Raw genomic sequence first — 115,343 nt, forward strand, 5'->3', positions numbered from 1 at the left:
GCTGGCCGCCGTTGCCCAGGCGCGTGGCCACGCAGCGCGCCAGCGGCGACGGGTTCGGTTCGTCGGCCTGCCAGTGCAGGCGGTAGCGCAGGCGGTAGGTGGCGCCGGCCTTGGCGGGCGCCTTGGGCACCCACATGGCGACGATGTTGTCGTGGATCTCGTCGTCGGTGCGCAGCTCGACCAGTTGCACGGCACCCGCACCCCAGCCGTCGCGCGGCTCGACCCACAGACTCGGGCGGCGTTCGTAGTTGACGCCGTCCTGGTAGTGGTCGAACAGGCGGTCGCGCTGCAGCAGGCCGAAACCCTTGGGGTTGTCGTCGGAGAATGCCGATACCGTGGTCTGGGGCGGGTTGTTGAGCGGGCGCCAGATATGCTCGCCGGCGCCGTTCCAGATGGCCAGGCCGTCGGAGTCGTGGACTTCCGGGCGCCAGTCGGTGATGCCCTTGATGCTTTCCGAGAACCAGTACATCGAGGTCAGCGGTGCCAGTCCCAGTCGCGCGACGTCCTTGCGCAGGAACAGCGCGCATTCCACGTCCATGATCACGGCCTTGGCGCGCTGCATCACGAAGCGGTAGGCGCCGGAGATGCTGGGGCCGTCGAGCAGGGCGTAGACCGTGACGGTATCGCCGTTGCCTTCCGGGGTCTCGAACCAGAAATGGGTGAAGGCGGGGAATTCCTCGGGCTTCCCGGCCTCGGCCACGTCGATGGCGATGCCGCGCGCCGACAGCCCGTACTGGTACAGGTCGCCGATGGCGCGGAAGTAGGAGGCGCCCAGGAAGGCGACCCAGTCGTTCTTGCGCCAGTCGCGCGTCTTCTGGTCGCCGAGGCGGCTTTCCTGGAAACGGAAGCCCGCGAAGCCGCTGCCGGGCGGCAGCTTGTGCGCGGGGCTGTCGGCCGGCATGTCGAAGTAGGCATCGTCATAGACGATCTCGCGCGCGCGCCCGCTGCCGCCCTTGGCGCGCTCGATCACATGCATGCGCACCGGGGTGCGGAAGTAGGTGCCGAGGTGGAAGAAGGTGACGGGGAACTGGCCCGGGCCGTTGGCAAACAGCGCATCGTCGGTGCGGAACCGGATCTTGCCGTGGGCATCGTAGTCGATGCGCGACAGCACGTCCGCAGGCGGCGAGGGCGGGGGCGCATAGGGCTTGGCAGCCAGCGCGCGCGCCCGCTCGATCAGGGCGTCGAAGCCGAACGGCTGCGCCTCGCCGAGCTTGATCCGGCTGGCCGCCAGCACCGATGGGGTAATGCCCAGCGCGGCCAGGGCGGCTGAGGCGGTGGCGGAGACCAGTAGGGTTCGGCGGTTCATCATGTGGCGAAAGCGTCCTTTTCTTGTCCGTGGGTTGAGCAGAACTCTAAAAGACGGCGTTTCCCGGGAAAAGTTCGGACACCGTCTGTTACAGCCTGCTGCGGCACAAGATTCACATTGTGCCGCCTGACGCTCAGTGGGCTTCGCCGCGCGCGCGCCGCGCGTGGCGCCGCTGCCGCGCCAGCATGTTCAGCCCTTCCACCGCGGCCGAGAACGCCATCGCCGTATAGATGTAGCCCTTCGGCACATGCGTGCCGAGCCCTTCGGCGATCAGCGTCATGCCGATCATCATCAGGAAGGCCAGCGCCAGCATCACAATGGTCGGGTTGCGGTTGATAAAGTTGGCCAGCGGCGTGGCGGCGAACAGCATCGCCATCACAGCGGCGATCACCGCTACGAACATGATCTGGACATGCTCGGTCATGCCAACCGCGGTGATGATGCTGTCGATCGAGAACACCAGGTCGAGCACCAGGATCTGGCCAATCGCGGCGGCAAAGCTGTGCGCCACCTTGCCGGTGCCATTGTGTTCGCCTTCCTCGCCGGCGGTGACGTGGTGATGGATCTCTCGGGTGGCCTTCCATACCAGGAAGGCGCCGCCGGCGATGAGGATCATGTCGCGCCACGACAGCCCCTGGCCAAGGATCGTGAAGACCGGTTCGGTCAGCTTGACGATGACGGCGATGGTGGCCAGCAAGCCAAGGCGCATCAGCAGCGCCAGGCTGATGCCGACCTTGCGCGCCTTCTCGCGCATCTCTGCGGGCAGCTTGTTGGTCAGGATCGAAATGAAGATCAGGTTATCGATCCCCAGCACGATTTCCATGGCCACCAGCGTGGCCAGAGCCGCCCAGGCGGCGGGGTCCTGCAGCAAAGCCAGCGACGATTCCATCAGTGGGCTCCGGTGTTGGTAAGCAACCGGCGCCCGGGCATCGTTCCAGGCGCACGAAGCTTCATGTTAGCGCAGCGCCGCTTGCCTAAATGTGTCCGCAAAGATAAAGGTTGTTTTGCGGCTTAGTGGAATATAGTATGTGATATATCAAAAAATCCAATCGAGCCATCAAGGAGACAGCAAATGAAAGTGTGTATCTACGGCGCGGGCGCCATCGGCGGCTATGTCGGGGCGCAGCTTGCGCGCGCGGGGGCCGATGTCAGCTTCGTCGCGCGCGGCCCGCACCTGGCGGCGATGCAGGAACACGGCGTGCGGCTGCTGATCGACGGCGAGGAGCGCGCGGCGCGAGTGCGCTGCACCAGCGATCCGCGCGAACTGGGGCCACAGGACTACGTCTTCATTACGCTTAAGGCGCATTCGGTGCCGGGCGTGGTAGACCTGATCCAGCCGCTGCTGGGTCCGGAAACCGCGATCGTGACCGGCGTCAATGGCATTCCTTACTGGTATTTCTACAAGCACGGCGGCGAGCTGGCGGGATCGACGCTGGAAAGTGTCGACCCGGGCGGCCGGCAATGGCGCGGCTTCGGGCCGGAGCGCGCGATCGGCTGCGTGGTCTATCCGGCTGCCGAAATCATCGCGCCCGGCGTGATCAAGCATGTGTATGGCAAGAAATTCCCGCTGGGCGAGCCGGATGGCAGCCGTTCGGCCCGCGTGACCCGGCTCAGCGAAATGATGATGGCGGCCGACCTGGAGGCGCCGGTGCGCGACAACATCCGCGACGAGATCTGGCTGAAGCTGTGGGGCAACCTTTGCTTCAACCCGATCAGCGCGCTGACCCATGCCACGCTCGATGTCATTACCTCGGACCCGGCCACGCGCGCGCTGTCGCGCCAGATGATGGTGGAGGCGCAGGGCATTGCCGAGCGCTTCGGGGTCAAGTTCCGCGTCGACGTGGAGCGGCGCATCGACGGGGCGGGAGCGGTTGGGGCGCACAAGACTTCGATGCTGCAGGACCTGGAGGCGGGGCGCGCCATGGAAATCGATCCGCTGCTCACGGTGGTGCAGGAAATGGGCCGGCTGGTCGGGCAGCCGACGCCGATGTGCGACGCCGTGCTGGGTTTGATCAAGCAACGCGACTCGATGGCCAAGCTCGCGGCGTAACCGCTGGCGTTGGCTGGTGACGGGAGCGGCTACGGGTCTGGCCCTCCCGCCCCGAGCGGGCGGCGCCCATGTTGCGCCTGGCCCGCTTTTGGGCAAGAAATGGCAAGACGATTGTGATATACCATATACGACAGACCGCGCACGCTGACGGTGCCGATGCATGACCGCAACGTATTGCTTGATGCATTTTCGTAATGAGTCGGGCGTTTTGCTAAGCTGTGCGGAAATGCGGCGGGCAGCCATTCCGGCCGCCGCGCCACCGGTCTCACACGAGCATATTCCATGTCTGCGCAACCACAATCCATCGTCCAGCCCAACGGGCTGACCTTGTCAGTGCAACCTATCAACGCCGGCGCGAGCCTGCGCGACCAGGCCTATGCCATGTTGCGGCAGGCCATTGCCGACGCCGATATCTACCAGTCGCACGACGAGATCCGGCTCGACGAACGAGTGCTGAGCGAAGCCATGGGCGTCAGCCGCACGCCGATCCGCGAAGCCATGACACTGCTGGAGCAGGAAGGCTTCCTGCGCACCGTGCCGCGCCGGGGCATCTACATCATGCGCAAGACCAAGCGCGAGATCGTCGAGATGATCCAGATGTGGGCGGCGCTGGAGAGCATGGCGGCGCGCCTTGCCACGCAGAATGCCACCGACCAGGAAATCGCCCAGCTGCGACGCATGTTCGACAGCTTCCGCGATTCGACGCCGGCGGAACATATCGAGGAGTATTCCGACGCCAATATCGCGTTCCACCAGGCAATCGTGCAGCTGTCCAGGTCGCAGATCATCATGGACACGATCCGCAATATCTTTATCCATGTGCGTGCGATCCGGAAGATGACGATCTCGCAGAGCGACCGGGCGGCAAGGTCGATCGTGGATCACCTGCGCATCATCGAGGCGCTGGAGAAGCGCGATACCGAACTGGCCGAGCGGCTGGTGCGGCAGCATTCGCTGGACCTGGCGGACTACGTGGAGAAGCACTGCGACTTCCTCGACTGAGGCGAGCAGGGCAGGGCAAAACGGCGGACTTCGGTCCGCCGTTTTTGTTTTGTGCAGGCATCGATGCATTTCGCAAGATGGTATGTGATATATCAATGTGAGAATCCGGTGCCGATGTCTGCGGCATCGCCCGCACTAAGCGTCTCTTTTTCTGCTTATGCTGCGGCGCATCGTCGATATTTCTGCTGCGACTGCCAATCTCCTCTTGCTCTCTTCTGATATATCACATACCGTATGTCATCAAGAGCTACAAAATCAGCGGTTAAAAGGAGACTTTCGCAATGGAAACCAAGGCACTGCAAGGTGTTCGCATCCTGGACATGACCCACGTCCAGGCAGGCCCGTCGGCCACGCAGCTGATGGCGTGGCTGGGCGCGGACGTGATCAAGGTGGAGATGCCCGGCCGCGGCGACATTACCCGCAGCCAGCTGCGCGACGTGCCCAACGCCGACAGCCTGTACTTCACCATGCTCAACTCCAACAAGCGCAGCCTGACGCTGAACATGAAGACGCCCGAAGGCAAGGCGCTGCTCGAAGACCTGGTACAGCGCAGCGACGTGCTGATCGAAAACTTCGGGCCCGGCGTGCTGGCGCGCGCCGGCTTCGACTGGGAGCACCTGCAGGACCTGAATCCGCGGCTGGTCTATGCGTCGATCAAGGGCTTCGGCCCGGGGCCGTACGCCGACTGCAAGGCGTATGAAAACGTGGCGCAGTGCATGGGCGGCTCGGCCTCGACCACCGGCGATGCCGAAGGCGTGCCGACCGTGACCGGCGCGCAGATCGGCGACTCGGGCACCGGCATCCATTGCGTGGTCGGCATCCTGGCCGCGCTGCTGCAGCGCGAGCATACCGGCCGCGGGCAGCGCGTGGAGGTGGCGATGCAGGATGCGGTGCTGAACCTGTGCCGCGTCAAGCTGCGCGACCAGCAGCGCCTGGACAACGGCCCGCTGCGCGAGTACCCGAACCAGGAGTTCGGCGACCACGTGCCGCGCGCCGGCAATGCCTCGGGCGGCGGCCAGCCGGGCGCGGCGCTGCGCTGCGCACCGGGCGGCCCCAATGACTACGTCTACGTCATCATCCAGCCGCAGGGCTGGGAACCGCTGATGCGCCTGTGCGGCCGCGAGGACCTGATCACCAACCCGGACTACGCCACGCCCGAAGCGCGCCTCAAGCACCTGGCCGACTGCTTCGCCGTGATCGAGAAATGGACCGGCAAGGTCAGCAAGTTCGACGTGATGGCCGCGCTCAACGAGGTGGATGTGCCGTGCGGACCGATCCTGTCGATGAAGGACCTGATCGAGGACCAGTCGCTGTACCAGCGCGGCTACCTGGTCGAGCTGGAGCATCCTCAGCGCGGCAACTACGTGCAGCTGGGCTGCCCGATCACGATGTCGGCATCGCCGGTGGAGGTGGAGCGCTCGCCGCTGCTGGGCGAGCATACCGACGAGATCCTCGAATGGCTGGGCCGCACGCCCGCGCAGATCGCGGCGATGAAGCTGGCCGGCGCGGTATGAGGCGGTAGCCCGAGAGCGGGTGTGTGAGCGTACCGATGTCATTCCCGCGCATACCCCTCGGGGCACGTGGGCGGGAATCCAGCGTCTCTTGAAGTCACTGGGTTCCCGCCTGCGCGGGAACGACGGGCGGACGCGCCAGCCCTGATCTCATTCCCATTTCCCTTTACAAGATCCTGCAACCAATATCGGCGCAGGCAGGGCCCGCCATTGCCTGCGCAAGGAGCATTGCCGTGCAAACCTGGATACGCTTTCGCCGCGCCGACGGCAGCATCGGCCATGGCCGTCTCGATGGCCCTGACCAGAATCGCGTGGTCGAATACGATAGCGACGGTTTCAACCATCCTGCGCCCACCGGCGCCGTGCACGAGCGCGCCGCGCTGACGCTGGTCGCGCCATGCCAGCCCGGCAAGGTGGTGGCGCTGTGGAACAACTTCCACGCGCTCGCCCGCAAGCTGGAAAAGCCGGTGCCGACGCACCCGCTGTTCCTGATCAAGCCGGCATCGTCGCTGGCCGGCCCTAACGACGCCGTGCAGCGCCCCAAGAGCTACGACGGCAAGATCGTCTACGAGGGCGAGCTTGGCATCGTCATCGGCAAGAAGGCGCGCAATGTGCCGGTGTCGGAGGCCGGCGACCATATCTTCGGCTACACCATCGTCAACGACGTGACCGCGGCCGAGCTGATCACCGCCGATCCCAATTTCCCGCAATGGACGCGCGCCAAGGGTTTCGACACCTTCGGCTGCGTCGGCCCGGCCATCGTCACCGGCTTTGACTGGCGCGCCGCCAGCGTAGTCACGCGGCTCGACGGCGTGGAGCGGCAGAACTATCCGCTGTCGGACATGATCTTCTCGCCGGAAGAGCAGGTCAGCCGCATTTCGCAAGACCTGACGCTGATGCCCGGTGACGTGATTGCCGTCGGCACCTCGCTGGGCGTGGGTTCGATGAAAGACGGCGCCGTGGTGGAGGTGTCGATCGCGGGCATCGGCTCGCTGGTCAACCACGTGCGCGGCTGAGCGCGACCCAACCCAAAACTCGATACGGTGAATGCCATGCCAATGACGATCGGTGTGCCCCGCGAGGTCCACCCGGGCGAGCGGCGCGTTGCCGCCACCCCGGACTCGGTCAAGGAACTGCTCAAGCTCGGCTACCAGGTCGCGGTAGAGACCGGCGCGGGCCAGGAGGCTTCGTTCTCGGACGACGACTACCGCGCCGCCGGCGCCGCCATCGTCGATGCGGCAAGCCTGTGGGCGTCGGTCGACGTGGTGGTCAAGGTGCGCCCGCCGCAGGTCCACCCCAGCCTGGGCGTGGAAGAGGCGGCGCTGCTGAAGAAGCATGCCACGCTGATCGGCTTTGTCTGGCCGGCGCAGCAGATGCCGATGCTGGAGCGGCTGGCGCAGCGCGGCGCCACGGTGCTGGCGATGGATTGCGTGCCGCGCATCTCTCGCGCGCAGAAGCTGGATGCGCTCAGCTCCATGGCCAATATGGCGGGCTACCGCGCGGTGATCGAGGCCGCGCATGCCTTCGGCCGGCCCTTTGCCGGGCAGATCACCGCCGCGGGCAAGATCCCGCCGGCGCGCGTGCTGGTGATCGGCGCGGGCGTGGCGGGGCTGGCGGCGATCGGCGCGGCGCGCAGCCTGGGCGCGGTGGTGCGCGCCTTCGACACGCGCCCGGTGGTGCGCCAGCAGATCGAGAGCCTGGGCGCCGAATTCCTGACCGTCGAGATCGAAGAAGACGGCAGCGGCAGCGGCGGCTACGCCAAGGAGATGAGCCCCGCCTTCATCGAGGCGGAGATGCGCCTCTTTGCCGAGCAGGCGCGCGAAGTCGACATCATCGTCACCACCGCGCTGATCCCCGGCAAGCCGGCGCCGAAGCTGCTGGAAGCCGGGACGGTCGGGCTCATGCGTGCCGGCAGCGTGGTGGTTGACCTGGCCGCCGAGCAGGGCGGCAACTGCGTACTCACCGTGCCGGGCGAAAGCGTGCGCCGCGGTGGCGTGACCATCATCGGCTATACCGACCTGCCGAGCCGGATGGCGGCGCAGTCGAGCCAGCTCTACGCCACCAATATCCGCCACCTGCTGACCGAGCTGACGCCGGGCAAGGACGGCCAGCTCGTGGTCAACATGGACGACGAGATGATCCGCGGCGCCACGGTGCAGCACCAGGGCGCGGTGACCTGGCCGCCGCCGCCGCTGACGGTGGCGATACCGCAGCAGCAGGCGCCGGCCGCGTCGCCGCCGGTGGAGGCGGAAGCCCCCCCGCCGCGCAACCGCACCGGCGTGACGCTGGTCGCGCTGGGGCTGGCGGCGATTGCCCTGCTCGCCCTCGGGGCAGTGGCGCCGCCCGCGTTCATGGCGCACTTCACCGTGTTCGTGCTGGCGATCTTCGTCGGCTACCAGGTGGTGTGGAACGTCACCGCCGCGCTGCACACGCCGCTGATGAGCGTGACCAATGCCATCAGCGGGATCATCGTGGTGGGGGCGCTGGTGCAGCTGGGCAAGCCGTCGCTGCTGACGGCGGTGATCGCGGGCTGCGCGGTGCTGGTTGCGACCATCAACATCGCCGGCGGCTTCCTGGTCACGCAGCGCATGCTGAAGATGTTCCAGCGCGACTGAATACAAAGGCAAAGGAGACCGAGCCATGCCTTCCGGCATCAGCAATATCGCTTACCTTGGCGCCAGCGCGCTGTTCATCCTCAGCCTGAGTGGGCTGAGCCATCCTGCCACCGCCAAACGCGGCAACCTGTTCGGCATCGCCGGCATGGTGATCGCGGTGGTGACCACCGTGCTGGCCGGCACGCCCGACGGCGTTCCCATCATCATCGGCGCGATGCTGGCGGGCGGCATCGCCGGCGCGGTGCTGGCCAAACGCGTGGAGATGACGCAGATGCCGCAGCTGGTGGCGGTGCTGCACAGCTTCGTCGGGCTGGCCGCGGTGCTGGTCGGCTACGCCAATTACCTGGAGCCGACCACGCTGGCCGGCGCGGAGAAGGCGATCCATGAGGTCGAGACCTACCTCGGCATCCTGATCGGCGCGGTCACCTTTACCGGCTCGATCATCGCCTTCCTCAAGCTGCAAGGCACCATGGGCGGCAAGCCGATGCTGCTGCCGGGCCGCCACGTACTCAATGCCGGGGCGCTGGCGGTGTGCGTGTGGCTGGGCTATGCCTTCCTCAGCGCGCCGGATGTGCAGCAGGGGCTGGTGCCGCTGGCAGCGATGACGGTGATCGCGCTGCTGGTCGGCGCGCACCTGGTGCTGGCCATCGGCGGCGCCGACATGCCGGTAGTGGTGTCGATGCTGAACAGCTACTCCGGCTGGGCGGCCGCGGCGACCGGCTTCATGCTGGGCAACGACCTGCTGATCATCACCGGCGCGCTGGTGGGGTCGAGCGGCGCCATCCTCAGCTACATCATGTGCAAGGCCATGAACCGCAAGTTCCTGTCGGTGATCCTGGGCGGCTTCGGCGCGGTGCAGGCGCAGGGCGCGGCGGCGGAGCAGGGCGAGGTGCTGCCGGTATCGAGCGAGGAAGTCAGCAGCCTGCTCAAGGATGCCAACGAGGTCATCATCGTGCCCGGCTACGGCATGGCGGTGGCGCAGGCGCAGGGCACCATCAGCGAGATCGCGCGGCGGTTGCGTGCGCAGGGCGTCAACGTCCGCTTCGGCATCCACCCGGTGGCCGGCCGCTTGCCGGGGCACATGAACGTCCTGCTGGCCGAGGCGCGCGTGCCGTACGACATCGTGCTGGAAATGGAAGAGATCAACGACGACTTCGAGAAAGCCGACGTGGTGCTGGTGGTCGGCGCCAACGACATCGTTAACCCGGGTGCGCTGGAGGACCCTGCCAGTCCGATTGCCGGCATGCCGGTGCTAGAGGTGTGGAAGGCCAAGACCGTGGTGGTGTCCAAGCGCAGCATGGCAGCGGGCTACGCGGGGGTCGACAACCCGTTGTTCTACAAGGACAACACGCGGATGTGGTTTGGCGACGCCAAGGGCAGTGTCGATGCGCTGCTGCGACAGCTGGAGGAAACGCCGGCGTAGGGGTTTTCCATGGGCGGGGATGCCACCGGTGGTCCACGATGCCATCCCTGCACCCAAATTCATGCCAGTTCCGCGATATATAAACGGTCATGAATAGATACGATAAGAAACTTTAAGCCAAGACTAATTAAGCCTCAGTTAGCATCAATCCACGGATTCATGCTGCAACAAAGCCAGGCGCCGCTGTGGGCCTGACGTTCCTGTTCCGGGAGCAGGGGCAGGCATGAGAAGTTGAGGATCCCGCAAGGCACTGCAGAAGGCCTTAAAGCGCCTCAAAACGTTGTATGTAATATATCTATTGGCTGGAAGTCGCAGGCTATTCGCTTGCGAACTGAACTCCTGCATCTGTGCAAAGGGAGAATGATTCCCACAGATTAAGGAGTTGTGCTGATTTGAGCGCAGATAGAAGCTGGTTTGCTGCGGTGCACTGACGAAAGTTCGTCGCAGAGTAGGAAAAGAGCTTGCCGTTCTCTGATATATCACATACCGTATGTCATCAAGACCGGTTGAACGAACCGGCAGAGGTTGAAGCAAGGGGATAGTCCCCGCGCACCACGAACACAAGTTCAACGAGGAGACCAAGCATGTCCGAAGTCGTAGCGAAGCGGGCCGAGACACCACCGCGGCAGACCCCCTGAAGTAGAAGAAATCCAACCCCAGTCAATTCGTATAGAAGGAAGCAACCATGGCAGAAGTTGGAAACGAGCTGCAGCGTCACGCCGCGGAAGAACATCAGGCACAGACCGATGGTTTTCATCTGGTCATCGACGCGCTCAAGCTGAACGGCATTGAAAACATCTACGGCCTGCCCGGCATTCCGGTCACCGATCTGGCTCGGCTGGCGCAGGCCAACGGCATGCGCGTCATCAGCTTCCGTCACGAGCAGAATGCAGGCAACGCGGCAGCGATTGCCGGCTTCATCTCGCAGAAGCCGGGCGTTTGCCTGACCGTCTCTGCCCCCGGCTTCCTGAACGGGCTGACGGCGCTGGCGCATGCGACCACCAACTGCTTCCCGATGATCCTGATCAGCGGCTCGAGCGAGCGCGAGATCGTCGATCTGCAGCAGGGTGACTATGAAGAGATGGACCAGCTGGCAATCGCCCGTCCGCACGCCAAGGCTGCCTTCCGCGTGCTGCACGCCGAAGACATTGGTGTCGGTATCGCGCGTGCCATTCGTGCCGCCGTGTCGGGCCGTCCGGGCGGTGTGTACCTGGACCTGCCGGCCAAGCTGCTGGGCCAGTCGCTGGAGGCCGAGAAGGGCAAGAAGTCGCTGATCAAGGTAGTGGATCCGGCCCCGCGCCAGCTGCCGGCACCGGACTCGGTGGACCGCGCCGTCTCGCTGCTGAAGAACGCCAAGCGCCCGCTGATCCTGCTGGGCAAGGGTGCCGCCTACGCACGCGCCGACGAAGATATCCGCGCCCTGGTCGAGAAAACCGGCATTCCGTACCTGCCGATGTCGATGGCCAAGGGCCTGCTGCCCGACACGCACCCGCAATCGGCCTCGGCGGCACGTTCGTACGTACTCGCTGAAGCCGACGTGGTGATGCTGGTTGGCGCCCGCCTCAACTGGCTGCTGGCGCACGGCAAGGGCAAGACCTGGGGCGGTCCGAAGCAGTTCATCCAGATCGACATCTCGCCGACCGAGATGGATAGCAACGTCGCCATCGCCGCGCCGGTGGTGGGTGACATCGGTTCGTGCGTGTCGGCGATCCTCGGCAAGGTCGGCAACGACTTCGCCAAGCCGCCTGCCGAGTGGCTGAACGCGGTGTACGAACGCAAGGACAAGAACCTGGCGAAGATGGGCGAGCTGCTGAACAAGGATGTCTCGCCGATGAACTTCCACACCGCGCTGCGCGTGCTGAAGGACGTCATCAAGGCCAATCCGAGCATCTCGTTCGTCAACGAAGGCGCCAACACGCTGGACTACGCCCGTGCCGTGATCGACATGTACGAGCCGCGCAAGCGCCTCGACGTCGGCACCTGGGGCGTGATGGGTGTGGGCATGGGCTACGCGGTTGCCGCGGCGGTCGAGACCAGCAAGCCGGTGCTGGCGCTGTGCGGTGACAGTGCATTCGGCTTCTCGGGCATGGAAGTCGAGACGATCTGCCGTTACAACCTGCCGGTCTGCATCGTCATCTTCAACAACAACGGCATTTACAAGGGCATCGATGTGAATCCGGCCGGCGGAAAGGATCCGGCGGTCACGACGTTCGTCCCGGGCGCGCGCTACGACAAGATGATGGAAGCGTTCGGTGGCGTCGGCGCCAACGTTACCACGCCGGCGGAGCTCGAAGCTGCGGTGAACGAAGCGCTGCGGTCGGGCAAGCCCACGCTGGTCAACGCCGTCATCGACCCGGCTGCGGGCACGGAAAGCGGTCGCCTGACCAATCTGAATCCGCAAAGCTCGGCCAAGAAGTAATCGACACGAATTTCACACCCTAATCCAATAGGAGACGAAAGTGAACCTCCCACTCAACGGCATCAAGATCATCGACTTCACGCACGTCCAGGCCGGTCCCGCGTGCACGCAGCTGCTGGCGTGGTTCGGCGCAGACGTCATCAAGGTGGAACGCCCCGGTTCCGGCGATGTTACGCGCACGCAGCTGCGCGACATCCCCGATGTCGACGCGCTGTACTTCACCATGCTCAACAGCAACAAGCGTTCGCTCACGCTGGATACGAAGAAGCCGGAAGGCAAGAAGATCCTGGAACAGCTGATCCGCGAGTCGGACGTGCTGGTCGAGAACTTTGGCCCGGGCGCGCTGGATCGCATGGGTTTCTCGTGGGAGCGCATCAACGAGCTGAACCCGAAGATGATCGTGGCTTCGGTCAAGGGCTTCAGCGACGGCCACCACTATGAAGACCTGAAGGTCTATGAGAACGTGGCGCAGTGCGCGGGCGGCGCGGCCTCGACCACCGGCTTCTGGGACGGCCCGCCGACGGTGTCCGCCGCGGCGCTGGGCGATTCCAACACCGGCATGCACCTGGCCATCGGCATCCTGACCGCGCTGATCGGCCGCGACAAGACCGGCAAGGGCCAGAAGGTGGCCGTGTCAATGCAGGACGCCGTGCTGAACCTGTGCCGCGTCAAGCTGCGCGACCAGCAGCGCCTGGACCGCCTGGGCTACCTGGAAGAGTACCCGCAGTATCCGCACGGCTCGTTCAGCGACGTGGTGCCGCGCGGCGGCAACGCGGGCGGCGGCGGCCAGCCGGGCTGGGTGCTGAAGTGCAAGGGCTGGGAGACCGACCCCAACGCCTATATCTACTTCACCATCCAGGGCCACGCCTGGGAGCCGATCTGCAAGGCGCTGGGCAAGCCGGAATGGATCGACGATCCCAACTACAGCACCGCCAAGGCACGCCAGCCGCATATCTTCGATATCTTCAAGACCATCGAGGACTGGCTCGCCGACAAGACCAAGTACGAGGCGGTTGACATCCTGCGCAAGCATGACATCCCGTGCTCGCCGGTGCTGTCGATGAAGGAGATCGCCGCCGATCCGTCGCTGCGCGCCAGCGGCAGCATTACCGAGGTGCCGCACAAGGAGCGCGGCACTTACCTGACGGTGGGCAGCCCGATCAAGTTCTCCGACCTCAAGCCGGAAATCACGGGTTCGCCGCTGCTGGGCGAGCATAGCGAAGAAGTGCTGGCCGGCCTGGGCTACGGTGCGGACGACATCAAGCGCCTGCGCGAGTCCCAGGTGATCTGACGCCGCCCGCCCGGCGCATGTGCCGGGGCGTACGCCGGGGCCGCGCCAACTGCGCGCCCCGGCGTTTTCGCTTGCAGCGCTGCCCCGTGCCGCGCTACCTTGATGGCTACATACCCCAACCGGCAATGACCGACAGAGAGGGAGTCCCCATGCCAGAACCCATCGACTACGCGCAGCTGGTGTCCGCCATCGGCGACGCCATCATCATCTCGGACGCCAAGGGCGCCATCACGCTGTGGAACCCCGCCGCCGAGCGCATGTTCGGCTACACCCAGGCCGAGGCCATGGGCCAGTCGCTCGACCTGATCATTCCCGAGCGGCTGCGCGGGCGCCATTGGGAGGGCTATGACAAGACCATGGCCACCGGCATCACGCGCTACGGCCATGACCTGCTCAAGGTGCCCGCGGTCGACAAGGACGGCAAGTCCCTGTCGATCGCCTTTACCGTGGCGCTGCTCAAGGATGACGCGGGGGCCATCACCGGCATCGTCGCCATCATCCGCGATGAAACCGTGCGCTTCCAGGAAGAGCGGGCGCTGAAGAAGCGGCTGGTCGAACTGGAAACTCAGGTCAAGGAACAGGCCTGATATTGCTGCATCCCGGCGGCCGGCTTGCCGGCCGCTTCCTGCATTTCGCTCCGTACCGCCTTGGCGTCGGCAATGCCGTTGCGCGTTGTCGAAACCGCTGACTTCCGTCGACTGACTTTCCCCGGCATACCCCGCATCGTCTCCGCCGCGCGCTTTGCGCGCGCTGCGGGCTCACCCTTTGCGCGCCGTGTGCCGCACCAGCAGCGATCCCAGCGGCAGGGCCAGCCCGAAAGCCAGGTAGACCAGCGTCAGCATGCGCGGCGACAGGCGCCGCTCGAAGCCAGGCGTCAGGCGGTGCGGCGTACACGTCAGGTCCACCAGGCAGGCAAGGGCTGCCACGCCAAGACCGCCAAGCGCCAGGGTGCCCGCGGCGCCGCGCGCATGATGCCGTGCCACCGCGGTTTCATAGAACACGGCCCAGAACACCGACATCGCATGATGGATGACGTAGCCCAGCATGGTATGCCGGACCGACGGCCGGTTGGCATGCATGGCGCGTTCGCCCCAGATCCAGTGGCTGACCGCATTGACCGGCGCGAACGCACTGCCGCAATCGACGGTGCCGCCACGGGCGAGCATGCCGGTGGAGACCAGGCTGGCGCAGGTCCCGGAAATCGCCGCGCGGCGCAGGATGGTCGACGCATCCGCCGGGAAGTGCTGCCCGGTGCCGGCGGCTTCACCGGCCGGCATGTCTGTGCGGAAGTGGTGGCGAGTAGGTTCCATGTGGTGGCAGCGGTGCGGCACATGCCTGCGCTGGCCGCTGCGGAAGCGCCCGTATGGCGGCGACACCGTCATGGCAAGCGAATTTCATGCCGTCACCAAAGTGGGCTGCGCGCGCATGACGGCCGCCGCGGATCGGGTGCCGGTGATGACCGGTGTCGATGTGGTGGTCAACCCTGGTCCGGCGCGGCAAGCGAAGCAATCTCATTGCAGGGCGTAGCCCAGCGGGCTATGGTCACGAGCGCTCGGTGCCTATGCGATAAGGCGCTGCTTCAACCGCACACGCGGATCGGCTGCGCAGGCAACTCGGTGCATTGGATCAGGCCATCCGGCCTGAAGACATGGCTGTTCCTGGCTGGCGCTTGCATCCGCTATGTGGCGACCTGGCTGGCCATTGGTCCGTCGTTGTCAATGGCCGCTGGCGGCTGACATTCAGGTTCGAGGGAAGAGATGCCATCGTCGTGGACTACCAGGACTACCACTGAAGGACCGCATCATGAATCGCATGCACAACCCGCCGCACCCCGGAACCGTCCTGGCCGAGTGGCTTGAAGGCGTGGACGACATGACCATCACGGCGTTTGCCGCGCCTATCGGCGTAACGCGGGCAACGCTTTCGCGTATCCTCAACGGACACTCTTCGATTACACCTGACATTGCCATCAGGCTCGAAGATGCGCTGGGGGCAAGCCGCGAGATGTGGAGTGGCATGCAGATGGCCCATGACCTTTGGCTTGCGGCGCAGAAGCCTCGTCCCCGGATCAAGCGGCTGATCCGGCGGGCAGTGGAAGATGCCGCCGCGTGAGCGCCGCCGCGAACGCCAAAGCCAATGTCGATGCCAATGTCGATGCCAATGTCGATGCCAATGTCGAGTCGGCAGTTCGCACCGCAATAAAAAAGGCGAGGCCGCCAAAGCGCCTCGCCTGTAACCGATCGGACTGCTCAGTTGAGATGGCCGACCGCGCGCAGGTACTCGTTCTTTTTCTCGAAGATCAGCCCGCTGAGGAAGGCCGCATCATAAGCGGCGAGCAGGTGGGCGTGGTGCTCTTCGATATAGCGGGCGACGCGGGCCTTTTCGCATTCGATGCCGCACAGCCATTCATACATCTCGGCGTCCCAGCGGAAACGCAGACCCAGCTCGATGAAGGCGGCGTTATACGCCGCGAGCTGCGTCTCGCGCGGGATGGGCCGGTTGTCGGTGCCGACCGTGATGGCGGCGGGGCGGCTGTCAGTCTGGACCTGGTTCATGGCTTGTCTCCTCGATACGCCGTAGCGGTGGGGTTGAGACAAGCATAGGGACGGCGAAGGATTTACGATAATTAAAGTTTCACTGCCAAACCATAATCCATTGTTTATGGATTGGCGGCCTAGGCTTCCAGTCGAATCAGTCCCTCCACGCCTGTAATCCGCTGGATCAGTCCGGCGCCTTCCTCCATCAGGAACTGCTTGAACGCAAGCGCCACCGGCGGCAGCCGCTTGTTCTTGCGATGCACAACGTACCAGTTGAGCATCACCGGAAAGCCCTCGATATCGAGCACGGCCAGCTTCCCCGCCTGCAACTCGAGCCCGACCGTATGCGCCGACAGGAAGGCGATGCCCATGTTGGCAATCACCGCCTGCTTGATGGTCTCCGTACTCTTGATCTCCATGGCAATGCGAAGGTTGGACAGCCGCCCGGCAAAGCCTTCCTGCATCGAATTCCACGTATCAGAGCCTTTTTCGCGCGAAACGAAGGCCTCGTCCGCCAATGCCGCCAGCGGGATGTTGCGCTTGCCGACCAGCGGGTGGCTGGGCGCCGCGACGATGACGTAAGGGTGGGGCGCGAAGGCTTCGTTGATGGTGTCCATGCCCTCTGGTGGACGCACCATCACCGCGAGGTCGGTCAGGTTGCCGGCCAGCTGGTGCAGCAATTCCTCGCGGTTGTGCACGGCAAGGTTCAGCGTCACGCCTTCATGGCGCTCCATGAACTCCGCCAGCAGCCGCGGAAAGAAATAGTCGCCGGCGCTGATCACCGCCACGTTGAGGCGCCCGCCGGAGATGCCCTTGAGTTGCGACATGGCGTCTTCGGCTTCGCGGAACTGCTGGATGATGCTGCGGCTGTAATGCAGCATTTCGTGCCCTGCCGGCGTCAGGTAGATCTTCTTGCCGAGTTGCTCGAACAGCGGCAGGCCGACATGGTGCTCCAGCTGCCGGACCTGGGTTGACACGGCCGGCTGCGTCAGGTGCAGCTCCTCGGCGGCGCGTGAAAAGCTCATATGGCGGGCGACGGTTTCAAAGACCTTCAGTTGCCGCAGCGTGGCGTTCCTCATTCAATCGTTCCGTGCAATATATAAACGGTCATCAATACAAACGATAAAAAACTTTATGCAGTCCTGATCTTAGATTCAAGTAGCATCAATCCCGGATTTGCATGCCGCAATGTCAGGCGCCGATCTCATCGCGACCAAGGGCCCACACCGAAGAGGCCCGGGAGGGGGTTCCATCCGGGACGCAGCTGGCAAGCACCGGGAGACAAGAACAGATGGCGCAATATGAAGCGGCGGCCACGCCCGCTCACGGAAATGTGAACGGCCGGGGCCTGCAGAATCGTTGGATCCAGCTCGCAATCGGCGTGGTATGCATGGGGCTGGTGGCCAACCTGCAGTATGGCTGGATCCTGTTTGTATCCCCGATGGACGCCAGGCATCACTGGGGAGCACTGGGCCCGATCGCGAAGGATTACGGGTTTGCGTCGATGCCGGTGACGCTGCTGGGGCTCACGTTGCCGCTGCTGACGATGACCTTGTCGATCGACAACCTGTGCAACGGCTTCACGCGGCCGCTGTGCGGGTTCCTGTCGGACAAGTTCGCGAGAGCGGGAATCTCGGCCAAGGTATTGCTGGCGCCAATGCGCAGGCGATTCATCACCGGGCAGGCCGAAGGCCTGCAGGTCGCGGATGCCGCCTATCTGCCACGAATCCAGAGAGAAGGAGACTAAGTTCCCCGGAAGAACGGCCTGCCTGCGTGCGGGCCGTTGCCATGACATCAGGCCAACGACCGCGCGACACCAGCAAATCCATACCCACAGCAACGATGGCTGCACACAGCCACGCCCCATCCAAGGAGACTGCCATGACCGGACCGCATGCATCGGTGCCCGCACCGCGACATCCCGCCGCGCCCGACCTCGGGTTGCGCCCGAGCCGCGCCGTGGCGTGTCAGGGAGGGCGGCCATGAATATCTCGCTGCCCCAATTGAAGGCCTTCGCCGCGGTGGCGCGGCACAAGAACTTTACGCGCGCGGCCGCCGAACTCGGCCTGACGCAGTCCGCGGTAAGCCGCAGCGTGCGCGAGCTGGAAGAAGAAATCGACCAGCGCCTGTTCGACCGCACTACCCGCCAGGTGGAACTGACCGACGCGGGCCTGCACCTGTCGCAGCGCATCTGCCACCTGATCGAAGAGGTCGAGCAGACGCTGCGCGACAGCCAGAGCGCGAGCCGCCCGTGCCAGGGGCTGGTGCAGATCGCGTCGGACCCGGTGCTCAGCTCGATGTCGTTGCCGGCTTGGCTGGCGGGCTGCCGGCAGGCGTGGCCCGCGATCGCGATCCACCTGAAGGACCGTTCGCAGGAATCGGTGCTGCAGAGCGTGCGCAGCGGCGAGGTCGACTTCGGCATCGCCACCGATCCGATTGCCGCCGATGACCTGTATTGCGAGCCGCTGTGCATCGATCCCTATCACGCGGTGCTGCCCGCGCAGCATCCGCTGGCCGCGCGCGACTCGGTAGGGTGGGGCGAACTCAGCGATGCCAGCGTGCTGACGCTGGACCAGCAGTGCGGCGTGCAGCCGGCGGTGGAGAAGGCGCTCAGCAGCTACCACGTGCGGACCAGCTCGCTGCAGCTGCTCGGGCACTTTGCCGCGGTGTTCGGCATGGTGGCGCTGGGGCTGGGCATCGGCGTCGTGCCGTCGCGCGCGCAGGCGGGCGGGCTGAACCCGGCCGCCGTGATGCGGCCATTGCGGCCGCAGGTGACTTCGACAGTCATGCTGGTGCGGCGCAAGAGCCGGTCGCTGAAGCCCAACGCAGCCGCGATCTGGGACGCTTTGCGCGGCCTGGAGTACGAACCCCCGGCCACAGCGACCGCTGCGCGCCGCGATATCACCACCGTGTGATGCATGCGGGATCGCCGTCCAACCGCTGTTGTATTGGAGCAAAACTCTGTACTGATATATTACATACAGGATATTTACACATAGTGCGGCGCAGCATATAATGAAAACTCCTGACCACAACGCAACTGGAGTTTTTGAAATGGAAGTCGCACTGCTCTTCGTCCTTGGCCTGGCCGCGCTTGCCGGCGGTGTCGCCATGACCGTCCTGCTGGCTACCCGCCTGCCGATGGACGTGCTGGTGACCGCGCAGGAACATGGCCGCTTTGCCGGGCTGGGATCGAGCCAGGAAAGCGACGGAGTGGGCCGCGCACGCCAGACGCGTGTCGTGCCTGCTGCCGGCGAACTGGCGTACGCCTGATCCGTGCCGGGCTGGCCCGTCCGTGCGTTCTGCGCATGGCAGGCGGGGCCCTGAGCGCGTTTGACAAGGATGTAGCGGCCGGCACCTTGTCGTAGACCCTGTCGTCTCAAGCCTGGCTTGAAGATCCTGCGGCCGCCATCTTTCCGCCCTTCGGTGCGCTGTTGTCCTGCGCGCTGTCCTGCTTCCCCGCCCCATCGTGAACCTCCCGCCAGGCTCTTATCACCGGCGCTTGCGTTCCCATCTTCCCTGACTTTCGGCTGAACCGTACCCGCATTCCGCTCCGGCATGCGAAGCGAGAGTCACGTTGGTCTGAATGTATCAAACTAGGGACTTTCCCCACCTGACCGTTTTCCCCGGTTTCCCCGGTCGCCAATCCCCGGCATGCTGATGGTTGCCCACCGGCGCGCCGATTGATGCGCCGGCTCAGGACAACTGCTTGATTTCCAAGGATTCCCGGTACCAGAGGCACGGCCTTTGATGCAACGCGCGCAATAGTGGCGCGGCAGCATCGAGCAGCCCGGCGCAGGTTGCGGACATAGTTTGCTGCAGAGCCGCAACAAATACGCTTGACTTGGTTGATATATCACATACCGTATAGCACTAGAACGGCTAAGCTGTTCGAGACCGAGAGTCACGCAGAGGCGTCTTCAGGCGCCCAATCTTCCACCTTGGCGGCATGCCGCTATAAGGAGACATCATGGAACTGCAGCAAAGGGAGTCCACGTCGCGCTTTGCGTCGCCGTGGGTGCAATTGGTCTTCGGCGTAATCTGCATGGCGATGATCGCCAACATGCAGTACGGCTGGACGCTGTTCGTCAACCCGATCGACGATAAATACCACTGGGGCCGCACCGCGATCCAGGTGGCATTCACCATCTTCGTCGTGACGGAAACCTGGCTGGTACCGATCGAGGGCTACCTCGTCGACAAGTACGGCCCGCGCCCGGTAGTGGTGGGCGGCGGCCTGCTCTGCGCCGTTGCCTGGGCGCTGAACTCGGTGGCATCCTCGCTGCCGATGCTGTACGTCGCGGCGGCAATCGGCGGCCTGGGTGCTGGCGCTGTGTATGGCACTTGCGTGGGTAACGCGCTGAAGTGGTTCCCCAATCGCCGTGGGCTGGCGGCAGGGATCACGGCGGCCGGGTTTGGCGCGGGCTCCGCGCTGACCGTGGTGCCCATCGCCAACATGATCAAGACGTCGGGCTATGAAGCCGCGTTCCTGTGGTTCGGTCTTGGCCAGGGCCTGGTCGTGTTCATCCTGGGCATGGCCCTGTTCCCGCCGTCGGCCAAGATCCTGAGCGAGGTCAAGACCACGCTGAAGGCTGCCGCCACCTACAACGCTTCGCCGCGCGAGGTGCTGAAGTCGCCGATCTTCTGGGTCATGTACGCGATGTTCGTGATGATGGCCGCCGGCGGCCTGATGGCCACCGCCCAGCTCGGTCCGATCGCCAAGGACTTCGGCCTGCACGAGGCGCCGATCTCGATCCTTGGCCTGACCTTGCCCGCGCTGACCTTCGCACTGACCATCGACCGCGTGCTCAACGGCCTGACGCGACCGTTCTTCGGCTGGATCTCCGACCATATCGGCCGCGAACGCACCATGTTCTTTGCCTTCGGGGTCGAGGCCGTCGGTATCCTGCTGCTGTCGAAGTACGGCCACCATCCGGTTGCCTTCGTGATCCTGACCGGCGTGGTGTTCTTCGCCTGGGGTGAGATCTACAGCCTGTTCCCGGCCACCTGCGGCGACACCTTCGGGCCGAAGTTTGCCGCGACCAACGCCGGCCTGCTGTACACCGCCAAGGGCACGGCCGCGCTGCTGGTGCCGTTCTCCAGCGTGATCACGGCCGCCACGGGCAGCTGGCATGCGGTCTTCATGGTGGCCTCGGGCATGGCGGCATTGACTGCGATCATGGCGCTGTTCGTGCTCAAGCCAATGCGCGAAGCCCATGCCCGCAAGTATGTCCACGCCAATACCTCGGCACCGATGGGCTACCGTACCGTGCCGGAAGACCTGACCTGATGAAGAGAGCCTTGCGGCGCCTGCGGGCGCCGGTAGTAGCCGGGGCGGGCGGACGCCTGCACGGGCACCCGCCCCGGTAGCACAATACGAGAAAAATGAAGCACGACAGGAGGGTGGCCCGCGAGGCACCTTCCTGATCGGCCTTCCGACATCCACAAAAGATCCAGGCACCGCCATGAACCAGGTTGTCATCCCCCTTGAGGCGACCGGGCTCGGCCGGCAGCGCAAGCGCCGCCAGCCCAAGGGCCGCCAGGTCGACGCGGCCGCGCTGGCCGAAGTGCGCGTGGCGCTGGGCGACATGCCGCGCCGCCGCGACCTGCTGATCGAACACCTGCATTGCATCAACGACCGCTATGGCCAGCTTGCGATGCCCCACCTGGTAGCGCTCGCGAGCGAGCTGAGGCTATCGATGACCGAGGTGTACGAGGTCGCCACCTTCTACCACCATTTCGACGTGGTGCGCGAGGATGCGGACGGACAGATCGCGGCGCCGCCCGCGCTGACGGTGCGCGTTTGCGAGGGCATCGCCTGCGAACTGGCCGGTGCCCGCGCGATGATCGACAAGCTGCCCGCCTTGCTCGGCACCGACGTCCGCGTGATCGCAGCCCCCTGCATCGGCCGTTGCGAGAAGGCGCCCGCGGCGCTGGTCGGACAGAATCCCGTGGACGGTGCCACCGCCGATACGGTGGCCGCCGCGGTGCAGGCCGGGGCCGTGCGTCACGAGCCCGAGCCCCACATCGGCTACGGCGCGTACCGTGCAGCCGGCGGCTATGGGTTGCTGCAGTCGCTGGCCGACGGCACCCTCGATCCCGCCGCCGTGCTCTGCACGATGGAAGATTCCGGCCTGCGCGGCCTGGGCGGCGCGGGCTTCCCCACCGGCCGCAAATGGCGCATCGTGCAGAAGGAAGCCGCACCGCGCCTGATGGCCGTGAACATCGATGAAGGCGAGCCTGGCACCTTCAAGGACCGCGTCTACCTGGAGCGCGATCCGCATCGCTTCCTGGAAGGCATGCTGATCGCGGCGACGGTCGTGAACGTGTCGGCGATCTATATCTACCTGCGCGACGAATACGCCGGCTGCCGTGCGTTGCTGGCCGAGGCACTGCAGCAGCTGCGCGACGACCCGCCCATTCCCGGCCTGCCCGCGATCGAGCTGCGCCGCGGTGCAGGCGCGTATATCTGCGGCGAAGAATCGGCGATGATCGAATCGATCGAAGGCAAGCGCGGCATGCCGCGGCTGCGCCCGCCATATGTGGCGCAGGTGGGCCTGTTCGGCCGGCCCACGCTCGAGCACAACTTCGAGACCCTGTACTGGGTGCGCGACATCATCGAGAAGGGCGCGGAGTGGTTCGCCGCGCAGGGACGCAACGGGCGCAAGGGCCTGCGCTCGTTCTCGGTATCCGGACGCGTGAAGAAGCCGGGCGTTCACCTGGCGCCCGCGGGCATCTCCGTGCGCGAGCTGATCGACGAATACTGCGGCGGCATGCTCGACGGCCATGCCTTCTACGCCTACCTGCCGGGCGGCGCGTCGGGCGGCATCCTGCCCGCGTCGCTGGGCAATATCCCGCTCGATTTCGACACGCTGCAGCCGTACGGCTGCTTTATCGGCTCGGCCGCGGTGGTGATCCTGTCGGACCACGACAGCGCCACGCAGGCGGCGCGCAACCTGATGCACTTCTTCAAGCATGAGTCGTGCGGGCAATGCACGCCGTGCCGCACCGGCACAGCCAAGGCCCTCGACCTGATCCACCAGCCGAAGTGGGACCTCGCCGCGCTGGACGACCTGTCCGCGGTGATGCGCGATGCATCGATCTGCGGGCTGGGGCAGGCCGCGCCCAATCCCGTCGACTGCGTGATCAAGTACTTCCCGCACGAACTCGCGTGAGAGACTGACATGAATGCACTGACCCGCGCCGAACGCGCGCTTGTCGAATCCGCCGAGCCAGCCGTCACCTTCACGCTCAACGGCCGTGAAGTCACCGCGCAGCCCGGCGAAAGCCTGCTCAAGGTGGCGCAGCGCGAGGGCTTCGACGTCCCGCACCTGTGCTACAAGGACGGCCTCGAAGCCGCGGGCAACTGCCGCGCCTGCATGGTCGAGATCCAGGGCGAGCGCGTGCTGGCCCCGTCCTGCTGCCGCTATCCCGCCGAGGGCATGCAGGTCCAGACCGAATCCGAACGCGCCCGCCGCGCCCAGCGCACCGTGCTGGAGTTGCTGCAGTCGGACATGCCGGAAGCGGAATACACGCGCCACAACGAACTCGACCAGTGGGCAGCGAAACTGGAGGTAGGCAAGCCGCGCTTTGCGCCGCGCGAGCGCGTGGCGGCTGACCTGTCGCATCCGGCCATCGCCGTCAACCTCGATGCCTGCATCCAGTGCACCCGCTGCGTGCGCGCCTGCCGCGACGAGCAGGTCAACGACGTGATCGGACTGGCCTTGCGTGGCGATCAGGCCCGCATCGTGTTCGACATGGATGACCCCATGGGCGCCTCCACCTGCGTCGCCTGCGGCGAATGCGTGCAGGCCTGCCCGACCGGCGCGCTGATGCCGGCGCGCGACGTGGCCCTGGCCGTGCCCGACAAGCAGGTCGAATCGGTGTGCCCGTACTGCGGCGTGGGCTGCCAGCTGACCTACAACGTCAAGGACAACCGCATCCTGTTCGTGGAAGGCCGCGACGGCCCCGCCAACCACCAGCGGCTGTGCGTGAAGGGCCGCTACGGCTTCGACTACGTGCAGCACCCGCAACGGCTGACCGTGCCGCTGGTGCGCCGCGAAGGCGTGCCCAAGCGCGGTGATTTCGTCATGGATCCCGACCATGTGATGGAGGTGTTCCGCGAAGCCAGCTGGGAAGAGGCGCTGGCGCTCGCCGGCGGCAGGCTCGCGCAGATCCGCGACACGCATGGCAAGCGCGCGCTGGCGGGCTTCGGCTCGGCCAAGGGCAGCAACGAAGAAGCCTACCTGTTCCAGAAGCTGGTGCGCACCGGCTTTGGCAGTAACAACGTCGACCATTGCACGCGGCTGTGCCATGCCTCGTCGGTGGCGGCGCTGCTGGAAGGCATCGGCTCGGGCGCGGTGTCGAATCCGGTGATGGATGTCGACAAGGCCGAGGTCGTGATCGTGATCGGCGCCAACCCGACCGTGAACCATCCGGTCGCGGCAAGCTGGATCAAGAACGCCGTGAAGAACGGCACCAGGCTGATCGTGGCCGATCCGCGCCGCTCCGACCTGGCGCGCTTCGCCTGGCGCTTCCTGCAGTTCAAGCCCGATGCCGACGTGGCGCTGCTCAACGCGATGATGCATGTGATCGTCAACGAGGGCCTGGTGGACCGCGATTTCATCGACAGCCGCACCATCGGCTTCGACGAACTGCAGCGCAACGTTGCCGCGTACAGTCCCGAGCTGATGGCGCCGATCTGCGGCATCGACGCCGAAACCATCCGCGAAGTCGCCCGGCTCTATGCGACCTCGAAGAGCTCGATGATTCTTTGGGGCATGGGCGTTTCGCAGCACGTGCACGGCACCGACAACGCCCGCTGCCTGATCGCCCTGGCGCTGATGACCGGCCAGATCGGACGGCCCGGCACCGGGCTGCATCCGCTGCGCGGGCAGAACAACGTGCAGGGCGCCTCCGACGCGGGGCTGATCCCGATGATGTATCCCGACTACCGGCGCGTCGACGATCCGGTGGCGATCGCCAGCTTCGAAGCGCTATGGGGCATGCCGCTGGACCGCCAGCCGGGCCTGACCGTGGTTGAGGTCATGCAGGCGATCGAGCGCGGCGAAGTGCGCGGCATGTACATCATGGGCGAAAACCCGGCGATGTCCGACCCCGACGCCGAGCATGCGCGCGAGGCGCTGGCATCGCTCGACCACCTGGTGGTGCAGGACATCTTCCTGACCGAGACGGCGTACCTGGCGGACGTGGTGCTGCCGGCATCGGCGTTCCCGGAGAAGACCGGCACCTTTACCAACACCGACCGCACCGTGCAGCTCGGGCGGCAGGCGCTCGACCCGCCGGGGCAGGCGCGGCAGGACCTGTGGATCATCCGGCAGATGGCGGCACAGCTCGGGCTGGACTGGCACTATGACAGCGTGGTGGACGTGTTCAACGAGATGCGGCAGGCAATGCCGAGCATCGGCGGCGTGACCTGGGAGCGGCTGGAGCGCGAACATGCGGTGACGTATCCGTGCAAGGAAGAGGGCGATCCGGGCGAGCCCGTGATTTTCACGGACAGCTTCCCGACCGAAAGCGGCCGTGGCCGTTTCGTGCCCGCGGACATCATTCCGGCGGCGGAGCGCCCTGATGCGGACTACCCGATGGTGCTGATCACCGGGCGCCAGCTGGAGCACTGGCATACCGGCAGCATGACGCGTCGCGCCGGCGTGCTCGATGCGATCGAGCCGGACCCGGTGGCGCTGGTGCATCCGCTGGATCTCGATGCACTGGGCGGCAAGCCCGGGGATGTGGTCACGCTGTCGTCGCGCCGCGGCGAAGTCACGCTGTATGCGCGCGCCGATGCCGGCACGCCGCGCGGCGCCGTGTTCGTGCCGTTCTGCTACTACGAAGCGGCGATCAACAAGCTGACCAACGCGGCGCTGGACCCGTTCGGCAAGATTCCCGAGTTCAAGTATTGCGCGATCAGGATGACGGTGGGCGGGCAGGTGCCGGTGCAGTCGAGCTATGGGGGCGGGCAGATATTGGAGCCAGCATCCGTCTGACCGGAAGGATGGTGGTGTTTCGCATGGCAGGCGAGACACCACCCCGTTCCCGGGCTCAATAGTTCATCGTCACGTTGAGCATGGCTACCCGCGGATTGCCCACGGGCAACACGTTGTTGTTCAGGCCTCCCGCGTAGTACATCTTGTCGAACACGTTCTTGACGTTGAATGCAGCGCGCCAGTGCGATGCCACGTACCCGACGGCAAGATCGGCCACCGTGTAGCCCGGCACGGTGTAGTTGATGCTGTAGCCGCGCTTGGCGCTCTCGCCGCGCAGGCCGGCACCGACGTACCAGCCGGCCAGCGCCCCACGCAAGCGATACTGGCTCCAGACCGAGAAGCTGTGCCGGGGCACGCTGTTCAGCGGCTTTCCGACGTTGGCGGCCGTGGTGTCCTCGGTGACTTCGCTTGCGATGTAGGCATAGGCCGCCGACACGCTAAGGCCATTGCCGAGATCCTGCGTCAGTTCCACTTCCAGCCCGCGCGAGCGCTGTTCGCCGACGGCCATGCTGAAACCCGTATTGACCGGATCGCTGCTGAGCACATTGGTGCGTGTCAGGTCGAACGCGGCCAGCGTCAGCAGGCCGGTTTTGGCGGGCATGTCGAGCTTGATGCCCACTTCGTACTGGCGCCCCTTTTCTGGCTGGAATGTGGCGCCGCTGACATCGGTGCCGGTGTTCGGCAGGAACGACGTGGCGAAGCTCGCGTACGGCCGTGCCCAGTTCGTCAGCTCGTACATCACGCCCGCGCTGCCGGTGACGGCATTGTTGTCATTCACGGAACGCGACGACGCTAGCCGGTCCGATGTGCTCGTCCGCGCCGATTCGTAGCGCACGCCGCCAGTCAAGGTCCAGCGCTCTGCAAGACGGATCTGGTCGCGCAGATAGAGGCCGACCGCATCCAGCGTATCGGTCGCGTCGAGGCTATAGGCGGACGGACAGTTGATGCTGGCGCCATAGACCGGGTTGTAGACGTTCAGCGCGGCCACGCGGCACGTCTTCTGCAGGCGGTCTTCCTTCGTATGCCGGTAGTCGACGCCGAAGGTCACGCTATGGGCATGCCCCGCAAACGCAAAGGTCCGCTGCACGTTGGTGTCAACGCCGAACGAATTCCCCGAAAAGCTCTGCTGCGTGCCACTGCGGTTCATCGACTGGCTGTTGACCGCCATCGTGCCGGCCGATACCAGCGTGCCGGTCAGCGACGATGCCTGGTAGCGCAGGTTCTGGTTCAGCGTCCAGCCGGAGTCGAAGCGGTGCGTCAGCGCGTAGCCGATGCGGTTCTGCTCGCCGTCATAAGACGGGGCATTCGGTTCGCCGATGAAGCGGTTGCTCGGCACCACGCCATTGCGGTTCGGCACCAGGGTGCCGTTCACGGGCAGGCCCTGCTGGCGCACGTAGTTGCGCTGGTTGTGGCTGGCCAGGATCGTGAAGTCCGTGCGCGTGCCAAGGTCGAGCGTCAGGGACGGCGCGATCCAGCGGTTGCGATACCAGACGTAGTCGGTCGGATCGTCGCTGTTCATCATCAGCGCGTTCAGGCGGAACGCAGCCTTGCTGTCCCTGGCCAGCGGCGTACCCACGTCGACCGTCATCTGCCGGAAGCCATAGTTGCCGACGGTAAGCCCCAGTTCGCCGAACAGTTCCGCGCGCGGACGCTTGCTGACCATGTTGACCAGGCCGCCGGGCTGCACCGCGCCGAACAGTATCGAGGCCGGTCCCTTGAGCACTTCCACGCGTTCCACGCCGAACAGTTCCTGCGCCACGCGGTTGTTGCTGTCGACGAGCAGGCCGTCGGCAAAGATCGATTCCGATGCACGCTGGCCGCGGATGATGAAGTCGTCCCAGCCGCGCCTGCCATAGGCGTTGGTGACCACGCCGGCTGAATTCTGCAGCGCGTCGCTGAGGTTCTGTGCCTGCTGGCTGTCGAGCAGGTCGCGCGTGATGACGGTGATCGATTGCGCGGCGTCGGCCGCCGATTCGCCCGACTTGGTCACGCCGGCCGCCCGCCGCGTGGCGAAACCGACGTCGGTTTGCCCGTCACTGGCGGCGCTGACCGTCACGGATGGCAGCGTGGTGAGTTCGTCGGCGGCGTGGGAGACAACGGGAGGCAGGAGCAGGGAACTGGCAGCGGCGGGTATGGCAAGACGGCGGAAAAGCATGACGGCCCAGGGCGAAAGCAACGAAAGGCCGAATAATAAATGAGAATAATTCGTATTTCTAGGGATTTGATCGGCTTATTGCCAATCGCGGCATCAGGATGCCGGAGTGGCGGCGACGGCCGTTCACATCGTGTCGTCGCGATCCTCGATCACCGAAATATCCCAGCAGGAAATAAACAGCGCAGCAATCAGAGGACCTATCACAAAGCCGTTGATGCCAAATACAGACATGCCGCCCAATGTTGATATCAGGACCACCCAGTCTGGCAACTTGGTGTCCTTGCCGACCAGGACAGGACGGAGCAAGTTGTCCACGGCGCCAATGACAAGGGTACCGATGGCAATGAGCGCGATTCCTTTCCAGGCAGGGCCCGCCAGCAAGAAATAAACCGCGGCCGGACCCCAGACCAGCGCGGCCCCAATGGCCGGTAGCAGGGACAGAAACGCCATCAGCGTCCCCCACAGCAACACCCCGTTGATGCCCAGCAGCAGAAAAGCCACGCCGCCCAGGATTCCCTGGACCGCGGCCACTACGACGTTACCCTTGACCGTGGCGCGGACTACGGTGGTGAATCGGCCGACCAGCCGGCGTGTGTGCGCGTCGTTCAGCGGTATCGCCTCGCGGATGCGATGGGAAATGACCGTACCATCACGCAGCAGGAAAAACACCAGATACAGCATGATGCCGATGCCGACGGCGAACTGCAGGGTGTTCTGGCCAATGGTGACAGCCTGGGCCGCCATGAACTGGCTGATCCGTGCGGCACCTTCGGTCAGTTTCGATTGCAACCCCGCTATGTCGGCTAATCCGATTTCGTTCAGCCAGTTCTCGACGGAAGCGGGCAGGGCCTGTACGGCAGTCCGAAAATACTGCCCGAAGTCCCACTGGCCAGTCTTGATCTGGTTGTAGGCATGCGCCACTTCCTGTGCGAGTGTGGCAATCATCAGGAAGACCGGAACAATGGCCAATAGCACGCAAACAAGCAGCGTCGTCAGCGCTGCGAGATTTTCCCGGTTGCCAAATCGCACCGTCAGCTTGCGTTGCATTGGATGAAACAGGATCGCCAGTATCGTGCCCCAGAGGATCGCGCTGAAGAAGGGCAGCAGTATCCAGATGAACGCAATGGTGACGGCGACCAGAAGGATGTAAAAGCCTTTCAAGTTGCGCATCGGATTGTCCATGAGTCCGGCCTGCGTACATTGCGGTAGTCGAAGCGCATTGGTGTACGTGTGCGGCCTGACGTGGGGCATGCCATGCCGGTCGCTATCCGGAGCAGATCCGTGCGCGGTCTGGAGGGGCCACGGAGGCAGCGCCCGGATTCAGGGTCGCAGAAGCACGATGCCGATGGTGCCCTGCAACTACCCGTCGAGGTCGCCAGGAGCGTTTCCAAATGAGCTTCGCTCCATGATCCGGTGATCCCTGCCGTGGATCAGCAACTCAACCTTTGCGCGCCTGGCTTTCTCCATGCCGGTAGCGATCGCATGATCCATCGAAGTGAATCGCTGCTGGTTGCCGGAGCGTCCTTCCGCTTCGACCGCCCAGCCGTTATGGGTAGGTACGACGTGGATATTCTTGCCTGGCATGGCGCTCTCCCGGAAGTTGGCAGTATGAGTGTCTGCTCTGTCTCGCCTCCCAGGTATCGGGCGTCGTCTGACAAGGCCGTCGGATATCAGGAGGAACAACACAAGCCAGAAGCGACAACGCCCGCCAGGCACCATGGCGGGCGTGCTTCATGACGGGGACAGTGCGAAGGCGGGCTCAACTCATCTTGCCGAGGATCGCCTGCATTTCGTCGACATTGAATGCCCGCAGCGTCTGCGTGCGCACGTTGCCCAGCGCGCCGACCGCCAGGCCGAAGGCGGTCATGCTGGCATCATCCTGGGCCTCGACGGTCAGCACGATGTCGTATTTGCCCAGTGTCCAGAAGATGTCTTTCATCTGCACCCCGAAACGCGCGCCCATCTCGCGCACCGCGGCGGCGCGCTTGGTGGTGTCCTTGACGGCGCGGATGCCCTGGTCGGTGAAGCTGGCTAGCACGATGTAGCGGGTCATGGCGGGACCTCCGGTAAAGGATCGATCGAACGCCGTCCCGGCTGCGCGCACGCAAGCCATCGCCGCAAGCCGGGGCAGTGATTCAGGACTCCCCGGCGCAGCACCGGGGTGCCTGAGCAACCCCATGCCGATGCATATCGCGCGCCAGCGGCCGTGGCGCGCCGCGTAGCGGGAGATGCCGCAGGGCCGGCCGCCGCGTGGCGGCGCGATGTGTATCAGCCCTGATACAGCGGCCCGCCTCAGTCCTGCGCCGGGCCGCTGTCGCCGCCGTCCGGCGTATCCAGCGCGCGCATGTTGTCCAGCAGCTTCAGCAGGTAGTGCAGCGTATGCGTCAGGTCGTTGGTCGAGAACCCGTCCAGCGCCTGCTCGTAGTACTGCCGGATCTTCGGCTGCGCCTGGTGCAGCCACACCTCGCGGCCCGGCTCGCTCATCCGCACCAGCCGCGAGCGGCGGTCGCGCCCGTCCGGCGCCAGCGTCACGTGGCCGTCCCGTTCCATCCGGCTGACCAGGCCCGACAGATTCTGGCGGCTCACCATCAGGTAGCGCGCCAGGTCGCCGACGCTCATGCCATCGGCGGCTTCCGGACGCGACAGCGCGCCCAGCACTGCCCACTGCTGCGTCGTCAGGCCTTCGGCTTCGACCGCTCGCGACCCGGTTTTATGCAACATATTTGCGCATTGGTATAGGCGAAAGAACAGCCGGTTGGCCAGTTCCGCGCGGGCGCTGGTAGGGAGTGCGCCATTTTTGTCGGGGTTAACCATAGTCATTTCCATAGTATTGATGCCTTGCGCCAGCCGTCGACCGCTCCTATTATACGTCAATATATTTACGTAATTGACGGGGCAGGTGGCGGCGGCATCGCCGGCACGATAGCACCGGAACCCTGAAAGGAGAACGGCTGTGCAAGGACTCGAAGGCAAGACGGTCATCGTGACCGGCGGTGGTGGCGGTATCGGCGGCGCAACCTGTTTGCGCTTTGCGCGCGCCGGGGCGGCGGTCGGCGTGCTCGACCTGAACCCGGAGGCAGGCGAACGCGTGGCGGCGCAGATCCGCGATGCCGGCGGCCGCGCATTGTCCGTGCGCTGCGACATTACCGATCGCGCCAGCGTCGACGCCGCGGTGGCTGCGGTGGAGCAGGAGCTGGGCCCGATCGACGTGCTGGTCAACAACGCCGGCTGGGACGTGTTCCGCCCGTTCGTCAAGACCGAGCCGGCGCAGTGGGAGCGGCTGATCGCCATCAACCTGACCGGCGCGCTGCATATGCACCACGCAGTGCTGCCCGGCATGGTGGCGCGCAAGCGCGGACGCATCGTCAATATCGCCTCCGATGCCGCGCGCGTGGGGTCTTCCGGCGAAGCGGTGTATGCCGCGTGCAAGGGCGGGCTGGTGTCGTTCTCCAAGACTATCGCGCGCGAGCATGCGCGCCACGGCATCACCGTGAACGTGGTGTGCCCGGGGCCGACCGAGACCGCGCTGTTCGAAGACTACAAGCAGGGCGCGGGCAACCCCGAGAAGCTGGTGGAGGCCTTCACCCGCTCGATCCCGCTGGGCCGCATCGGCCAGCCCGACGACCTGCCCGGCGCGGTGCTGTTCTTTGCCGGCGACGACGCGTCGTTCATCACCGGACAGGTGCTGAGCGTGTCGGGCGGCCTGACCATGAACGGCTGAGCGCAACCCATCCCGAACTGACAACGGAGACCACCATGCAATACGAAGACATCCGCTATGAAGTGCGCAACGGCGCGGCCTGGATCATCATCAACCGCCCGGAAAAGATGAACGCCTTCCGCGGCCGCACTTGCGACGAACTGATCCACGCCATCAACCGCGCCGGCTATGACCGCGAGATCGGCGCCATCGTGCTGGCAGGCGCCGGCGAGAAGGCCTTCTGCACCGGCGGCGACCAGTCCGCGCATGAAGGCCAGTACGACGGCCGCGGCACCATCGGCCTGCCGATGGAAGAGCTGCACAACGCCATCCGCGACGTGCCCAAGCCGGTGATCGCGCGCGTGCAGGGCTATGCCATCGGCGGCGGCAACGTGCTGTGCACGATCTGCGATTTCACCATCGCCTCGGACAAGGCGGTGTTCGGGCAGGTTGGCCCGCGTGTCGGCTCGGTGGATCCCGGCTATGGCACTGCGTTCCTGGCTCGCGTGGTCGGCGAGAAGAAGGCGCGCGAGATCTGGTACCTGTGCCGCCGCTATCCCGCCGCCGAGGCGCTGGCGATGGGGCTGGTCAATGCCGTGGTGCCGCACGAGCAGCTCGACGCCGAAGTGCAGAAGTGGTGCGACGAGATCCTGGAAAAGAGCCCGACCGCGATCGCCATCGCCAAGCGCTCGTTCAATATGGACACCGCGCACCAGGGCGGCATCGCCGGCATGGGCATGTACGCGCTCAAGCTCTACTACGACACCGAGGAATCGCGCGAGGGCGTGCGCGCCTTCCAGGAAAAGCGCAAGCCTGACTTCCGCAAGTACGCGAAGTGAATGGAGCCAGCGGAGACAGCCATGAATCCCTACCTTGACGAAGACCTGTCGGCGCTGGCCGAACATGCCCGCCGCTTTGCCGACGCCCGCGTCGCGCCCGGCTACCTGGAGCGCGACCGCACCCGCGTGCTCGACCGCGCGCTGATGCGAGAGATGGGCGAGATGGGCTTTATCGCGCCCGAGCTGCCGGAACAATACGGCGGGCAGGGTATGGGCTCGCTCGCGGCCGGTGTGATCCACGAAGCGGTGGCGCGCGCCGACCTGAGCCTGTCGTATATCAACCTGCTGGCCTCGCTGAACGGGCAGATCCTGGCGCATCACGCGCGGCCAGAGATCGCCGGCCCATGGCTGCAGCGCCTGACGCGCGGCGAAGCGCTGCTGGCGATCGCGCTGACCGAGCCGCGCGGCGGCTCGGACGCGGCCAGCCTGCGGCTGCGCATGGAACGCGATGGCGACCACTATGTGCTCAACGGCGAGAAGACCTCGATCTCCGCCGCCGACCAGGCCGATGCCGCGGTGGTGTTCGCACGCAGCGGTTCGGTCGAGGCGGGCGCGCGCGGCGTGTCGGCGCTGCTGGTGCCGATGGACCTCCCGGGCATCACGCGCAACCGCTTCGACTGCCACGGCCAGCGCGCCATCGGACGCGGCTCGATCTTCTTCGAGAACGTGCGCGTGCCGGCGAGCCATCTGCTCGGCAAGGAGGGCGAAGGCTTTGTGCAGGTGATGCAGGGCTTCGATTTCTCGCGCGCGCTGATCGGCCTGCAGGTGCTGGCCGTGGCGCAGGCGGGGCTGGACGAGACCTGGGCCTACGTGGCCGAGCGCCAGGCCTTCGGCAAGCCGCTGTCGGCGTTCCAGGGCGTGTCGCACCCGCTGGCAGACTTCGAGACCCAGGTGCAGGGCGCGCGCCTGCTGTGTTTGCAGACGCTGTGGCTGAAGGACCGCGGCCTGCCGCATACCGCCGAAGCCGCCATGTGCAAGTGGTGGGCGCCCAAGCTGGCGTACGACGTGGTGCACCAGTGCCTGCTGTCGTTCGGCCACGGCGGCTATGACCGCGGCGTGATGGAGCAGCGCCTGCGCGACGTGCTCGGCTTCCAGATCGGCGACGGCACCGCGCAGATCATGAAGACCATCATCGCGCGCACGCGCGCGGGGCGCGAAGCGGTACCGGCCTGACGCGCGCCCGACGCAACGACTGGCAGCACACAACAACGAGGAGACCGCCATGGATTTCGACGCCGTACTGATCGCGCCGCGCCGTGCCGCCAGCATTGCCGCCGGGCACTGGCAGGACCGTACCATCAACGACTATCTTGCCGAGTGCGTACGTGAGCGGCCCGACGCCCCCGCGTTGACCGCGCTCAGCATCGATCGTCAACACGTGACGCGCTTCACCTGGCAGCAGCTGGAGCGCATGGCCGACCGCGTGGCGGTGGGCCTTTCCCGCCTCGGCATCGTGGCCGGCGACGTGGTCTCATGCCAGCTGCCCAACGGCTGGCACCTGAGCGTGCTGTACCTGGCCTGCGCGCGCCTGGGCGCGGTGCTCAACCCGGTCATGCCGATCTTCCGCGAGCGCGAGCTGTCGTTCATGCTGGCGCACGCCCGGAGCAAGGTGGTGGTGGTGCCGAAGTTGTTCCGCGGCTTCGACCATGCGCAGATGCTGCGGGGTTTGCGTGAAGGGTTGCCTGCGCTGCGCCATATCGTCGTGGTGGATGGCGACGGCGACGACAGCTTCGAGGCGCTGCTGAGCGGCCCGTCCTGGGAAGACGCAGCCGATGCCGCCACCATCCTGCAGTGCAGCCGCCCGGGCCCGGACGACGTCACGCAGCTGATCTACACCTCCGGCACCACCGGCGAGCCCAAGGGCGTGATGCATACCGCGAACACGCTGTTCTCCAACATCGTCGCCTATGCCGGCCGGCTGCATCTCACCGGCGACGACGTGGTGCTGATGGCGTCGCCGATGGCACACCAGACCGGCTTCATGTACGGCCTGATGATGCCGGTGGTGCTGGGCGCGCATGCGGTGCTGCAGGACATCTGGGACCCGGCCCGCGCCGCCGCGCTGATCCGCGACGAGGGCGTGACCTTCACCATGGGCTCCACGCCTTTCCTCACGGACCTGGCGCGCGTGGTGGCCGAGTCCGGCGCGCCGGTGCCGAGCCTGCGCATCTTCCTGTGCGCGGGCGCGCCGATTCCGGGTGCGCTGGTCGAGCAGGCACGGCAGGCGCTGGGCGCGAAGATCGTATCGGCATGGGGCATGACCGAGAACGGCGCGGTCACCACGACGCTGCCGGAGGACAGCGACGAACGCGCGTCCACCACCGACGGCCGCCCGCTGCCCGGCGTGGCGATCCGGGTGGTCGATGGCACCGACACGGACGTGCCTGTCGGCGAGACCGGCCGGCTGCTGGTGCGCGCCTGCTCCAATTTCGGCGGCTACCTGAAGCGCCCGCAGCTGAACGGCACCGATGGCGATGGCTGGTTCGACACCGGCGACCTGGCCCGGCTCGATGCCGAGGGGTACCTGCGCATCGCCGGCCGCAGCAAGGACGTGATCATCCGCGGCGGCGAGAACATCCCCGTGCTGGAGGTCGAGACCTTGCTGTACCGCCATCCCGCGGTGGCGCAGGTGGCGATCGTCGCCTATCCCGACGAACGGCTGGGCGAGCGTGCCTGTGCCTTCGTGGTGCCGCGCGCCGGGCATGACTTCGATCACGCGGCGATGGTGGAATGGCTCAAGGGGCAGAAGATGGCGCTGCAGTACATCCCGGAAAAGCTTGTCGTGCGCGATGCGTTGCCGGCGACGCCGGCGGGGAAGATCCAGAAATTCAGGCTGCGCGATCTGTTGCGGGATGCGCTGTAGCACGATGCGCTAACCGTTGGTTTGCTCCCCGCTCCCGCTTGCGGGAGAGGGGCCGGGGGAGAGGGCCGGCGCGTGTCAAGCGCGCTTACCGTAGCTCCCGCGTTGCCGCGCCAAGCGCCTCGCCAAACAAGTCACCCACCAGATCCACCTCAGCCTCGTCAATGACCAGCGGCGGCAGGAACCGCACCGTCGCCCCATGGCGCCCGCCCAGCTCGACGATCAGCCCGCGCTGCAGGCATTCGCGCTGCACGGTACGCGCGAAGTCGCCATCGGCGGGGTACGCGCCGACCACGTCAGGGTCGGCACGCTCATCCACCAGCTCCACCCCAAGCATCAGCCCGCGCCCACGCACCTCGCCAATTGCGGCGAAGTCCGACTGCAGCTCGCGCAACCGTGTCGCGAGCCGCTGCCCCATGCCCTCGGCATGTGCCACCAGCCCTTGCGCAGCGATAGTGCGGATGGTGGCCGAGCCCGCCGCCATCGCCAGCTGGTTGCCGCGGAAGGTCCCGGCATGCGCGCCCGGCTGCCAGGCGTCGAGCGCGCCGTCGTAGATCACCACCGACATCGGCAGCCCGCCGCCGATCGCCTTGGACAGCACCAGCACGTCCGGCACGATGCCGGCATGCTCGAACGCGAAGGTGTGCCCGGTGCGGCCCAGCCCGGTCTGCACTTCGTCCAGCACCAGCGCGATGCCTCGCTCGCGCGTGATGCGGCGCAGTTCGCGCAGCCAGCGTGCCGGCGCGGGAATCACGCCGCCTTCGCCTTGCACCGCTTCTACCACCACCGCTGCCGGCGGCAACACGCCGGACTCGGGATCGGACAGCATCTGCCCGATATAGCGCAGCCCGGCATCGATGCCGGCTTCGCCGCGCAGGCCGAAGGGGCAGCGGTAGTCATACGGATAAGGCAGGAACTGCACGCTGGCGCCGAGCGCGCCCAGCGGCGCCTTGGGCCCCAGGTTGCCCATCAGCGCCAGCGTGCCGTGGGTCATGCCATGGTAGCCGCCGGCGAAGCTCAGCACGGTGTGGCGACCGGTGGCGGTCTTGGCCAGCTTGAGCGCGGCTTCGATGCCGTCGGCACCGGTCGGGCCGCAGAACTGGATGCGCGCGCGCGCGGCGAACTCGTCCGGCAGCAAGCCGAACAGGTCGTCGATAAAGCGGTCCTTGACCGGCGTGGCCAGGTCCAGCGTATGCAGCGGCAGGCCGCTGTCGAGCGTGTCGCGCAGCGCGCGCACCACCGCCGGGTGGTTGTGGCCGAGCGCGAGCGTGCCGGCACCCGCCAGGCAGTCGATGAAGAGCTGGCCGCTGGTGTCGCGCAGGTACACGCCGTAGCCCTGTTCCAGCGCCAGCGGGATGCGGCGCGGATAGGAGCGGGCGTTGGATTCGCGGGCGCACTGGCGCTGCAGGTAGGCATTGTCGTCGAGCCGGATCGGCGCTTGCCGGGCAAAGGCGCCGGCCGAGAACGGCGCGGGTTGGCCATGGGCGAGCGTGGCGAGCGAGGGAGGCGTCATGGTGTCGTTCCTAGCGGAGGGCGTTGATACAGGGGCGTTGGGGGCGTTGACTGCAAGGACTGGATCAAGGGTTGGCGCTGGCGCACCGCGGCGGGTATTGCCGTTGCACGACGCGCACCGCCGCGAGCGGCGTGGCCAGGCATGCCACATAGCGCGAACCGCCGCCGGCATCGTGCAGATACCAGACACCCGCGCCGGCGCGCGCCAGCGGCGGCACGCATCCGGCGCTGCCGGGCGGCGCCACGCGCACCGCTTGCGGCGACGCCGACAGGCCGGTGCCGAGCGCCTTGCTGCACGCTTCCTTGGCGGTCCAGAGCCGCAGGAAGCCGAGCATGGCGTGCTCCGGCTGCCGCTGCGCCAGCCCGGCGAGCCAGTGCATTTCATCGGGCGCGCAGGCGACGGCGGCGCTGTCGCGCCAGTCCGCCCAGGCCATGCCGGCACGCCAGGCTTCGATGTCGATGCCGACCGGCGCGCGCGACAGCGCGATCACCGCGCGCGCGCCGCTGTGGCTGACGTTGAAGTGCAGGGGCGGGTTCTCCGGGGCCGTGGCCAGCACGGGCTTGCCGAAGGCGTTGGCGGCCAGCGGGACGGCGGCGGGCGGCAGGTCCAGGCAGCCGCCCAGCAGCGTGCGCAAGGCCGCGCGCGCCGCGGTAAAGCGGTTGCGGTCGGCGGCCTGGCGAAACGCGGCGGCGCGGGCGTGCTCGTCAGCAGAAAGCACGGTGGGATCCACCGGCGCATCGGCCGCCACGTGCCACACGTGGATGTCGCCGTGCGACGGTGCGGCGAAGTCAGGCAAGCGCATGGCCGGCTTCTCCGCTGAGCGGCGCGGTGCCAAGCACTGCCTGCGCAACGGCATCCAGCACCGCGGGCGCCGCTTCGTGCAGGAAGAAGTGCCCACCCGCGAAGACCTGCTGGCGGCAATCGTGCAGGGTTTCGTCGCGCCAGGCTGCCAGCGTGGCGGGCGGCGCGTGGACATCGTCCTGGCCGCCCAGCACGGTGATCGGGCAGCCCAGGCGCGGGCCGCGGACGTAGCGCCAGCGCTCGCACAGCGCGATGTCGGCACGCAGCACCGGCAGGAAGAACGCCAGTGCTTCCGGGGTTTCGCGGATCTCGGCCGGCATGCCGCCCATCCCCGCGATGACGTCGGCGAAGGCGCCGTCAGGCAGCGTGCTGAACGGCGGCCGCGCCGACGGCAGCGCCGGCGCGCCTCGTCCGGACACAACCAGCGCCGTGGGCGCAAGGCCGTGCACGGTTTCGAGCACGCGCGCGGTTTCGAAGCCGAGCAGGGCGCCCATGCTGTGCCCGAACAGCGCAAAGCGCGGCGCCTCGGTGCGCGCCGCGCGTGCGATCGCCGCCGCCAGCGCCGCGGCCAGTTCCTCGATCGAAGCCGCATGCGCCTCGGCCGTGCGCATGCCGCGTCCGGGCAGGCATACCGGCGCCAGCTCCACCTGCGCGGGCAGCGCGTCGCGCCACCCGTGGTACGCGGTATGGCCGGCGCCCGCATAGGGCAGGCAGTACAGGCGCACGCGCGTAGCCTCTGCATTCGTGGCATCGCCTGCCCGTCCGGGCATCACGGCAAACCAGCGCTCGCGCCCAGGCTGTGGCGCGCTCATGCGCCAGCCAGCGCGCGCTGCAGGCTGAGCGGGCGCATGTCGGTCCAGACCGTGTCGATATGGGTCAGGCACTCGTCGCGATTGCCCTGGAATCCGGTGCTTTTCCATCCTGCCGGGACGGGCTTGTAGTCGGGCCAGATCGAGTACTGGCCTTCTTCATTGCGGACGACGTGGAAACGCGTGTCGGGGTGGTCCCAGCTCATGGCAATGCTCCTTCTGGTGGTGTGGAAACGCCATCGCGGCGCAGGCAAGCAAGTCCGCCGCGATGGCGTCGCGAACGTTCGCGATGATTCGTCGGTCAATATCGTAAATGATAATGATTTGTATTTCCATTCGTAAATTATTCCGCTACACTCGCTTCACACTTTCAATGTGCAGACATGGTTCGCGAGGCTGCCCCCGTTGGCCTCCATTGACTCCCAGGCCGCAACCGGCCTCGCGAACGCACCCGTAGAGGCAACAGGGATATGGACACGACCAGTACCATCGCCGACCTCAGGGCGGACCACCGCGCCGCTGCCGGCGTGGCTACCGCCGCAATCTCAGCCACCTCGGCAAGCAACGCCGGGGCAGGCGGACTGCGTATCGCCCCGCTGTCCGCGCAAGGCGCGCTGCCGCTGGTGGTCAAGCCGGACGGCGGCACCGACTGGCGCGGCCAGTTCCATGCCATGGCGGCGATTGCCGCCGAGCAGTTGCCGCGCGTCGGCGGCGTGCTGTTCCGTGGCTTTCATTTCGATGACGACACCGCGTTCCGCGCCTTCGCCAGCGCCTTCGGCCATCCGCTGCTGAGCTACGAGTTCGGCTCCACGCCGCGCTCGCAGGTCAGGGAGGGCGTCTACACCTCGACCGAATACCCGGCGCACCAGGTGATCCCGCTGCATAACGAGCAGTCGTACACGCTGCAGTGGCCGATGAAGATCTGGTTCCACTGCGTGCAGCCGAGCGAATCCGGCGGCGAAACGCCGATCGCCGACAGCCGCCTGGTCTACCAGCGCCTCGACCCAGCCATCCGCGAGCGCTTTGCGCAACGCCGGCTGATGTACGTGCGCAACTACGGCAACGGCCTCGACCTGAGCTGGCAGCGCGCCTTCAACACCGAAGACCGCGCGCAGGTGGAGCGCTTCTGCCGCGCGCAGCGGATCGAGTTCGAATGGAAGCCCGACGGCGAGCTGCGCACGCGCCAGCTGTGCCAGGCGGTCGCGCGCCACCCCGTGACCGGCGAGATGGTGTGGTTCAACCAGGCCCACCTGTTCCATGTGTCCAACCTGGCGCCGCACGTGCGCGAGACCTTGCTGGACGTGGTCGGCAGCGTCGACGAACTGCCGCGCAACGTCGTCTACGGCGACGGCGCACCGCTGGAAGACGATGCGCTGGCCTCGATCCGCGCCACGCTGGACCAATGCACGGTGCGCTTTCCCTGGCAGCAGGGCGACGTGCTGATGCTCGACAACATGCTCGCCGCCCACGGGCGCGGCACCTTCACCGGCGCGCGCCGCGTGATCGTCGCCATGGCCGAGCCCGCGCCGCCCGGACTGGGCTGAGGCGCGTTTCCCGTCTGATCACTCCTGGCCGGGCTGGCTGCGCCTGCCCGGCGGGGACCTGTCATCTCCAACGCTTTCGCCATGTCGTCTTCCGAAGCTCCCTTGCCGGCCGAAACTGGCGCCCTGATGCGAACCCTGCGCGCCGAAGGCGTGCGCCTGCGCCTGCATGACGGGCGCTGGCGCGTGGCTGGCGACAGCGCGGCCGGCACCGATGCGCAGCAGGCCGCGGCCGGGCTGCTGGCAACCCGCGCCGCCGAGGCCGATGCGTGGCTGGCCGCGCATCCCGGCTACTTCGACCGCTATCCCGCCGGCCCCGGCCAGCTCGCGCTGCTGGCGTTTCATCGCCGCCATCCGCACAGCGCCGCCTACAACATGGTGTTCGCGATCGAGGTGCCGGCTGGCCTGCGCTTCGAGCTGCTCGAACAGGCGGTGCGCCACGTGGTGGACTGCCATGAGGCGCTGCATAGCGGCTTTATCGAGGAAGACGGCGAGATCGTGATGGCACGCCCCGCGGGCTTTGCCGCGGAGGTGTCGCTGACGCGTGCCGACGGCCTCGATGAAGCGGGCCTGCACGCCTGGTTCGAGCGCGAAGCCGACGAACCGTTCGACCCCGATGCGGGGCAGGTCTGCCGTTTCCGCTTCCTCGTCTCGCGCCAGCCGGGCGGCGCCGACCGCATGTGGATGTGCGCGGGCATGCACCATATCGCCGGCGACTACCTCGGGTTCGAGCTGGTCTGCGACCAGGTCTTCGCCACCTACGAGGCGCTGTGCGCCGGCGCAGCGCCGATGGCGTCGCAAAGCGGCCGCTACCGCGACTGGCTTGCGCGCCAGCGGCAACTGCTGGCAGGCCCGCGCGGCGCTTCGCTGCGCGCGTACTGGGAGGGCGTGCTTGAAGACGCGCCCGCGGCGCCGGCGATGCCCGGCACGCTGGACGCGGAATCGCGCCACCGCGGCGCCGAACTCGAATTCCGCCTCACGCCGCAGCAGACGGCAGGCCTGCGCGAGCTGGCAACGCAACTGGAAGTCAGCCTCTTCGTGGTGATGCTGGCGCTGTTCAAGACGGTCGTGCACCGCGCCAGTGGCGAGGACGATTTCCTGATCGGCACGCCGACGGCGGGCCGATCAGGCGCACAGTCCGCCGACCTGATCGGCTTTACGCTGAACACGGTGCCGCTGCGCGCAGACTTCTCCGCCAATCCGGCCTTTGCCGCGGTGGTGCGCGACTGCGCCCGGCAGATGCGCGGCGCGCTGCGCCACCAGCAATATCCGCTGGCGCGCATGGGCGGGGAGGGGCCGCTGTTCCGGCATATGACCACCTTCGTGCCGGTGGGGCCGCGCAACGTGCTGGGCCGCTACCTGGTGCGCGAATACCTCGCCACCCAGCGCGGCGCAGCCAACGACATGAACCTGCGCTGGCAGGACGAGGGCGATCGCCTGCGCGGGCAATGGCGCTATGACGCCGACCGGTTCGACGCGCAGTCCGTCCAGCGCCTGATCGCCACGCTGCGCGCTGCGGTGGATGCTGTGCTCGACAACGCCGACGCGCGTGTCGGGGACCTGCCGCTGTATGAGGCGGCGGTGCTCTCCGATATGCGCGCTGGCCGCATCGAGCGGCACGCCACCGCGCTGGCGGCCTTCGAGGCCGGCGTGCGCACGCATCCCGGGCGGCTCGCCGTCGATGCCGCCGATGCGCAATGCAGCTACGCCGCGCTCGATCGCGCCGCGACCGCGCTCGCCGCAAGCCTGCGCGACGGTGGCGTCCGGCCCGGCGATGTGGTCGGCCTGCTGCTGCCGCGCGGCGCGAGCATGGCTGCCGCCATGCTAGGCGCATGGAAGGCCGGCGCCGCCTTCCTGTGCCTGGACGCCGGCATGCCCGCCGCGCGGCTGGCGCAACTGGCCGCCGATGCGTGCCTTGCCGCCGTGGTGGGCGAGGGCGAGCGGCCGCAGTGGCTGGCGCAATCCACGCCGGGCGCAGCCTGGCATGTGTCCTCGCTCGCGAGCGAGGACACAACCGGCGCTGCCGCATGGCCCGCCGCCGCTCCGGCACAGCCCGCCTACCTGATCTACACCTCCGGCTCGACCGGCACGCCCAAGGCCGTGGTGGTCACGCAAGGCAACCTCGCGCATTACGCCGCCGGCGTGCTGCGCGCGCTGGCGCTGCCGGCAGGGTCGTCGCTGGCGTCGCTGTCCTCGGTGACGGCCGACCTCGGCCACACCGCATGGTTCGGCGCGCTGCTCGGCGGCCACACGCTGCGCGTGCTGGACGACGCGCTGGCGGAAGACCCCGAAGCGCTTGCCGAAGCCCTGGCAGCGCGGCCGGTCGATTGCCTGAAGATCGTCCCGTCGCACCTGCGCGCGCTGCTGGCGGTGGCCGATCCCGTGCGGCTGGTGCCGCGCCAGTGCCTGGTGTTCGGCGGCGAGGCGCTCGACGCGGCGCTGTTGGCGCGCGTGCAGGCGCTGCGCCCGGCATGCCGCGTGGTTAATCACTACGGCCCCACAGAAGCCACGGTGGGGTGCCTGACGCATGCGGTGCCTGACGCCGCTGTGGCGGGTCCAATTCCCGTCGGCCAGCCGCTTGCCGGCGTCAGCGCCTGCGTGCTCGACCGCCACCTGAACCGCGTGCCGCGTGGCGCGGTGGGCGAGCTCTATATCGGCGGCGCCGGCGTCGCCAGCGGCTACCTGCGCCGCCCCGCGCTGACCGCCGAGCGTTTTGTGCCGGACCCGTTCCAGCCGGGCGGCCGCTTGTACCGGACCGGCGACCGCGTACGCATGGACGAAGACGGCGCCATCGTCTTCCTCGGCCGCGCCGACGCACAGGTCAAGATCCGCGGCTTCCGCGTCGAGCCGGGCGAAGTCGAAGCCTGGCTGCGCCAGGCGCCGGGCGTGCGCGATGCCGTGGTGCTGGCGCTGCCGTCGCCGGCGGGCGAAGGGCTGCGGCTGGTCGCCTACCTGGTGGCCGACGCCGGCCTGGATCTCGATACCCTGCGCACCACCATGTCCGCCGCGTTGCCGGCGCCAATGCTGCCTGCCGCGTTCGTTGCGTGCGACGCCTTCGCGCGGCTGCGCAACGGCAAGGTCGATCGCAAGGCGCTGCCGCCCGTGCCCGGCGAGGCCGCGGCGCCGGCGCAACCGGCACCGGGCGACGAGACCGAGGCGACGCTGGCGCGCCTGTGGGCAGGCGTGCTCGGACGCGAAAGCGTGGGCGCCGACGGCAACTTCTTTGCGCTCGGCGGCGATTCCATTCTTGGACTGCAACTGGTCGCGCAGGCGCGCAAGGCGGGCCTGCCGCTGACGCCCAGGCTGCTGTTCGCGCATCCCACGCCGGCGGCGCTGGCTGCCGTGCTGCGTGCGAACGCGGCGCCAGCCGCCGCACAGGCGGCCGCCATCGAACAGATGCTGGCGGGACTGTGGCGCGAAATCCTGCAACGCGAGCAGATCGACCGCGATGCGGATTTCTTCGCGCTCGGCGGCGATTCCATCCTGGCGCTGCAGATCGTCGCCAGGGCGCGCGCGCAGCAGCTGGTGCTCGCGCCCAAGGACCTGTTCGCGCACCCGACGCTGGCACGCCTGGCGGTCCATCTCGCCGCGCGCGAGAAAACTGCCAGCGCAGCCGCAACGCCAGCGGCTGCGCAGCCCTTTGCGCTGAGCGGCTGCGACACGCAGGCGCTGGAGCGTCTGCGCAGCCAAGCGGGCGACATCGAAGATGCCTATCCGCTGTCGCCCCTGCAGGAAGGCCTGCTGTTCCACCACCTGCGCGATGGCGGCAACGGTGCCTACGTCAACCAGCTGGTGCTGCAGGTCCAGGGTCCGCTCGACACCGAACGCATGGCCGCCGCCTGGCAGGCGCTGCTGGACGACCACCCGATCTTGCGTACCACCTTTGCCGCGGCAGGCGAAGCGGGCGGCGACCGCGCGCTGCAATGCGTTCATGCGCGCGCAAAGCTACCCGTGACAGTGGAAGACTGGCGCGGGGCCGGCGCGCAGGCGGCGCGGCTGGCGGAGTGGTGTCATGCCGACCGCTCGCGCGGCTTCGATCCCGCCGAGCTGCCGCTGATGCGGCTGGCGCTGCTGCGCACCGGCGACGCGGGCTGGTGGCTGGTCTGGAGCCGGCACCACCTGATCGTCGACGGCTGGGGCTCGGTGCAGCTGCTCGACGAGGCGCTGGCCCGCTATGCCGATCCGGCACATGCCCCGACGCCGCGCCGGCCGTACCGCGACTACATCGCCTGGCTCGCGGCACAGCCCGCATCCGCGCTGCAGGCCTTCTGGCGCGCTGCATTCGCCGGCCTGGCCGGCCCGACAGTGCTGCCGGGCATCGCACCCGCCAGCGCCCACGGGAAAACCGCGCCGCTTTGCCGCGACCTGGTCCTGCCGGCCGGCCTCGACGCCAGCCTGCGCGCGCTGGCCGCGGCGCACCGCGTCACGCTCAACACCGTGATGCAGGCTGCGTGGGGCATCGTGCTGTCGCGCCACGCCGGCAGCGACGATATCGTCTTCGGCGTGACCTCGGCCGGCCGCCCCGCGGGCCTGGAAGGCGCCGAGCGCATGCTGGGCGTGTTCATCAACACGCTGCCGTTGCGGCTGCGTCCGCAAGGCGCGCTGGCGGTGGCGGACTACCTGCAGGCGACCCAGCACGCCGCCGTGGCGATGCGCGAGTTCGAGCACGCCGCGCTCGCGGAGATCCAGGCTGAGTCCGGCATCGGCGGAGCCCTGTTCGATACGCTGATGGTGTTCCAGAACCTGCCCGACCTGGGCGACCGCGCGCGCGAGGTGGCCGGCCTGCGCCTGCGCCAGCATGACAACATCGAGCAGACCCACTACGGCCTGACGCTGGAGGTCATGCCCGACAGCCGCTTCACCATCCGCTTCACCTGCGATGCCTCGCGTGTGCAGGCGCACCGGCTGGCGCAATGGATGGACGCCTACGCCGCCGTGCTGGCGTCGCTGGCCGCCGGCATCGCGCACGTGGGCGCCGCCGACATGCTCGATGGCGCCACGCGCGCCAGGCTGCAGGCATGGAGCGCGAGCGACGACACCAGCGTGACGCTTGCCGCCTTGCAGGACGACTACGTGCGGCGGGTCGCGCGCCAGGTGGCTGCGCATCCGCGGCGTGTGCTGGCCCGCTGCGGTGCCGGGACGCTGACCTATGGCGACTGGTGGGAGCGCGCCGGCCGCGTCGCCAGCGGCCTGCGCGCCGCCGGCGTGCGCCCGGACGATCTCATCGCGGTGCTGCTGCCGCGCGGGCTGGACTGGCTGGTCGCGCTGGCCGGCATCCTGCGCGCCGGTGCGGCGTGGGTGCCGCTCGATGTCAGCCATCCCGCGGCACGCTGGCAGCAGGTGCTGGCGCAGGCCAAGGCAGCACAGGTCCTGACGGATGCATCCGGCGTGGCCGCGCTGGCCGCCGCCGGCATTGCCGGCGCCACGACGCTGCCCGCATTGGAAGCCGGGGCGGCGCCTGCGCCCGACCTGCCCGCGCATCCCGCGCAGCTCGCGTACGTGCTGTTCACCTCCGGCTCGACCGGCGTGCCCAAGGGCGCGATGGTCACGCGCACCGGCATGCTCAACAACATGCTGGCCAAGGCCGTGCCGCTGGGGCTGGGCGAGGGCGACGTGATCGCCCAGACCGCGCCGCCTTGCTTCGACATCTCGGTCTGGCAGGCGCTGGCCGCGCCGGTGTTCGGCGCAGGCGTGGAGATCATCGGCGACGACGTGGTGCGCGATCCGGCCGCACTCACCGCACTGCTGGCGCAGCGTGGCGTGACGCTGTTCGAGCCGGTGCCGTCGCTACTGCAGGCCATGCTCGACTGCCAGGACGCCGAGGGCCGCGCGGCGCCGCTGCCCGCGCTGCGCTGGGTGTTGCCTACCGGCGAGGCGCTGCCGCCTGCCACCGCGCTTGCCTGGCTGTGCCGCTATCCGGGCGTGCCGATGATGAATGCCTACGGGCCGGCGGAATGCTCGGATGACGTGGCGTTCCACCCCCTGCGCGCCGGCGCGCTGGCGCAGGCGGCACAAGCCACCGATACCGTGCCGATCGGCCGCCCCACCGCCAATGCCGTGCTGCAGGTGCTCGATGCCGACGGCAATCTTGCCGCGCCCGGCATGGTGGGCGAGATCGCGGTGGCCGGTGCCGGCGTCGGCCGCGGCTACCTGGCCGACCCGCGCCGCACCGCGGCGGCCTTTGTGCCCGATCCGACCGGCGCGCCGGGCAGCCGCCGCTACCTGACCGGCGACCTCGGCCGCTGGCGCGAAGACGGCGTGCTCGAATACATCGGCCGCAAGGACTTCCAGGTCAAGCTGCGCGGCTACCGCATCGAGCTGGGGGAGATCGAAGCCGTGCTCGCCGCGCATCCGGCGGTGCGCCACGCGCTGGTGACGGTGCACCGTGCCGCCGGCACCGAATGGCTGACCGCGTACTGGCAGCCCCAAGCCGGCCGCGCGCAGCCCGCGCATGGCGTCCTGGAAGCCGAGTTGTCTGCCAGCGTCGCCGCGCGGTTGCCCGCGTACATGGTGCCGTCCGCATGGGTGTGCATGCCGTCGTGGCCGCTCAATGCGAACGGCAAGATCGACCGCAAGGCGCTGCCCGCGCCGCAGGTCGTGGCGCAGGAGGGCGCACCGCCTGCCACGCCCGCCGAGCAAACCGTCGCCGGCATCTGGGAAGCGCTGCTGCCGGGCGCGCGCGTCGGCCGCGACAGCGATTTCTTCCGCCTGGGCGGCCATTCGCTGATCGCCACGCGCGTGGTGGCGCGGCTGCGCGCCGCCGGCCATGCGCAGGCCACGCTGCGCGATGTCTTCGAGGCGCCGCTGCTGCGCGACTTCGCCGCACGGCTGGATGGCGCCACGCCAGCGGTGGTGATGCCCGCGCTGGTTCCAGTACCGCGCTCCGCGCGCATGCCGGTATCGCTGGCGCAGCAGCGGCTGTGGCTGGTCGAACGCCTGCAGGGCAACGCCGCAGCGGCCTACAACATGGCCGGGGCGCTGCGCCTGCGCGGGCCGCTGGACCTGGCCGCGCTGCGCCAGGCGCTGGCAGCGGTGGCGGCGCGCCACGAGATCCTGCGCACCGCCTATCCCGACGACGATGGCGAGCCCTACGCACGCATCGATGCCGCCGCCGACATCGGCCTGCCCCTGATCGATCTGCAGGCGCTCGCGCCCGAAGCGCGCGAAGCGGCACTGCGCGAGGCCATGCGGGAGCACGCAGCGCGCCCGTTCGACCTCGGCCACGCGCCGCTGTGGCGCACCACGCTGCTGCGCTGCGCGCCGCGGGAACACGTGCTGCTGGTCGCCATGCACCATCTGGTGTCGGACGGCTGGTCGGTCGGCCTGCTGGTCAACGAGATCACCCGCGGCTACCGGCACGCGCTGGCGCCGGAACAGCTCGCGCCGCTGCCGCCGCTGGCGCTGCAATACGCCGACTATGCCGCGTGGCAACGCGACTGGCTGCGCGGCGCCGCGCTGGAGCAGCTCACCGCTTACTGGCGCGGCGCGCTTGCCGGCGCACCGGCGGCGCTGGCATTGCCGGCCGACCACGCCCGCCCGCCAGTGGCGCGCATGGAAGGCGACGCCGTCGCGCTGCGGATCGACGGCGAGCGCATGGCGCAGGTGCATGCGCTGGCGCGCGCCGAGCAGGTCACGCCTTTCATCGTGCTGCTGGCGAGCTTCCAGTGCTGGCTGCACCGCGCGACCGGCATGGACGACCTGTTGCTCGGCACCGACGTCGCCGGCCGGCACGACGCCGCGCTCGAGCCGCTGATCGGCTTCTTCGTCAACGTGCTGCCGCTGCGCTCGCGCCGCATCGCCGGCGCCAGCTTCCGCGACGTGCTGGCGGCATGCCGGCGCGACGTGCTGGCCGCGTTCGAGCATGAGGGCTTGCCGTTCGACCGCATCGTCGAGGCGGCGGGCGTGCCGCGCGACCGCAGCCGCAACCCGCTGGTGCAGGCGCTGTTCGTGCTGCAGAACACGCCGGCCGGACAGTTGGGCATGCCTGGCGTGGAGGCCGGCATGCTGCCGCCCATCGAGCGCACGTCGAAGTTCGACATGGCGCTGTTCCTGGAGCCCGAGAGCGAACAGGAAGCGGCGCCGCTGCGCGGCGACTGGGTCTTTGCCAGCGCGCTGTTCGAATCCGCCACCGTGGCGCGCTTTGCCGCCGAATGGCTGGCCACGCTGGCAGCGCTGCTGCGCGCGCCGGACCAGCCCGCCGACCGCGTCACCGCAGACGCCCCGGGCGCCGCGCGCCCGTCCCAACCGAAACCCGAGGAGTCCCGAACCATGGAAACCAGCCAACGCATGGCGGCCAAGCTCGACCAGCTCAAGTCGCTGGCCCGGCCGCGCCCGGCCGCGGCCGCTGTGCCAGAGGCGGCCGTTGCCGACCCCGCCAGCCAGGTGCGGCTGCGCCCGCTGCGCGCAGGCGAAGTCTTCCCCATCGTGATCGAGCCGGTGGTGCCGGGCCTGGACCCGGTGGCGTGGGCCGCGCGCTCGCGCGAGCTGGTCGGCGCGACGCTGCACCGGCACGCCGGCATTGTCTTCCGCGGCTTCGACCTGCCCAACCCGCAGGCCTTCGAAGCCTTCGCCGAAGCCATGCACCCGGGCCTGTATGGCAGCTACGGCGACCTGCCCAAGAAGGAGGGCGGGCGCAACACCTACCGCTCCACGCCTTACCCCGAGCGCCAGATGATCCTGTACCACAACGAAAGCGCGCACCTCGAGCGCTGGCCGCGCAAGCAGTGGTTCTTCTGCGAGCTGCCCTCTGCCGTGGGCGGCGCCACGCCGATCGTCGACTGCCGCGAACTGCTGCGCCGCCTGCCGCCCGCGCTGGCCGAGGAGTTCGCCAGCAAGCAGCTGATGTACGTGCGCACCTTCACGCCGCGGCTGGACGTGGACTGGCGCGACTTCTACAAGACCGGGGACCGCGCCGAGGTCGAGGCGCGCTGCCGCGCCGCCGGCATCGACTGCCGCTGGCTGGACGGCGACGTGTTGCAGACGCGCACCGTATGCCCGGCCATCGTCAGCCACCCGGTCACCGGCGAGCGCAGCTTCTTCAACCAGGTGCAGCTGCACCACGTCTCGTGCCTGGAGGCCGACGTGCGCGAAGACCTGCTCGAGATGGTCGGCCTGGAGCGCATGCCGCGCCACGTGATGTTCGGCGACGGCACGCCGATTCCCGACGAGGCCATGGCGCTGATCGGCGAGCTGTATGAAGCCTGCGCCGTGCGCTTCGACTGGCAGCGCGGCGATGTGGTGATGCTTGACAACATGCTGGCCGCGCATGCGCGCGATCCCTATGAAGGCCCGCGCAAGATCGTGGTGGCGATGGGCGACATGTTCGACCGCAAGCAGCCGGACGCCCAGCTTGTCGCCGCGCGCCCGCAGGAGAACGCGGATGCCTGAGATGCACGACGCCTGGAGTCCGACTCCCGAACAACAGGCCGCTTGGCGGCAATGGCGCAATGCGCCCGCGCCGCACGCGCACGTGGCGCGCATCGCGCTGGCTTGCCAGCCAGAGCCAGCCGCGGTGGACGCCGCGCTGGCCGTGCTGCGCGAACGCCATGACGTGCTGTGCATGGCTTATATCGACGATGGGAGCCAGCCGGTGGCATGCGTGCCGCAGGGCGCCAACGGCGCGGCCACCATCATCGTCGCGGACGGCGACGCGCTGGCGCTGCCGGCGCTCGATCCGGCGCGGGGCGACGTGCTGCGCGCCTGCCTGTGCCCGCTGGCCAGCGGCGGCGCCACGCTGTGGCTGCTGGCCAGCCCGCTGGCGGCAGACCGAAGCAGCGTGCTGCGCCTCGCCGAAGCCCTGCGCGCCGCCCTGGAAACCACCGCCGCGGACGAAGCCGAGCCGCCGCTGCAATACGCCCAGTATGCCGACTGGCAGGCGGGCGCGTGCCTGGGCGAGGACGGTACCGGCGACGCCGGCCGCCGCTACTGGCAAGCTCAGGCGGCCGGGCTGCCCGCGCCGCTGCGCTTGCCCGACGCGCTCGCTGCTGCCTCAGCCACGCCCGCCGAAAGCTGGCGCCACACGCTGCACGCCGCGCACCGCCAGGCGCTGGACGCGACCGCGCGCCAGCTCGGCAGCACGCCCGAGCGCGTGCTGCACGCCGCATGGTGGAGCATGCTGGCGCGCCTGTGCGCGCAGCCGGCATTCAGCGCCACATGGCTGCACGACTGCCGCCGCGATTACGGCGTGATGGCCGGCGCCGCCGGCGTGTTCGTCAAGGCGCTGCCGCTTGGCGTGCAATGGGATGACGAAGCCAGCCTGCGCAGCCACTGGCAGGCGTGGCTGTCGACGCTGGATGGCCACGCCGCGTGGCAGGAAGCATGGCTGCCCGGTGATGCCGGCCCGCGCATCGGGTTTGCGGTATCGCCATTGCCCGCCGACGGGATCGCGCTGGCCAGTCCGGCGTGGCCGGGCTTCGACCTGGTGTGCGAGGCACTGGACGACGGTCAGGGCATGGCCGCGCTGGCGCTGCATGCGCAAGCCGGCGCGCTGCATCCGCGCGTGGCGCCATGGCTGCTGTCCCATCTCGCCGCGCTGATCGGCGCGCTGCCCGCCGCACTGGATGCGCCGCTGCCGTCGCTGTGGTGGCCGTCCGACGATACCTTGCGCGTGCCGCAATGCTGGACCGGCGACATGCCGGCAGCGGGGGGCGACTCGCTGCTGCACCGCATCGCGGAGCATGCACGCAACACGCCGGCGGCGCCCGCGCTGGATGCCGCCGATCTCGCACTCGACTATGCCGGCCTGCAGCGCACGGTGCACGCCGCCGCGCAACGGCTGCGCGCGCTCGGCGTCGGCCCCGGCACGCGCGTGGCGCTGGCATTGCCGCGCAGTGGCGCGCTGGTGGCCAGCCTGCTGGCGGTATGGGCCGCCGGCGGCGCCTATGTACCGCTCGATCCGGCCTGGCCGCAGGCGCGGCGCCGCAGCGTGCTGGCGCAGGCAGCGCCGGTGCTGACGATCGCGCGACAGGCGTCGGTGGACGACGAGACCGTGGTCAGTTTCGATTCCTTGCTGGCCACGGCGGCGTCAGCAGCAGAGGCTGCTGTGACTGTCGATCCCGGTGCCGCCGCCTACGTGCTGTTCACTTCCGGCTCCACCGGCGAACCCAAGGGCGTGGTGATTGGCCACGCGCAGATCAGCCACTACACCGCGGCGGCTTGCGATGCGCTGTCGCTGTCGTCGTGCCAGCGCTTCGGCCTGACGTCGTCGGTAGCCGCGGACCTCGGCAACACCACGCTGTTCGCCGCGCTGTGGCAGGGGCGCTGCCTGGTGGTGGCCGGCGATGACGACATGGCCCACCCCGCGGCCTTTGCCCGCTACCTGCGCGGCCGCGCGGTCGATGCCATCAAGATCGTGCCGTCGCACCTGGCGGCGCTGCTGGAAACGGAAGCGCCCGCGGTGCCGGCCACCGTCATCCTTGGCGGCGAGCCGCTGCCGGCCAGCCTGGTCGGCACGCTGCGCCGCCACGCGCCCGGCTGCCGCATCTTCAACCACTACGGCCCGACCGAAACCACCATCGGCGTGATGGTCCATGCGCTGGGCGCAGACATGCCGGCTTGGGCAGCCGGCAACGCACCGCTTAGCCGCGCGCTGGGTGCGACCCGCGTGCGCCTGCTCGACGATGCGCTGCGGCCGGTGCCGGCCGGTGTAGCCGGGCAGCTTTACGTCGGCGGCCCGCAACTCGCACACGGCTACTTGGGCCGGGCGGACCTCGATGCGGCGGCGTTCGTCGACGATCCCTTCGTTGCCGGCGAACGGCTGTACCGCACCGGCGATCTCGCGCGCGCCACGCCCGCCGGGCTGCAACTGCTGGGCCGCGCCGACCAGCAGGTCAAGATCCGCGGCATCCGCGTCGAGCCCGCGGAGGTCGAAGCCGCGCTGCTGGCGCAGCCGGCGGTCGCGCAGGCAGCGGTGTGCGCAGTGGCGGGACCCGGCGGCGAGGCTGTGCTGTGTGCCTTGCTCGTGCCGGCAGCCGGCAGCGGCATCGACGCCGCCGCGCTGCGCCACACGCTGGCCGCGATGCTGCCCGACGCGATGGTGCCGGCGCGCTTCGTCCCGCTGCCCGCGCTGCCGCGCCTGCCCAATGGCAAGACCGACCGCGTCGCGCTGCGCGGACTGGTTCCCGCCGACAGTGCGCCAGCCCCGGTCGCAGCGCCGGCATCGGACGCGGTGGAAGCCCTGGTGTGCGCGTTGATGGCCGGGTTGCTGGAACAGGGCCAGGTCGACCCGCATGCCGATTTCTTTGCCCTCGGCGGCCATTCGCTGCTGGTGATCAAGCTGGTCGCACGGCTGCGCCGCCGGCTGCAGGTGGAGATTGCCCCCGGCCTGGTGTTCGACCATCCGACCGCGCATGCGCTGGCCGCTGCCGTCAGGCAGGAAGCTGCGGACGATGACCTCGACAAGCTGGCGCACATGGCACTGGCCGCTGCTGCACCGCATGCGCAGGCCGTGGTGCCGGCGTAATCGCTCCCTGAAATCCATTGACAGGTCCCGCCCCCATGTCAGACGCATTGAGTACCGCGCACGCGCAAGTTGCCGCGCAAGTCGCCGAGCGCTTCGCCCGGCTGGAGCCGGCGCAGCGCGCCGCCTTCCTGGCCGCGCTGCACGGCAAAGGCGTGGCGTTTTCCACGCTGCCCATCGTGCCCGCGCCGCGCACTGGCGCGCTGCCGCTGTCGTACGCGCAGCAGCGCCTGTGGTTCCTGCAGCAGCTGGAGCCCGCCAGCACCGCCTATCACATGCCGGGGGTGTACCGGCTCGAAGGCCCGCTCGACGCCGCGGCGCTGCGCCGCGCGTTCGCGCAGGTCGGCGCGCGCCATGAAGTGCTGCGCACCACGTATCCGATCGATGCTGCCGGTGTCGCCTGCCAGCAGGTGCATGAAGACCTGCCACCGGCCTTTGATGCCATAGACGCCATCGACGCCGATCCGGACGGCCTCGACGCCACCGTCGCGCGCGTAGTCCATGAGCCGTTCGATCTCGCCGCCGGACCGCTGTGGCGTGTCGCGCTGATCCGCGAGAGCGCGCAGTCGCACGTGCTGGTGGTGGTGCTGCACCATATCGTCGCCGACGGCGCGTCGATCGTCCGCCTCGTCGCCGAACTGGCCGCCTGCTATGCCGGCACGCAAGCCGGCCTGCCGCCATTGCCGGTCCAGTACGCCGACTATGCCGCCTGGCAGCGCAACTGGATGGAGGCCGGCGAGGCCGAGCGCCTGCTCGGCTACTGGCGCGAACGCCTGGGCGACAGCGCGGGCGCGGCGCTCGACCTGCCCGCCGACCGCCCGCGCCGCGCCGCGCGCAGCGGCGAGGGCGCCGAGCACGTGTTCACCATCCCCGCCGCCGTGGCCGCAACGTTGCGCGCGCTTGCCGCCTCGCGCCATGCAACGCTGAACATGGCCCTGCTGGCCGCCTACGCGGTGCTGCTGGGCCGCTATACCGGCCAGTCCGACCTGCGCATCGGCGTGCCGGTGGCGAACCGCCAGCGCAGCGAGACCGGGGCGCTGATCGGCTGCTTCGTCAACATGCAGGTGATGCGGGCGGAGGTCGACCCGGAGCAGCCGTTCGCCGACCTGCTGGCGCGGCTCGCCGCGCAGGCCGCCGCGGACCAGGAGCACCAGTCGCTGCCGTTCGACCTCCTGGTCGAGGCGCTGCAGCCCGACCGCAGTCTCGGCCAGCCCGCATTGTTCAACGTCACCTTCGACCATCGCACCGCCAGCGCGGCGGCTCTGCCGCAACTGGCGGGGCTGCGCGTGACGCCGCTGGAACTGCCGGTCACCACCGCGCGCTTCGAGCTGAGCCTGGCCACGGCCGAGCTGGCCGATGGCAGCCTGTGCGGCCGCATCGCCTACGCCGCCGACCTGTTCGATGCCGCCACGGTCGCGCGCATGGCGGGGCATTATGTGCGCCTGCTGCAGGCCTTCGCGGCCGATCCTGCGACCACGCCCGGCACCGCGGTGCTGCTCGCCGACGCCGAGCGCGCCGCGCTGGCACGCTGGAGCCAGCCCGACTGCACGGCAACGCCGTTCGTGGCCGTGCATGCGCAGGTGGCCGCGCACGCGCGCCGCGCGCCCGCTGCGCCAGCAGTGCTGTATGGCGACGACGTCCTGACTTATGGCGAGCTTGAACGCCAGGCCAACCGGCTTGCGCACCGGCTGATCGCGCAAGGCATCGGTGCCGAATGCCGCGTCGGCGTGGCGCTGAACCGTTCACCGCGCATGCTGGTGGCGCTGATGGCGGTGCTCAAGGCCGGCGCCTGCTTCGTGCCGTTCGATCCCGCCTATCCGGCACGGCGCCTGCTCGACATGCAGCAAGACGCTGCGCCGCGGCTGCTGCTGACCGAGCGCGCGCTGCGCGATGCCTTCCCGGTCGCGCCGGACCTGCCAGTGCTGCTCTTGGACGACGGCGACGATGCCTCGTGGCCCGACCACGACCCAGCCGTGACGATCCATGCCGGGCAGCTGGCCTACGTGATCTACACCTCCGGCTCGACCGGCCGGCCCAAGGGCGTGGCCGTGGCACACGGGCCGCTGGCGATGCACGTGGTCACCACCGCCGCGTGCTACGACATCACCGCGGCCAGCCGCGAACTCCATTTCCTCTCGTTCAGCTTTGACGGCGCGCATGAGCGCTGGATGGTGCCGCTCGCCAGCGGCGCCAGCATCGTGCTGCGCGACGACACGCTGTGGAGCGTCGAGCAGACCTACGCCGCGCTGCGCCGCCACGCCGTCACGCACGCGGGCTTTCCGCCGCGCTACCTGCACCAGCTGGCCGCGTGGGCCGAGGCGCAAGGCGACCCGCCGCCACTGTGGCTCTACTCCTTCGGCGGCGAGGCCATGCCGCGCGCGGGCGTGGAACGGCTGACGCAGGCGCTGCGGCCGCAGCACATCATCAACGGCTATGGCCCGACCGAAACCGTGGTGACGCCGCTGGTGTGGAAGGCCGCAGCGGACGAAGCCGCCGTGCAGGTGAGCGGCGCCTATGCGCCGATCGGCAGGCCGGTCGGCACGCGCAGCGCGCACGTGCTGGACAGCCGGCTCGAGCCGGTGCCCGTCGGCGTGCCGGGCGAGCTGTACCTCGGCGGCGAAGGGCTGGCGCGCGGCTACCTCGGCCGCGCCGGCATGACCGCCGACCGCTTCATTCCGGATCCCTTCGGCGCGCCCGGCGCGCGCCTGTATCGTACCGGCGACCTGGTGCGCTGGCGCCCGGATGGCTGCATCGAATATCTCGGCCGGCAGGACCACCAGGTCAAGATCCGCGGCTTCCGCATCGAACTGGGCGAGATCGAGGCGCACCTGCTGGCCCAGCCCGGCGTGCGCCAGGCGGTGGTGCTGCCGCACGAGACGCCGGCCGGCACGCGGCTGGTTGGCTACGTGGCCGCGCCGGCCACCGTGCACGCCGAAGCGCTGCGCAGCGCGCTCGCCGCGGCCTTGCCCGACTACATGGTGCCGGCCGCGGTCCTGCGCCTCGACAGCCTGCCGGTCACGCCCAACGGCAAGCTCGACCGGCGCGCGCTGCCCGAGCCGCAGTGGCAGGCCGAGGCCGCCTACGCCGCGCCGGTGTCGGCGCCGGAGCGGATGCTGGCGGCGGTGTGGGCCGACGTGCTCGGCATCGCGCAGGTGGGCTTGCACGACAACTTCTTCGCGCTCGGCGGCGACTCGATCCTCAGCCTGCAGATCGTCGCGCGTGCCCGCCTGCAGGGCTGGCGGCTGACGCCGCGGCAGGTGTTCGAGCACCAGACCGTGGCCGCGCTGGCGCAGGTGGCACAGCGCGTGGACGTGGCGGCGGAGGATGCCGCCAATGACGCGGCGGAACATGGCGCGGCGCCGCTGACGCCGGTGCAGCGGGCTTTCCTTGGCCAACCGCTGGCCGCGGCCGCGCGCAACCGCTTCAACCAGTCGGTACTGTTGCGGTCCGGTTCGGCCATCGACACGGCGGCGTTGACAGCCGCGCTGGCGGACGTGGTTGGCCACCACGCAGCGCTGCGCTTCCGCTTCAGCCATGCCGATGACGGCTGGCACCAGCAGGCCGTTGTGAAGGCCGCCGACGCGTTCGTGTTGACGACGGCCGAAGCGCCCGATGCAGCGGCCATCACCGCTGCGTGCGACGCCGAGCAGGGAAAGCTGGATATCGAGCAGGGCCCGCTGCTGCGCGCACTTCAGCTACGCGTCGCGGATGGCAGCGAGCGCCTGTTCCTGGTCTGCCATCACCTGGTGGTGGATGGCGTGTCGTGGCGCATCGTGCTGGAAGACCTGCAGGCGGCATATGCCGCGCGGCTGGCCGGGCAGGCGCCGGCGCTGGCACCGGTGGGCGCCAGCTATGCCGCATGGAGCCGCACGCTGGCTGGCCCGGCGCGCGCCGTGTTTGCCGGCGAAGGCGCCTACTGGCAGGCAGTGGCTGAAGGCGGCCTGGATCTGCCGGGCGATGTGTTCGACGCTTCGGAGCCTCGCCCGGATGGCGCCTGCACGGCCAGTTTCGCCCTCGACGCGGCCACTACCGACGCATTGCTGCGGCGCGCCCACGCTGCCTACCGCACCGGCGTCAACGACCTGCTGCTGGCAGCTTTTGCGCGCGCGTTGTGCGCTTTCACCGGCTGCGACGAGATCCGCATCCATGTCGAAGGGCACGGGCGCGAAGCCGAGGCAGCCGGCACGGCGCTAGACCTCAGCCGCACGGTGGGGTGGTTCACCAGCATCTGGCCGGTGCGCCTGGCCAGCGTCGATAACCTTGGCGACACCATCGCCGGCGTCAAGGAAGCCCTGCGCGCGGTGCCGCGGCGAGGACTGGGCTATGGCGTGCTCGGGACCGCCGTGGCGGCGCCGCAGGTGCTGTTCAACTACCTGGGCCAGTTCGACGGCAGCCTGCGCGCCGGGGCGGGCGGCTGGCAGGTGGCGGCGGAGGACACCGGCAGCGGCGTGTCCGCCGCGATCCCGTTGCCGGCACCGGTGGCCTTCGACGGCCGGGTCCAGCATGGCTGCCTGCAATTCCGCTGCACGTATCGCGGCGGCCAGTTCCGCGAGGCCACCATCGAGGCGCTGCTGGCGCGCATCGCCCAGGCCCTTCGCGACGTGGCATCGCATTGCGTGGCGCAATCCGCCGTGCGGCTGACGCCGTCGGACGTGCCGGCCAGCGGCCTGTCGCAGCCGCAGCTGGACGCGCTGGCGCTGTCCGCAGACGAGATCGAGGACATCTGGCGGCCGACGCCGATGCAGCGCGGCATGGTGCGCCATGGCACGCGCCATCCGGGCTCGCCGGCGTACATGGTGCAGGTGCAGGCGACCATGGACGGGCTCGACGCCGAGCGCATGATCGCGGCATGGCGGGCCGCGCTGCGGCGCCATCCGGTGCTGCGCGCGCGCGTGGCCTGGCTGCTAACGCCCGGCGAGGCCGAGCCCCTGCTGGTGGTGCCGGCGCAGGCGCAACTGCCTGTCACCCGCCATGACTGGCGCGGCCGCAGCAGCCCGGCGCAGTCCGCCGCCGACGATATGGAATGGCAGGCGCTGTGCGAGGCTGAATTCCGCCAACCGTTCGACCTGAGCCGCGCACCGCTGATGCGGCTGACGCTGGTGCGCATCGCCGACGATGCCTGGCGCTTCCTCTGGACCTGGCACCACTTGCTGCTCGATGGCTGGAGCATGTCGCGGCTGCTGGGTGAAGTGCTGCGTGGCTACGACGGGGAACTGCCCGCCCAGGCGGCATCGTCGCTGCGCCGCTACGTGGCGTGGCAGCAGGCGCAGCCCGGCGCGGACGAGCATTGGCAAACGCGGCTCGCGCCGCTGCAGCGTCAGCCGGTACGGATCACGCGCGAGATCGCGCCGGCGCAGCGCGGCCAGCGCGGCCAGCATATGGGCGCCGTCGAGCATGTGGTGCAAGCCGGCGCGCTGCGCACGCTGGCCGCCTTTGCCAGCCGCCAGCATGTCACTGTCAACACGCTGGTGCAGGCCGCCTGGCTGCTGGCACTGCGCCAGGCCACCGGTGCCCGCACCGTCGGCATGGCGGTGGTCGGTTCGGGGCGCTCGGCGGAGCTGCCCGGCATCGAAGACATCATGGGCCTGCTGGCCAGCACGCTGCCGCTGGTGCAGGACCTGCCCGACACGCTGCGAGTGGCCGACTGGCTACCGGCGCTGCAGGCGGACAACCTGGCCCTGCGCGAAACCGAGCACGCGCCGCCGGCGTGGCTGCAGTCCTGGGCGGCCGGCAGCGACGACACGGCGCAGGCGCCGTTCGACACCATGCTGATCTACGAGAACTACCCGGTCGACAGCACGCTGCGCCAAACCGAGCGCGGCGCGCTGCGCTTCAGCGACGTGGGCAACCGCGGCCAGATGAGCTATCCGGTGACCGCCATCGTGATCCCCCGCGAAACGCTGACATTGCGCGTGGAATACGACACGGCCGCGCTTGACGACGCCGCGGCGCGGGAGTTCGCGCGGCATTGCCTGGCGCTGCTGCTCGCGCTGCCCGCACTGGCCGATGCCACGCTGGCCGAACTGCCGGCACGCGTAGCCAGCGCCAGCGAGGGCGGGGCGAGTGCGCTGGCTGCATAGGCGGAGATGGTTTCAGCTCGGCAGCAGGCGGCGCGGGCAGTCCCCGCACAGCGGGAAGCCGTGCAGCCGGTAGCGCAGGCAGCACAGCCGGCGCAGCCACAGCGTGGTGGTGGTGCCGTCGCGGGTGACGCGGTGCGCGCGCATCGGCGCATGCAGCGGGTTGTCGCGGCCGTCGGGGCGCGTGCGGGTGTCCATCAGCCACGCGGCATCTTGCGCCAGCGTCGCCTCGGTGGCCGGCAGGCCCGGCTGCAGCGGGGCGGGCGCGTGGCGGAACACCTCGGCGACGACGGCACCGGCATTGGCCCACAGCAGCCGCGGCGACGCGCCGCTGGCCGCGGCGAGCGCCTGCACCAGCGGCGCCCCAGCAGGTCGTCCAGCAGCGGGCCGTAGCGCTGGTGCGGCGGCGCCCGGTGCAGCGCCTCGCCGCCATGCGGCAACAACAGCGTCACGGCGCGGCCGCGCCGGTCGGCCCGGATCGCGGCGTCGCGCAGCGGCAGCACGTGGTGCGCCAGCGCGGCGGCGGCCACCACGCCGGGCAGCAGCGACGAGAAGCCATGCCGCGCCCAGACCGAGCCGGTCACGCGCGAGTCGATGCTGCCGTGGTGCGCGGCGCTGAGCTGCAGCGCACGCGCGAGGGGGCCGGCGGGCGAGGAGCCGAGCGCGGCAATGGCGATGTCCGCAGGCGCGGGCGGGCCGGCCGCCACGGCTTCGGCGTATTGCCGCAACGGCCCCGGAAACAGTTCAAGCAACAGCGGTAGCGGTAGTAGAGCAGACAAGAGGCAGCCCTGAACGGCGTTGTATTTGTGCATCCAACGCCATCTTTCAAGTTGAAGATGAGAATGATTATCAGGTATATTCGCAATTGCATTTGTAGAGACAACCCGGTACCCGGGTGCTTTCCTGACCGGCAGCCGTGGCAGCGCGGCGGTGGCGAAGCGCTTGCGGCCATGCCGGGTCCACGGCGGGCCAGCGCGGGTCGAGGCAGCCAGGCCACCGGCGCCTGCATCGCCGCTCCGGAGAAGACCCGATGACGCAGCCCGATTTGACGATTCGCGCGCGCGCCGCACACGGCCCGGCGCCGCTCTCCTTCGCCCAGCAGCGGCTGTGGTTCCTGCAGCGCTACGCGCCGGACAGCACCGCCTACAACCTGGTGCGCGCGTGGCGCCTGCACGGGCCTCTATCGGCGCCGGCGCTGGAGCGGGCGCTGGCGCTGGTGACGTCGCGCCACGCCGTGCTGCGTACCCGATTCTCGTCCGGCGACGGCGAGCCGTGCCAGCTGGTCAGCGATATGGCGAGTATGGCGCCACCCGTGCAGTGGCTCGACCTGCCGGCAGGCGAGGTCGACGCGCTGCTGCGCAGTGAAGCCGCGCGCGTGTTCGACCTGCACGCCGCCGCGCCTTTCCGGGTCACCGTGGCCCGGCTGGATGACGGCGCCCATGTGCTGGTCATGGCCATGCACCACATCGTTTCCGACGGCTGGTCCAATCCGATCCTGGCGCGCGACCTGGCATGCGCTTATGGCGCCGCGCTGGATGGCACCGAGCCGGGCTGGACACCGTTGCCCGTGCAATACGCGGACTATGCCGCCTGGCAGCGCGAGCGCCTGGCCGGCCCCGCGCTCGACGCCGCGCTGGCTCGCTGCGCGCAGCGGCTGGGCACGGCCATTCCCGCGCTGGAACTGCCGCTCGACGCGCCGCGTCCGGCGCGCCCGGCCGGCAAGGGCGGGCGCATCCGCTGGACGCTGTCGGATGGCGTGGCGGCGGCGCTGCGGGACTACTGCAGCGGCACCGCCGGCGGCGGCCGCACCACGCCGTTCGCCGTGCTGCTGGCGGCCTGGCAAGCGCTGCTGGCGCGCTACAGCGGCCAGTCCGATTTCGCGGTCGGCGTGCCCAATGCCGCGCGCACCCACGAAGAACTCGACGACCTGGTGGGCTGCTTTATCAACACCCAGGTCTATCGCGCGCGGCTGGCGCCCGGCCTGACCGGCCGCGCGCTGTGCCAGCAGGTGCGCGACGACGCCCGCGCCGCGCTCGACCATGCCGACCTGCCGTTCGAATTGCTGGTCGACAAGCTCGCACCGGCGCGCGACCCCAGCCGCACGCCGGTATTCCAGGCGCTGTTCAACCTGCAGATGGGCGAAGCCGCGTCGCTTGCGCTGACCGGCCTGCAGGCGAGCGCACTGCCGGTGCCCGACGACAGCGCCAAGTTCGACGTTACGCTCGACCTGCAGGCCAGCGCGACGCGCGTGCTGGCCACGCTCGAATTCGATGCCGCGCTGTTCGCCGAAGCGACGGCGCAACGCATGGCCCGGCACTACGAGCAGCTGCTCGGCGCGATGCTGGCGGCTCCCGACGTGCCGCTCGGCGCGCTGCCGCTGATGGACGCAGGCGAGCGCGCCCGGACGCTGGCTAGCGCCAACGACACTGGCCTGGCCCTCGACGCCGCCGACGACGTGGTGGCCCGCATCGCCCGCGCCGCCGCGGCCACGCCGGATGCCATCGCCATCACCGACGGCAGTGCCAGCCTGACCTATGCGGAGCTGGAAGCCGGCGCCAACCGCATCGCGCACTGGCTTGCCGGGCAGCAGGTGCGCACAGACACCCTGGTCGGCGTCTGCCTGCCGCGCACGCCGGCGCTGGTGGCGGTGCTGCTCGGCATCCTCAGGGCGGGCGCCGCCTACCTGCCGATCGACGCGCATCATCCGCCCGCGCGGAACGCCCACATCCTGCGCCACGCCAGCCCGCGCCTGATCCTGGCGGCGGCAGGCACGCGTGCCGCGCTGGGCGACAGTGCCGGCGTGGTGCTGGTCGACTGCGACACGCCGCCGTGGCATGCGGCGCCTGCAATCGCCCCGGCGCTGGATTGCCATCCGGCGCAGCTCGCCTACACGCTCTACACCTCCGGTTCGACCGGCACGCCCAAGGGCGTGCAGATCTCGCGCGCGGCCTTTGCCAACTTCCTGCGCGCGATGACGCCGGTGGTGCCGATGGACGACAACGACCGCCTGCTGGCGGTGACCACGCTGGGCTTCGATATCGCGGGGCTGGAACTGTTCCTGCCGCTGGCCAGCGGCGCCCGCGTGGTAATCGCCACGCGCGACGACGCGCGCGATCCGGCGCGGCTGGCGGCGCTGATGTCCGCCCATGGCATCACCGTGATGCAGGCCACGCCCGCCACCTGGCAGATGCTGGTCACGCAGGCCACGCCCGCGTGGCAGGGCCTGCGCGTGCTGTGCGGCGGCGAGGCGCTGGGGCGCGAGCTGGCGACTGCGCTGCTGGCGCGCGGCGCCGAGGTCTGCAACGTCTACGGCCCGACCGAGACCACGGTCTGGTCCGCCGCGCATGCGCTGGCGGGCGAGGGCGCAGGCATGCCCGCGTGGGCGGTGGCGCCGGTCGGGCATCCGATCGCCAACAACCAGCTTTACGTGCTGGACGCGCGCCTGGAGCCGGTGCCCGCAGGCGTGGCCGGCGAGCTCTACATCGGCGGCGCCGGGCTGGCGCGCGGCTATGCCGCCGATCCGTCGCGCACCGCCGCGGCGTTCGTGCCCAACCCGTTCCATCAAGGCTCGCCCGGCGCCATGGCGGGCGACCGCCTCTACCGCACCGGCGACCTGGCGCGCAAGCGTGCCGACGGCATCGTCGAGTTCCTCGGCCGCCGCGACCACCAGGTCAAGGTGCGCGGCTTCCGCGTCGAGCCAGGCGAGGTCGAGGCGGTGCTGGCCGCCTGCCCGGGCGTGCGGCACGCCGTGTGCGTGGCCCGCCCCGGCCCCGATGGCATGGCGCGGCTGTGCGCCTACTACGTGGCGGGGGCGCACGCGACCGACGACGCCATCCTGGCCCGCCTGCGCGAGCAACTGCCCGGCTACATGGTGCCGTCCAGCCTGACGCGCCTCGACGCGCTGCCGCTCAACGCCAACGGCAAGGTCGACCGCCAGGCGCTGCCGGAGCCGGCAGCGCCGCGCGCCGCGGCCGCGCTGTCGACGCCGACCGAGCACGCGCTGGCCGGGCTGTGGTGCGCGGTGCTGGGCGTGACCGAAGCCGGCGCCGATGACGACTTCTTCCTGCTGGGCGGCCACTCGCTGCTGCTGGTGCGGCTGCAGACCCGCATCCGCGAGCAGATGGCGTGCGAGCTGGCGCTGCCGGCGCTGTTCGCCGCGCCGGCGCTGCGCGACATGGCCGCGGCGATCGACCAGGCCGGCCGGCGCGATGCCGATGCCGACCTGGCCTTCATGAACGACCTGCTGGAGACCCTGTGAACCTGTTCCTGTCATTGCGCCGCCGCTTCGGCGGCCTGCTGTTGCTGGCGCTGGCCGCGGGTACCTGCAGCGCACTCGCCGGCATCGCGCTGATCGCCGGGATCAACCGCATGATTGCCGCGCCGGCAGGGCTGGAAGTCATGGAGGCCGGCCGCATCGGCATCCTGCTCGGCCTGCTGGCGGTGCTGTTCGGCTGCGGCTTCGGCTCGCAGGCGCTGCTGACCGCGCTGGGCCACCGCGTGGTCTACGACATGCGCATGCGCATGCTCAAGCGCGTGCTCGATACCGATGTCGAGCGCCTGGAAGCGATCGGCGGCCCCACCGTCTATGCCACGCTGACCAAGGACATCGCCTCGATCGGCATGGCCTTCAATCGCGTGCCGTTCGTGTTCTACAACGGCGTGCTGGTGGCGGGCGGGCTGCTGTACCTGGGGTGGCTGTCGTGGCAACTGTTCGTGCTCGGCGCCGCGGTGCTGGGCGGCGGCGTGCTGCTGGCGCAGCGCTGGGTGCTGCGCATGCGCGGCCTGATGAAGGCCGTGCGCGACACCGACGACCGCCTCTACGCCGGCTACCAGGGCGCCATCGACGGCCGCTATGAACTTGCGCTGAATGCCTGGCGCAAGCAGGGCTTCTACCAGCGCGACTTCGAGCCCGCCGCCGAGTTTGCGCGCGCGCATGAAGTGCGCGCCGACCGCTACTGGGTGCTGAGCCTGTCGTTCACCGCGGCGCTGATCCTGGGTCTGGCCTGCGCGATCTTTATCGCGGGCGATGCGCTGGGCATTGCCCGCGAGCGCATCACCGCCTTCGTGCTGGTGCTGATGTTCCTGCGCATGCCGCTGAATGACCTCGTCGGCACGCTGCCGATCCTGATGACCGGCAACGTCGCGCTGCGCAAGATCGACACGCTGCGGCTGGCGCCGTACACGGAAGACTTCGCGCTGCTGCATGCCAGCCACAACGCGACGGTGCCGGCTCCGGGCATGCCGCTGCTGGCGCTGCAGGACGTGCGCTACGACTACCCCGGGCAAGGCGACGAGCGCGGCTTCCGGCTGGGCCCGGTGTCGCTGACGCTGGCCGCCGGCGAGACCGTGTTCATCGTCGGCGGCAACGGCAGCGGCAAATCGACGCTGATGAAGCTGCTGGCGGGCCTGTATCAGCCCACGGACGGCAGTGTCTCGCTGGCCGGCGCGGCAGTGGGTGCGGCGCAACTGCCCTGGTATCGCAGCCATTTCGCCACGGTGTTCTCCAACGCGCACCTGTTCGCGCGGCTGGTGGGTCCGGACGGCAAGTTCGATGCCGCGGTGGCCAATGCCTTCCTGAAGCGGCTGCACATGGACCACAAGGTCGCGATCCGCGACGACCTGCTGTCGACCACGCAGCTGTCGCAGGGCCAGCGCAAGCGGCTGGCGCTGCTGGCGGCCTACGTCGAGGCACGGCCGGTGCTGCTGCTGGACGAATGGGCCGCCGACCAGGACCCGGTATTCCGCGCCTACTTCTATGAATCGCTGCTGCCGGAACTCAAGCGCAGCGGCAAGACCATCGTCGCGGTCAGCCACGACGACCGCTATTTCCACGTGGCCGACCGCGTGATCCGCTGCGACAGCGGCGTGATCCGCGCCGACAGCGCCAGCGCCGGCATCGACGCCGGCAACAACCAACAACAGGCCGCCGCATGACGCGCGCCAACATTCAGAGGGAGTCAGCTCAAATGCAAAGCAACGCGTCTTCGATGACCCACGCCGTCGCCGGCCAGCCGTGGTCGTCCGATTCCACGGCAGCCTCCGCCATCCTGCAAAGCCGCTGGGACGGTGCGACGCTACAGCTCAGCCTGCACGGCGCGCCGCTGCAGGCGTGGCAGTTCACGCCGGGCGCGCAGCCCCGCATCGCGCTTGCCGGCACCGCGCCGGACCACCCGCTGGCACGCGCCGCCACCTTCGCCGCCTGCGAAGCAGCGCTGGCGCGCACGCCTGCCGCCGAAGCGATCGCGCTGGACGTACCCGACGCCCTGGCCGCCGCGATGCTGCGCGAAGGCAGCGCCGTACGCGATGCCAACGGCCAGCTGGTTTCGCGCGTCGAGCAGTTGTGGCAGCTGCCGGCGCTGTGGCACACCGGCACCTCGGGCCGCGATTTCCCGCTGCAGTACGCCATGAGCGCGGGTAAGCGCCATCCGCTGCGCGCGCCCAAGCCGGGCGGCCAGGTCTATGCGCGCCATATTCCCTGGCTAAACCAGGTGTTCTCGATGCGGGTAGCCGACCTCGATGCCGACCTGCAGTGCTTCCATGGCTGGATGAACGACCCGCGCGTGGCGGTGTTCTGGCAGGAGGAGGGCGACCTCGCCAGGCATCGCGGCTACCTGCAGGCGCAGCTCGACGACCCGCACACCATCCCGCTGATCGGCTGCCTGGACGGCAAGCCCTTCGCCTACTTCGAGGTGTACTGGGCCAGGGAAAACCGCATCGGCCCGTACTACGACGCCGACGACTTCGACCGCGGCTGGCACGTGCTGATCGGCGACGGCGAGATCCGCGGCAAGGCGTACATCAGCGCCTGGCTGCCGTCGCTGATGCACTACATCTTCCTCGACGATCCGCGCACGCAGCGCATCGTCGGCGAGCCGCGCATCGACCATGTGCAGCAGATCCGCAACCTGGACCGCTCCGGCTTTGCCAAGGTCAAGGCCTTCGACTTCCCGCACAAGCGCGCCATGCTGGTGATGCTGCTGCGCGAACGCTTCTTCGGCGAGCGCCTGTGGGTGCCGCAGGAAGAGGCGCCGGCGCAAGCCTGCGCAGCACTTGCAGCACTGGCTGCCTGAACCCGCCGCGCAAGGAGACCCCAATGCTCTACCCAGCTTCGACCTTCGCCGCGAACGGTGCCCGCGTGGATACCGGCACACCGCCCGTGCTCGACCTGCTCGGCATCGGCTTCGGCCCGTCCAACCTGGCGCTGGCCGTTGCGCTGCGCGAGATGCTGCCGCAGCAGGCGCCGTTCCGCTTCGGCTTTATCGAGAAGAAGCCCGGCTTTGTCTGGCACGGCAACATGCTGCTCGACAACAGCCGCATGCAGATCTCGTTCCTGAAGGACCTGGTCACGATGCGCAACCCGGCCAGCCGCTACACCTTCATCAACTACCTGCACAAGCGCGAGCGGCTGCTGGATTTCATCAACACGCGCACCTTCTACCCGAGCCGCTACGAGTTCAACGACTACCTGTCGTGGGTGGCGGCCGACTTTGCCGACAGCTGCCACTATGGCGAGGAAGTGGTGTCGGTCGAGCCCGAGAGCGCCGGCGCGAATAGCGGCAATGGCGCACTGGCATGCCTGCGCGTGACCTCTCGCGCGGCGGACGGCGCGCTGACGGTGCGCCGCGCGCGCAACGTGGTGGTCAGCGTGGGCGGCGTGCCCAGCATTCCCGATACCTTCGTGCCGCTGCGCGGGCATGCGCGTGTGTTCCATTCGTCGAACTACCTGGAGTCGCTGGAGCGGCTCGGGCAGTCGGGAGCGGTGCGGCGGGTCGCGGTGATCGGCTCGGGGCAGAGCGCCGCCGAGATCTTCCTCGACCTGCACGGCCGCGAAGGCAGTATCGAGGTCGACCTGGTCAGCCGGGCGCCGGCGCTCAAGCCGGCCGATGACAGCCCGTTCGTCAACGAGATCTTCAACCCGCGCTATATCGACTACCTGTTCTCGCGCGCGCCCAACGAGCGCGAGCAGCTGCTGAGCGAATTCGGCAACACCAACTACGCGGTGGTCGATACCGACCTGATTGAAGCCATCTATGAAGTGCTGTACCAGCAGAAGGTCACCGGCAAGGTGCGCCACCGCCTGCTGGCCGGCTGCGAGGCGCGCCACGCCGAGGCCGACGCCGACGGCGTGCGGCTCGACATCGCGCGCCGCGACGACGGCGCGCACCAGCTGCAGCGCTATGACGCGGTGATCCTCGCCACGGGCTACCGGCGCGAGCTGCACCAGTCGCTGCTGGCGCCGCTGGCGTCTTACCTGGACGACGCCAGGGGCTTCCAGGCCGACCGCGACTACCGGCTGCAGATGGCGCCGGGCTGCCAGGCCGGCGTGTTCCTGCAGGGCTGCTGCGAAGCCACGCACGGGCTGTCGGACACGCTGCTGTCGGTGCTGGCCGTGCGCGCGCAGGAGATTGCCGCGGCGGTGCTCGGCACTGGCGAGGGCGAAGCACGCGTGATGGCGCCGGAGCCGCCGCGAAGCCGCCCCGCGCGGGTGGCGCACGCCGGCGCGCACTGAATACAAGAACAAGAGCGCGCAGCGGCGGCGGGCCATTCGTCCGCCGGCCGGTGCGCATGGCCAGTTTCTTTAACACAACAGAGCAGGGGAGTAAGAAGGGCATGAAACACAGCTACAGACGCGCGAACGCACGCGCGCGTGCAGCACGGAACGGGGCCGCAATGTCGTGCCGCACCGCCATGCGCTGGATCCCGGCCGCGGTCGGCCTGGTCTTCAGCGCATCGGCTTTGGGGCAGGAAGCCACCACGGGGACCACGCCCGCCACCGCCGCTGCCGCCACGGGCAGCGCCGCACGCCCGGTAGAGCCCGCACTGCCCGCGGTGACAGTCAACGGCGCGCGCGAAAACCCGATCAACCCGCCGACCACGGCCGGCAGCAAGGTGCCGCTGACCGCCCGCGAAGTCCCGCAGTCGGTGACCGTGGTCAACAGCGAGCGCATCCGGGAACAGAACCTGGTGACGCTGGAAGATGCGCTGGCGCAGGCCACCGGCGTGTTCGTGGAGAAGCGCGACCAGGAACGCACCATCTACTATTCGCGCGGCCTGGAGATCGACACCTTCCTGCTGGACGGCGTGCCGACCAAGTATGACTGGCGCAACACCGTGCAGCCCGACCTGTCGATGATCGACCGCGTCGAAGTGCTGAAGGGACCGTCCGGCCTGCTGTCCGGCGCCGGCAAGACCGGCGGCGCGATCAACCTGGTGCGCAAGAAGCCCACGCGCGAGACGCAGGTGCAGGGCGCGCTGTCGGTGGGGTCGTGGAACAACTACCGCGCCGAGATCGACGCCGGCGGTGCGCTGAACGCCGACGGCACGCTGCGCGCGCGCCTGACCGGCGCGTTCCAGGACAAGGACTCGTTCATCGACAAGGCCAATATGCGCACCGGCGCGCTCTATGGCGTGGTCGAATACGACATCACGCCCAGCACCATGGTGACGGTGGGCGCGAACTACCAGGACTCGGAAGGCCGCCAGCCTTGGACGCTGCCGGCCTACTACAACCCGGTCACGCGCCAGGCGAGCCTGCTCGACGTGCCGCGCTCGACCTACCTCGGTGCCGACTGGAACAGCGACCACTTCTATACCACCTCGGCCTTTGCCGAGCTGGAGCATAAGTTCGACAGCGGCTGGCAGGTCAAGGGCGCGCTGCGCTACCTCAACAACCAGATGCATCGCGAGCAGGCGTATGCGTACGCGCCGGTCATCCCGGGCGTGAACACCACCACGCTGTTCGCGGCCAAGCAGACCTATACGCAGGAGCAGACCAGCTTCGACGTCTATGCCAACGGTCCGTTCTCGCTGTTCGGGCGCCGGCACAAGGCGCTGATCGGCTTCAATTTCTCGGATTCGGAGCGGCGCGACCCGCGGTACTCGTCGACACCGTTCTCGCAGGTCGTGAACATCTTCAGCCCGCGCAGCGACTTCGCCAAGCCGGTCTTCACGCCCAATGGCTCGGGCACCACGACCAGCACCCGGCAATATGGCGTCTACGGCGACGCCCGCTTCTCGCTGCTGGATCCGGTGACGCTGGTGCTGGGCGGGCGCCTGAGCTGGTGGGATATCAATGCGCGCCAGTACACGCCGACCGCCAGCGTGACCAAGCAAGACAACATCAACGCCAAGTTCACCCCGTTCGCCGGGCTGATCTACGACTTTACCGAGCACTGGTCGGCCTACGCGAGCTACGCCGAGATCTTCCAGCCGCAGGACGAGTATTTCACCGCCAGCGGCAACCTGGTCGATCCGATCAAGGGCAAACAGTATGAAGTGGGCCTGAAGGGCGAGTTCTTCGAAGGCGCGCTGAACACCTCGGTGGCGCTGTTCCAGGTGCGCGAGACCGGCCGCGCCACGGTCGACTACGTCAACACCACCAACCCGAGCAACCCGTTCTACGTTTCGCAGGGCGAGACCAAGAGCCAGGGCTTCGAGCTGGAGGCCAGCGGCCGCATCACGCCGAACTGGACCGTCTACGCCGGCTATACCTTCAACGTCACGACCGACCTGCAGGACCGCACCGGCCAGCTCAACACGGCGTTCTCGGCGATCGCGCCCAAGCACCTGTTCAAGTTGTGGACGCAGTACCGCCTGCCTGGCGACTTCAAGCGCTGGCGCATCGGCGGCGGCATGACCGCGGTCAGCCACGTGCAGAACACCGCGCTGTTCCCGGCACCGATCGGCGCGGTCACGCTGCGCCGTGGCGGCTATGCGACCTTCGATGCGGCAATCGGCTATGACTTCAACAAGCATGTCTCGGCCGATCTGAACCTGACCAACCTGTTCGACCGCAGCTACTACGCGCGGATCAACAACCCGCGCGAAGGCAACATCTGGGGCCAGCCGCGCGCGGCGATGTTCACCATGCGCATGAAGATGTAAGCGCAATGCCGGCGTGGCGTTGCGGCAGCCCCGCCCCCCTACGCCGGCCGCGTGTTGCAGGATATTCCAATGACCAATAGTCCCTCATCCCTGCCGTCGCGCGGTGCCATGGGCCCGGCGTTGGCGATGACCGCCCGCGCGCTGGCCGCGCTGGCCGGCAGCTACGCATTTACCTGGGGCGTCACCGCCGGTGGCGCCGTGCTTGGCTGGCGCCTCGGTTTGGCGCGCAGCGAAGCGGTGCTCTGGTTTTCGATGTTCGCCTTCCTGCTGTTCCCGATGATGTCGCTGTGGGCGCTGGTGACGCGGCGGCTGTGGCGCACGTGGCTGGTGCTGCTGGCGGGCGCGGGCATTGGCGCGGGCGTGGCGCAATGGCTCGGGGAGCGGCTGGCGTGAGCAAGACCCTACGCAAGAACAATGGCCGCGCCGCGGCGAACAAGACCGCCGCCCACGAAGGCGGGCTGCGCCAGGCGATGACCTGGGCGCATACCTGGATCGGCGTGCTGCTCGGCGGCGTGCTGATGGTGGCCTTTTTCATGGGGTCGGTCGCGGTATTCGACCGGGAAATCGACCGCTGGATGATGCCGGCCACGCGCATCGAGGCCGCGCCGCCCGCCATCGATATCGACACCGTGGTGCCGCGCGCCGTGGACGCGCTGGCTGCGGGCAAGCCGCTGCGCGAATGGGCCGTGACGCTGCCCGAGGCGCGTACGCCGGTGATGATCGCGCGCGTGCGCTATGCCGCGGCCGGCGGGCAGATCCGCCTGGCCGACCCGCGCACCGGCGTGCTGCTGCCGGATGTCGGCACGCTGGGGGCATCGTCCTTCTTCTATCCGCTGCACTACAACCTGCACCTGCGCGTGTGGAACATCGGCTATTGGCTGGTGGGGCTGGCGGCGATGGCGATGCTGGCGGCGATCGTGTCCGGCGCGATCGTGCATGTGCGCATCTTCCGCGATTTCTTCACCTTCCGGCCGCGCAAGCAATTGCAGCGCAGCCTGCTCGACCTGCACAACCTGACCGGCGTGCTGGCGCTGCCGTTCCATGCGGTGATTTCCTTCTCCGGCATCTGCATCGTCTACATGATCCTGATCCCGGCCGGCATCGACGCGCTGTACCAGCAGCCCAATGCCTTCTACGAACAGGCCGTATCGGGCTATTCGCGACCGGCTGCGGGCGTGGCCGCGCCGATGGCGCCGCTCGGGCCGATGGTCGAGGCCGCGCGAGCACGCTGGGGCGGGGCGGCGCCGGCGGCGATCCGCGTCTGGAACCCGGGCGACGCCAACGCGGTGGTCAAGGTCAGCCGTTCGGTGGGCGACCGCGTCAGCCTGGCGGACGACGCCGCCTACTTCGACGGCGCCAGCGGGGCGCTGCTGCACCACGTGCCGCTGCAGCCCGCGGCGACTACGCAGCGCTTCCTGACCGGCATGCACTTCATCGCCTTCGACCACTGGCCGCTGCGCTGGCTGTATTTCCTTGGCGGTCTGGCCGGTTGCGTGCTGATTGGCACGGGGCAGCTGTACTGGCTCGACAAGCGCCATGCGCGTCATGGCGAGCGCGGCGTGCGCCTGGCCGCCGCGGTCACCGCGGCCATGACGACCGGGCTGGTGATCGCGATGCTGGCGATGATGGTGGCCAATCGCCTGCTGCCGATGACGCTGCCGTCGCGCGAGTTCATCGAGGCGGGGTTGTTCTTCCTGGTCTGGCTGGCCACGGCCATCCACGCGCGCGTGGCGATGCGGCCAGGCAGCCGCACGCTGGTGCCGTGGCGGCAGCAATGCCTGGCGATCGCCGTGCTGGCGCTGGCGGCGCCGGTGTGCAACGGCCTGACCACCGGCGACTGGCTGCCGCTGGCGCTGGCTCGCGGGCAGTTTGCCGTGGCGGGTGTCGATATCGCGCTGCTGCTGACCGGCGCGCTCGCCCTGACGACGGCACGCCGCGTCAGGCAAGTGGAAGCGGCCCGGTCGGCGGCTGCATCAGACCTGAAGGAGGCAGAGCATGCCGAACGCGCTTGACCACCTGTTGCTGATCGCGCTGGCGCTGTGCGCGTATGGCGCCTTCGTGCTGTTTGCCTGCGCCACCGAGCGGCACTGGAACGAGCTGTCGGGGCAGGGCGGCGATTTGCCGGATCGGTCGCGCCGGCGCCTGCGCGGCGCGGCCTGGGCGCTGGTGGCCCTGGGCGCCGCGGCCGCGCTGCCGGCCAACGGCGCAGGCTTTGGCGTGCTGCTGTGGGCGCTGGCGATGATGGCCGGCGCGACGGCGGTCGCCTTCACGCTGACGTGGCGGCGCGGCTGGCTGCAGCCGGTCGCGCGCGCGATGCTGGCAACGCTGCGGATCTGAGCCGGGGCTGGATGCGGGCGGCGTTACGTCACCCGTCGGCAATAATGCAATTAACCGCCTGAAATTCGTACCATCCGCCAGCGCGCAAGCGCGTGCCTGCCGGCAACGAATGGTCCAGGGCTCAGCGGTGTGTACCCGAATAGGCGGTACGTTGCATCGGCAGGAAACGAGCAAGCCAGTGCCGCCAGCCGCGCGCACCGGCCGCTCCCGTCCTGCAGCGCGTGACACGCACGCTGGCCCGGGTGATGGCGTAGAGATCTACGGTGCCAGCCTCCGGCACCGTGAACGATTCGCTGGCGGCGAGGGAAGTGTCTTTCGGATCGCCGTCACGGATCAGCCATAGCTCGCCCTCGGTGCAGCGCACCGCGACGTGCTCGCCCGGATCGGCCACCAGCCGCAGCGAACTGCGTGCGGGCAGGGTGGCGGTCATATCGTTGCTTACCAGGAACATGATGTCCTCCGGATTCAGTTCACTGCGAGGGCGGCCGCCGGGGCTGTCACTGTGCCCGCGGCCCTGGGCCGGACAAAGGCGGCGATCCGGTCGATCACGGCGGAGTCCTGCAGGATGCGGCGATGGCCGAGCCCGTCGGTGGTGACCAGCTCGGCGCCGGGCCAGGCGCCGGCGATTGCGGCCCCGTCTTCCCAGCGCACCTCCTTGTCGCCGCGGTCGTGGATCACCAGCGTCGGCGGCACCGGTCGCGAACGCCCGATCTCCGGTACGTTGAACGCCGACCACGGCATGCCGAGCCAGCGCTCGCTCTGCCGCTGCATGCGTGCCAGGACCGCTGGCGCAATACCGAGCTGCCAGGCCAGCGCCGCGCACGCGGCGTGCATATCGGCGGGCGAACCGACCAGCACCGCCGCGCGTGCCGGCAGGCCCTCGCGCAGCGCCAGCGCCGTGGCCGCGCCGCCGAGCGAATGCGCCACCACGGCGTGAACCGGCCCGGCATGCCAGGCGGCGGCAAGCAACGAACGCGACATTTCCAGCACCGAGGTCTGCGCCGCGCCGCGCGTGCCCGCATCGGAAGCGCCATGCGACAGCGCATCGAAGGCCACCACGCGCATTCCGGCTGCGACCAGGCTGTCGGCCACCGCATGCCATTGCCCGGCATGGCCGCCCCAGCCGTGGGCGAGCAATACCACCGGACCGGAGTCGCCCCAGCGGTAGACGCGCACCCTGCGGCTGGGCCCGTGACCGGTCACCAGGGCCCAGTCGCTGCGGGCGCTGTCCAGGAAGCGGCGGGCCGCCGACGTCAGGGCGGCGCGCGGCGGCGAGAACCAGAGGCGCTCGAGCGCACGCGCGGTCGCGGATGGCGATACCAGGCTGCCCGCCTGCCAGCGCAGCCGCTGCCAGACGGGTAGAGCGGCGGGTACGTTACCCGCTGGCCTGGCGTTGGGGGCAGCGGCGGCGGAAGTCGCCGGGGAAGGGGAAGAGACTGCTTGCGTCACGACCTGCACCTCCAATCGGTTGCTGGATTGGCGCGGCATCATCGGAGCCGGTGCCAGCCGGCGGCTTTCCGCGCGCATTTTTAGGACCGACCAGTCGTGCTTTTTTTGGTATAAAAAAAGCGGCCGGAAGGTTGTTGCCCGCCGGCTGGATAGTGCCGGCGCCAATGTCGTTTCGTGGTGTTTCCGTTCAGACCTGCGTCGCGCCCTCGGTGGCGCGTGCCACCAGGGCGCCAAACGCACGCCGCGCCATGGCTTCGGCGTCGGCGCGGCCGAGCAGCTTGAACGACTGCTGGAACGCCATGCCGATGCCGGACAGTTCGAAGGCAAATTGCCGCGGCTCCACGCTCGTGCCGAACTGGCCTTCGTCGACCGCATCGGCCGCCATGCGTGCCACGGTGCTGTGCCAGTCTTTCAGCGACTGCACCACCAGGTCCCGGATCGTGCCCGGCCGGTCGCGGTATTCCTGCCCCAGCGCCATGAACAGGCAGCGGCCCTGCGTCACCGTCCCGCCCAGCCACTCCAGGTAGCCCTCGAACATGGCCTGCAGCCGCGGCATGCCGCGCGGGTGGCGCATTGCCGGCCGCACTACGATTTCGCCGAAGCGTTCGATGGCGAGGTCCAGCACCGCCTGCTGCAACGCCTCCTTGGACTTGAAGTGCGCATACAGGCCGCTCTTGGACATATTGGTGTCCGCGGCAAGCGTGGCCAGCGAGAGCTGCTCGAAGCCGACCTTGGTTGCGGTATTGAGCGCCTGCTGGATGATGGCGTGGCGGGTGAGTTGTCCCTTTTGCATGCAGTGGAGAATAGCACGACCGGTCGGTTTGTCAACGAAACCGGATGCATGGTAGTTGCCCCGACTTGCGAAGTTGTGCAGCGAAGGCCATAACGTCGTACACAGAGCGTGTGACGTCAACGCAAACCGCCAAGGGTCGTTAGTCTCTCTGCGTTGCGACGATGTTGTGCAGGATGCGGCCTTTTGCCTTCCGTTTGCCGGCCGGGGCAAGAGGCGAATTGCGGACTTGGAAGAAATCTGCACAAAGTGTTTCGGCGGTTACATACGGAACGCTTTGCGTGCTCTATACTCGAATGCACGTCCGCGCACTTTTTTTCACTGGTGACTGGAGACCGACATGAACAGTACAGCCGTGCCAAGAGGCGCTAGCGAACCGTTCCGGCAACTGCGGGCGCTGCGCCGCGCGCGCAAGCTCAAGCAAGAGGACGTCGCCCGAAAAGCGGGCATCTCGCGGGAAGCCTACCTGCGGGCAGAATCGGGGCAAGCCGATCCCCGCATGTCGACATTCCTCGCTGCCTGCGAGGCGCTGGGCCTGGAAGTGGTGCTGGCCCCGCAGCATCTCGCAGCAGATGTCAACGCCTTTATCGCCAGCCGCAATGGCGGCGTGACGGCAGCCTCGATGGCCGGCCAGCCGGCCGCCGGCGGTGCGCAGGCACCCGCCGCGGCACCGGCGCAGGGCGGCGGCTTCGGCTCCGGCACGGGCGAAGGCCACAAGCCGGTCTGAACCGGCCGCTGCCTGGCCGGCCACGTCTGCACGGGCCGGCGCAGGCGGATGGCGTTCCAGACCACCATCCCGCAACCGGCGCGGCGCGGCCCTCGCTCCGCGCCGGTTGTCATCGACCGGGCGCTGCTTGCGCCGCCCGGCGCCTCCATCACGCCGCTGCGGTCCTGCGCGCGGGGTAATTGCCTGCATTTTTCTACCCGACTTCATTAACTGCCGCGTCCAAGCCTGACGCGCGTTGAAGGCCACACTTTTCCATTTTTCCAGTTCCGGCCTACAACTCCAGTGGGTGCGCCGCCTTGCGCATTCGCCGAGACGGGTTTGACACGCCTGTCTTGCGAGATTACGATATGGTAAATCAATTACGGATTACGTAATTCCGTACCGAACTCACCCAGACCGGCAGGGCCCGCCAAAGGGTCCCCGGGGCGCCAGCGCAGCGCCGCATGGAGACGCCGTGGATACCACCACCAACCCGCAACGCACCTTCGCGTACCAGCCTGGCGCCGAGCAACGCTCGCAGCCGGCGGCTGCGCATGCGATCCGTCCCGTGGCGGTGGTGGGCGCCGGGCCGGTCGGACTCACCGCGGCGATCGACCTGGCGCAGCGCGGCGTTCCCGTGGTCGTGCTGGATGACGACGACACGCTCGCCGCCGGCTCGCGCGCCATCTGCTTTGCCAAGCGCACGCTGGATATCCTGGACCGCCTCGGCTGCGGCGAACGGGTCGTGGCCAAGGGCGTCAGCTGGCATGTCGGCAAGGTGTTCTTCGGCGACGAGCAGGTGTACCGCTTCGACCTGCTGCCAGAGGCCGGCCATCGCCGGCCGGCCTTCGTCAACCTGCAGCAGTACTACCTGGAAAGCTTCCTGGTCGAACGCGCCGCCGAACTGCCCGGCATTGAACTCCGCTGGCGGCATCGCGTCACCGGCGTTGCGCCAGCCCAGGACAACGTCGCGCTGACGGTCTCGACGCCTGATGGGGACTACGTGCTGCAAGCGCGCTATGTGGTGGCCGCCGATGGCGCCCACAGCGCGGTGCGCCAGGGCCTTGGCCTGGAAAGCACGGGCCGCGTGTTCCACGACCGTTTCCTGATCGCCGATGTGAAGATGGCGGCGCCGTTCCCGGCCGAGCGCTGGTTCTGGTTCGACCCGCCGTTCAACCCGGGCCGCTCCGCGCTGCTGCACCGGCAGCCCGACGATGTCTGGCGGCTCGATTTCCAGCTGGGCTGGGACGCCGACCCCGAAACCGAGAAGCAGCCCGGGCGCGTGATCCCGCGCATCCGCGCCATGCTGGGCGATGACGTGGCCTTCACGCTGGAATGGGTCAGCGTCTATACCTTCTGCTGCCAGCGCATGGATGCCTTCCGCCACGGCCGCGTGCTGTTCGCCGGCGATGCCGCGCACCGCGTCTCGCCGTTCGGCGCGCGCGGCGCCAACAGCGGCGTTCAGGATGCCGAGAACCTGGCGTGGAAACTGGCACTGGTGCTGGCCGGCCGCGCTGGCGACGCCTTGCTCGACAGTTATGCCAGCGAGCGCGAGGCCGCCGCCGACGAGAACATCCGCCACTCGACGCGTTCCACCGATTTCATCACGCCCAAGAGCGCCGTGAGCCGCACCTTCCGCGATGCCGTGCTGCGCCTCGCGCGCCGCCACGCGTTTGCGCGCCAGCTGGTCAATAGCGGCCGGCTGTCGCTGCCCACGGTGCTGGCGGATTCGCCGCTCAACACGCCGGATCGCGATGTGTTCGCGGGCGCGATGGTGCCCGGTGCGCCGTGCGCGGATGCGCCGCTGCGGCGCCACGGCGAGGCGCAGCCGGGCTGGCTGCTCGGCGAACTGGGCGAACTGGGCGAACTGGGCAACGCCTTCACGCTGCTGGTCTTTGGCGACGGCAGCGAGATCCCGGACGATGCGCGCCGCCGGCTGGCAATGGCCGCGGTGCCGGTGCGCCTGCTGTTCGTGGTGCCGCCGGGCCAGCCGGCTGCACCGCCCGATGGCCCGCGCCATGTGAGCGACGCCGAAGGCCTGGCTGCGCGCCGCTACGACGGCCGCCCGGGCACCTGCTACCTGATCCGTCCCGACCAGCACGTCTGCGCCCGCTGGCGAACCTTTGATGCCGAAGCCGTGCAGGCCGCGCTGTTGCGCGCCCTCTGCCTGCCAGCCAACGGCCGGATGCACTAGAAGTCCCTGAACCCCGACCGACACCGCAACGCTGACGACACCATGAACCTCACGCACACCCAGCTCGCCGAGCACGGCTACATGTCCGGCTTCGCCAACGAATTCGCCACCGAGGCGCTGCCCGGTGCGCTGCCCGTGGGCCAGAATTCGCCGCAGCGCGCGCCCTATGGCCTCTATGCCGAGCAGCTGTCCGGCAGCGCCTTCACCGCGCCGCGCGCGCACAACCGCCGCTCGTGGCTGTACCGCATCCGCCCGGCGTCGATGCACCAGCCGTTCACGCTGGTCGAGCAGTCGCGCTTCCTGAGCCGTTTCGACCAGGTGCCGCCGTCGCCCAACCAGATGCGCTGGAGCCCACCCGCGATGCCGTCGGTGCCGACCGACTTCGTCGACGGCATCGTCACCATGGCCGGCAACGGCGGCCCGGAAGCGATGAGCGGCTGCGGCATCCACCTGTACCTGGCCAACCAGTCGATGCAGGACCGCTTCTTCTACAACGCCGACGGCGAGATGCTGATCGTGCCGCAGCAAGGGCGCCTGCTGATGGTGACCGAGCTAGGCCGCCTGGAAGTGGAACCGCAGGAGATCGTCGTGATCCCGCGCGGCGTGCGTTTCCGCGTGGAGCTGCCGGATGGCGAAGCGCGCGGCTATATCTGCGAGAACTACGGCGCACTGTTCAAGCTGCCCGACCTGGGCGTGATCGGCTCCAACGGCCTGGCCAACCCGCGCGACTTCCTGTCGCCGGTGGCCAGCTATGAAGACCGCGAGGGCGATTTCGAGCTGGTGGCGAAGTTCCAGGGCAACCTGTGGCGCGCCGCGATCGGCCATTCGCCGCTGGACGTGGTGGCCTGGCACGGCAACTACGCGCCGTACAAGTACGACCTGCGCCGCTTCAACACCATCGGTTCGATCAGCTTCGACCACCCGGACCCGTCGATCTTTTTGGTGCTGCAATCGCCGTCGGACACCCCGGGCGTGGACACCATCGACTTTGTCATCTTCGGGCCGCGCTGGCTGGCGATGCAGGATTCGTTCCGCCCGCCCTGGTTCCACCGCAATATCGCCAGCGAATTCATGGGCCTGATCACCGGCGTCTACGACGCCAAGGCCGAGGGCTTCGCACCGGGCGGCGCCAGCCTGCACAACTGCATGAGCGGCCACGGGCCCGATGCCGAGACCTTCGAGAAGGCCAGCGCCGCCGATACCTCGACGCCGCACCACATCGAGAACACCATGGCGTTCATGTTCGAGACGCCGGGCGTGATCCGCCCGACGCCGTACGCGGCGCAGTCGGCCTCGCTGCAGCAGGAGTACTACACCTGCTGGCAAGGCCTGAAGAAGCATTTCAACCCGAACGTCCGCTGAACCCGACAAATCCTGGAGTGAACCAATGACCGCCCCCCAAACCAGCTGGATCGACAGCGCCAACGACGGCCAGACCCACTTCCCGCTGCAGAACCTGCCCTACGGCGTGTTCTCCGTCAAAGGCCAGTCGCCGCGCGTCGGAGTCGCCATCGGCGACCAGATCGTTGACCTGGCCGCGCTCGATGATGCCGGCCTTCTGCCCGCCGCAGCAAAGGGCACTTTCGCCGGAACGACCCTGAACCGCTTCATCGCCCTCGGCAGGCCCGCCTGGACCGAAACCCGCAAGCGCCTGACCGCGCTGCTGTCCGGCGAAGACGCAGCGCTGCGCGACAACGCAGCGCTGCGCGACAAGGCGCTGGTGCCGATGTCCGCCGCGGCGCTGCACCTGCCGGTCGACATCCCCGGCTACACCGACTTCTATTCGTCGAAGGAACACGCTACCAACGTCGGCCGCATGTTCCGCGACCCGGACAACGCGCTGCTGCCCAACTGGCTGGAAATCCCCATCGGCTATAACGGCCGCGCCAGTTCGGTGGTGGTGAGCGGCACGCCGCTGCATCGCCCGAACGGCCAGATCAAGCTGCCGAACGAAGCGCGCCCGGTGTTCAGCGCCTGCCGCAAGCTGGATTTCGAACTGGAGATGGGCTTTATCGTCGGCAAGGAGTCGGCGCTGGGCGAGCCCGTCAGCACGGCCGACGCGCCGGCGCATATGTTCGGCATGGTGCTGCTCAATGACTGGAGCGCGCGCGATATCCAGCAATGGGAATACGTGCCGCTGGGGCCGTTCAACAGCAAGGGCTTCGGCACTTCGATCTCGCCGTGGGTGGTGACGATGGACGCGCTGGAACCGTTCCGCCGCGACAATCCCGAGCAATCGCCGCAGCCGCTGGCGTACCTGCAGCAGCAGGACAAGAACGCCTATGACATCGCGCTGGAAGTCTCGCTGCAGCCGGAAGGAGCGCCCGCGCCGAGCACGATCTGCCGCACCAACTTCAAGGCGATGTACTGGACCATGGCACAGCAGCTGGCGCACCACACGGTGTCGGGCTGCAATGTGCGCGTGGGCGACCTGATGGGCTCGGGCACGATCTCGGGTACCACGCCGGACTCCTACGGCAGCATGCTGGAGCTGACCCGCAATGGCGCCGAGCCGGTGACGCTGGCCGACGGCAGCCAGCGCGGCTTCCTGCAGGACGGCGACAGCGTGATCATGACCGGCTACTGCCAGGGCGAGGGCTACCGCGTCGGCTTCGGCACGGTCTCGGGCAAGATCCTGCCCGCTCGCTAAGGGTCGTCTGCCGGCACTTCAGCCGGCGTGCGAGCCATGCCGGGCGGCATCGAGAATCACCGCTGCCCGGCCTGACAGCAAGCTCCGCCCGTCCGCGCTGACGGTGAAGGCGTACAGCACGCTGGCGCCTTCGCCGCTGACGCGCCGCGCTTCGACCAGCAGCGGCGCGTCGATATCGTCCAGCCTCTCCACCAGCAGTTCGAGCTTGCGCACCGACGCCAGGTAGCCGGAGCGCGGGCGCGAAGGGCTGTCTTCCTGCGCCGCCAGCAGCGCGCCGTGCACGGCCATCGCCTGTGCCGCGTATTCGATGCCGCAGACCGCCGCGAGCCGTCCCTGCGCCCGCAGCGGGTTGTCCGCCCGCGCATGCGTGCCGGACACGCAACGCACCACGTTTTCATCCCAGTCCAGCACACCGTCGAGCAGGCACATCGTGCCCTGGTGCGGAATGCGCGCCGCAATCCAGTCGCGGTCGCGCACGAAGGCGGGCAGCTTCACGGCGTCAGGCCCTGGTCACGGTGCCGAGGCTGGCCACATTGGCCCGGATCTGCAGCCTGTCGAGGTAATCGAGCACCACCGTGCCGGTGTCGCCGCGTGCGATGGCGGCCAGCAGCGGCAGCGCGCGCGCGGCCGGTGCCGACTTGCGCAGCGCTTCCAGCGCGGCATCCGGCATCGTATCGGCGCCGGCCTGCGTCAGCGAGACCTCGATCTGCGCCAGCGTCTGCGGCGTGGGCTGCGGCGTCATCAGCAGCGCCACACCGAACGGGTCGGGGATGAGCCGATGGCTGTGCAGCGGCTCGGGGTAGCCGGTGTCGTAGGCAATCAGCAGGCAGGGCTCGGCATCGCCCGCCACCTGCAGCGCGCATTCGAGCAGGCCGGCGCCGAAGCTGCCGTCCATCGCGCACAGCACGTTGGAGGTGCGCATCGCCCCGGCCGCGATCGCCCAGTAGCCGGCGGTGGCGTTGTGGACGGAGTTGTGGAAGCGCGTCGGCGACATCAGCGGATCCGGCTCGGCCAGCGCTTCGCAGATCGCGTGGAAATTGTGGCCGTCGGCGCTCGACGAGGTAAAGATCGCCGGCAGCTGCGCGGCATCGAGGCCGCTGGCGGCGACGGCCTGCTGGCCCACGCCCAGCGCCAGGCGCACGGTCGGGCCGGTGCGCCGGCGCTCCGCGGGCGGCAGCCCTGCGGGCGGCGGCAGTTCGGTCGGCGCGTGCGTGTAGGACGCGCGGCCCGCCAGCACTTCGCGCGCTGCGTTCCAGCCACTCATGCCCGGGCCGAGCAGGCCGATGCTTTCGATAAAAACGGGTTGCAAAGCGGGTTGCGGCATGGCGCTGGCTCAGTGAAACGCCGCGTCCGCGCGCGCGAACAGCAGGCTGCAGTTGGAACCGCCGAAGCCGAATGCATTGCTCATGGCATAGCGCAGCGGCGCGTCGCGGCTCATAAGCTGGTAGTTCACGCCCAGCGCCGGATCCGGCTGCGTGGTGTTGATGCCGGCCGGCAGCAGGCCATGGCGCAATGCCAGGGCGCAGATCACGGCCTCCAGTGCCCCGGCGGCGCCAAGCGCATGGCCGGTCGCGCCCTTGGTCGAACTGCATGGCGTACCGGGCAGCACCGCGGCCATGGCCAGCGCCTCGGCGGCGTCGTTGCTGCGCGTGGCGGTGCCATGCAGGTTGACGTAGCCGACCTGTGCGGCAGCGATGCCGGCGCTGGCCAGCGCCTGTTCCATCGCCAGGCGGGCACCGAGTCCTTCCGGGTGCGGGGTCGACATATGGTGCGCGTCGCTCGACTCGCCGATGCCGGCCAGCAGGATGGCATCGGCATCCGGCGCATCCGGGGCGCGCTCGAGCAGCCCGAAGGCCGCGCCCTCGCCAATCGAGATGCCGTTGCGCGCGACGTCGTATGGGCGGCACGGCTGCGCCGACAGCAGCTCCAGCGAATTGAAGCCATACAGCGTGGTGTGGCACAGCGAATCGACGCCGCCGACGACGGCCGCGTCGATCAATCCTGCTTCGATCATGCGCCGGGCCGAGCTGAAGACCTTGGCGCCGGACGAGCATGCCGACGAAACCGCCGCTGCCGGGCCGCCAAGGCCGAGATACTCCCGCACGAAGCCCGGCAGGGAATAGGGGTTGTGCGTGCCGCCGTAGTGGAAGCCCGCCGGCAGCGCACCGGTATCTGGATCGCGCTGCCGATAGCCCAGTTCCGTCTGCAGCACGCCGGCGGTGCTGGTGCCGAGAAAGACACCGATGCGGTCCGCGCCATAGCGTGCCGCGGCCTCGCGTACGCGTTCGGCGAAATGGTCTGCTTCCAGCCCAAGCCATGCCAGGCGGTTGTTGCGGCAGTCGAAGTGCGACAGGTGCGCAGGCAGCGTCACCGCATCCAGTCCGGGTACTTCACCGACATAGGTGTCCAGGCGCACGTCGCCAAACTGGCACGGAGCCAGGCCGCCACGCCGCGCGCGCAGTGCCGACAAAGTCGCGTCTGCGCCGGTACCGATGCAGCTGGTGGCCGTGAAGTGGGAAATCAGTAGCGGAGACAAGGCTTTGCGGAATCTTGGGGGTGGTCTAATTGTAACAAGCCGGGGCCGGTCAGTTTGTCGGCGACTGTCCGGTACCGCTGTCGGCATGCCCTGATTCCATCGCTGCGCGCAGCGTCACGCAGCGCAGTCCCGCCCGGTCGATGGCGGCAAGCAGGGGCGGCAGCACCGTCGTGCAGTGCGGATTGCCGGCCGGATCGAAGCCGGGATTGCCGTCATGCAGCAGCAGGATGTCGCGGCCCGCGAGTTTGCCGGTCAGGCGTTGTTCCACGCGCGCCGCGATGTCGCCGGAGCGGGTATCGAAGCCGCGTCGCGTCCACGCCGCCAGCTGGAGCCCGAGGCGGCACAGCACCGGTTCCAGGAACGGGTTGCGCAGCCCGGCCGGCGCGCGGAAGAAGCGCGGCGCCTGCCCGGTGAGGTCGCCCAGCACCTGCTGCGCCGCGCCGATGTCGCGCAGCATCCGGCCCGGTCCGAAAACGGAGAAATGCAGGCGGTGATGCATGCTGTGGTTTTCCACCGCATGGCCGCGGCGCACGACCTCGCGCACCAGCGCCGGATGCGCCGCGGCGCGCTCGCCGACGCAGAAGAAGGTGGCGCGCGCGCCGTGCTGGTCGAGCAGGTCGAGCACGCGCGGCGTCAGCGCCGGATTGGGACCATCGTCGAAGGTCAGCGCTACGCAATCCTGTGCCGACGGCGGCAGCCGCAGCAGGTTTGGCCCCAGCCACGTACTGCGCGGCCACAAGCCGCCGGCGCACATCGCCGCGTGGGTGGCGGCAATGCCTGCCAATGCGGGGACGATGCTGCCGGGATGCGTGAGCATGGCGCCGATGCCGGCCACGTGGACCGCGGCTGCGCCATACAGCAGCGGGCTGGGGCGCCACGGGCGGCTTGGCGGCGTGTCGTGCCAGGCGCCGCCGGATGCGGAAAAGCGGTTCATGTCGTACTCCCGGCCTGACCGGTCCCGGCATTTCCGGCATTGCCGGAGGTGGTGGGCCGCGCCAGGATTGCCGAGAACCACAGCGCCAGGATGGCGCCGGGGCCGACTGTCAGGCCGAACGCCCGCAGCAATGGCAGGCTCGACAGCGCCAGCAGGCCGAAGGCGGACACCGTCGTCAGGTTTGCGAGCAGCAGGGAGACCAGCGTGTGCGGCGAATGGGCCGCGCCAGGCTGGCCCGCTGCAGCGCCATTGAAGAATAGCGCGTAGTTCGAGCCGACTGCCACCAGCAGCAACAGGCCCACCAGGTGCAGCAGCGTCAGCGGCTGGCCCAGTGCGGCCAGCCCGCCCAGCACGACCACCGCGGCGGCCGCCAGCGGCAGTACCGTGGCCGCCACACGGCGCGGCGAGCGCAGCGCGATCGCCAGCAGCGCCACGATCGCCAGCAGGCCCGCCAGCGACAGCAGCAGCGCCTCGCGCAGGTAGCCGGCGTAGAGGCGGTCGGACTCGCCCTTGAGGTCGACGAACAGCGTATCGGGCACGTCGGCGCGGGCAACGGCGGCGCGCACCGCGGCACTGTCGACGCCGTCGCCGCCGCCGCTACCCTTGGCGGCATTTGCCGTGGCCGGGGCGCGCAGCGGCAGCGTCGCGCTCCAGCGCCCGTCGCGATGCGTCAGCAGCGCATCGACCGCCAGCGCCATCGACGTGCCGCGCAGGTCTTCGCGCCGCAGCAGCGGGCCCGCGCGCGCTTGCTCGGCTTCGGCCAGGAACGGTGCGAACAGGTCGGCGCGCACCGGCTGGCCGGCGACGGCCGCGCGCAGCCGCTGCGCCAGCTCGGCGGGCGGGGGCAGGCTGGCCTGGCGCGCGCGCTGGGTCGCGTCGCTGGGCAGGTAGCGCGCGGGGCTTTCATAGCCGCCGATGAAGTTCTGCGCCACCAGCGGGTCGAGTTCGTGGGCCACGCGCTCCGCGCCCTGCAGCACGCTTTCCTGGTCGGGCCCGGACAGCACCACCAGGAAGCGCACGTCGGGCGCGCCCAGGTCGGCGCGCAGCGAGGCGTCGAGGGCCTGTTCGCTCGCGGGCACCGGGCTCAGCCCGGCCAGCTCGCGGCCCCACAGCGTGCCGCGATGCATCGCCAGCACGGTGCTTGCCGCGACCACCAGTACGAGCACCAGCCAGCGCAGCCGGTGGGCACGCTCGGCCAGCCATGCCAGGCGGCGTCCCAGCGGCGTCACGTCGCGCAGGTGCAGCGTGGCGGGCACCAGCTGCGGCAGCACGAAGCGCGTCACCAGCGCCGCCGTCGCGAGCCCTGCGATCGAATACAGCCCAAGCTGCGCCAGTCCCGGAAAGCCCGACAGCAGCAGCGAGGCAAAACCGCACACCGAGGTCAGCACGCCCAGCCGCACCGTGGGCCAGAACCCGCCCAGCCAGGCGCGGTTGTCGCGCTGGCCGTTGCGCGTGTATTGCGCCGACTGCACGAACAGGTAGATCGAATAGTCGACGGCCTCGCCGATCAGCGTGGTGCCGAAGCCCAGCGTCAGCCCGTGCACGGTGCCGCCAAAACCCAGGCTCACCGCCGCGATGCCGGCCAGCGCGCCGCTCAGTACCGGCACCAGCCCCAGCACCAGCAGCGGCACCGAACGGTAGACCAACAGCAGCAGCGTGACGATGATGGCCACGCCGATGGTCGACAGGCGCTCGACGTCGTGCCGGATGGTGTCGCGCGACTTGACGGAGAAGACTCCGGGGCCGGTCATCGCGAGCTGATAGGGGCCGTTTGCCGCGGCCTTGGCAAAGGCATCGCGGATTGCGTCGATGGCCTGCGCCTGCGCGTCCGTATCCGAACCCGAGGCCGCGCTCTGCGCCAGCAGCACCGCGCGCTTGCCGTCGCGCGAGGTCCAGGCGCCGGCATGCAGCTGGGGGCGCTGGCCGGCGTCGAGCTGCGTCAGCAGCGCGGCGACCTCGCCGGTGGGGTCGCGGGGCAGCAGTGCCTTGGTGAAGAGGCCGGCCGACGAGGCCAGCAGCTCGAACGAATCGTTCACGGCATGCGCCAGGCCGTGCTCGCTGAAACGCTCCGGCGTGACTGTCGGGCTGAGCAGGTAGCGGTGTTCGTAGACGTATTTGCGGTCGGCGTCCTGGTTCAACGGCTCGCCGTTCTGGATCGCGGTGAAGCGCGGATCGCGCCGCAACTGCGCCGCTATCGCGCGCGAGACCGCCGCGCGGCCATCGGCGTCGCCGCCTTCGATGCCGACCAGGATCAGCCGCGAGACCAGCCCGTCGCGCAACTGGCTGACCAGCAACTGCTGCTCGGCGCTCGGCAGCCGCGGCAGGAAGGCGGACAGGTCGGCGGTGAAGCTGGTGCGGCTGACCACCGCCGCGCACGCCAGCAGCGCGACCAGCCACAGCGCCAGCGCCAGGCGCGCGCCGGGCAGCGTGAAGCGCCGCGGGGCCGAGGGGCGCGTGGGTGGCGTGGGGGACGAGGGGGGCATGCCGGAGGCTGCGCTCATGGGCGGCCGGCGGGCCGGATCGTCATGACGGAGCGGTCGCCGTCGGCCTGGCGGATCTCGACACGGTCCAGTGCGTCCTGGCTGCCGTCGATGCGCACCTGGCTCACGACTGCCGCCATGCGCGAGTCCGCCGGCGTCAGCGTCAGCGTCCAGCGGCTGGCGCGGCCTTCCAGGCCGAGCTTGTAGTAGCGTTCCAGCGTGTGGCGGTTGCCGGCGAGCGTGCCGCGGATGCTTTCGATAAAGGCCGCCAGCTCGGGGTAGTTCTGCAGCGGCATGGTAAAGCGCTTGCCGTCGCGCTCCACCGTCAGCATGTCGCCGTCGAGCACCATGTTTTCTGCCTTGGGCGATACGGTGCGCTTCTCCAGGTGGTCGGGCGCGGTGAAAAGCAGTTCGCCGGAAGACTGCACCGGCTTGGCCAGCATCGCCAGGTACTTGGTCTCGGTGAAGCGGACCCGGCCTGACTTGCGCTGCGCCAGCGTGGACATCAGCTGGTCGACGCCGAAGGCGGGCGCGGCCTGTGCTGCGGCAGGCGCGGGCGGTGCGGCTGCGCTGCCTGGCACCGCGATGCCGAACGCAACGCCTGCCAGCAGCAGCGGCAGCAACCGGCGGACAACGCGCCTGGCGGAACAGATCGGATCAGTGTCGAAGGCTTTCACAACGCTCGGGAGGTCATGGCTCATGGCTCGTTGCCCGGTGGCGGCTGCTCGGAGAGCGGCGGGCCGGCGTGCCAGAAGTCATAGAAGTTGAACCAGTTGTACGGCGCCTTGCGGCTGAATTTCTCCAGCAGCCGCACATAACCGTCCAGTGCCGACTGCACCGCGGCTTCGCGCTGGCCGCGCGCGGTCTGCGAGAAGTCCGCCAGCGGCACGAAATGGACATCGTAGCGGTTGCCGCCGCGATACAGCCCGGTGATGAAGAACACCGGCCGGCGCAGCATGGCGGCCATGCGCAACGGCCCGGTCGGGAAGCCGGTGGGCGCGCCGAGGAAATCGCATTGCTGCACCGGATCGGTGGCACGCTGCGACAGGGTGCGGTCGGCCAGCATGCCGATCATGTAGCCGCGGTCGAGGTAGTCGCGCACGCGCAGCATGGTATCGAAGCGGCCCAGTGCGATCACGTCCTGGCGCATGGCGGGGTTGATCGACTGCAGCACGTCGTTGAGCTTGTGCGCGTTTTCCTCGTACATGGTGATGGCCACTTCCATGTCCGGATGCTGGCGGCCGAGCGCGCGCACGACCTCGAAGCTGCCCAGGTGCGCGCCCAGCAGGATCGCGCCGCGGCCGCGCGCCATGGCGGCTTCGAGCAGGTCTTCGCCGTGGAGGCGGATGTCGAACAGGTCGAAGCGGCCGTTGAGCAGGTAGATGCGGTCGTGGATGGTCGAGGCAAAGGTCAGCACATGCCGGTAGCCGTCGATCCAGTTGGCCTCGCGGCCCAGCGCGCGGTCCAGGTAGGCGCGCGAGGCATGGCGCGCCGCCGGCGAGAACAGCGTGAAATAGGCCGCGATCAGGCGCAGCACCACGCGCCCGGCCGGACGTCCCAGCGCCAGCGAGATCCACGTCATGACGCGCAGCAGCGGGATGTTGCTGCGCTCTTTGTGCCGGGACCAGTCGGCGGCCTCCACCGGCGCTTGCCGCTTCCACAGCCAGGTCAGCATGGCGCGCCCTCCGAAGTAGCGGCGCGCAGCTGCAGCGTGCCGCTGGCCACTTCGCGTCCCGCGCTGCGCAGCGTGATGCGCAAGCGTTCGCTGCCGTCCGTGGCCGGCTCGGCGTCGTGTTCGATTTCGACCCGTTCTCCGGGGCGCACGGGGCTGAGGAACTTGATCGTCCCGGCCTGCGTGGGCACCAGCGGCCGCCCAAGTGCGGACCCGAGCGCGAGCAAGGCGTGGTCGAGCAGCACTACGCCGGGCACGATCGGATTGCCAGGGAAATGGCCGGCCATGGCGGGGTGGCCGGCGTCGATGACAAAGGCGGGCAGGGCCGCTGCGACATCCCGCGCGCGGGACAACTGCGCCACCAGCGCCGCCAGCGTGTCGCGCGGCAGCTTGCCGGCGGCATTGCGCGGCAGGCGTTCGGCGAACAGCAGCGGGCGCGGCAGGAAGGCGGGGTCGATGCGCTCGCGCAGCGCCTGCAGGATCGCCGCCGGGGTCACGCCCGGCGCCACGACGACTGCCACCAGCCGCACCACGTGTCCCTGTGCATCGCCTTCGTGGCTGTCGCCGGGCATGAAGAAGGCGCCGTCCTGCACGCCGTCGATGGCATTGAGCTGGTGGTCAAGGTAGGCCAGCGAGGTGCGCTTGCCGGCGATATTGAGCAGGTCGCCCTTGCGGCCGTGCAGCAGGAAGTGCCCCGCATCCAGCGGTTCGATGGCATCGCCGAGCGCCACCGGTTGCTCGATATGCCCGCCCTCGGCCCAGGTCATGGTGTCTGCTGCGCCGTCCGCCGTACGCGGCTGCAGCCGGACGCCGGGCACCAGCGTCCAGATGTCTTCCTGCGCGGTGCGGCGGGTGGCAAGCTGGCCGGTCTCGGTGCTGCCGTAGATTTCACGCAACGGGCCGTGGAACAGCGCTTCCGCAGCGGCAGCCAGATCGCGGCCGAGCGGGGCAGTGGCGCACAACAGCAGGTCGGCGGCGGGCATGGCCATGTCCGCGTGCACCAGCGTGCGCAGGTGTACCGGCGAGCTGACCAGCGCGCGCGGCGCGGGCACTCCGGCCAGTGCGTCGCGGACGTCGGCCGGGTAGAACGCCGGTGCCGACGCCAGAGCGGCGCCGCCCTGCAGTGCCAGCATGACGGTGGCCTCCAGGCCGAACATATGCTGCGGCGGCACCGTGCCGACCAGCGTCCATGCGCGCCCGTCGCACAGGCCCAGCCGTTGCGCGGCGGCGCGCGCTCCCCGGGCCATCGCGCCCCAGGTCTTGCGGTGTGGCACCGGGGTGCCGGTCGAACCGGAGGTGAAGACGTAGGCCAGCACGCGGTCCGCAGGAAGCGACGGCACGTCGGTGAATTCGGCCGCATCCGGGGCCGCAGCGACGCCCTGGTGGTAGTCGAACACCGGCATTGCCATCGGCGCGGCCGGCTGGTCCTGCAGGCAGAAGGCATCGGGTGCGAATGCGCACAGCTGGCGCACCGTCTCGGGGGTTTGCGACGACGGCAGAAGTGTAGCCTTGCCCCGCAGCAGCGCCGCGCACAGCCCGACGGTGAAGCGATAGCGGTCGGTACAGGCGTTGAAGACATGGCCGCCGGCCGGCAGCGCGGCGGCAAGCTGCGCCACGTCGGCCAGGAACCTGCCTACGGTGACCGGCCGGCCCTGCACCCACGCGAGGGTGGCGGCAGGGGAGGCGTGCGCGACGAGCGGGATCGCAGTCATGGCGGATGCGATGCGGCGCGCGTCAGCGCGGCATGGCGGTGGCGGCCGGCGTCACTGCGCGCGCGGCCCGGGCTGCCCGGGCAGCCATCACGGCGCGGTAACCGTGCACCGCATCGAGCAGGCCTCCGTGGCGCATGCCAGGGAAGGCGATGCGGCGGCATGCCGCTTCGGCAGCGAACATCGCGGCGATCAGCAAAGGGGTGGCGAGGTTGGCGAAGTTCGACCACGCCGCCACTGGAGCCAGCACGAACAGCAGCGTGGAGGCGCCGGCCACGGCCGCGAAGAACAGGGTCCAGGCCTGCGTCACGCGCCGCGCATAGCGGGCGTGCGCCGGCGTCAGCTCGCCATGGAGGGCCGTGGCGATCTGTGCGCACAGCGGGGTGTGGCCGTCGCGCAAGGTCAGGCCGAACATCACGCCAAGCGCCACGTTGACGCCGGCGTGCTGCAACAGGTATGTCCAGCCAAAATGGTGCGACAGCGGCACTCGCCAGAGCCAGAGCGCCACGCATGCCGCGACCAGTGCGAACAGTGCCGGCTTGCGTCCGGCGGTGCGCAGCACGGCCAGGAAACCGAGCGCCAGGAACGGGAGGATCCCCAGGAGCAATGCGACGACTTCTGCTCCCGGCCGATGCGCGGCATAATGCAGCGCGCATTCATAGATCACGAACCCGGCGACCCCGACGAGCCATCCACGGCCGCCGCCGATGGCCGAGGCGTGCGGCGTACTCGCGGATTCGACCCGTGCGTCCTGGACGGGCCGGGCACGGGCGGGGAGGGAAGACGATTGGCTCGAGGACATCATTTGTGTCGTTATCATGTGTAGCAAGCGGCGCTTCAGGCTGAGGCCGAAAACCGGCGAAATCCAAAGTCCGCGAGTGTGCGCCAGACTGCGAAGCGAACGCTTTATACCTTAAAAGACCCCCTACGCGGTGCCAGGATTCCCCAAAGCCCTGTTGATGTTGTTACCAAACTTCTCTCGGCTAGCCCGCCATCGGGGCCTTTGGTAGCATCGGCTGGCCCCCACGGCGCGCCGGGACGATCCGGACCGGCTGCGTGCCGCGGCGGCCCCCTCTGCTTCAACATGACCGAACTTGAAACCGAACTCGCCCGCCTGATCATCGACGAACTCGACATCGCAGACCTGCGACTGGAAGAGGTCACCGCCGACACGCCGCTGTACGGCGAAGGCTTCGGGCTGGACTCCATCGACATCCTGGAGATTGCCCTGCTGGTGTCGCGCAAGTACGGGGTCGAACTGCGTTCGGACAACCCCGACAACAAGACCATTTTCGCGTCGCTCGGCAGCCTTGCCGGCTACGTCGCGGCGCAGCGCGCCAGCTAACCCCGCCACCCGGGAACCGGAGCGCGACATGCCCCAGCATGCCACGCCACTCCCTGCGCCCGCGCCGGGCGCCGACGCAGCGCACCGTTCCCACCTGGTGCTGATCCCCAGCTACAACCCCGGCACCCGCCTGCACGGCGTGCTGCAGGCGGCGCGCGCGGCGTGGGCGCCGGTATGGGTCGTGGTCGACGGCAGCACCGATGGCAGCGAACGCTGGCTGCGGGCCGAAGCCGCCACCGACCCGGCGCTGCGCGTGCTGACGCTGCCCACCAACCAGGGCAAGGGCGCTGCTGTGCTGCACGGCATCGAAGCCGCGGCGGCCGAGGGCTTCACCCATGTGCTGGTCATGGATTCGGACGGCCAGCATCCGGCCCACCTGATTGCGGAGTTCATGGCCCTGTCGCAGCGCGAGCCGGACGCGATGGTGCTGGGCCGGCCGGTTTTCGACGCCAGCGCGCCCCGCGAACGGGTCTACTGGCGGCGCATGTCCAATTTCTGGGCCGATGTCGAGACCCTCTGGGCCGGGATCGGCGATTCCCTCTATGGCTTCCGCGTCTACCCGATCGCGCCGCTGCGCGCGGTGATGCGCGAGACGCGCTGGATGCGGCGCTTCGATTTCGATCCCGAAGCGGCGGTCCGCCTGTGCTGGCGCGGTGTGCGCCCCATCAATGTGGCGGCACCGGTGCGCTACTTTGCACGGGGCGAAGGCGGTGTCTCGCACTTCCGCTACCTGCGTGACAACCTGCTGCTGACCGGGATGCACCTGCGGCTGCTGGCGGGTTGCGCGGTGCGGCTGCCGGTGCTGCTGTGGCGGCGCTTGCGCCTTGCCGGCAAGGCGGCGCCCCGGCATCTGCGCTGAGCACGGCCGCCGGCCAATGGCCAAAGCAAAGAAGGCCGCGCAATGCGGCCTTCCTGCCTTTCCGTTCCTGCGCGTGTCCGATCAGCGATCCGCGCGAAACTGGCGACTATTACTTGGCCAGTTACTTGCCCAGTTATTTGCCCAGTTCGTGCCCGATCACGCCGCCAACCACGGCACCGCCGATGGTACCGGCCGTGCTGCCGTCGGTCAGTTCATGGCCGGCCACGCCGCCGGCCACTGCGCCCGCTGCGGTACAACCAGCCAGCGCCATGCTTGCGCCTATCAGGAGTGCGCCTGCGAGTTTCCACATGATGGGTCTCCTGCATCATTGCCGGGCTGGCCCGGGTGGACCGGCCCATGCGTCCAGCTTAGGCACGGTTCGGCCGGCGGCCTTTCAGGCACGCGCCGAAATCGCTGTAGGAATCGGACGACGGGAGGTAGTGCTGGCGCTACCTCAGGCGTCCTTCGCGTGCTGGCGCAGGCGCTTGATCAGCGACGAGGTGTCGGCGCGGCCGCATCCCATCTGCTGCAGATCGGCATAGAACTGGTCGACCAGCGCCGTCACCGGCAGCGCGGCGCCGTTGCGGCGCGACTCGTCCAGGCACAGGCCCAGGTCCTTGCGCATCCAGTCCACCGCGAAGCCGAAATCGAACTTGTTGTCGATCATGGTGGGGCCGCGGTTTTCCAGCTGCCAGGAGCCGGCGGCGCCCTTGCTGATGACATCCAGCACCAGCCGCATGTCCAGCCCGGCGCGCTCGCCGAAGGCGATGGCCTCTGACAGGCCCTGGATCAGGCCGGCAATGCTGATCTGGTTGACCATCTTGGCCAGTTGCCCGGCGCCGGCCTCGCCGATGCGGGTCACCGCGCGGGCATAGGCGGCGATGACCGGCTCGGCGCGCGCGTAGACGTCGGCATCGCCGCCGCACATGATGGTCAGGATGCCTTTTTCCGCGCCGACTTCGCCGCCCGAGACCGGGCCGTCGACAAAGTGCAGGCCGCGCTCGCCGGCCGCGGCATAGAGCTCGCGCGCGACATTGGCGCTGGCCGTGGTGTGGTCGACGAAAATGCAGCCGCTCGGCGCGCCGAAGAAGGCGCCATCGGGGCCGGTCAGCACCGCGCGCAGGTCGTCGTCATTGCCGACGCAGGAGCACACCACCTGTGCGTCGCGCACCGCCAGTGCCGGCGTCGCTGCCGCCTTGCCGCCGAACTGCCCGACCCAGGCCTGCGCCCTGGCGGCGGTGCGGTTGTAGACCGTGACCTCGTGCCCTTTGGCGGCGAGGTGGCCGGCCATGTGGAAACCCATGACGCCCAGGCCGAGAAATGCGACACGCATGCTGCTGCTCCGTTGCTTGATCTGTTTGTGGAATCGGTGAGGCGCCGGCTAGGGCCGCGCCCGGCCCCAGAGTATACGGGCGGGAGCAGGCGGGGCACAGATACAGCAGGGCGGAATGCGGGGCATAACAGAGTGACGAGGGAGTCATTCATACCCATGTCACTGCTAACCCGGAAAAACCCATGTCCTGGGTATTCGGACTGCATCCGATGACTACTCCGGCTTCACCCCCGCCTCCCGGATCACCGTATTCCACTTGCCGACCTCGGCCTTGATCCGCGCACTCGCCTGCGCCGGCGTCGTCCACGTGGCAATCGCCCCTTGCTTGAGCAGCGTGGCCTGGACTTCCGGCTCGGCCAGGATCTTCTTCAGGTCGCCGCTGAGCCGGTCGATCACCGGCGCCGGCGTGCCCGCCGGAGCGACGATGCCGAACATCGAGCTGACTTCGAAGTCTTTCAGTCCGGCTTCGGTGGCGGTCGGCACGTCGGGCAGCGCACTGACGCGCTCGGACGAGGCCACCGCCAGGGCGCGGATCTTGCCGGTCTTGACGTAGGCCTGGGCCGCGGGAACGGTCTCGACCATGCTCAGCACCTGACCGCCGATCAGGTCGGTCATGGCCGGGCCGCTGCCCTTGTATGGCACGTGCAGCATCTCCACGCCGGCCATGCGCTTGAACATCTCGCCGGCCAGGTGCTGCGGAGAACCGTTGCCGGCCGAGGCGAAGGTGATGGCGCCGGGCCTGGATTTTGCCAGCGAGACCAGTTGCGGCAGGCTGCTGGCGCTGACCGACGGATTGACCACGAACACCAGCGGCACGGTGCCGACGATCGACACCGGCGCGAAGCTCTTCTCCAGGTCGTAAGGCACGCGGCTCTTGTACAGCGCGGCGTTGATGGCGTGGCTGGTGAGCGCGCCCAGCAGCAGGGTATAGCCGTCGGCGGGCGACTTGGCGACCAGCTCGGCGCCGATATTGCCCGCGGCGCCGGCGCGGTTGTCGACCACCACCTGCTGGCCGAGCGTGGTGGACAGGCGCTGGGCCAGCGTGCGGCCGATCACGTCGGTGGCGCCGCCGGGCGGGTAGGGCACGACCAGCCGGATCGGCTTGGCGGGATAGGCGTCCGCGGCCATGCCCCAAGCCGGGGCGAGCAGCATGCCGGCAAATGCGAGAGAAGCGACCAGGATGGAGCGGCGAGGGGTGCGGCGCGCCGCTGTGGTGGCGCGGGCGGCCGTGGGCGAAATGCCAGGCATGTGGGTCTCCTGTGCCGGGAAATCGTTGGAATGGGAATGGATCGGCGGGCGGCGGGTGGCCGCCGGCGGATGACGCCCGGCTCGTTATCGGGGCCAAGTGTAGGCCGGGCCGCTTGATTGATGAATCCGTATTTTTCTATCGACTGATCTATGGATTGAATCAATTCCTGCGGTGCGATGCCGGGCTTGCGCTACGCCAGCCTTGGCCGCTAAGCTTCCGGCCATCGATTATCAATAATTTCATCGGAGATAGCCCTCATGTCCGCCAACGACCCCAGCAAGCCCGACGCCACCCGACCGCAAGGCCTGGCCAAGGGCCTGACCAACTACGGCGACACCGGCTTCTCGCTGTTCCTGCGCAAGGCCTTTATCAAGGGCGCCGGCTATACCGACGACGCGCTGTCGCGGCCGGTGATCGGCATCGTCAACACTGGCAGCAGCTACAACCCCTGCCACGGCAACGCGCCGCAGCTGATCGACGCGGTCCGGCGCGGCGTGATGCTGGCCGGCGGCCTGCCGGTGGATTTCCCGACCATCTCGGTGCACGAGAGCTTTTCCGCGCCGACCAGCATGTACCTGCGCAACCTGATGTCGATGGACACCGAGGAAATGATCCGCGCGCAGCCCATGGACGCGGTAGTGCTGATCGGCGGCTGCGACAAGACCGTGCCGGCGCAGTTGATGGGCGCGGCCTCGGCCGGGGTGCCGGCGATCCAGCTGGTAACCGGCTCGATGCTCACCGGCGCGCATCGTGGCGAGCGCGTGGGCGCCTGCACTGACTGCCGCCGCTATTGGGGCCGCTATCGTGCCGAAGAGATCGATGCCGCCGAGATCGCCGACGTCAACAACCAGCTGGTGGCCAGCGTCGGCACCTGTTCGGTGATGGGCACGGCCAGCACCATGGCGTGCGTGACCGAGGCGCTTGGCATGATGGTGGCCGGCGGTGCCTCGGCGCCCGCGGTGACGGCCGACCGCATCCGCGTGGCCGAGCGCACCGGCACCACGGCGGTGGCGATGGCCAAGGCGCGCCTGACGCCGGACCGCATCCTGACCGGCAAGGCTTTCGAGAACGCACTGCGCGTGCTGCTGGCGATCGGCGGCTCGACCAACGGCATCGTGCACCTGACCGCCATTGCCGGCCGCCTCGGCATCGATATCGACCTGGCGGGCCTGGACCGCATGAGCCGCGAGACGCCGGTGCTGGTCGACCTCAAGCCCTCCGGCCAGCACTACATGGAGGACTTCCACAAGGCCGGCGGCATGGCCACGCTGCTGCGCGAGCTGCGCCCGCTGCTACACCTGGACACGCTGACCGTGTCCGGCCGCACGCTTGGCGAAGAGCTTGACGCCGCGCCGCCGCCGTTCGAGCAGGACGTGATCCGCAGAGCGGCCGACCCGATCTACCCGGCCGGCGGCCTGGCCGTGCTGCGCGGCAACCTGGCACCGGGCGGCGCCATCATCAAGCAGTCCGCCGCCGATCCGGTGCTGATGGAGCACGAGGGCCGCGCCGTGGTATTCGAGAACGCCGAGGACATGGCGCTGCGCATCGACGACGAAGCGCTCGACGTCAATGCCGACGATATCCTGGTGCTCAAGCGCATCGGGCCCACCGGCGCGCCCGGCATGCCCGAAGCGGGCTACATGCCGATCCCGCGCAAGCTGGCGCGCGCCGGGGTCAAGGACATGGTGCGCATCTCGGACGGCCGCATGAGCGGCACCGCGGCAGGCACCATCGTGCTGCACGTGACGCCCGAAGCGGCCATCGGCGGTCCGCTGGCGCTGGTGCGCAGCGGCGACCGCATCCGCCTGTCGGTGCGCGAGCGCGACCTGACGCTGCTGGTCGACGACGCCGAACTGGCCCGCCGCGCCGCGGCGCAGCCGGTGGAGCGCCCGCGCGCCGAGCGCGGCTACCGCAAGCTGTTCCTCGAGACCGTGACGCAGGCCGACCAGGGCGTCGACTTCGGCTTCCTGCGCGCGACGCAGACCGTCGATACCGTGCCGCACCAGCGCTGAGCCATGCCGGACATCACCCCACAGTCCGAAGCCGGCGCCATGCGGCAGGCCGTCGATACGCTGGAGGAGGACATCGTCTTCGGCCGCCTGCATCCGCGCGAGCGGCTGACCGAGGACGACCTGATGGCGCGCTTCGCCCTCAAGCGGCATGTGGTGCGGCAGGTGCTGGCGGGGCTGGAGGCGATCGGCGTGGTCGAGCGCAAGCGCAATGTCGGCGCGGTGGTGCGCGCGTTCTCCGCGCGCGAGGTGCTGGAACTGTACGCACTGCGCGAAGTGCTGGAATGCCATGCCGCCGCGCAGATCGACCTGCCGGTGCCGCCGGCGCGGCTGGCGCCGCTGGCCGCGGTGCAGAAGCAGCATGACGCCGCCGTGGCCGCGGGCGATGCGCGCGCGGTGTTCCGCATCAACCAGGCCTTTCACCGCGAGCTGTTCGCGCTGACCGGCAATGCCGTGCTGCAGCAGGCCATCGGCGACTATGCGCGCCGCACCCACCCGATCCGGTTCGGCACGCTGGCGGCCGCGGCCTATCGCGAGCGCGCTCGGCAGGAGCACTGGGCCATGATCGAGGCGCTGCAGCAGGGCAACCGCGAGGCGCTGGTGGAACTGTGCCGCCGCCACCTGCTGCCGTCGCGCGATGCCTATCTCGCCGCGGCGCAGGCCCGGGGCGCTGCCTGAACCCTGCGGACAGCCCCGGCGGGCAGCATTGCGGCCACCGCCCTGTGGCAGCGGCATCACAGCGAAGTCAGAACCCGCCTACGCCGCCGTCCGCCATCGTCCTATCCCTTGCGCGCGTGACGCTGCCTACATTGGAAGCAGCGTCACCACCGCAAGGAGCCGATTCATGTCATTCGCGCTATACATCATTGGCTTGCTGGTCCTGGTCGGCGGCATCGCCTGGGCGATGTCAACGGCCGGCCTCGCGACCGTTTATATCGGCATTGCCTGCCTGATCGTGCTCGGCGTCGGCATCATGATGGCCGTCTCGCGCACGCGTACCAAAGACCCTTCCTGAAGCCTGCGGGCCCGGCTCCGTGCCGGGCCTGTCCTGACGGCGGCGGCAGATCGGCAGCTCGAAGCGATCGGCCAGCGCGCGCGCCAGCGGCCGGTCGCGAGCCCGGCTCGATGCCGTGCGGGTAATGGTGCGCGGCATCGCGAGCTCCCACATCATGCGCAGGTGGCGCCAGTTCGGCGGGTTCGGGCGCGTCGGCCCGAGCGCGCTGGCCATAAGGCCGGCGCAGACCACCGCGACCCCTGCACCACCGCGACGATGGCCGGCAGCGCGCCGGCCAGGATCAGGATATCGACGATGATGCTCATGCGCTGGCCTCCATGGCGCCGGCGCCGGCAGCGGCGGGATGCGCCAGCTGCGCGCGCACCGCCGCGGCAAGTTCGGCGGCGGCGGGGGACAGCGAGCGGTTGCGCGAGGTCACCAGCCCGATCGAGCGCTCGGTCACTGGCGCGGTCAGCAACCGCTCGACGATGCCGGCCTGGCGCACCGTGCCGGCCGCAATCTCTGGCAGCGCCGCCACGCCGAAGCCGCATTCGACCATGGCCGCGATGGTGGCCAGGTGCTCGGCCTCGAACACCGGCTGGAAGCGGATCTTGTTCTGCAGGAAGGCCCATTCGGCGTACTGGCGCACGCTGCTGGGATGCGTCATCGATACGTGCGGCGCGGTGGCGGTATCGGCCCAGCGCAACGGGCCGCTGCTGCGCGCCAGCGGGTGCGCCGAGGGGATCAGCAGCACGAAGCGGTCGGACAGCAGCGGCTCGTAATGCAGGTCGGCCTGCTGCGGATCGGCCGCCGTCAGCGCAAAGTCCACCTCGCCCGCGCGCACCAGGTCGAAGGCCGGGCCGGACAGCGTGTCGATCACCTTCAGCGCCACTTCCGGGCGCGCCCGGTGGTAGGCCATCAGCACGCGCGGCAGCATGCGCGCCGCCAGCGACGGCAGCGCCGCCACGGCCACCTGGCCGCGCTCGGCGCTGGCAATGCCGGTAACGGCGTCGATGGCGCCGCGGAAGGCGGCCTGCAGCAGCGCGGCCTGCTGCATAAAGACCTGGCCCGCGGCGGTAAGGCGCACGGTGCGGGTGGTGCGGTCGAACAGGCGCACGCCGAGCGATTCCTCGATGCGCAGGATCTGCGTGGACAGGGCGGACTGGGACAGGTGCAGCTGGGTGGCGGCCTGGCGGTAATTGAGCGTGCGGCCGAGCACCAGCGTGGTCTCGATGTCCCGCATCGACAGGTTGATTTTCATGGTCAGGCAGTGGCGGGCGCGGTGTGCGCCGCGGAGAACATGAGAGGCACGAGCGGTCGGATCGTGCGATTGATCTGATTTGTGAATCATTTTATCCAGAGAATCGACTTCATCAATCAAAGCGAGTTCTCTACACTGCCGGGATTCCGTTGCCCGGCGCGCCACTGCGGCCCCCGGGGCGGCACCAATCCCGCAGGACTTCCCCGGAGAACCTATGCCGAACCCGACCGAAGCGGTCACTGCCAGCCCACTGGGCCGTCCCGGCGCCGCCCATGCGGTGGTGGTGGGCGGCGGCACCATGGGCGCCGACGTCGCCGTGGTGCTGACCCGCGCCCTGTGCCGCACCACCGTGATCGAGCCTGACGCCACGCGCGGCGCCGCGCTGCCCGGGCGGGTGTGCGACAACCTGGCCGCCATCGGCCGCGCCGACGGCGCCGCATGCCTGTCCGTGGCCGCCACGCTGGACCAGGTGGAATGGGCCGCCGTCGACCTGGTGATCGAATGCATCCCCGAGCGCCTGGAACTCAAGCAGCAATTGTTTGCCGACCTGGTCCGGCGCGCGCGGGCGGACACGGTGCTCGCCAGCAACAGCTCCAGCTTCCCGATCAGCGCGATCGGCGCCGGGCTGGAGTCGCGCGAGCGCATGCTGGGCCTGCATTTCTTCATGCCGGCGCACCTGGTGCCGCTGGTCGAAGTGGTGATGGGCGAAGACAGCGACGAAGGCCGCGCCGACGCGCTGATCGCGTTCATGCGCCGCTGCGCGATGGTGCCGGTGAAAGTGCGCAAGGACCTGCCCGGCTTCCTTGCGAACCGGCTGCAGCACGCGCTGTCGCGCGAGGCCTTCAGCCTGATCGACCGCGGCATTGCCTCGCCCGAGGACGTGGATGCGGCGGTGCGCTTCGGCTTCGGCTTCCGCTTCCTGGCGGCGGGCCCGGTGCTGCAGCGCGACCATGCCGGCATCGACGTGCACGCCGCCGCCGGCGCCACCATGTACCCGAGCTTCTGCAACGACGACCATCCCGCGCGCTGCCTGGCCGAGCGCGCCGCCGACGGCCGCCACGGCATGAAGCGCGGCGAGGGCTTCTATGTCTGGAGCCCCGCAGCCATTGCCGCCGAGCGCGCGCGCTACGACCGCCTGCTGCGCGCCGGCCTCGACCTGATCGCTCCTGAATTGCCCGAGATCCAGCCATGACCCAAGCCAATCCGTCTGCCTCGACACAAGCCGCCGCGGCCCGCGCGGCGCTTGCCGATTCCCCGCTGATCGTCACGGTCGCGCCCAACGGCGCCTACAAGCAGGCTGCCGACCACCCCGCGGTGCCGCTGACCGCCGCGGCGCTGGCACAGGAAGCGCGCGCCTGCCTCGATGCCGGCGCCGCCATGATGCATATGCACGTGCGCGATGCGCAGGGCCGCCATTCGCTCGACGCGCAGGCCTACCGCGACGCGCTGGCCGCCGTGAAGCAGGCCGTCGGCGATTCGCTGCTGGTGCAGGTGACCAGCGAAGCCGCCGGCGTGTACAAGGCCCCCGCGCAGATGGCGATGGTGCGCGAGTTGCGGCCCGAAGCCGTGTCGGTGGGTTTGCGCGAGGTGGCCGTGCCGGAGATCCCGGAAAGCGAGCTGGCCGCGTTCTTCGCCTGGCTGGCGCGCGAACGCGTGATGACGCAGGTCATCCTGTACGACGCGGCCGACGTGCGCCGCTGGCATGCGCTGCGCGCGCGCGGACTGGTGCCGGCGGGTGCGTGGTCGCTGCTGTATGTGCTGGGGCGCTATTCGGCGGGGCAGGTCTCGTCGCCGCACGACCTGCTGCCGTTCCTGCAGGTGGCCGCGGAAAGCGACGATGCGCTGCCGTGGGCGATCTGCGCCTTTGGCCGCGAAGAGAATGCCTGCGTGACCGCGGCCGCCGCGTTCGGCGGCCATGTGCGGGTGGGCTTCGAGAACAACCTGCTGCTGCGCGACGGCAGCCGCGCGCCCGGCAACGCCGCGCTGGTGGCGCATGCCGTGCAGGGCGGACTCACGCTGGGCCGGCCGATCGCCGACGCCGCGGATGCGCGCCGGATCTACGGCGCGGTGCGCTGATGCGGTCCCGCGTGCGCGCCGTGGTGGGCACAATGGTGGCCGCGCGGCGGGCGGCCGAGGTCAGGCGCCGTCACTGAAGCTGTCGCGCGGACCGTTCGGGTTGTGTGCGCCGTCGGTGAAGGTGCTGCGGGTGCCGGTGGCGGTGTGTGCGCCATCGGTAAAGCTGCTGCGGGTACCGGTGGCCGTATGCGCACCGTCGGTGAACGAGCTGCGCGTGCCGGTGACGCTGCGCGCGCCGTCGCTGAACGGATCGACGCTGCGCGGTGCTGCCTGTGCGGTGCCGACCGCGGCCGCAACCAGTGCGGTGGCGACAAAGACTTGCCTGAGTGCTTGCATGGATGCTTCTCCGTAAGAGTGCCAGCCCGGTACGGGTGGCGGTAGAGAGAAGTCTAGGCACTGGCCATCCACGCCAGCATGACGCCGACATGACATTGCCGTCATGCAGCATTTGCCCTGCGCGGCAAGCGCACGGCAAATGCAAGGGAATGCAAGGAAATGCGCCGCGCCGTCGCGCGCAAACGCCGGCAGCACCGGCAAAGGCTGTAGAATCATGGCTATCCGACCGGCCTGCGGTTCCATCGCCGGTCCTCATTGCCCGCGGAAATGCAGCGGGCCTCTCACGATAGTCATGTCCGAGTCTGATTCAGCCAAACTCGCTGCGGTGGCGTGGATCCACGAGCAAATGGACCGTCATGCGCTGACGCTTGACGACCTGGTCGCCGCAGGATGCTTCGACCAGGTCCCGGCGCGCGCTGTGGAACCCTCACGCAAGGCCGCGCCCGAGGCCGGCGCCGATGTTGCCAGCGCCAAATCCAATGGCGCACCGCGTCCGCTCTACCGCAATGCCCTGGGGCAAAGCTGGGACGGCGAGGGCGAATACCCCGACTGGCTGCAGCGCGCGGTCAATGCGGGGCAATCGATCGAGTTCTTCCGCGTCGAATAAGCCGCACGCGCAGCGCCAGCGGCTTGCGGCAATAAGCGGGTAGCAGTCAGGAACGCCGCCAGGCGCGGCGTTGCGCTTCAGCAGCGCGAGGCAAAAGGCAGCAGGTCGGGCAGCAGGTCGTTGAATACCGCCGGTGTCGCCATCGGGGCCGCATGCGCCCAGTGGGCCATCACCTCGGGCGGCAGTTCCGGCAGTTCGCCCGCGGCGGCGGCAGGTTGGCCCGGCAGCGTTGCGGTGTCGTCGTCCGACGGCTGCGGCGACCCGTCCTGCAGTTGCAGCGGCACGCCTTGTCCGCCGGGTTCCACCATGACCTGCACGGCGGCGCCGCGGCAGCTGCCTTCGCTGCCGCCACCCAGTGCGGCTTCGGCTTCCATCTTGGCCGCTGCGTGCCGTTCCGGCAGCGACAGCCCCGCGGCCTGCACCGCGCTGCATACGGTCGTCACGGCCGCCAGGGCACCGGATACCGGCGCGAGCAGTGCAAGCGACAGCAGCAGGGAGTTCGACAGGCGCGGCAGGCGTTTCATCAAGGCGGGCGAAGGCTAAGCGGACAGGTAATCGAAATCGCGCGGAGCGCGGGGGGAACCATCGGCCGGGCCGGCGGTCCCGCGCATTTTACTGGCATTTCCCCGCAGAAAGCCGTCTTTGCCATGACATTTCTGAAATCTTTGCCCATTTCCGGCCATCCTCGGCTAGCGTTACGCCATGGCGGCACTGGTGCCGCCGGAAAGTGACTGACACATGCGTATCCTGATTGTCGAGGACGAACCCAAGGCGGGCGACTACCTGCTCAAGGGCCTCACCGAATCCGGCTTCGTGGTGGACCTGGCGCGCGACGGTGTCGACGGCCTGGCCCACGCGCGCGAGCACCCCTACGACCTGATCGTGCTGGACGTGATGCTGCCCAACCTTGACGGCTGGCAGGTGCTGCGCGAGCTGCGCCGCGAGCGCGACACGCCCGTGCTGTTCCTGACCGCGCGTGACGAGCTGTCGGACCGCCTCAAGGGCCTGGAGCTTGGCGCCGACGACTACATGGTCAAGCCGTTCGCCTTCGCGGAGCTGGTGCTGCGCATCCGCACCATCCTGCGCCGCGGGCCGCTGCGCGAGAGCGAATTCATCGAAGTGGCCGACCTGCAGATCGATGCCATCCGCCGTCGCGTGGTGCGCGCCGGCCAGAAGATCGACCTGACCTCCAAGGAGTTTGCGCTGCTGTACCTGCTGGCGCGCCGCCGCGGCGAGGTGCTGTCGCGCTCGCTGATCGCGTCGCAGGTGTGGGACGTCAACTTCGACAGCAACACCAATGTGGTCGACGTATCGATCCGGCGCCTGCGCGCCAAGGTCGACGACCCGTTTGCGCGCAAGCTGATCCATACCCGGCGCGGCATGGGCTATGTGCTGGATGACGGCGAAGACAGCGATGGCTTCGGGCCCGGCGCGGCATGATGCGGCTGCCGTCGTCCCTGACCACGCGGCTGGCGCTGGCGTACGGACTGGCCACGGCCGCGATCCTGGTCAGCGTGGCAGCCTACCTGTCCAGCGCGCTGTCGGCGCAGCTGGAGGGCCGCGACGAGAGCGAACTGGTCGGCGAAGTGCTGCTGGTGCGCCACCTGCTGCGCGAAGTGCGCAGCGAGGCTGAGATCCGCGCCGATACGCACCGGTTCGCCGATATCGCCATGGGCCATGAGGGGCTGATCCTGGTGGTGCGCTCGCGCCAGGGCGAGCCGCTGGTCACGCTCAATCCGCGCAACGAGTCCGTGCCGCCGCTGCGCGTGCTGCCGGCCGGCATGCAGCCGGAGAAAGACATGCTGCAGACCTGGTATCCGCGCAACGGCGTGCCTTCGCGCGGCATTGCCGCGCTCGGCCAGCTCGGGGATTCCGACAAGGCCGTCGAGATCGTGGTGCTGCGCGATGCCGGCTACCGCGTGGCGCTGATCCGCGAATACCGCTACCGGCTGCTGTGGGCGACGCTGTGCGGCGCGGCCGCGGCGGCCGGGCTCGGTTTCGTGCTGGCGCGGCGCGGTCTGCAGCCGCTGCGGCGCATGGCAACCGACGCGGCCGCGGTGACCACCAGCCGGCTTGCCACGCGGCTCGATGTGGGCAGTGCGCCCGCCGAGCTGCGCGAACTGGCGGCCGCGCTCAACGACATGCTGGCGCGGCTGCAGGACAGCTTCTCGCGGCTGTCCGAGTTCTCGGCCGACCTGGCGCACGATTTCCGCACCCCGATCAGCAACCTGATCGGCCAGACCCAGGTAACGCTGGCGCAAAGCCGCGGCGCGGCGGAATACGAGGCGCTGCTCGAATCGAACCTGGAAGAATACGAACGGCTGGCGCGCATGATCGAGAACATGCTGTTCCTCGCGCGCGCCGACCATGCGCAGGTGGCGCTGGGCGTGCGCACGCTGGATGCGCGTGAAGAGCTCGACAAGATGGCCGAGTATTTCGAGGCGGTCGCGGCCGACCGCGACGTCACGCTGGCGGTTGGCGGACACGCGCTGGTGCAGGCCGACCAGGCGCTGCTGCGGCGCGCGGTCACCAACCTGCTCGACAACGCGCTGCGCCACGCGCCCGAGGGAACCACGGTGCGGCTGGATGCCACGCGCGTTCCCGCGCCGGGTGGGGCGGCCAACACCTGCATCCGCGTCAGCAACGCGGGACCGGCGATCCCGCCGGACACCCTGCCGCATATTTTCGGCCGCTTCTACCGCGCGGACCCGTCGCGCCGCAATTCGGCCACTTCGACCGGCCTCGGGCTGGCAATCGTCGACACCATCATGCGGCTGCACGGCGGCAGCGTGACCGTGCGCAGCGCCGACGGCGAAACGGTGTTCTCGCTGCAATTCCCGGCCGAAACCTCGGCCGCGGCGACGCAGGCTCCCGCCACGGTGGCCTGAAGCGATCGGCAGCGGACCGCTGCGCTTGCATGTGCCCGGCACGCGCGCATAATGGCGCGCGTGCCGGCAAGGCAACTCCGGCCGGCGCATCCACACGCAACCAGGATCACAACCCACAAGGAGAGTGACATGCAGGTGCAACCCTATCTGGATTTTGGCGGCCGCTTCGACGAAGCCGTGGCGTTCTACGGCAAGGTGCTGGGCGCGCAGGTGACATTCGCGATGCGCTACAAGGAGGCGCCGCCGGACCAGGGCATGCAGATCCCGGAAGACTGGAAGGACAAGGTGATGCACGCCAATATCCAGTTCGGCGAGACCCAGCTGATGGCGTCCGATGGCCGCCCGGGCGAGCGGCTGGCCTTCAGCGGCTTCAGCCTGTCGGTCGGCGCGGTCGGCAAGGAAGAGGGTGAGCGCATTTTCAACGGACTGGCCGAAGGCGGGCAGGTGGTGGTGCCGTACCAGAAGACGTTCTGGGCCGAAGGCTTCGGCATGCTGGTGGATCGCTTCGGCATGTCGTGGATGGTCAATTGCGAGCACTAAGGGTCCGCTTGAAGCCTGCTTGACTCTGTAGCCGCTACAGGGTCTTCAATGTCATCAGGTCAAACCACGCGAACAACAAGAGATGGCTCGCACGTCACCTGAAGACGCACTGCCCCGGGATCATGCCGGCCCGGGGCACGATCACTCCGGACGCCGCCATGAACATGGCCACGATCACGTCCATGATCACGGTCCTGGCCATGCTCATGGCCACAATCACGGGCATGCACATTCGCAGGCCGCCCCGGACGCCGCGGCGCCCTCTTGCTGTGGCGGTGGCTGCTCGTCAACGATTGCCCTGACGCCGGCCGCGCCCGTCGAGGTGCCGGCCGGAACCCGCACCGCCGCCTATCGCATCGACGCGATGGACTGCCCCACCGAGGAAACGCTGATCCGCAACAAGCTGGGCGATATGGCGGGCGTGGCGGCGCTGGAGTTCAACCTGATCCAGCGGGTGCTGACGCTCCACCATACGCTGCCGTCGCCGGAGCCGGTGGTCGCGGCCATCCGCAGCCTCGGCATGCAGGCGGTGCCGCTGGATGCCGAAGCCGCGCAGCAGGTCCTGCCCGAGACCACCGCACGCAAGCCGTGGTGGCCGCTGGCGCTGGCCGGCGTGGCCGCGGTCGGCGCGGAAGCGACCGAATGGCTGGCGCTCGGCCTGCCGTGGCTGCCGGCCGCGCTGGCGCTGGCGGCGGTGGCGCTGGGTGGCCTCACCACGTACCGCAAGGGCTGGATCGCGCTGCGCAACGGCAACCTGAATATCAATGCGTTGATGAGCATCGCCGTCACCGGCGCGCTGCTGCTGCGGCAATGGCCCGAAGCGGCGATGGTGATGGTGCTGTTCGCGCTGGCCGAGCGCATCGAGGCAGCGTCGCTCGACCGCGCCCGCAATGCCATCCGCGGGCTGATGGCGATGGCGCCGGAGCAGGCGACGGTGCGCCGCGACGACGGCAGCTGGAAAGCCGTGTCCGCGGCCAGCGTCGCCGTCGGCGCGCTGGTGCGGCTGCGCCCCGGCGAGCGCGTGGCGCTGGACGGCAAGGTCGTGCGCGGCCAGTCGGCGCTGGACCAGGCACCGATCACCGGTGAAAGCGTGCCGGTCGACAAGGCCGAAGGCGATCCGCTTTTCGCCGGCTCGATCAACCAGTCGGGCGAGCTGGAATACACCGTGACCGCGCCCGCCGGCGACTCCACGCTGGCGCGCATCATCCACGCTGTGGAAGCCGCGCAGGGCAGCCGCGCGCCGACGCAACGCTTCGTCGACCAGTTCGCGCGCATCTACACCCCCACCGTGTTCGCCATTGCCGTGGCGGTGGCGGTGGTGCCGCCGCTGCTGGCTGGCGGTGGCTGGGCCGACTGGATCTACAAGGCGCTGGTGCTGCTGGTGATCGCCTGCCCGTGCGCGCTGGTGATTTCCACGCCGGTGACCATCGTCAGCGGCCTGGCCGCGGCCGCGCGCCGGGGCATCCTGGTCAAGGGCGGGGTCTACCTGGAGCAGGGCCGGCACCTGGCCTGGGTGGCGCTGGACAAGACCGGCACGATCACGCACGGCAAGCCGGTGCAAACCGACCATGCGCTGCTGGCCGACGCGCCGCCGCAGGTGCGCGCCATTGCCGCCAGCCTGGCCGCGCGCTCGGACCACCCGGTGTCGCGCGCGGTGGCCGCCGCCGCGGCGGGCGAAGGCATTGCGACGCTGCCGGTGGACGATTTCGAGGCGCTCGCGGGGAGCGGCACGCGTGGCACGGTGCAGGGCGTGGAATACCGGCTTGGCAATCACCGGCTGGTGCATGACCTGGGCGCCTGCTCGCCGGCGCTGGAGGCACGCCTGGAAGCGATCGAGCGCGAAGGCAAGACCGTGGTGCTGCTGGTGCGCGTCGAAGGCAACGGCGCCGCGACCGCGCTGGCGCTCTTTGCGGTGGCCGACACGGTACGCCAGACCAGCCGGCAGGCGATCGCCGGACTGCATGCGCTGGGCGTGAAGACGCTGATGCTGTCGGGCGACAACCCGCATACCGTGCAGGCCATCGCGGCCGAGGTCGGCATCGACGAGGCGCGCGGCAACCAGTTGCCGCAGGACAAGGCCGACGGCATCGCCGCGCTGGCCGACGCCGCGCATGCGCGCGGCGGCCGCATCGGCATGGTCGGCGATGGCATCAACGATGCGCCGGCGCTGGCGCGCGCCGATATCGGCTTCGCCATGGGCGCGGCCGGCACCGACGCCGCCATCGAAACCGCCGACGTGGCGCTGATGGACGACGACCTGCGCAAGATTCCGGAGTTCGTCCGGCTGTCGCGCCGCACCTCGCGCATCCTGGTGCAGAACATCACGCTGGCGCTGGGCATCAAGGCGGTGTTCCTGGCGCTGACTGTGATGGGGATGGGGACGATGTGGATGGCGGTGTTCGCCGATATGGGGGCGAGCCTGCTGGTGGTGTTTAATGGGCTGCGCGTGGGGGCAGCCAGCCGCAGGGACTGAGTATTGCCACGGGTTTGCTCCCCTCCCGCTTGCGGGACAGGGGAGCCTGGTTCAGACGGCGTTGGCTGCGGCTCAGCGCGATAACACTTCGGGCTGCACAATCAATTCCCCGCTCCGCCCGGGAATCTCCCCCCACGTCACCGGCAACTGTGGCAGCCCGCTGCGCTCCAGCCCGCGATACCACGCCGCCATCGACACCAGCTCGTGCCCCTGCGCGCGCCATCCCGCCAGCAGCCGCTCGAACACCGGCGCCAGCTTGCCGCCTTCCAGCTCGGTATGCAGCGTAAAGACATGGTCGCCCGGGCCTTCGGTCAGCTTCAGCAGCGCAGTATGGACATTGTCTTCGGTCAGCCCGCCGGTGCCGATCAGTTCGTCCAGCGTCGGCAGCGTGGTCGGCATCTGCACGTGCCGGCACGGCACGCCGTCGATGGTGGGGATATAGGGCGCCGTGCCGCGCCCGTCCGACGCATAGGCCATGCCCCAGTCGTCGATCTGGCGGAACGCATCCTCGTTCATCTGCCAGCCCGCTGCGCCATGCGTCGCCGGCGGTTCGCCGAAGACCTCGGTGTAGCGCGCAAACGCCTGCTGCATCTGGCGCCGGGTCCAGGCTGCATCGCGCTCGCGCACGTTGTCCTGCCAGTAGACGTGGTCCCAGGTGTGGATGCCGCACTCGTGGCCGGCGGCGCGGGCCGCGCGCATTTCCGCGGCGCCCTTGCGCCCGATATCCGGGCCCGGCAGCAGCACGCCGTACATCAGCGTGCGCAAGCCATAGTTGGATACCACCGAGGTGCGCGACACCTTCTTCAGGAAGCCCGGCCGGAAGACGCGCCGCAGCGCCCAGCCGGTATGGTCAGGCCCGAGGCTGAACAGGAAGGTGGCCTGTGCCTGCGCGGCGTCCAGCATCGACAGCAGCTTCGGCACGCCTTCGCGCGTGCCGCGCAGCGTGTCGACGTCGACCTTCAGGGCAATGCGTGCCATCTGCGGTGCGCGCTCAGTTGGCCGAGTCGACCAGCGTGCGGGCCTCGACCACCTTGCAGCGATACGCCTCGAAGATGCGGCGCAGCGACTGCTCCATCGTGACCTCGGGCTTCCAGCCCAGCTCCTCGACGGTGTTGTCGATCTTCGGCACGCGGTGCTGCACGTCCTGGTAGCCCTTGCCGTAGAAGTCGCCCGACGAGGTTTCGACGATCTGCGTCTTGCGCGCTTCCTCGGCGTATTCGGGGTAGTCCGCGGCCATCTTCAGCATCATCTCGGCCAGCTCGCGCACCGAATGGATGTTGGCCGGATTGCCGATATTGAAGATCTTGCCGCTGGCGATGCCGCTCGGGTTCTCGATGATGCGCATCAGCGCGCCGATGCCGTCCGAGATATCGGCAAACGCGCGCTTCTGCGCGCCGCCGTCGACCAGCCTGATCGGCTCGCCGCGCACGATATGGCCGAGGAACTGCGTCACCACGCGTGACGAGCCTTCCTTCGACTCGAAGATCGAGTCCAGCCCCGCGCCGATCCAGTTGAAGGGGCGGAACAGCGTGTAGTTCAGCCCTTGCTCCATGCCGTAGGCGTGGATTACGCGGTCCATCAGTTGCTTGGAGCAGGCATAGATCCAGCGCGGCTTGTTGATCGGGCCGTAGACCAGCGGCGAGGCTTCCGGGTCGAACTCCTCGTCGCTGCACATGCCGTAGACCTCCGAGGTCGACGGGAACACCAGGTGCTTGCCGTACTTGACCGCGGCGCGCACGATCGGCAGGTTGGCCTCGAAATCCAGCTCGAACACGCGCAGCGGCTGGCGCACGTAGGTGGCCGGCGTGGCGATGGCGACCAGCGGCAGCACCACGTCGCACTTGCGGATGTTGTACTCGATCCACTCCTTGTTGATGGTGATGTCACCTTCGAAGAAGTGCATGCGCGGGTGATCGACGAGGTCGCCCAGGCGGTCCGTGTTCATGTCCATGCCGTAGACCTCCCACGGCGTGGTTTCCAGGATGCGGCGCGTCAGGTGATGGCCGATGAAGCCGTTGACGCCGAGAATCAGGACCTTTTTCATCGGTTTTCCTCGTTGGTTTGTTTTCTGAGAATCTGGGAAAAGGTATCGGGCGTGACCAGCGCCCCGTCATGCGCCAGCAATTCGGTCACGAGCACCACACCGCCATCGCCGCACAGGCCAAGCAGCCTGCCGTCCTGCACGTGCAGGCCGGGCGGCAAGCCGGCGGGTGCGCTGCCGGCCTGGAGGCGGCGCGCCCGCGCCACGATAAAGCGCTGTCCGGCCACCTCGGTGAATGCGCCGGGGTAGGGCGGCGCGACCGCGCGGATGAGGTTGTAGACGCTCGCAGCCGGCTGGCTCCAGTCGATGCGGCCGTCTTCCGGCCTGCGCCCGGAGAAATAGCTGCCTTCCGCAAGCCGGTTGGGCCGCTGCGGCGTCTGCCCGGCGATCATCGCCGGCAACGCGCGCCACAGGGTCTGTTCGGCGGCCACCGTGACCTTTTCGAAGACTTCGCCGGCGGTGTCGTCCGGCAGGATCGGCACGGCGGTCTGGTCGACGATATAGCCCGCATCCGGCCTCGCTTCCATTGCATGCAGCGTGGCGCCGGTTTCGGTCTCGCCGTGCAGCACCGCCCAGTTCACCGGCACGCGGCCGCGGTACTTCGGCAGCAGCGAGCCGTGCATGTTGAAGGCGCCGCCAGGAGCCAGCGCCAGCACTGCCGCCGGAATCATCGCGCGGTAGTAGAAGGAAAAGATCACGTCCGGGCGCGCGTCGCGCACTGCCTGCGCGATCGCGGGATCGGCAGGATCCTCGCCGTAGATAAAGGGAAGGCCCAGCTCCGCGGCGGTGTCCGCGACACGGCGGAACCAGATGTTCTCGTCGGGACGGTCGCGGTGCGTGATGACCAGCGCCACTTCCACGCCGCGCGCATGCAGCACGCGCAGGCAGCGGTCGCCGACATTGTGGTAGCCGAAGACGACAGCGCGCATCATGGCTCCCGGCCCTTGCGGCCCAGTGCGGCGTGCGCCGGGTCGGCCTTTTCCAGCACCGCCTGGATGCGGTAGCGCGGGCGGCCGCGCACTTCCTGGTAGATGCGGCCGACGTACTCGCCCAGCAGGCCCACGCCGAACAGCAGGATGCCGATCAGGAAGAAGTTCATGGCGAACAGCGTGAACACCCCCTGCACTTCCGAGCCGAGTACAAAGCGGCGCACCAGCAGCATCACGAACAGCACGCCGGAGAACAGCGACAGGATCGTGCCGATCGCCGAGAACCACTGCAGCGGCACGATCGAGAAGCCGGTCACCAGGTCGAAATTCAGGCGGATCAGCTGGTACAGCGAATATTTCGATTCACCCGCATGGCGCTGCTCGTGGCCGACCTCGATCTCGATGGGATTCGACGCGAAGGTGTAGGCCAGCGCGGGGATGAAGGTGTTGACCTCGCGGCACGCGTTGATGGTGTCGATCACGTTGCGGTCATAGGCGCGCAGCATGCAGCCCTGGTCCGTCATGCGGATCTTGGTGATGCGCTCGCGCAGCCGGTTCATCGCGCGCGACGCGTAGCGGCGGAATGCGGTGTCGTTGCGCTGGCGGCGGATGGTGCCGACGTAGTCATGGCCGGCGCGCATCGCTTCGACCAGGCGCGGGATTTCTTCCGGCGGGTTCTGCAGGTCGGCGTCGAGGGTGATCACGATCCTGCCGCGGGTATGCTCGAAGCCCGCCAGGATCGCCATATGCTGGCCGAAGTTGCCGTTGAACAGCACCACCCGGGTCACGTCCGGGCGCTTGTGGAACTGCGTGGCCAGCAGCGCCGCAGAGCGGTCGGTGCTGCCGTCGTTGATGAAGATGATCTCGTAAGAGTCGCCGAGGCCATCCAGCGCCGGATAGAGGCGGTCGAACAGGGCTTGCAGCCCGTCTTCTTCGTTGTAGACCGGAATGACTACCGAGACTTCGACCGGGCTCATGTGGAGAGACGTTTGCATGTTTCGCTGAGGGTTGCGCAGACCCGCTCGACGTCGGCGGCTTGCATCGCGGGGAACAGCGGCAGCGTGACGATGCCGCGCCCGATGCGTTCGGCATGCGGCAGCATGCCCTCGCGCCAGCCGAGCGAGCGGTAGTAGGTAAAAAGATGGATGGGCGGGTAGTGCACGCCGGTGCCGATGCCACGCTCGCGCAGGGCTTCCATGACCTGCCGGCGCGCCTGCGCCGGACCGCCCTGCAGGCGTTCGGTCGGCAGCACCACCTGGAACATGTGCCAGTTGGTGGTGGCGGCCTGGGCATCGAGCGGCTGCGGCAGCTCGATGCCCAGGCCGGCGAGGCCATGGTCGGCGGCGCAGCGGAAGTAGGCCTCGGCCAGTTCGGCGCGGCGTGCGGTAATGGTGTCGAGCTTTTCGAGCTGGGCCAGGCCGACGGCGGCATTGACGTCGGTCAGGTTGAACTTGCCGCCGGGTTCTTCCACGTCCATGCCGTCCATGCCGGTGCGGATCACGCCCTGCAGCCGCAGGCGCTCGGCGCGCACCGCTTCTTCCGGCGTGTTCATCACCAGGCAGCCGCCCTCGATGGTGGTGATGTTCTTGTTGGCCTGGAAGCTGAAGCTGACCAGGTCGCCGAACGCGCCGATGCGCTGGCCCCGCCAGCGCGAGTCGATCGCCTGGGCGGCGTCTTCGATTACGCGCAGGCCATGCTTCGATGCGATGGCGTAGAGGCGGTCCATGTCGACCGGCAGGCCCGACAGGTACACCGGCATGATCGCGCGCGTGCGCGGCGTGATGGCCGCCTCGACCGCGTCCAGGTCCAGGTTGCGCGTGCGCGGGTCGATGTCGACGAACACCGGGCGCGCGCCGACCGCGATCACCACGTTGGCGGTGGCGACCCAGGTGATCGGGGTAGTGATGACTTCATCGCCAGGGCCGATATCCGCAATGCGCAGCGCGATTTCCATCGTCGCCGAGCCGTTGGCGAAGGTGCGCACCGGGCGTCCGCCGAACAGGTCAGACAGCGCGGCCTCGAAGGCCTGCATCTTCGGCCCGGAGGTGATCCAGCCGGACGCCAGCACCCTGCCGACATCGGCAATGGCGGCGGCATCGATTTCAGGCCGGACAAAGGGCAGGAACTCGGAAGCGGGAGCAGTCATGGGCTAAAAAACGAAAAATCCGCGAAGAATCGGTTCCGGTCGGCAAGTCAGGCAGGCAAGTCCGGCCAGGCAAGCCAGGCCAGCCCGGTCAGGAACGGGCGATCAGGAAGACGCCAGCCAGTATCAGCAGGATGCCGGCCACGCGCAAGGGACCGATCATCTCGCCGAACAGCCACCAGGCGGCGAGCGCGTTGACCACGTAGCCGAGCGATAGCATCGGGTAGGCGACCGACACGTCCACGCGCGACAGCCCCACGATCCACACGCCGACGCTGACCACGTACAGCGTCAGGCCGGCCAGCACCGGCCATTGGGTCAGCACGCGCAGTGCCGTGACGAGCAGCGTGCCGCGATCCAGCGTGATCGCGCCGATGGTGTTGACGCCGGCCTTGAGCAGCAGTTGGGCGGCTGCGTTGAGCAGCACGCCGGTAACGATAAACAGGAAAGTCGAGAGCGTCATGGCGCCGGGTGGTGCAAAGTTACTGTCCTTGGGATGGCGCGTGCGGGCCTTCGCCCGGCAGGGCGAAGTTGGCGACCGCCACGCGCCGGCGATCGCCGCCGATCCGGTGCATCGGCACGCCGCGCGCCGCCAGCATCTTGTAGGTCTCGGGCATCATGATCGCCACGGCGCGCTGGCCGTCCTGCCAGCGCGAGATAAAGCCGTCGATGGTGGGGATCCACTTCTGCGGCTCCTGGCCGATGCCGAATTCCAGTTCGTCCTGATGCGCGACCATGATGGCAGTGCGGCGCAGGTAAAACGGCAGCGTATGGTCCAGCATGCCGACGCTGTACAGCGGCATCTGCGGCGTCAGCACTGCATTGATCGCCGGCGCCAGGTCCGCGCCGGAGGCGGGCCGCCCCATCGCCTCGTGGCCACGCAGCGCCACCGTGCAGCAGGCGAACATCGCCAGCGCGTACACCACAATGCTGGGAAATACGCCGCGCGTGCGCAGCAGCCGCCGCGCAGCGATGGCCCCGGCCAGCATGATGGCAAAGGCAATGGCGATCCACAGGGTGAATTCGCGGTACACGGCATTGGGCGTGCTTGGCTTGTCCAGCATGGCGACGAAGGGGCACGCCAGCAGCCCGATGACCGCCAGCGCAATCACGGCATTGACCTGCCAGTGCCACGCGCGTTCCGTGACCGTGTCCAGCGCCACGCCCGCCAGCAGCGCCAGCGCCGGGAAGATCGGCACGATATAGCCCGGCAGCTTGGAGCCGGACAGGCTGAAGAACACGAAGATCGCCGCGGCCCACAGCGCCGCCAGCAGCGCGGGCTGGAACGGCCGCGGCGTAGTGCCGCGCGCGACGCCGGCGCGCTCGCGCACCGCCTGCCACATCTGTGGCGCCAGCCCCAGCCAGGGCAGGAATCCGGCCAGCAGCAGCGGCACGAAGAACCAGATCTTGCCTTCGCGCTGGTGAACGTTCGAGGTGTAGCGCTGCCAGTGCTCGTGGATAAAGAAGAAATGCGGGAATTCAGGGTTGCGCACCGACACCAGCCAGAACCACGGCACGGTGACCGCGAGCAGCACCGCCATGCCGGCCAGCACATGGAGCCTGCGCCACAGGCCAAAATCGCGCGTGGCGACGGTATAGACCACCAGCACCAGGCCGGGCAGCGCCAGCCCGACCAGCCCCTTGACCAGCACCGCCACGCCCATGGCGGCCCAGCAAGCCAGCATCCAGTTGCGGCGCGCGGCGGGCGTGGCGTCCGGGTGCTGTGCGATCAGCATGCAGGCCAGCACGCACGCCATCGCTCCCGCCAGGGTCATGTCCAGCGAATTGAAATGCCCGGCGACATTCCACATCGGCGCCGCCACCAGCGCCAGCCCGGCCAGCAGCGCCACGCGCTGCCCATACCACCGCGCCGCGGCCAGCATGGTTGCGCCCAGGCCAAGCAGGCCGGACAACGCCACGCACAGGCGCGCCTGCCAGTCGCCGACGCCGAACAGCGTATAGGCCAGCGTGGTCACCCACAGGTGGAAGGGCGGCTTCTCGAAGTACTTGAGCTCGTGGTAGCGGATCGTCACCCAGTCGCCGGTGACAAACATCTCGCGAGCGATTTCGGCGTAGCGGCCCTCGTCCGAGCGCAGCAGGTGGCGCATGTCGAGCGTGCCGAACCAGACCAGCAGGATGGCGAGGCTGACCAGCACGACGGCACTGGTGGTGGTGGCACCTACTGACAGCCCGGCATACCGCGAGGTCGATGAACTACGCATGGAGCTCCTGGAAAAACGACGGATTGGGATGGTCTTGCGTGGGTGCACGACGACGGCAAGCCATCACAACGCATTGCGCGGTCCGTTGGTGGACAGCCGCTGGCGGCTTTTTCAGAACCAGCCGCAAGTCATGCGGGATGGCCGCGCCGATGCGGCTGCCAGGCGCATGGGAGGCCAGAGCCGCCGCGTGGGCACGCGCGGCGGGCAATGGTAGCACGGTGTCGGGGTGACTGGTCAGTCCCAAAGCCAGCGGCGGGCGGGCCGGTGGGCCCGCCGGATGGCGTTCAGGCCGCCTGCATGCCTGCCGCGGCAGGACGCGCGCGGCGCAGGCGGAACGCGACGCCGAGCAGCAGGACGCCGCACACGATGGCCCAGGCGCCGATCATCCACAGCACCGCCAGCGCCCCCGCCAGCGGCTGCCACAGCACCAGGAAGGCAAAGGCGATGCTGACCAGCCCGGTCAGGATCAGCCACCATTCGTTGGGAATCTCCTTGCGCAGCCGGATCGCCGCGACGATCTGCAGCACGCCGGTGGCCAGCGACCATACCGCGATGTAGACCAGCAGCGACAGCGCGGTGATGGCCGGGCTGAACCACGTCAGCGCGCCCACGCCGAGACCGAGCAGGCCCTGCAGCGCAAGGATCCAGCGGTCGCTGGTCTCGCGGTCCTTGCCGGAGATGGCCATGACCAGCGCCATCAGCCCGTCGGCCGCGGCAAACGCGCCGAACACGATCACCAGCGCGGCCAGCGTGGCGATCGGCGCGAAGAACGCGCAGACGCCGA

93 protein-coding genes and 2 pseudogenes (2 of these 95 running past the window's edge) are annotated in these 115,343 nt (G+C 68.9%); 51 read left to right on the forward strand and 44 right to left on the reverse strand.

The genetic code is table 11. The features are described 5' to 3' along the window. Nucleotides 1-1,309 carry the 5' portion of a glucan biosynthesis protein gene (locus E1J61_RS12575; protein WP_133094387.1) on the reverse strand. 293 nt of this gene lie to the left of the window's left edge, so only the first 1,309 of its 1,602 coding nucleotides appear in the window; its start codon is at nucleotides 1,307-1,309; its stop codon lies beyond the left edge, outside the window. A gap of 130 nt (nucleotides 1,310-1,439) precedes the next feature. Then, nucleotides 1,440-2,195: a TerC family protein gene (locus E1J61_RS12580; RefSeq protein ID WP_133094388.1), complete on the reverse strand. Its 756-nt coding sequence runs from the start codon at nucleotides 2,193-2,195 to the stop codon at nucleotides 1,440-1,442. A gap of 183 nt (nucleotides 2,196-2,378) precedes the next feature. Between E1J61_RS12580 and E1J61_RS12585 the strand changes: the two genes are divergently transcribed. The 9 genes from E1J61_RS12585 (at nucleotide 2,379) to E1J61_RS12625 (ending at nucleotide 14,204) form a co-directional block, all read left to right on the forward strand. After that, the gene (locus tag E1J61_RS12585; RefSeq protein WP_133094389.1) at nucleotides 2,379-3,356 is read left to right on the forward strand and encodes a 2-dehydropantoate 2-reductase; all 978 of its coding nucleotides are present in this window, start codon (nucleotides 2,379-2,381) and stop codon (nucleotides 3,354-3,356) included. 282 nt (nucleotides 3,357-3,638) lie between these two features. Then, on the forward strand, nucleotides 3,639-4,358 hold the full coding sequence (locus E1J61_RS12590; RefSeq protein ID WP_029047003.1) for a GntR family transcriptional regulator: 720 nt from the start codon (nucleotides 3,639-3,641) through the stop codon (nucleotides 4,356-4,358). Nucleotides 4,359-4,639: 281 nt separating this feature from the next. Further along, the gene (gene frc, locus E1J61_RS12595) at nucleotides 4,640-5,872 is read left to right on the forward strand and encodes a formyl-CoA transferase (RefSeq protein ID WP_133094390.1); all 1,233 of its coding nucleotides are present in this window, start codon (nucleotides 4,640-4,642) and stop codon (nucleotides 5,870-5,872) included. Nucleotides 5,873-6,102: 230 nt separating this feature from the next. Further along, entirely contained in the window at nucleotides 6,103-6,885 is a 783-nt protein-coding gene (locus E1J61_RS12600) for a fumarylacetoacetate hydrolase family protein (protein WP_133094391.1), read from the forward strand. A gap of 36 nt (nucleotides 6,886-6,921) precedes the next feature. Continuing rightward, on the forward strand, nucleotides 6,922-8,484 hold the full coding sequence (locus tag E1J61_RS12605; RefSeq protein WP_133094392.1) for a Re/Si-specific NAD(P)(+) transhydrogenase subunit alpha: 1,563 nt from the start codon (nucleotides 6,922-6,924) through the stop codon (nucleotides 8,482-8,484). A 25-nt stretch (nucleotides 8,485-8,509) separates the two neighbouring features. Next, nucleotides 8,510-9,907: a Re/Si-specific NAD(P)(+) transhydrogenase subunit beta gene (gene pntB, locus E1J61_RS12610; protein ID WP_133094393.1), complete on the forward strand. Its 1,398-nt coding sequence runs from the start codon at nucleotides 8,510-8,512 to the stop codon at nucleotides 9,905-9,907. 685 nt (nucleotides 9,908-10,592) lie between these two features. Continuing rightward, nucleotides 10,593-12,326, forward strand: a complete 1,734-nt coding sequence (gene oxc / locus E1J61_RS12615) for an oxalyl-CoA decarboxylase (RefSeq protein ID WP_133094394.1) — start codon at nucleotides 10,593-10,595, stop codon at nucleotides 12,324-12,326. Nucleotides 12,327-12,366: 40 nt separating this feature from the next. Continuing rightward, complete coding sequence (gene frc / locus E1J61_RS12620; protein ID WP_133094395.1) at nucleotides 12,367-13,617, forward strand: formyl-CoA transferase; 1,251 nt, start codon at nucleotides 12,367-12,369, stop codon at nucleotides 13,615-13,617. A 149-nt stretch (nucleotides 13,618-13,766) separates the two neighbouring features. After that, on the forward strand, nucleotides 13,767-14,204 hold the full coding sequence (locus tag E1J61_RS12625) for a PAS domain S-box protein (RefSeq protein WP_133094396.1): 438 nt from the start codon (nucleotides 13,767-13,769) through the stop codon (nucleotides 14,202-14,204). 171 nt (nucleotides 14,205-14,375) lie between these two features. On the opposite strand, the gene E1J61_RS12630 is transcribed toward E1J61_RS12625, so the two are convergent. After that, nucleotides 14,376-14,927, reverse strand: a complete 552-nt coding sequence (locus E1J61_RS12630) for a hypothetical protein (RefSeq protein WP_240745820.1) — start codon at nucleotides 14,925-14,927, stop codon at nucleotides 14,376-14,378. Nucleotides 14,928-14,997: 70 nt separating this feature from the next. Here E1J61_RS12630 and E1J61_RS37380 point away from each other — a divergent pair, with 70 nt between their 5' ends. The 3 genes and pseudogenes from E1J61_RS37380 to E1J61_RS12640 all read left to right on the forward strand — a co-directional run bounded on the left by E1J61_RS37380 (nucleotide 14,998) and on the right by E1J61_RS12640 (nucleotide 15,729). After that, on the forward strand, nucleotides 14,998-15,144 hold the full coding sequence (locus E1J61_RS37380; protein WP_165971461.1) for a hypothetical protein: 147 nt from the start codon (nucleotides 14,998-15,000) through the stop codon (nucleotides 15,142-15,144). Between the two features lie 70 nt (nucleotides 15,145-15,214). Continuing rightward, nucleotides 15,215-15,409, forward strand: a pseudogene (locus E1J61_RS12635) (type II toxin-antitoxin system RelE/ParE family toxin); the annotation flags it as partial. An 11-nt stretch (nucleotides 15,410-15,420) separates the two neighbouring features. Next, nucleotides 15,421-15,729 (forward strand): HigA family addiction module antitoxin, encoded by a 309-nt coding sequence (locus tag E1J61_RS12640; protein WP_133094397.1) that lies wholly within the window; start codon nucleotides 15,421-15,423, stop codon nucleotides 15,727-15,729. Nucleotides 15,730-15,866: 137 nt separating this feature from the next. Here the strand turns inward: E1J61_RS12640 and E1J61_RS12645 are convergent, their stop codons facing one another. Both E1J61_RS12645 and E1J61_RS12650 read right to left on the reverse strand, forming a co-directional pair. Continuing rightward, complete coding sequence (locus E1J61_RS12645) at nucleotides 15,867-16,172, reverse strand: LysR family transcriptional regulator (protein WP_133094398.1); 306 nt, start codon at nucleotides 16,170-16,172, stop codon at nucleotides 15,867-15,869. 119 nt (nucleotides 16,173-16,291) lie between these two features. After that, nucleotides 16,292-17,233 carry a LysR family transcriptional regulator gene (locus tag E1J61_RS12650; RefSeq protein WP_133094399.1) on the reverse strand — a complete coding sequence of 314 codons (942 nt, stop codon included), beginning with the start codon at nucleotides 17,231-17,233 and terminating at the stop codon, nucleotides 16,292-16,294. A gap of 389 nt (nucleotides 17,234-17,622) precedes the next feature. Here E1J61_RS12650 and E1J61_RS38810 point away from each other — a divergent pair. The 6 genes and pseudogenes from E1J61_RS38810 to fdhF all read left to right on the forward strand — a co-directional run. Next, a pseudogene (locus tag E1J61_RS38810) lies at nucleotides 17,623-17,778 on the forward strand (oxalate/formate MFS antiporter); the annotation flags it as partial. Between the two features lie 358 nt (nucleotides 17,779-18,136). Continuing rightward, entirely contained in the window at nucleotides 18,137-19,069 is a 933-nt protein-coding gene (locus E1J61_RS12660; RefSeq protein ID WP_133094401.1) for a LysR family transcriptional regulator, read from the forward strand. A 139-nt stretch (nucleotides 19,070-19,208) separates the two neighbouring features. Then, a complete protein-coding gene (locus tag E1J61_RS12665; RefSeq protein WP_133094402.1) occupies nucleotides 19,209-19,427 on the forward strand; it encodes a hypothetical protein in 219 nt (72 codons plus the stop codon). Nucleotides 19,428-20,124: 697 nt separating this feature from the next. Next, on the forward strand, nucleotides 20,125-21,444 hold the full coding sequence (oxlT, locus tag E1J61_RS12670) for an oxalate/formate MFS antiporter (RefSeq protein WP_133094403.1): 1,320 nt from the start codon (nucleotides 20,125-20,127) through the stop codon (nucleotides 21,442-21,444). A 175-nt stretch (nucleotides 21,445-21,619) separates the two neighbouring features. Further along, on the forward strand, nucleotides 21,620-23,329 hold the full coding sequence (locus E1J61_RS12675; protein ID WP_133094404.1) for an NADH-ubiquinone oxidoreductase-F iron-sulfur binding region domain-containing protein: 1,710 nt from the start codon (nucleotides 21,620-21,622) through the stop codon (nucleotides 23,327-23,329). A 9-nt stretch (nucleotides 23,330-23,338) separates the two neighbouring features. Beyond that, on the forward strand, nucleotides 23,339-26,161 hold the full coding sequence (gene fdhF, locus E1J61_RS12680; RefSeq protein WP_133094405.1) for a formate dehydrogenase subunit alpha: 2,823 nt from the start codon (nucleotides 23,339-23,341) through the stop codon (nucleotides 26,159-26,161). Between the two features lie 55 nt (nucleotides 26,162-26,216). On the opposite strand, the gene E1J61_RS12685 is transcribed toward fdhF, so the two are convergent. The 5 genes from E1J61_RS12685 to E1J61_RS12705 form a co-directional block, all read right to left on the reverse strand. Next, entirely contained in the window at nucleotides 26,217-28,316 is a 2,100-nt protein-coding gene (locus E1J61_RS12685; protein WP_133094406.1) for a TonB-dependent siderophore receptor, read from the reverse strand. Nucleotides 28,317-28,439: 123 nt separating this feature from the next. Beyond that, nucleotides 28,440-29,498: an AI-2E family transporter gene (locus tag E1J61_RS12690; protein ID WP_165971462.1), complete on the reverse strand. Its 1,059-nt coding sequence runs from the start codon at nucleotides 29,496-29,498 to the stop codon at nucleotides 28,440-28,442. Between the two features lie 177 nt (nucleotides 29,499-29,675). Continuing rightward, nucleotides 29,676-29,900: a DUF2188 domain-containing protein gene (locus E1J61_RS12695; RefSeq protein WP_133094407.1), complete on the reverse strand. Its 225-nt coding sequence runs from the start codon at nucleotides 29,898-29,900 to the stop codon at nucleotides 29,676-29,678. Nucleotides 29,901-30,075: 175 nt separating this feature from the next. Next, a complete protein-coding gene (locus E1J61_RS12700; RefSeq protein ID WP_133094408.1) occupies nucleotides 30,076-30,369 on the reverse strand; it encodes a GYD domain-containing protein in 294 nt (97 codons plus the stop codon). A 239-nt stretch (nucleotides 30,370-30,608) separates the two neighbouring features. After that, on the reverse strand, nucleotides 30,609-31,130 hold the full coding sequence (locus tag E1J61_RS12705; RefSeq protein WP_133094409.1) for a MarR family winged helix-turn-helix transcriptional regulator: 522 nt from the start codon (nucleotides 31,128-31,130) through the stop codon (nucleotides 30,609-30,611). A 139-nt stretch (nucleotides 31,131-31,269) separates the two neighbouring features. Here E1J61_RS12705 and badH point away from each other — a divergent pair, with 139 nt between their 5' ends. From badH to aliA, 4 genes are read left to right on the forward strand one after another with little or no spacing between them, the layout of a single operon-like run. Further along, a complete protein-coding gene (badH, locus tag E1J61_RS12710; protein ID WP_133094410.1) occupies nucleotides 31,270-32,037 on the forward strand; it encodes a 2-hydroxycyclohexanecarboxyl-CoA dehydrogenase in 768 nt (255 codons plus the stop codon). A gap of 35 nt (nucleotides 32,038-32,072) precedes the next feature. Continuing rightward, a complete protein-coding gene (badI, locus tag E1J61_RS12715) occupies nucleotides 32,073-32,855 on the forward strand; it encodes a 2-ketocyclohexanecarboxyl-CoA hydrolase (RefSeq protein ID WP_133094411.1) in 783 nt (260 codons plus the stop codon). Between the two features lie 21 nt (nucleotides 32,856-32,876). Beyond that, the gene (gene aliB / locus E1J61_RS12720) at nucleotides 32,877-34,028 is read left to right on the forward strand and encodes a cyclohexanecarboxyl-CoA dehydrogenase (RefSeq protein ID WP_133094412.1); all 1,152 of its coding nucleotides are present in this window, start codon (nucleotides 32,877-32,879) and stop codon (nucleotides 34,026-34,028) included. A gap of 49 nt (nucleotides 34,029-34,077) precedes the next feature. Further along, entirely contained in the window at nucleotides 34,078-35,718 is a 1,641-nt protein-coding gene (aliA, locus tag E1J61_RS12725) for a cyclohexanecarboxylate-CoA ligase (protein WP_133094413.1), read from the forward strand. An 85-nt stretch (nucleotides 35,719-35,803) separates the two neighbouring features. Here aliA and E1J61_RS12730 read toward each other — a convergent pair whose 3' ends face one another. The 4 genes from E1J61_RS12730 to E1J61_RS12745 form a co-directional block, all read right to left on the reverse strand. Continuing rightward, entirely contained in the window at nucleotides 35,804-37,228 is a 1,425-nt protein-coding gene (locus tag E1J61_RS12730) for a diaminobutyrate--2-oxoglutarate transaminase (protein ID WP_133094414.1), read from the reverse strand. Between the two features lie 64 nt (nucleotides 37,229-37,292). Continuing rightward, nucleotides 37,293-38,030, reverse strand: coding sequence for a 4'-phosphopantetheinyl transferase superfamily protein (locus tag E1J61_RS12735; protein ID WP_165971463.1), 738 nt, complete (start codon nucleotides 38,028-38,030; stop codon nucleotides 37,293-37,295). Then, the gene (locus E1J61_RS12740; RefSeq protein WP_133094416.1) at nucleotides 38,017-38,841 is read right to left on the reverse strand and encodes a thioesterase II family protein; all 825 of its coding nucleotides are present in this window, start codon (nucleotides 38,839-38,841) and stop codon (nucleotides 38,017-38,019) included. The genes E1J61_RS12735 and E1J61_RS12740 overlap by 14 nt, the downstream gene beginning before the upstream one ends. Continuing rightward, complete coding sequence (locus E1J61_RS12745; protein ID WP_133094417.1) at nucleotides 38,838-39,044, reverse strand: MbtH family NRPS accessory protein; 207 nt, start codon at nucleotides 39,042-39,044, stop codon at nucleotides 38,838-38,840. The genes E1J61_RS12740 and E1J61_RS12745 overlap by 4 nt, the downstream gene beginning before the upstream one ends. Nucleotides 39,045-39,308: 264 nt before the next feature. On the opposite strand from E1J61_RS12745, the gene E1J61_RS12750 reads away from it, so the two are divergent. From E1J61_RS12750 to E1J61_RS12765, 4 genes are all read left to right on the forward strand, one after another. Beyond that, nucleotides 39,309-40,382, forward strand: coding sequence for a TauD/TfdA family dioxygenase (locus E1J61_RS12750; RefSeq protein WP_133094418.1), 1,074 nt, complete (start codon nucleotides 39,309-39,311; stop codon nucleotides 40,380-40,382). 126 nt (nucleotides 40,383-40,508) lie between these two features. Continuing rightward, on the forward strand, nucleotides 40,509-49,766 hold the full coding sequence (locus E1J61_RS12755) for a non-ribosomal peptide synthetase (RefSeq protein WP_133094419.1): 9,258 nt from the start codon (nucleotides 40,509-40,511) through the stop codon (nucleotides 49,764-49,766). Beyond that, entirely contained in the window at nucleotides 49,759-52,839 is a 3,081-nt protein-coding gene (locus E1J61_RS12760; RefSeq protein WP_165971464.1) for an amino acid adenylation domain-containing protein, read from the forward strand. The genes E1J61_RS12755 and E1J61_RS12760 overlap by 8 nt, the downstream gene beginning before the upstream one ends. A gap of 35 nt (nucleotides 52,840-52,874) precedes the next feature. After that, nucleotides 52,875-58,916, forward strand: a complete 6,042-nt coding sequence (locus E1J61_RS12765; RefSeq protein WP_133094421.1) for a non-ribosomal peptide synthetase — start codon at nucleotides 52,875-52,877, stop codon at nucleotides 58,914-58,916. Between the two features lie 12 nt (nucleotides 58,917-58,928). On the opposite strand, the gene E1J61_RS37385 is transcribed toward E1J61_RS12765, so the two are convergent. Both E1J61_RS37385 and E1J61_RS38210 read right to left on the reverse strand, forming a co-directional pair. Continuing rightward, nucleotides 58,929-59,228 carry a (2Fe-2S)-binding protein gene (locus E1J61_RS37385; protein WP_243736866.1) on the reverse strand — a complete coding sequence of 100 codons (300 nt, stop codon included), beginning with the start codon at nucleotides 59,226-59,228 and terminating at the stop codon, nucleotides 58,929-58,931. Then, the gene (locus E1J61_RS38210) at nucleotides 59,111-59,665 is read right to left on the reverse strand and encodes a hypothetical protein (protein ID WP_243736869.1); all 555 of its coding nucleotides are present in this window, start codon (nucleotides 59,663-59,665) and stop codon (nucleotides 59,111-59,113) included. Before E1J61_RS38210 ends, E1J61_RS37385 begins: the two co-directional genes overlap by 118 nt. 278 nt (nucleotides 59,666-59,943) lie before the next feature. Here E1J61_RS38210 and E1J61_RS12775 point away from each other — a divergent pair, with 278 nt between their 5' ends. The 8 genes from E1J61_RS12775 to E1J61_RS12810 all read left to right on the forward strand — a co-directional run bounded on the left by E1J61_RS12775 (nucleotide 59,944) and on the right by E1J61_RS12810 (nucleotide 72,134). Beyond that, a complete protein-coding gene (locus E1J61_RS12775) occupies nucleotides 59,944-63,171 on the forward strand; it encodes a non-ribosomal peptide synthetase (RefSeq protein ID WP_133094423.1) in 3,228 nt (1,075 codons plus the stop codon). Then, the gene (locus tag E1J61_RS12780) at nucleotides 63,168-64,847 is read left to right on the forward strand and encodes a cyclic peptide export ABC transporter (RefSeq protein WP_133094424.1); all 1,680 of its coding nucleotides are present in this window, start codon (nucleotides 63,168-63,170) and stop codon (nucleotides 64,845-64,847) included. The genes E1J61_RS12775 and E1J61_RS12780 overlap by 4 nt, the downstream gene beginning before the upstream one ends. Before the next feature lie 53 nt (nucleotides 64,848-64,900). Next, the gene (locus E1J61_RS12785; protein WP_240745818.1) at nucleotides 64,901-65,983 is read left to right on the forward strand and encodes a GNAT family N-acetyltransferase; all 1,083 of its coding nucleotides are present in this window, start codon (nucleotides 64,901-64,903) and stop codon (nucleotides 65,981-65,983) included. A gap of 23 nt (nucleotides 65,984-66,006) precedes the next feature. Further along, entirely contained in the window at nucleotides 66,007-67,422 is a 1,416-nt protein-coding gene (locus E1J61_RS12790; RefSeq protein ID WP_133094426.1) for a lysine N(6)-hydroxylase/L-ornithine N(5)-oxygenase family protein, read from the forward strand. Between the two features lie 161 nt (nucleotides 67,423-67,583). Beyond that, complete coding sequence (locus E1J61_RS12795; RefSeq protein ID WP_165971467.1) at nucleotides 67,584-69,797, forward strand: TonB-dependent siderophore receptor; 2,214 nt, start codon at nucleotides 67,584-67,586, stop codon at nucleotides 69,795-69,797. A gap of 69 nt (nucleotides 69,798-69,866) precedes the next feature. Then, a complete protein-coding gene (locus E1J61_RS12800; protein WP_133094428.1) occupies nucleotides 69,867-70,190 on the forward strand; it encodes an iron uptake protein in 324 nt (107 codons plus the stop codon). Further along, nucleotides 70,187-71,809, forward strand: coding sequence for a PepSY domain-containing protein (locus E1J61_RS12805; protein WP_243736845.1), 1,623 nt, complete (start codon nucleotides 70,187-70,189; stop codon nucleotides 71,807-71,809). Before E1J61_RS12800 ends, E1J61_RS12805 begins: the two co-directional genes overlap by 4 nt. After that, complete coding sequence (locus E1J61_RS12810; protein ID WP_133094429.1) at nucleotides 71,793-72,134, forward strand: DUF3325 domain-containing protein; 342 nt, start codon at nucleotides 71,793-71,795, stop codon at nucleotides 72,132-72,134. The genes E1J61_RS12805 and E1J61_RS12810 overlap by 17 nt, the downstream gene beginning before the upstream one ends. 121 nt (nucleotides 72,135-72,255) lie before the next feature. On the opposite strand, the gene E1J61_RS12815 is transcribed toward E1J61_RS12810, so the two are convergent. The 3 genes from E1J61_RS12815 to E1J61_RS12825 form a co-directional block, all read right to left on the reverse strand. Continuing rightward, nucleotides 72,256-72,585 carry a DUF2917 domain-containing protein gene (locus E1J61_RS12815; protein ID WP_133094430.1) on the reverse strand — a complete coding sequence of 110 codons (330 nt, stop codon included), beginning with the start codon at nucleotides 72,583-72,585 and terminating at the stop codon, nucleotides 72,256-72,258. A 14-nt stretch (nucleotides 72,586-72,599) separates the two neighbouring features. Beyond that, nucleotides 72,600-73,583: an alpha/beta fold hydrolase gene (locus E1J61_RS12820; protein ID WP_133094431.1), complete on the reverse strand. Its 984-nt coding sequence runs from the start codon at nucleotides 73,581-73,583 to the stop codon at nucleotides 72,600-72,602. Between the two features lie 187 nt (nucleotides 73,584-73,770). After that, on the reverse strand, nucleotides 73,771-74,376 hold the full coding sequence (locus tag E1J61_RS12825) for a TetR/AcrR family transcriptional regulator (RefSeq protein WP_133094432.1): 606 nt from the start codon (nucleotides 74,374-74,376) through the stop codon (nucleotides 73,771-73,773). A gap of 337 nt (nucleotides 74,377-74,713) precedes the next feature. On the opposite strand from E1J61_RS12825, the gene E1J61_RS12830 reads away from it, so the two are divergent. The 4 genes from E1J61_RS12830 (at nucleotide 74,714) to fahA (ending at nucleotide 79,923) form a co-directional block, all read left to right on the forward strand. Next, nucleotides 74,714-75,100 (forward strand): helix-turn-helix domain-containing protein, encoded by a 387-nt coding sequence (locus tag E1J61_RS12830; protein WP_133094433.1) that lies wholly within the window; start codon nucleotides 74,714-74,716, stop codon nucleotides 75,098-75,100. 454 nt (nucleotides 75,101-75,554) lie between these two features. After that, on the forward strand, nucleotides 75,555-77,273 hold the full coding sequence (locus E1J61_RS12835; protein ID WP_133094434.1) for an FAD-dependent oxidoreductase: 1,719 nt from the start codon (nucleotides 75,555-75,557) through the stop codon (nucleotides 77,271-77,273). Nucleotides 77,274-77,315: 42 nt separating this feature from the next. After that, nucleotides 77,316-78,635 carry a homogentisate 1,2-dioxygenase gene (gene hmgA / locus E1J61_RS12840; protein ID WP_133094435.1) on the forward strand — a complete coding sequence of 440 codons (1,320 nt, stop codon included), beginning with the start codon at nucleotides 77,316-77,318 and terminating at the stop codon, nucleotides 78,633-78,635. A gap of 25 nt (nucleotides 78,636-78,660) precedes the next feature. Continuing rightward, a complete protein-coding gene (gene fahA, locus E1J61_RS12845) occupies nucleotides 78,661-79,923 on the forward strand; it encodes a fumarylacetoacetase (RefSeq protein WP_133094436.1) in 1,263 nt (420 codons plus the stop codon). Between the two features lie 18 nt (nucleotides 79,924-79,941). Here fahA and E1J61_RS12850 read toward each other — a convergent pair whose 3' ends face one another. The 9 genes from E1J61_RS12850 to E1J61_RS12890 all read right to left on the reverse strand — a co-directional run bounded on the left by E1J61_RS12850 (nucleotide 79,942) and on the right by E1J61_RS12890 (nucleotide 90,059). Beyond that, entirely contained in the window at nucleotides 79,942-80,352 is a 411-nt protein-coding gene (locus tag E1J61_RS12850) for a 3-hydroxylacyl-ACP dehydratase (protein ID WP_371704068.1), read from the reverse strand. A 70-nt stretch (nucleotides 80,353-80,422) separates the two neighbouring features. Continuing rightward, on the reverse strand, nucleotides 80,423-81,247 hold the full coding sequence (locus E1J61_RS12855; RefSeq protein WP_133094437.1) for a beta-ketoacyl synthase chain length factor: 825 nt from the start codon (nucleotides 81,245-81,247) through the stop codon (nucleotides 80,423-80,425). A gap of 9 nt (nucleotides 81,248-81,256) precedes the next feature. Beyond that, nucleotides 81,257-82,459, reverse strand: coding sequence for a beta-ketoacyl-[acyl-carrier-protein] synthase family protein (locus E1J61_RS12860; RefSeq protein WP_133094438.1), 1,203 nt, complete (start codon nucleotides 82,457-82,459; stop codon nucleotides 81,257-81,259). 49 nt (nucleotides 82,460-82,508) lie between these two features. Beyond that, nucleotides 82,509-83,393: a polysaccharide deacetylase family protein gene (locus E1J61_RS12865; protein ID WP_133094439.1), complete on the reverse strand. Its 885-nt coding sequence runs from the start codon at nucleotides 83,391-83,393 to the stop codon at nucleotides 82,509-82,511. Beyond that, on the reverse strand, nucleotides 83,390-85,876 hold the full coding sequence (locus tag E1J61_RS12870) for an MMPL family transporter (RefSeq protein ID WP_133094440.1): 2,487 nt from the start codon (nucleotides 85,874-85,876) through the stop codon (nucleotides 83,390-83,392). Before E1J61_RS12870 ends, E1J61_RS12865 begins: the two co-directional genes overlap by 4 nt. Nucleotides 85,877-85,890: 14 nt before the next feature. Next, the gene (locus E1J61_RS12875; RefSeq protein WP_371703881.1) at nucleotides 85,891-86,574 is read right to left on the reverse strand and encodes a LolA-related protein; all 684 of its coding nucleotides are present in this window, start codon (nucleotides 86,572-86,574) and stop codon (nucleotides 85,891-85,893) included. After that, the gene (locus E1J61_RS12880; RefSeq protein WP_133094441.1) at nucleotides 86,571-87,548 is read right to left on the reverse strand and encodes an acyl-CoA synthetase; all 978 of its coding nucleotides are present in this window, start codon (nucleotides 87,546-87,548) and stop codon (nucleotides 86,571-86,573) included. The genes E1J61_RS12875 and E1J61_RS12880 overlap by 4 nt, the downstream gene beginning before the upstream one ends. After that, on the reverse strand, nucleotides 87,542-89,257 hold the full coding sequence (locus tag E1J61_RS12885; protein WP_133094442.1) for an AMP-binding protein: 1,716 nt from the start codon (nucleotides 89,255-89,257) through the stop codon (nucleotides 87,542-87,544). The genes E1J61_RS12880 and E1J61_RS12885 overlap by 7 nt, the downstream gene beginning before the upstream one ends. A gap of 22 nt (nucleotides 89,258-89,279) precedes the next feature. Continuing rightward, nucleotides 89,280-90,059 (reverse strand): acyl carrier protein, encoded by a 780-nt coding sequence (locus E1J61_RS12890; RefSeq protein ID WP_240745817.1) that lies wholly within the window; start codon nucleotides 90,057-90,059, stop codon nucleotides 89,280-89,282. Nucleotides 90,060-90,338: 279 nt separating this feature from the next. Between E1J61_RS12890 and E1J61_RS12895 the strand changes: the two genes are divergently transcribed. Further along, entirely contained in the window at nucleotides 90,339-90,599 is a 261-nt protein-coding gene (locus tag E1J61_RS12895; protein WP_133094443.1) for a phosphopantetheine-binding protein, read from the forward strand. A 28-nt stretch (nucleotides 90,600-90,627) separates the two neighbouring features. Then, the gene (locus E1J61_RS12900) at nucleotides 90,628-91,458 is read left to right on the forward strand and encodes a glycosyltransferase family 2 protein (RefSeq protein WP_133094444.1); all 831 of its coding nucleotides are present in this window, start codon (nucleotides 90,628-90,630) and stop codon (nucleotides 91,456-91,458) included. A gap of 133 nt (nucleotides 91,459-91,591) precedes the next feature. Here E1J61_RS12900 and E1J61_RS12905 read toward each other — a convergent pair whose 3' ends face one another. From E1J61_RS12905 to E1J61_RS12915, 3 genes are all read right to left on the reverse strand, one after another. Then, on the reverse strand, nucleotides 91,592-91,768 hold the full coding sequence (locus tag E1J61_RS12905) for a glycine zipper 2TM domain-containing protein (RefSeq protein WP_029046952.1): 177 nt from the start codon (nucleotides 91,766-91,768) through the stop codon (nucleotides 91,592-91,594). 144 nt (nucleotides 91,769-91,912) lie between these two features. Further along, entirely contained in the window at nucleotides 91,913-92,812 is a 900-nt protein-coding gene (locus E1J61_RS12910; protein WP_256376131.1) for an NAD(P)-dependent oxidoreductase, read from the reverse strand. A 192-nt stretch (nucleotides 92,813-93,004) separates the two neighbouring features. Continuing rightward, on the reverse strand, nucleotides 93,005-94,039 hold the full coding sequence (locus E1J61_RS12915) for a tripartite tricarboxylate transporter substrate binding protein (protein ID WP_133094446.1): 1,035 nt from the start codon (nucleotides 94,037-94,039) through the stop codon (nucleotides 93,005-93,007). A gap of 258 nt (nucleotides 94,040-94,297) precedes the next feature. On the opposite strand from E1J61_RS12915, the gene E1J61_RS12920 reads away from it, so the two are divergent. From E1J61_RS12920 to E1J61_RS37395, 3 genes are all read left to right on the forward strand, one after another. Beyond that, entirely contained in the window at nucleotides 94,298-96,052 is a 1,755-nt protein-coding gene (locus E1J61_RS12920) for an IlvD/Edd family dehydratase (RefSeq protein WP_133094447.1), read from the forward strand. Between the two features lie 3 nt (nucleotides 96,053-96,055). Beyond that, on the forward strand, nucleotides 96,056-96,727 hold the full coding sequence (locus tag E1J61_RS12925; protein ID WP_133094448.1) for a GntR family transcriptional regulator: 672 nt from the start codon (nucleotides 96,056-96,058) through the stop codon (nucleotides 96,725-96,727). A 166-nt stretch (nucleotides 96,728-96,893) separates the two neighbouring features. Next, entirely contained in the window at nucleotides 96,894-97,064 is a 171-nt protein-coding gene (locus tag E1J61_RS37395) for a hypothetical protein (RefSeq protein WP_165971468.1), read from the forward strand. 152 nt (nucleotides 97,065-97,216) lie between these two features. Here the strand turns inward: E1J61_RS37395 and E1J61_RS37400 are convergent, their stop codons facing one another. Beyond that, nucleotides 97,217-97,369 (reverse strand): hypothetical protein, encoded by a 153-nt coding sequence (locus E1J61_RS37400; RefSeq protein WP_165971469.1) that lies wholly within the window; start codon nucleotides 97,367-97,369, stop codon nucleotides 97,217-97,219. After that, complete coding sequence (locus E1J61_RS12930; protein WP_133094449.1) at nucleotides 97,366-98,304, reverse strand: LysR family transcriptional regulator; 939 nt, start codon at nucleotides 98,302-98,304, stop codon at nucleotides 97,366-97,368. Before E1J61_RS12930 ends, E1J61_RS37400 begins: the two co-directional genes overlap by 4 nt. Nucleotides 98,305-98,518: 214 nt before the next feature. Between E1J61_RS12930 and E1J61_RS12935 the strand changes: the two genes are divergently transcribed. Beyond that, nucleotides 98,519-99,496, forward strand: coding sequence for a 3-hydroxyacyl-CoA dehydrogenase family protein (locus E1J61_RS12935; protein WP_133094450.1), 978 nt, complete (start codon nucleotides 98,519-98,521; stop codon nucleotides 99,494-99,496). After that, a complete protein-coding gene (locus E1J61_RS12940) occupies nucleotides 99,493-100,380 on the forward strand; it encodes a 3-keto-5-aminohexanoate cleavage protein (protein ID WP_133094451.1) in 888 nt (295 codons plus the stop codon). Before E1J61_RS12935 ends, E1J61_RS12940 begins: the two co-directional genes overlap by 4 nt. Nucleotides 100,381-100,440: 60 nt before the next feature. Here the strand turns inward: E1J61_RS12940 and E1J61_RS12945 are convergent, their stop codons facing one another. Continuing rightward, nucleotides 100,441-100,716 (reverse strand): hydroxyquinol 1,2-dioxygenase, encoded by a 276-nt coding sequence (locus E1J61_RS12945; RefSeq protein ID WP_133094452.1) that lies wholly within the window; start codon nucleotides 100,714-100,716, stop codon nucleotides 100,441-100,443. 292 nt (nucleotides 100,717-101,008) lie between these two features. On the opposite strand from E1J61_RS12945, the gene E1J61_RS12950 reads away from it, so the two are divergent. Beyond that, nucleotides 101,009-101,323 (forward strand): H-NS family nucleoid-associated regulatory protein, encoded by a 315-nt coding sequence (locus tag E1J61_RS12950; protein WP_133094453.1) that lies wholly within the window; start codon nucleotides 101,009-101,011, stop codon nucleotides 101,321-101,323. Nucleotides 101,324-101,400: 77 nt separating this feature from the next. Here the strand turns inward: E1J61_RS12950 and E1J61_RS12955 are convergent, their stop codons facing one another. Further along, on the reverse strand, nucleotides 101,401-101,847 hold the full coding sequence (locus E1J61_RS12955; RefSeq protein ID WP_133094454.1) for a hypothetical protein: 447 nt from the start codon (nucleotides 101,845-101,847) through the stop codon (nucleotides 101,401-101,403). A gap of 214 nt (nucleotides 101,848-102,061) precedes the next feature. On the opposite strand from E1J61_RS12955, the gene E1J61_RS12960 reads away from it, so the two are divergent. The 3 genes from E1J61_RS12960 (at nucleotide 102,062) to E1J61_RS12970 (ending at nucleotide 104,751) form a co-directional block, all read left to right on the forward strand. Continuing rightward, complete coding sequence (locus E1J61_RS12960; RefSeq protein WP_133094455.1) at nucleotides 102,062-102,763, forward strand: heavy metal response regulator transcription factor; 702 nt, start codon at nucleotides 102,062-102,064, stop codon at nucleotides 102,761-102,763. Next, entirely contained in the window at nucleotides 102,760-104,211 is a 1,452-nt protein-coding gene (locus E1J61_RS12965) for a heavy metal sensor histidine kinase (protein ID WP_133094456.1), read from the forward strand. Before E1J61_RS12960 ends, E1J61_RS12965 begins: the two co-directional genes overlap by 4 nt. A 129-nt stretch (nucleotides 104,212-104,340) precedes the next feature. Then, entirely contained in the window at nucleotides 104,341-104,751 is a 411-nt protein-coding gene (locus E1J61_RS12970) for a VOC family protein (protein WP_133094457.1), read from the forward strand. Nucleotides 104,752-104,845: 94 nt separating this feature from the next. On the opposite strand, the gene E1J61_RS38635 is transcribed toward E1J61_RS12970, so the two are convergent. Beyond that, the gene (locus E1J61_RS38635; protein WP_256376129.1) at nucleotides 104,846-104,977 is read right to left on the reverse strand and encodes a hypothetical protein; all 132 of its coding nucleotides are present in this window, start codon (nucleotides 104,975-104,977) and stop codon (nucleotides 104,846-104,848) included. A gap of 96 nt (nucleotides 104,978-105,073) precedes the next feature. Here E1J61_RS38635 and E1J61_RS12975 point away from each other — a divergent pair, with 96 nt between their 5' ends. Beyond that, nucleotides 105,074-107,224, forward strand: coding sequence for a heavy metal translocating P-type ATPase (locus tag E1J61_RS12975; RefSeq protein ID WP_243736846.1), 2,151 nt, complete (start codon nucleotides 105,074-105,076; stop codon nucleotides 107,222-107,224). Between the two features lie 72 nt (nucleotides 107,225-107,296). Here E1J61_RS12975 and E1J61_RS12980 read toward each other — a convergent pair whose 3' ends face one another. From E1J61_RS12980 to E1J61_RS13010, 7 genes are all read right to left on the reverse strand, one after another. After that, the gene (locus tag E1J61_RS12980) at nucleotides 107,297-108,202 is read right to left on the reverse strand and encodes a polysaccharide deacetylase family protein (RefSeq protein WP_133094459.1); all 906 of its coding nucleotides are present in this window, start codon (nucleotides 108,200-108,202) and stop codon (nucleotides 107,297-107,299) included. Nucleotides 108,203-108,215: 13 nt separating this feature from the next. Further along, on the reverse strand, nucleotides 108,216-109,268 hold the full coding sequence (locus E1J61_RS12985; protein WP_133094460.1) for a bifunctional UDP-4-keto-pentose/UDP-xylose synthase: 1,053 nt from the start codon (nucleotides 109,266-109,268) through the stop codon (nucleotides 108,216-108,218). After that, nucleotides 109,265-110,194 (reverse strand): formyltransferase, encoded by a 930-nt coding sequence (locus tag E1J61_RS12990; protein ID WP_133094735.1) that lies wholly within the window; start codon nucleotides 110,192-110,194, stop codon nucleotides 109,265-109,267. Before E1J61_RS12990 ends, E1J61_RS12985 begins: the two co-directional genes overlap by 4 nt. Beyond that, a complete protein-coding gene (locus E1J61_RS12995; protein ID WP_133094461.1) occupies nucleotides 110,194-111,189 on the reverse strand; it encodes a glycosyltransferase in 996 nt (331 codons plus the stop codon). Before E1J61_RS12995 ends, E1J61_RS12990 begins: the two co-directional genes overlap by 1 nt. Beyond that, complete coding sequence (locus E1J61_RS13000; RefSeq protein WP_133094462.1) at nucleotides 111,168-112,340, reverse strand: DegT/DnrJ/EryC1/StrS aminotransferase family protein; 1,173 nt, start codon at nucleotides 112,338-112,340, stop codon at nucleotides 111,168-111,170. The genes E1J61_RS12995 and E1J61_RS13000 overlap by 22 nt, the downstream gene beginning before the upstream one ends. Before the next feature lie 88 nt (nucleotides 112,341-112,428). Further along, nucleotides 112,429-112,800 (reverse strand): EamA family transporter, encoded by a 372-nt coding sequence (locus E1J61_RS13005; RefSeq protein ID WP_133094463.1) that lies wholly within the window; start codon nucleotides 112,798-112,800, stop codon nucleotides 112,429-112,431. A 19-nt stretch (nucleotides 112,801-112,819) separates the two neighbouring features. After that, the gene (locus E1J61_RS13010; protein WP_133094464.1) at nucleotides 112,820-114,559 is read right to left on the reverse strand and encodes a glycosyltransferase family 39 protein; all 1,740 of its coding nucleotides are present in this window, start codon (nucleotides 114,557-114,559) and stop codon (nucleotides 112,820-112,822) included. Here E1J61_RS13010 and E1J61_RS13015 point away from each other — a divergent pair. After that, a complete protein-coding gene (locus E1J61_RS13015; RefSeq protein WP_133094465.1) occupies nucleotides 114,558-114,773 on the forward strand; it encodes a hypothetical protein in 216 nt (71 codons plus the stop codon). The genes E1J61_RS13010 and E1J61_RS13015 overlap by 2 nt on opposite strands. A gap of 70 nt (nucleotides 114,774-114,843) precedes the next feature. Here E1J61_RS13015 and E1J61_RS13020 read toward each other — a convergent pair whose 3' ends face one another. Continuing rightward, nucleotides 114,844-115,343: the 3' portion of an HdeD family acid-resistance protein gene (locus E1J61_RS13020; protein WP_133094466.1), read on the reverse strand. Its footprint extends 64 nt past the window's final position; 500 of the gene's 564 nt are visible here — the last part of the coding sequence; the start codon falls outside the window, past its right edge — the gene reads right to left on this strand; its stop codon occupies nucleotides 114,844-114,846.

The sequence above is a fragment of the Cupriavidus sp. L7L genome (assembly GCF_004353535.1).
Taxonomy (GTDB): domain Bacteria; phylum Pseudomonadota; class Gammaproteobacteria; order Burkholderiales; family Burkholderiaceae; genus Cupriavidus; species Cupriavidus oxalaticus_A.

Coding starts and splice junctions, on each gene's coding strand:
- E1J61_RS12880 (WP_133094441.1), bottom strand. CDS start 87,548: ATGCTGACCTGGCTGTGGAAGCGGCAAGCGCCGGTGGAGGCCGCCGAC.
- E1J61_RS12945 (WP_133094452.1), bottom strand. CDS start 100,716: ATGCAAGCACTCAGGCAAGTCTTTGTCGCCACCGCACTGGTTGCGGCC.
- E1J61_RS12645 (WP_133094398.1), bottom strand. CDS start 16,172: ATGAACCAGGTCCAGACTGACAGCCGCCCCGCCGCCATCACGGTCGGC.
- E1J61_RS12775 (WP_133094423.1), top strand. CDS start 59,944: ATGACGCAGCCCGATTTGACGATTCGCGCGCGCGCCGCACACGGCCCG.
- E1J61_RS12745 (WP_133094417.1), bottom strand. CDS start 39,044: ATGAGCTGGGACCACCCCGACACGCGTTTCCACGTCGTCCGCAATGAA.
- E1J61_RS12815 (WP_133094430.1), bottom strand. CDS start 72,585: ATGTTCCTGGTAAGCAACGATATGACCGCCACCCTGCCCGCACGCAGT.
- aliA (WP_133094413.1), top strand. CDS start 34,078: ATGGATTTCGACGCCGTACTGATCGCGCCGCGCCGTGCCGCCAGCATT.
- E1J61_RS12850 (WP_371704068.1), bottom strand. CDS start 80,352: ATGTGCCTGCTCGACGGTGTGCTGGACTGGGATGAAAACGTGGTGCGT.
- E1J61_RS12980 (WP_133094459.1), bottom strand. CDS start 108,202: ATGGCACGCATTGCCCTGAAGGTCGACGTCGACACGCTGCGCGGCACG.
- E1J61_RS12870 (WP_133094440.1), bottom strand. CDS start 85,876: ATGCCCCCCTCGTCCCCCACGCCACCCACGCGCCCCTCGGCCCCGCGG.
- E1J61_RS12765 (WP_133094421.1), top strand. CDS start 52,875: ATGTCAGACGCATTGAGTACCGCGCACGCGCAAGTTGCCGCGCAAGTC.
- E1J61_RS12915 (WP_133094446.1), bottom strand. CDS start 94,039: ATGCCTGGCATTTCGCCCACGGCCGCCCGCGCCACCACAGCGGCGCGC.
- E1J61_RS12740 (WP_133094416.1), bottom strand. CDS start 38,841: ATGAGCGCGCCACAGCCTGGGCGCGAGCGCTGGTTTGCCGTGATGCCC.
- E1J61_RS12690 (WP_165971462.1), bottom strand. CDS start 29,498: ATGGACAATCCGATGCGCAACTTGAAAGGCTTTTACATCCTTCTGGTC.
- E1J61_RS12995 (WP_133094461.1), bottom strand. CDS start 111,189: ATGCAAACGTCTCTCCACATGAGCCCGGTCGAAGTCTCGGTAGTCATT.
- E1J61_RS13005 (WP_133094463.1), bottom strand. CDS start 112,800: ATGACGCTCTCGACTTTCCTGTTTATCGTTACCGGCGTGCTGCTCAAC.
- E1J61_RS12935 (WP_133094450.1), top strand. CDS start 98,519: ATGCCGAACCCGACCGAAGCGGTCACTGCCAGCCCACTGGGCCGTCCC.
- E1J61_RS12605 (WP_133094392.1), top strand. CDS start 6,922: ATGCCAATGACGATCGGTGTGCCCCGCGAGGTCCACCCGGGCGAGCGG.
- aliB (WP_133094412.1), top strand. CDS start 32,877: ATGAATCCCTACCTTGACGAAGACCTGTCGGCGCTGGCCGAACATGCC.
- E1J61_RS12950 (WP_133094453.1), top strand. CDS start 101,009: ATGTCCGAGTCTGATTCAGCCAAACTCGCTGCGGTGGCGTGGATCCAC.
- E1J61_RS12640 (WP_133094397.1), top strand. CDS start 15,421: ATGAATCGCATGCACAACCCGCCGCACCCCGGAACCGTCCTGGCCGAG.
- E1J61_RS12675 (WP_133094404.1), top strand. CDS start 21,620: ATGAACCAGGTTGTCATCCCCCTTGAGGCGACCGGGCTCGGCCGGCAG.
- badI (WP_133094411.1), top strand. CDS start 32,073: ATGCAATACGAAGACATCCGCTATGAAGTGCGCAACGGCGCGGCCTGG.
- E1J61_RS12585 (WP_133094389.1), top strand. CDS start 2,379: ATGAAAGTGTGTATCTACGGCGCGGGCGCCATCGGCGGCTATGTCGGG.
- E1J61_RS12875 (WP_371703881.1), bottom strand. CDS start 86,574: ATGAGCCATGACCTCCCGAGCGTTGTGAAAGCCTTCGACACTGATCCG.
- E1J61_RS12630 (WP_240745820.1), bottom strand. CDS start 14,927: ATGGAACCTACTCGCCACCACTTCCGCACAGACATGCCGGCCGGTGAA.
- E1J61_RS12755 (WP_133094419.1), top strand. CDS start 40,509: ATGCGAACCCTGCGCGCCGAAGGCGTGCGCCTGCGCCTGCATGACGGG.
- E1J61_RS12955 (WP_133094454.1), bottom strand. CDS start 101,847: ATGAAACGCCTGCCGCGCCTGTCGAACTCCCTGCTGCTGTCGCTTGCA.
- E1J61_RS12730 (WP_133094414.1), bottom strand. CDS start 37,228: ATGACGCCTCCCTCGCTCGCCACGCTCGCCCATGGCCAACCCGCGCCG.
- E1J61_RS12970 (WP_133094457.1), top strand. CDS start 104,341: ATGCAGGTGCAACCCTATCTGGATTTTGGCGGCCGCTTCGACGAAGCC.
- E1J61_RS13000 (WP_133094462.1), bottom strand. CDS start 112,340: ATGACTGCTCCCGCTTCCGAGTTCCTGCCCTTTGTCCGGCCTGAAATC.
- E1J61_RS12665 (WP_133094402.1), top strand. CDS start 19,209: ATGGAAGTCGCACTGCTCTTCGTCCTTGGCCTGGCCGCGCTTGCCGGC.
- E1J61_RS12590 (WP_029047003.1), top strand. CDS start 3,639: ATGTCTGCGCAACCACAATCCATCGTCCAGCCCAACGGGCTGACCTTG.
- E1J61_RS12660 (WP_133094401.1), top strand. CDS start 18,137: ATGAATATCTCGCTGCCCCAATTGAAGGCCTTCGCCGCGGTGGCGCGG.
- E1J61_RS12830 (WP_133094433.1), top strand. CDS start 74,714: ATGAACAGTACAGCCGTGCCAAGAGGCGCTAGCGAACCGTTCCGGCAA.
- E1J61_RS12895 (WP_133094443.1), top strand. CDS start 90,339: ATGACCGAACTTGAAACCGAACTCGCCCGCCTGATCATCGACGAACTC.
- E1J61_RS12800 (WP_133094428.1), top strand. CDS start 69,867: ATGACCAATAGTCCCTCATCCCTGCCGTCGCGCGGTGCCATGGGCCCG.
- E1J61_RS37380 (WP_165971461.1), top strand. CDS start 14,998: ATGGCAAGCGAATTTCATGCCGTCACCAAAGTGGGCTGCGCGCGCATG.
- hmgA (WP_133094435.1), top strand. CDS start 77,316: ATGAACCTCACGCACACCCAGCTCGCCGAGCACGGCTACATGTCCGGC.
- pntB (WP_133094393.1), top strand. CDS start 8,510: ATGCCTTCCGGCATCAGCAATATCGCTTACCTTGGCGCCAGCGCGCTG.
- E1J61_RS12825 (WP_133094432.1), bottom strand. CDS start 74,376: ATGCAAAAGGGACAACTCACCCGCCACGCCATCATCCAGCAGGCGCTC.
- E1J61_RS12985 (WP_133094460.1), bottom strand. CDS start 109,268: ATGAAAAAGGTCCTGATTCTCGGCGTCAACGGCTTCATCGGCCATCAC.
- E1J61_RS12795 (WP_165971467.1), top strand. CDS start 67,584: ATGTCGTGCCGCACCGCCATGCGCTGGATCCCGGCCGCGGTCGGCCTG.
- E1J61_RS12990 (WP_133094735.1), bottom strand. CDS start 110,194: ATGCGCGCTGTCGTCTTCGGCTACCACAATGTCGGCGACCGCTGCCTG.
- E1J61_RS12695 (WP_133094407.1), bottom strand. CDS start 29,900: ATGCCAGGCAAGAATATCCACGTCGTACCTACCCATAACGGCTGGGCG.
- E1J61_RS12790 (WP_133094426.1), top strand. CDS start 66,007: ATGCTCTACCCAGCTTCGACCTTCGCCGCGAACGGTGCCCGCGTGGAT.
- frc (WP_133094390.1), top strand. CDS start 4,640: ATGGAAACCAAGGCACTGCAAGGTGTTCGCATCCTGGACATGACCCAC.
- E1J61_RS37400 (WP_165971469.1), bottom strand. CDS start 97,369: ATGAGCATCATCGTCGATATCCTGATCCTGGCCGGCGCGCTGCCGGCC.
- E1J61_RS12705 (WP_133094409.1), bottom strand. CDS start 31,130: ATGGTTAACCCCGACAAAAATGGCGCACTCCCTACCAGCGCCCGCGCG.
- fahA (WP_133094436.1), top strand. CDS start 78,661: ATGACCGCCCCCCAAACCAGCTGGATCGACAGCGCCAACGACGGCCAG.
- fdhF (WP_133094405.1), top strand. CDS start 23,339: ATGAATGCACTGACCCGCGCCGAACGCGCGCTTGTCGAATCCGCCGAG.
- E1J61_RS12960 (WP_133094455.1), top strand. CDS start 102,062: ATGCGTATCCTGATTGTCGAGGACGAACCCAAGGCGGGCGACTACCTG.
- E1J61_RS12685 (WP_133094406.1), bottom strand. CDS start 28,316: ATGCTTTTCCGCCGTCTTGCCATACCCGCCGCTGCCAGTTCCCTGCTC.
- E1J61_RS12900 (WP_133094444.1), top strand. CDS start 90,628: ATGCCCCAGCATGCCACGCCACTCCCTGCGCCCGCGCCGGGCGCCGAC.
- E1J61_RS12940 (WP_133094451.1), top strand. CDS start 99,493: ATGACCCAAGCCAATCCGTCTGCCTCGACACAAGCCGCCGCGGCCCGC.
- E1J61_RS12580 (WP_133094388.1), bottom strand. CDS start 2,195: ATGGAATCGTCGCTGGCTTTGCTGCAGGACCCCGCCGCCTGGGCGGCT.
- E1J61_RS12965 (WP_133094456.1), top strand. CDS start 102,760: ATGATGCGGCTGCCGTCGTCCCTGACCACGCGGCTGGCGCTGGCGTAC.
- E1J61_RS12885 (WP_133094442.1), bottom strand. CDS start 89,257: ATGACTGCGATCCCGCTCGTCGCGCACGCCTCCCCTGCCGCCACCCTC.
- E1J61_RS12865 (WP_133094439.1), bottom strand. CDS start 83,393: ATGAACCGCTTTTCCGCATCCGGCGGCGCCTGGCACGACACGCCGCCA.
- E1J61_RS12785 (WP_240745818.1), top strand. CDS start 64,901: ATGACCCACGCCGTCGCCGGCCAGCCGTGGTCGTCCGATTCCACGGCA.
- oxc (WP_133094394.1), top strand. CDS start 10,593: ATGGCAGAAGTTGGAAACGAGCTGCAGCGTCACGCCGCGGAAGAACAT.
- E1J61_RS12625 (WP_133094396.1), top strand. CDS start 13,767: ATGCCAGAACCCATCGACTACGCGCAGCTGGTGTCCGCCATCGGCGAC.
- E1J61_RS12930 (WP_133094449.1), bottom strand. CDS start 98,304: ATGAAAATCAACCTGTCGATGCGGGACATCGAGACCACGCTGGTGCTC.
- E1J61_RS12920 (WP_133094447.1), top strand. CDS start 94,298: ATGTCCGCCAACGACCCCAGCAAGCCCGACGCCACCCGACCGCAAGGC.
- E1J61_RS12700 (WP_133094408.1), bottom strand. CDS start 30,369: ATGACCCGCTACATCGTGCTAGCCAGCTTCACCGACCAGGGCATCCGC.
- E1J61_RS12810 (WP_133094429.1), top strand. CDS start 71,793: ATGCCGAACGCGCTTGACCACCTGTTGCTGATCGCGCTGGCGCTGTGC.
- E1J61_RS12925 (WP_133094448.1), top strand. CDS start 96,056: ATGCCGGACATCACCCCACAGTCCGAAGCCGGCGCCATGCGGCAGGCC.
- E1J61_RS37395 (WP_165971468.1), top strand. CDS start 96,894: ATGTCATTCGCGCTATACATCATTGGCTTGCTGGTCCTGGTCGGCGGC.
- E1J61_RS13010 (WP_133094464.1), bottom strand. CDS start 114,559: ATGCGTAGTTCATCGACCTCGCGGTATGCCGGGCTGTCAGTAGGTGCC.
- E1J61_RS12735 (WP_165971463.1), bottom strand. CDS start 38,030: ATGCGCTTGCCTGACTTCGCCGCACCGTCGCACGGCGACATCCACGTG.
- E1J61_RS12905 (WP_029046952.1), bottom strand. CDS start 91,768: ATGTGGAAACTCGCAGGCGCACTCCTGATAGGCGCAAGCATGGCGCTG.
- oxlT (WP_133094403.1), top strand. CDS start 20,125: ATGGAACTGCAGCAAAGGGAGTCCACGTCGCGCTTTGCGTCGCCGTGG.
- E1J61_RS38635 (WP_256376129.1), bottom strand. CDS start 104,977: ATGCCCGTGATTGTGGCCATGAGCATGGCCAGGACCGTGATCATGGAC.
- E1J61_RS12750 (WP_133094418.1), top strand. CDS start 39,309: ATGGACACGACCAGTACCATCGCCGACCTCAGGGCGGACCACCGCGCC.
- E1J61_RS12890 (WP_240745817.1), bottom strand. CDS start 90,059: ATGATGTCCTCGAGCCAATCGTCTTCCCTCCCCGCCCGTGCCCGGCCC.
- E1J61_RS12760 (WP_165971464.1), top strand. CDS start 49,759: ATGCCTGAGATGCACGACGCCTGGAGTCCGACTCCCGAACAACAGGCC.
- E1J61_RS12650 (WP_133094399.1), bottom strand. CDS start 17,233: ATGAGGAACGCCACGCTGCGGCAACTGAAGGTCTTTGAAACCGTCGCC.
- E1J61_RS13015 (WP_133094465.1), top strand. CDS start 114,558: ATGGAGCTCCTGGAAAAACGACGGATTGGGATGGTCTTGCGTGGGTGC.
- E1J61_RS12855 (WP_133094437.1), bottom strand. CDS start 81,247: ATGCCGCAACCCGCTTTGCAACCCGTTTTTATCGAAAGCATCGGCCTG.